Origin of the sequence: Pseudomonas promysalinigenes (genome assembly GCF_014269025.2) — a bacterium.
Taxonomy (GTDB): Bacteria; Pseudomonadota; Gammaproteobacteria; order Pseudomonadales; family Pseudomonadaceae; genus Aquipseudomonas; species Aquipseudomonas promysalinigenes.
Genome location: NZ_CP077094.1, coordinates 4829144 through 4943514, shown reverse-complemented (window position 1 = coordinate 4943514; position 114371 = coordinate 4829144). Strand labels below are relative to the sequence as shown.

101 protein-coding genes, 1 other RNA gene and 3 pseudogenes (2 of these 105 running past the window's edge) are annotated in these 114371 nt (G+C 61.5%); 64 read left to right on the top strand and 41 right to left on the bottom strand.

All coding sequences use genetic code 11. The features are described from left to right. From spoT to HU725_RS22350, 3 genes are all read right to left on the bottom strand, one after another. Window positions 1–1727 carry the 5' portion of a bifunctional GTP diphosphokinase/guanosine-3',5'-bis pyrophosphate 3'-pyrophosphohydrolase gene (gene spoT, locus HU725_RS22360; RefSeq protein ID WP_186476166.1) on the bottom strand. It extends 382 nt beyond the left edge of the window, so 1727 of the gene's 2109 nt are visible here — the first part of the coding sequence; its start codon is at window positions 1725–1727; its stop codon lies off the left edge, out of view. A 59-nt stretch (window positions 1728–1786) separates the two neighbouring features. Continuing rightward, a complete protein-coding gene (rpoZ, locus tag HU725_RS22355) occupies window positions 1787–2050 on the bottom strand; it encodes a DNA-directed RNA polymerase subunit omega (RefSeq protein WP_016394025.1) in 264 nt (87 codons plus the stop codon). Between the two features lie 203 nt (window positions 2051–2253). Next, window positions 2254–3126 (bottom strand): LysR family transcriptional regulator, encoded by an 873-nt coding sequence (locus HU725_RS22350; protein WP_060477235.1) that lies wholly within the window; start codon window positions 3124–3126, stop codon window positions 2254–2256. A 206-nt stretch (window positions 3127–3332) separates the two neighbouring features. On the opposite strand from HU725_RS22350, the gene HU725_RS22345 reads away from it, so the two are divergent. The 3 genes from HU725_RS22345 to HU725_RS22335 all read left to right on the top strand — a co-directional run bounded on the left by HU725_RS22345 (window position 3333) and on the right by HU725_RS22335 (window position 7132). Beyond that, window positions 3333–4715, top strand: coding sequence for a glutamine synthetase family protein (locus tag HU725_RS22345; protein WP_060477234.1), 1383 nt, complete (start codon window positions 3333–3335; stop codon window positions 4713–4715). Between the two features lie 4 nt (window positions 4716–4719). Further along, a complete protein-coding gene (locus HU725_RS22340) occupies window positions 4720–5475 on the top strand; it encodes a gamma-glutamyl-gamma-aminobutyrate hydrolase family protein (RefSeq protein ID WP_060477233.1) in 756 nt (251 codons plus the stop codon). Window positions 5476–5593: 118 nt separating this feature from the next. Next, window positions 5594–7132, top strand: coding sequence for an APC family permease (locus tag HU725_RS22335; RefSeq protein ID WP_186476167.1), 1539 nt, complete (start codon window positions 5594–5596; stop codon window positions 7130–7132). Between the two features lie 31 nt (window positions 7133–7163). Here the strand turns inward: HU725_RS22335 and gmk are convergent, their stop codons facing one another. Both gmk and HU725_RS22325 read right to left on the bottom strand, forming a co-directional pair. Continuing rightward, window positions 7164–7820 (bottom strand): guanylate kinase, encoded by a 657-nt coding sequence (gmk, locus tag HU725_RS22330; RefSeq protein WP_186476168.1) that lies wholly within the window; start codon window positions 7818–7820, stop codon window positions 7164–7166. Between the two features lie 13 nt (window positions 7821–7833). Beyond that, the gene (locus HU725_RS22325; protein WP_186476169.1) at window positions 7834–8697 is read right to left on the bottom strand and encodes a YicC/YloC family endoribonuclease; all 864 of its coding nucleotides are present in this window, start codon (window positions 8695–8697) and stop codon (window positions 7834–7836) included. A 205-nt stretch (window positions 8698–8902) separates the two neighbouring features. Here HU725_RS22325 and rph point away from each other — a divergent pair, with 205 nt between their 5' ends. Continuing rightward, on the top strand, window positions 8903–9625 hold the full coding sequence (gene rph, locus HU725_RS22320) for a ribonuclease PH (RefSeq protein WP_060477229.1): 723 nt from the start codon (window positions 8903–8905) through the stop codon (window positions 9623–9625). A 61-nt stretch (window positions 9626–9686) separates the two neighbouring features. Here the strand turns inward: rph and crc are convergent, their stop codons facing one another. Beyond that, entirely contained in the window at window positions 9687–10466 is a 780-nt protein-coding gene (crc, locus tag HU725_RS22315; RefSeq protein ID WP_008091582.1) for a catabolite repression control protein Crc, read from the bottom strand. Between the two features lie 80 nt (window positions 10467–10546). Here crc and pyrE point away from each other — a divergent pair, with 80 nt between their 5' ends. After that, window positions 10547–11188, top strand: a complete 642-nt coding sequence (gene pyrE, locus HU725_RS22310) for an orotate phosphoribosyltransferase (RefSeq protein WP_060477228.1) — start codon at window positions 10547–10549, stop codon at window positions 11186–11188. Window positions 11189–11350: 162 nt separating this feature from the next. Here pyrE and argB read toward each other — a convergent pair whose 3' ends face one another. The 4 genes and pseudogenes from argB to coaBC form a co-directional block, all read right to left on the bottom strand. Next, complete coding sequence (argB, locus tag HU725_RS22305) at window positions 11351–12259, bottom strand: acetylglutamate kinase (RefSeq protein WP_186476170.1); 909 nt, start codon at window positions 12257–12259, stop codon at window positions 11351–11353. A gap of 30 nt (window positions 12260–12289) precedes the next feature. Next, window positions 12290–13663 (bottom strand): annotated as a pseudogene (locus HU725_RS22300) (phosphomannomutase/phosphoglucomutase); the annotation flags it as partial. Between the two features lie 137 nt (window positions 13664–13800). After that, window positions 13801–14256, bottom strand: coding sequence for a dUTP diphosphatase (dut, locus tag HU725_RS22295; RefSeq protein WP_060477225.1), 456 nt, complete (start codon window positions 14254–14256; stop codon window positions 13801–13803). Window positions 14257–14261: 5 nt separating this feature from the next. Then, a complete protein-coding gene (coaBC, locus tag HU725_RS22290) occupies window positions 14262–15473 on the bottom strand; it encodes a bifunctional phosphopantothenoylcysteine decarboxylase/phosphopantothenate--cysteine ligase CoaBC (protein ID WP_027917018.1) in 1212 nt (403 codons plus the stop codon). Window positions 15474–15601: 128 nt separating this feature from the next. Between coaBC and radC the strand changes: the two genes are divergently transcribed. Beyond that, the gene (radC, locus tag HU725_RS22285) at window positions 15602–16282 is read left to right on the top strand and encodes a RadC family protein (protein WP_060477224.1); all 681 of its coding nucleotides are present in this window, start codon (window positions 15602–15604) and stop codon (window positions 16280–16282) included. A gap of 91 nt (window positions 16283–16373) precedes the next feature. Here radC and HU725_RS22280 read toward each other — a convergent pair whose 3' ends face one another. Beyond that, on the bottom strand, window positions 16374–17963 hold the full coding sequence (locus HU725_RS22280; RefSeq protein WP_186476172.1) for an ABC transporter substrate-binding protein: 1590 nt from the start codon (window positions 17961–17963) through the stop codon (window positions 16374–16376). A gap of 361 nt (window positions 17964–18324) precedes the next feature. On the opposite strand from HU725_RS22280, the gene rpmB reads away from it, so the two are divergent. Beyond that, window positions 18325–18561, top strand: coding sequence for a 50S ribosomal protein L28 (rpmB, locus tag HU725_RS22275; protein ID WP_003258972.1), 237 nt, complete (start codon window positions 18325–18327; stop codon window positions 18559–18561). Window positions 18562–18571: 10 nt separating this feature from the next. Then, window positions 18572–18727: a 50S ribosomal protein L33 gene (rpmG, locus tag HU725_RS22270; RefSeq protein WP_003253507.1), complete on the top strand. Its 156-nt coding sequence runs from the start codon at window positions 18572–18574 to the stop codon at window positions 18725–18727. Window positions 18728–18799: 72 nt separating this feature from the next. On the opposite strand, the gene HU725_RS22265 is transcribed toward rpmG, so the two are convergent. After that, window positions 18800–19000: a hypothetical protein gene (locus HU725_RS22265; RefSeq protein WP_060477223.1), complete on the bottom strand. Its 201-nt coding sequence runs from the start codon at window positions 18998–19000 to the stop codon at window positions 18800–18802. A 97-nt stretch (window positions 19001–19097) separates the two neighbouring features. Next, the gene (locus tag HU725_RS22260; protein ID WP_060477222.1) at window positions 19098–19457 is read right to left on the bottom strand and encodes a cupin domain-containing protein; all 360 of its coding nucleotides are present in this window, start codon (window positions 19455–19457) and stop codon (window positions 19098–19100) included. Between the two features lie 196 nt (window positions 19458–19653). Between HU725_RS22260 and HU725_RS22255 the strand changes: the two genes are divergently transcribed. Further along, window positions 19654–21147, top strand: a complete 1494-nt coding sequence (locus tag HU725_RS22255; protein ID WP_186476173.1) for an aldehyde dehydrogenase — start codon at window positions 19654–19656, stop codon at window positions 21145–21147. Between the two features lie 138 nt (window positions 21148–21285). Continuing rightward, entirely contained in the window at window positions 21286–22425 is a 1140-nt protein-coding gene (locus HU725_RS22250; protein ID WP_186476174.1) for an MFS transporter, read from the top strand. Between the two features lie 2 nt (window positions 22426–22427). Here HU725_RS22250 and HU725_RS22245 read toward each other — a convergent pair whose 3' ends face one another. Next, on the bottom strand, window positions 22428–23984 hold the full coding sequence (locus tag HU725_RS22245) for a phospholipase D family protein (protein WP_186476175.1): 1557 nt from the start codon (window positions 23982–23984) through the stop codon (window positions 22428–22430). 61 nt (window positions 23985–24045) lie between these two features. Continuing rightward, window positions 24046–25476, bottom strand: coding sequence for an aminotransferase-like domain-containing protein (locus HU725_RS22240; RefSeq protein WP_186476176.1), 1431 nt, complete (start codon window positions 25474–25476; stop codon window positions 24046–24048). 179 nt (window positions 25477–25655) lie between these two features. On the opposite strand from HU725_RS22240, the gene HU725_RS22235 reads away from it, so the two are divergent. After that, entirely contained in the window at window positions 25656–25886 is a 231-nt protein-coding gene (locus HU725_RS22235) for a DUF1127 domain-containing protein (RefSeq protein ID WP_060477218.1), read from the top strand. Window positions 25887–25973: 87 nt separating this feature from the next. Here the strand turns inward: HU725_RS22235 and HU725_RS22230 are convergent, their stop codons facing one another. Next, window positions 25974–27266: an NAD(P)/FAD-dependent oxidoreductase gene (locus tag HU725_RS22230; protein ID WP_186476177.1), complete on the bottom strand. Its 1293-nt coding sequence runs from the start codon at window positions 27264–27266 to the stop codon at window positions 25974–25976. Between the two features lie 103 nt (window positions 27267–27369). On the opposite strand from HU725_RS22230, the gene HU725_RS22225 reads away from it, so the two are divergent. Continuing rightward, window positions 27370–27723 (top strand): YkgJ family cysteine cluster protein, encoded by a 354-nt coding sequence (locus HU725_RS22225; protein ID WP_186476178.1) that lies wholly within the window; start codon window positions 27370–27372, stop codon window positions 27721–27723. Window positions 27724–27725: 2 nt separating this feature from the next. On the opposite strand, the gene HU725_RS22220 is transcribed toward HU725_RS22225, so the two are convergent. Further along, a complete protein-coding gene (locus HU725_RS22220; RefSeq protein ID WP_060477215.1) occupies window positions 27726–28214 on the bottom strand; it encodes an Lrp/AsnC ligand binding domain-containing protein in 489 nt (162 codons plus the stop codon). 153 nt (window positions 28215–28367) lie between these two features. On the opposite strand from HU725_RS22220, the gene dadA reads away from it, so the two are divergent. The 5 genes from dadA to HU725_RS22195 all read left to right on the top strand — a co-directional run bounded on the left by dadA (window position 28368) and on the right by HU725_RS22195 (window position 34144). Next, window positions 28368–29672, top strand: coding sequence for a D-amino acid dehydrogenase (dadA, locus tag HU725_RS22215; protein ID WP_060477214.1), 1305 nt, complete (start codon window positions 28368–28370; stop codon window positions 29670–29672). 125 nt (window positions 29673–29797) lie between these two features. Next, window positions 29798–30871, top strand: a complete 1074-nt coding sequence (gene alr / locus HU725_RS22210; protein ID WP_186476179.1) for an alanine racemase — start codon at window positions 29798–29800, stop codon at window positions 30869–30871. Between the two features lie 111 nt (window positions 30872–30982). Next, window positions 30983–31531: a cupin domain-containing protein gene (locus HU725_RS22205; RefSeq protein WP_060477278.1), complete on the top strand. Its 549-nt coding sequence runs from the start codon at window positions 30983–30985 to the stop codon at window positions 31529–31531. Between the two features lie 136 nt (window positions 31532–31667). Further along, window positions 31668–32090 carry a c-type cytochrome gene (locus tag HU725_RS22200; protein WP_225915505.1) on the top strand — a complete coding sequence of 141 codons (423 nt, stop codon included), beginning with the start codon at window positions 31668–31670 and terminating at the stop codon, window positions 32088–32090. Window positions 32091–32284: 194 nt separating this feature from the next. Beyond that, window positions 32285–34144, top strand: a complete 1860-nt coding sequence (locus HU725_RS22195; protein ID WP_186476180.1) for an acetyl-CoA hydrolase/transferase C-terminal domain-containing protein — start codon at window positions 32285–32287, stop codon at window positions 34142–34144. Between the two features lie 113 nt (window positions 34145–34257). On the opposite strand, the gene HU725_RS22190 is transcribed toward HU725_RS22195, so the two are convergent. Together HU725_RS22190 and rep are read right to left on the bottom strand one after the other, a co-directional pair. Beyond that, on the bottom strand, window positions 34258–34830 hold the full coding sequence (locus HU725_RS22190) for a xanthine phosphoribosyltransferase (RefSeq protein WP_060477211.1): 573 nt from the start codon (window positions 34828–34830) through the stop codon (window positions 34258–34260). A gap of 65 nt (window positions 34831–34895) precedes the next feature. After that, complete coding sequence (gene rep / locus HU725_RS22185; RefSeq protein WP_060477210.1) at window positions 34896–36905, bottom strand: DNA helicase Rep; 2010 nt, start codon at window positions 36903–36905, stop codon at window positions 34896–34898. A gap of 298 nt (window positions 36906–37203) precedes the next feature. Here rep and HU725_RS22180 point away from each other — a divergent pair, with 298 nt between their 5' ends. Further along, window positions 37204–38871 carry a putative bifunctional diguanylate cyclase/phosphodiesterase gene (locus HU725_RS22180; RefSeq protein WP_186476181.1) on the top strand — a complete coding sequence of 556 codons (1668 nt, stop codon included), beginning with the start codon at window positions 37204–37206 and terminating at the stop codon, window positions 38869–38871. Between the two features lie 78 nt (window positions 38872–38949). Here HU725_RS22180 and HU725_RS22175 read toward each other — a convergent pair whose 3' ends face one another. Further along, complete coding sequence (locus HU725_RS22175; RefSeq protein ID WP_186476182.1) at window positions 38950–40332, bottom strand: NorM family multidrug efflux MATE transporter; 1383 nt, start codon at window positions 40330–40332, stop codon at window positions 38950–38952. Window positions 40333–40489: 157 nt separating this feature from the next. Between HU725_RS22175 and HU725_RS22170 the strand changes: the two genes are divergently transcribed. The 3 genes and pseudogenes from HU725_RS22170 (at window position 40490) to HU725_RS23275 (ending at window position 43526) form a co-directional block, all read left to right on the top strand. Further along, window positions 40490–41416 carry a LysR substrate-binding domain-containing protein gene (locus tag HU725_RS22170; protein WP_060477207.1) on the top strand — a complete coding sequence of 309 codons (927 nt, stop codon included), beginning with the start codon at window positions 40490–40492 and terminating at the stop codon, window positions 41414–41416. A gap of 211 nt (window positions 41417–41627) precedes the next feature. Next, window positions 41628–42668: pseudogene (locus HU725_RS23280) on the top strand (Cache 3/Cache 2 fusion domain-containing protein); the annotation flags it as partial. Further along, on the top strand, window positions 42666–43526 hold the full coding sequence (locus HU725_RS23275) for a methyl-accepting chemotaxis protein (protein ID WP_409489152.1): 861 nt from the start codon (window positions 42666–42668) through the stop codon (window positions 43524–43526). The pseudogene HU725_RS23280 and the gene HU725_RS23275, both read left to right, overlap by 3 nt. A gap of 60 nt (window positions 43527–43586) precedes the next feature. Here HU725_RS23275 and hglS read toward each other — a convergent pair whose 3' ends face one another. Both hglS and HU725_RS22155 read right to left on the bottom strand, forming a co-directional pair. After that, a complete protein-coding gene (hglS, locus tag HU725_RS22160; RefSeq protein WP_060477205.1) occupies window positions 43587–44972 on the bottom strand; it encodes a 2-oxoadipate dioxygenase/decarboxylase HglS in 1386 nt (461 codons plus the stop codon). A gap of 103 nt (window positions 44973–45075) precedes the next feature. Next, entirely contained in the window at window positions 45076–45966 is an 891-nt protein-coding gene (locus HU725_RS22155; RefSeq protein WP_186476184.1) for a LysR family transcriptional regulator, read from the bottom strand. A 136-nt stretch (window positions 45967–46102) separates the two neighbouring features. Between HU725_RS22155 and amaB the strand changes: the two genes are divergently transcribed. Both amaB and amaA read left to right on the top strand, forming a co-directional pair. Then, window positions 46103–47593: an L-piperidine-6-carboxylate dehydrogenase gene (gene amaB / locus HU725_RS22150; RefSeq protein ID WP_186476185.1), complete on the top strand. Its 1491-nt coding sequence runs from the start codon at window positions 46103–46105 to the stop codon at window positions 47591–47593. A 151-nt stretch (window positions 47594–47744) separates the two neighbouring features. After that, window positions 47745–49031: an L-pipecolate oxidase gene (gene amaA / locus HU725_RS22145; protein ID WP_186476186.1), complete on the top strand. Its 1287-nt coding sequence runs from the start codon at window positions 47745–47747 to the stop codon at window positions 49029–49031. A 47-nt stretch (window positions 49032–49078) separates the two neighbouring features. Here amaA and HU725_RS22140 read toward each other — a convergent pair whose 3' ends face one another. The 3 genes from HU725_RS22140 to HU725_RS22130 all read right to left on the bottom strand — a co-directional run bounded on the left by HU725_RS22140 (window position 49079) and on the right by HU725_RS22130 (window position 52444). Beyond that, complete coding sequence (locus tag HU725_RS22140; protein ID WP_186476187.1) at window positions 49079–50506, bottom strand: mechanosensitive ion channel family protein; 1428 nt, start codon at window positions 50504–50506, stop codon at window positions 49079–49081. Between the two features lie 155 nt (window positions 50507–50661). Next, window positions 50662–51039 (bottom strand): hypothetical protein, encoded by a 378-nt coding sequence (locus tag HU725_RS22135; protein ID WP_186476188.1) that lies wholly within the window; start codon window positions 51037–51039, stop codon window positions 50662–50664. After that, window positions 51032–52444 carry a PAAR domain-containing protein gene (locus HU725_RS22130; RefSeq protein WP_186476189.1) on the bottom strand — a complete coding sequence of 471 codons (1413 nt, stop codon included), beginning with the start codon at window positions 52442–52444 and terminating at the stop codon, window positions 51032–51034. Before HU725_RS22130 ends, HU725_RS22135 begins: the two co-directional genes overlap by 8 nt. Window positions 52445–52745: 301 nt before the next feature. Here HU725_RS22130 and ycaC point away from each other — a divergent pair, with 301 nt between their 5' ends. The 4 genes from ycaC to HU725_RS22110 all read left to right on the top strand — a co-directional run bounded on the left by ycaC (window position 52746) and on the right by HU725_RS22110 (window position 56859). Continuing rightward, complete coding sequence (gene ycaC / locus HU725_RS22125) at window positions 52746–53375, top strand: isochorismate family cysteine hydrolase YcaC (protein WP_060477200.1); 630 nt, start codon at window positions 52746–52748, stop codon at window positions 53373–53375. A 116-nt stretch (window positions 53376–53491) separates the two neighbouring features. Next, window positions 53492–54058: an antibiotic biosynthesis monooxygenase gene (locus HU725_RS22120; protein WP_060477199.1), complete on the top strand. Its 567-nt coding sequence runs from the start codon at window positions 53492–53494 to the stop codon at window positions 54056–54058. 37 nt (window positions 54059–54095) lie between these two features. Beyond that, a complete protein-coding gene (locus HU725_RS22115; RefSeq protein WP_186476190.1) occupies window positions 54096–54914 on the top strand; it encodes an alpha/beta fold hydrolase in 819 nt (272 codons plus the stop codon). Window positions 54915–55017: 103 nt separating this feature from the next. Then, on the top strand, window positions 55018–56859 hold the full coding sequence (locus HU725_RS22110) for an amidohydrolase (RefSeq protein ID WP_186476191.1): 1842 nt from the start codon (window positions 55018–55020) through the stop codon (window positions 56857–56859). A 52-nt stretch (window positions 56860–56911) separates the two neighbouring features. Here HU725_RS22110 and HU725_RS22105 read toward each other — a convergent pair whose 3' ends face one another. Next, on the bottom strand, window positions 56912–57823 hold the full coding sequence (locus HU725_RS22105; protein ID WP_186476192.1) for a LysR substrate-binding domain-containing protein: 912 nt from the start codon (window positions 57821–57823) through the stop codon (window positions 56912–56914). Between the two features lie 215 nt (window positions 57824–58038). Between HU725_RS22105 and HU725_RS22100 the strand changes: the two genes are divergently transcribed. Next, entirely contained in the window at window positions 58039–59979 is a 1941-nt protein-coding gene (locus HU725_RS22100; protein WP_186476193.1) for a cytochrome c/FTR1 family iron permease, read from the top strand. 131 nt (window positions 59980–60110) lie between these two features. Beyond that, on the top strand, window positions 60111–60563 hold the full coding sequence (locus HU725_RS22095; protein WP_060477194.1) for a YaiI/YqxD family protein: 453 nt from the start codon (window positions 60111–60113) through the stop codon (window positions 60561–60563). Here HU725_RS22095 and elbB read toward each other — a convergent pair whose 3' ends face one another. Beyond that, window positions 60564–61229 carry an isoprenoid biosynthesis glyoxalase ElbB gene (gene elbB / locus HU725_RS22090; RefSeq protein ID WP_060477193.1) on the bottom strand — a complete coding sequence of 222 codons (666 nt, stop codon included), beginning with the start codon at window positions 61227–61229 and terminating at the stop codon, window positions 60564–60566. Between the two features lie 113 nt (window positions 61230–61342). Here elbB and HU725_RS22950 point away from each other — a divergent pair. Then, a pseudogene (locus HU725_RS22950) lies at window positions 61343–61969 on the top strand (sterol desaturase family protein); the annotation flags it as partial. A gap of 501 nt (window positions 61970–62470) precedes the next feature. On the opposite strand, the gene HU725_RS22080 reads toward HU725_RS22950, so the two are convergent. Further along, complete coding sequence (locus HU725_RS22080) at window positions 62471–63115, bottom strand: DedA family protein (RefSeq protein WP_186476194.1); 645 nt, start codon at window positions 63113–63115, stop codon at window positions 62471–62473. 213 nt (window positions 63116–63328) lie between these two features. Between HU725_RS22080 and ppk1 the strand changes: the two genes are divergently transcribed. Continuing rightward, window positions 63329–65560: a polyphosphate kinase 1 gene (gene ppk1 / locus HU725_RS22075; protein WP_060477190.1), complete on the top strand. Its 2232-nt coding sequence runs from the start codon at window positions 63329–63331 to the stop codon at window positions 65558–65560. Here the strand turns inward: ppk1 and ppx are convergent. Further along, window positions 65547–67049, bottom strand: a complete 1503-nt coding sequence (ppx, locus tag HU725_RS22070) for an exopolyphosphatase (RefSeq protein WP_186476195.1) — start codon at window positions 67047–67049, stop codon at window positions 65547–65549. The genes ppk1 and ppx overlap by 14 nt on opposite strands. A 241-nt stretch (window positions 67050–67290) precedes the next feature. Between ppx and trxA the strand changes: the two genes are divergently transcribed. The 5 genes from trxA to HU725_RS22045 all read left to right on the top strand — a co-directional run bounded on the left by trxA (window position 67291) and on the right by HU725_RS22045 (window position 72668). Continuing rightward, complete coding sequence (gene trxA / locus HU725_RS22065; protein ID WP_016392405.1) at window positions 67291–67620, top strand: thioredoxin TrxA; 330 nt, start codon at window positions 67291–67293, stop codon at window positions 67618–67620. A 229-nt stretch (window positions 67621–67849) separates the two neighbouring features. Next, window positions 67850–69109, top strand: coding sequence for a transcription termination factor Rho (gene rho, locus HU725_RS22060; protein WP_003253661.1), 1260 nt, complete (start codon window positions 67850–67852; stop codon window positions 69107–69109). Window positions 69110–69327: 218 nt separating this feature from the next. Then, window positions 69328–70794 (top strand): 4-hydroxy-3-polyprenylbenzoate decarboxylase, encoded by a 1467-nt coding sequence (gene ubiD / locus HU725_RS22055; RefSeq protein ID WP_060477187.1) that lies wholly within the window; start codon window positions 69328–69330, stop codon window positions 70792–70794. Beyond that, complete coding sequence (locus HU725_RS22050; RefSeq protein ID WP_060477186.1) at window positions 70794–71762, top strand: CDP-6-deoxy-delta-3,4-glucoseen reductase; 969 nt, start codon at window positions 70794–70796, stop codon at window positions 71760–71762. The genes ubiD and HU725_RS22050 overlap by 1 nt, the downstream gene beginning before the upstream one ends. 246 nt (window positions 71763–72008) lie before the next feature. Next, window positions 72009–72668, top strand: coding sequence for a gamma-glutamylcyclotransferase (locus HU725_RS22045; RefSeq protein ID WP_060477185.1), 660 nt, complete (start codon window positions 72009–72011; stop codon window positions 72666–72668). 86 nt (window positions 72669–72754) lie between these two features. On the opposite strand, the gene HU725_RS22040 is transcribed toward HU725_RS22045, so the two are convergent. After that, window positions 72755–73732 (bottom strand): NADPH:quinone oxidoreductase family protein, encoded by a 978-nt coding sequence (locus HU725_RS22040; protein ID WP_186476196.1) that lies wholly within the window; start codon window positions 73730–73732, stop codon window positions 72755–72757. Window positions 73733–73889: 157 nt separating this feature from the next. Here HU725_RS22040 and HU725_RS22035 point away from each other — a divergent pair, with 157 nt between their 5' ends. Further along, entirely contained in the window at window positions 73890–74294 is a 405-nt protein-coding gene (locus HU725_RS22035) for a flagellar basal body-associated protein FliL (protein ID WP_060477183.1), read from the top strand. A gap of 93 nt (window positions 74295–74387) precedes the next feature. On the opposite strand, the gene HU725_RS22030 is transcribed toward HU725_RS22035, so the two are convergent. Then, window positions 74388–74840 carry an EVE domain-containing protein gene (locus HU725_RS22030; RefSeq protein ID WP_186476197.1) on the bottom strand — a complete coding sequence of 151 codons (453 nt, stop codon included), beginning with the start codon at window positions 74838–74840 and terminating at the stop codon, window positions 74388–74390. Window positions 74841–75018: 178 nt separating this feature from the next. On the opposite strand from HU725_RS22030, the gene HU725_RS22025 reads away from it, so the two are divergent. Continuing rightward, a complete protein-coding gene (locus HU725_RS22025) occupies window positions 75019–75168 on the top strand; it encodes a hypothetical protein (protein ID WP_186476198.1) in 150 nt (49 codons plus the stop codon). A gap of 18 nt (window positions 75169–75186) precedes the next feature. On the opposite strand, the gene HU725_RS22020 is transcribed toward HU725_RS22025, so the two are convergent. From HU725_RS22020 to HU725_RS22005, 4 genes are all read right to left on the bottom strand, one after another. Further along, window positions 75187–75795: a 5-formyltetrahydrofolate cyclo-ligase gene (locus HU725_RS22020; protein WP_186476199.1), complete on the bottom strand. Its 609-nt coding sequence runs from the start codon at window positions 75793–75795 to the stop codon at window positions 75187–75189. Between the two features lie 56 nt (window positions 75796–75851). Continuing rightward, window positions 75852–76031, bottom strand: a non-coding RNA gene (gene ssrS / locus HU725_RS22015) — 6S RNA. 17 nt (window positions 76032–76048) lie between these two features. After that, window positions 76049–76369 (bottom strand): cell division protein ZapA, encoded by a 321-nt coding sequence (locus tag HU725_RS22010; RefSeq protein ID WP_060477180.1) that lies wholly within the window; start codon window positions 76367–76369, stop codon window positions 76049–76051. Further along, window positions 76366–76548 carry a TIGR02449 family protein gene (locus HU725_RS22005; protein ID WP_029886233.1) on the bottom strand — a complete coding sequence of 61 codons (183 nt, stop codon included), beginning with the start codon at window positions 76546–76548 and terminating at the stop codon, window positions 76366–76368. Before HU725_RS22005 ends, HU725_RS22010 begins: the two co-directional genes overlap by 4 nt. A gap of 181 nt (window positions 76549–76729) precedes the next feature. Here HU725_RS22005 and HU725_RS22000 point away from each other — a divergent pair, with 181 nt between their 5' ends. The 10 genes from HU725_RS22000 (at window position 76730) to gcvP (ending at window position 89067) form a co-directional block, all read left to right on the top strand. Then, window positions 76730–77284 (top strand): YecA/YgfB family protein, encoded by a 555-nt coding sequence (locus HU725_RS22000; protein WP_060477179.1) that lies wholly within the window; start codon window positions 76730–76732, stop codon window positions 77282–77284. Window positions 77285–77306: 22 nt separating this feature from the next. Continuing rightward, a complete protein-coding gene (pepP, locus tag HU725_RS21995; protein ID WP_060477178.1) occupies window positions 77307–78641 on the top strand; it encodes a Xaa-Pro aminopeptidase in 1335 nt (444 codons plus the stop codon). Then, complete coding sequence (ubiH, locus tag HU725_RS21990; protein WP_186476200.1) at window positions 78638–79837, top strand: 2-octaprenyl-6-methoxyphenyl hydroxylase; 1200 nt, start codon at window positions 78638–78640, stop codon at window positions 79835–79837. Before pepP ends, ubiH begins: the two co-directional genes overlap by 4 nt. After that, on the top strand, window positions 79834–80316 hold the full coding sequence (locus HU725_RS21985; protein ID WP_060477176.1) for a DUF4442 domain-containing protein: 483 nt from the start codon (window positions 79834–79836) through the stop codon (window positions 80314–80316). Before ubiH ends, HU725_RS21985 begins: the two co-directional genes overlap by 4 nt. A gap of 9 nt (window positions 80317–80325) precedes the next feature. Next, the gene (locus tag HU725_RS21980; protein WP_186476456.1) at window positions 80326–81543 is read left to right on the top strand and encodes a 2-octaprenyl-3-methyl-6-methoxy-1,4-benzoquinol hydroxylase; all 1218 of its coding nucleotides are present in this window, start codon (window positions 80326–80328) and stop codon (window positions 81541–81543) included. A 117-nt stretch (window positions 81544–81660) separates the two neighbouring features. After that, window positions 81661–82662 (top strand): extracellular solute-binding protein, encoded by a 1002-nt coding sequence (locus HU725_RS21975; protein WP_186476201.1) that lies wholly within the window; start codon window positions 81661–81663, stop codon window positions 82660–82662. Between the two features lie 113 nt (window positions 82663–82775). Next, window positions 82776–84398, top strand: a complete 1623-nt coding sequence (locus HU725_RS21970; protein ID WP_186476202.1) for an ABC transporter permease — start codon at window positions 82776–82778, stop codon at window positions 84396–84398. Between the two features lie 123 nt (window positions 84399–84521). Then, window positions 84522–85604 (top strand): glycine cleavage system aminomethyltransferase GcvT, encoded by a 1083-nt coding sequence (gcvT, locus tag HU725_RS21965; protein ID WP_186476203.1) that lies wholly within the window; start codon window positions 84522–84524, stop codon window positions 85602–85604. 48 nt (window positions 85605–85652) lie between these two features. Further along, window positions 85653–86036: a glycine cleavage system protein GcvH gene (gene gcvH / locus HU725_RS21960; RefSeq protein ID WP_060477171.1), complete on the top strand. Its 384-nt coding sequence runs from the start codon at window positions 85653–85655 to the stop codon at window positions 86034–86036. Window positions 86037–86193: 157 nt separating this feature from the next. After that, complete coding sequence (gcvP, locus tag HU725_RS21955) at window positions 86194–89067, top strand: aminomethyl-transferring glycine dehydrogenase (RefSeq protein ID WP_186476204.1); 2874 nt, start codon at window positions 86194–86196, stop codon at window positions 89065–89067. Between the two features lie 56 nt (window positions 89068–89123). On the opposite strand, the gene HU725_RS21950 is transcribed toward gcvP, so the two are convergent. The 4 genes from HU725_RS21950 to HU725_RS21935 all read right to left on the bottom strand — a co-directional run bounded on the left by HU725_RS21950 (window position 89124) and on the right by HU725_RS21935 (window position 92065). Beyond that, complete coding sequence (locus HU725_RS21950) at window positions 89124–89432, bottom strand: DUF2388 domain-containing protein (RefSeq protein WP_186476205.1); 309 nt, start codon at window positions 89430–89432, stop codon at window positions 89124–89126. 137 nt (window positions 89433–89569) lie between these two features. After that, window positions 89570–89881: a DUF2388 domain-containing protein gene (locus HU725_RS21945; protein ID WP_186476206.1), complete on the bottom strand. Its 312-nt coding sequence runs from the start codon at window positions 89879–89881 to the stop codon at window positions 89570–89572. 90 nt (window positions 89882–89971) lie between these two features. Then, the gene (locus HU725_RS21940; protein WP_186476207.1) at window positions 89972–91648 is read right to left on the bottom strand and encodes a GspE/PulE family protein; all 1677 of its coding nucleotides are present in this window, start codon (window positions 91646–91648) and stop codon (window positions 89972–89974) included. A 99-nt stretch (window positions 91649–91747) separates the two neighbouring features. Beyond that, entirely contained in the window at window positions 91748–92065 is a 318-nt protein-coding gene (locus tag HU725_RS21935) for an ACT-like domain-containing protein (RefSeq protein WP_186476208.1), read from the bottom strand. Between the two features lie 127 nt (window positions 92066–92192). Here HU725_RS21935 and HU725_RS21930 point away from each other — a divergent pair, with 127 nt between their 5' ends. After that, window positions 92193–92663: an Lrp/AsnC family transcriptional regulator gene (locus HU725_RS21930; RefSeq protein ID WP_186476209.1), complete on the top strand. Its 471-nt coding sequence runs from the start codon at window positions 92193–92195 to the stop codon at window positions 92661–92663. A 169-nt stretch (window positions 92664–92832) separates the two neighbouring features. Here HU725_RS21930 and HU725_RS21925 read toward each other — a convergent pair whose 3' ends face one another. Continuing rightward, the gene (locus HU725_RS21925; protein WP_060477164.1) at window positions 92833–94200 is read right to left on the bottom strand and encodes a CYTH domain-containing protein; all 1368 of its coding nucleotides are present in this window, start codon (window positions 94198–94200) and stop codon (window positions 92833–92835) included. Window positions 94201–94315: 115 nt separating this feature from the next. Between HU725_RS21925 and argE the strand changes: the two genes are divergently transcribed. Together argE and argA are read left to right on the top strand one after the other, a co-directional pair. Further along, complete coding sequence (gene argE / locus HU725_RS21920; RefSeq protein WP_060477163.1) at window positions 94316–95458, top strand: acetylornithine deacetylase; 1143 nt, start codon at window positions 94316–94318, stop codon at window positions 95456–95458. Between the two features lie 124 nt (window positions 95459–95582). Then, complete coding sequence (argA, locus tag HU725_RS21915; protein WP_186476210.1) at window positions 95583–96881, top strand: amino-acid N-acetyltransferase; 1299 nt, start codon at window positions 95583–95585, stop codon at window positions 96879–96881. A 53-nt stretch (window positions 96882–96934) separates the two neighbouring features. Here the strand turns inward: argA and HU725_RS21910 are convergent, their stop codons facing one another. Further along, on the bottom strand, window positions 96935–98311 hold the full coding sequence (locus HU725_RS21910) for a glutamine synthetase family protein (protein WP_028688543.1): 1377 nt from the start codon (window positions 98309–98311) through the stop codon (window positions 96935–96937). Between the two features lie 574 nt (window positions 98312–98885). On the opposite strand from HU725_RS21910, the gene HU725_RS21905 reads away from it, so the two are divergent. The 13 genes from HU725_RS21905 to cysT form a co-directional block, all read left to right on the top strand. Further along, window positions 98886–100244 (top strand): glutamine synthetase family protein, encoded by a 1359-nt coding sequence (locus tag HU725_RS21905; protein ID WP_060477161.1) that lies wholly within the window; start codon window positions 98886–98888, stop codon window positions 100242–100244. Window positions 100245–100290: 46 nt separating this feature from the next. Further along, on the top strand, window positions 100291–101652 hold the full coding sequence (locus HU725_RS21900) for an aspartate aminotransferase family protein (protein WP_186476211.1): 1362 nt from the start codon (window positions 100291–100293) through the stop codon (window positions 101650–101652). A 170-nt stretch (window positions 101653–101822) separates the two neighbouring features. Next, complete coding sequence (locus HU725_RS21895) at window positions 101823–102920, top strand: polyamine ABC transporter substrate-binding protein (RefSeq protein ID WP_186476212.1); 1098 nt, start codon at window positions 101823–101825, stop codon at window positions 102918–102920. A gap of 174 nt (window positions 102921–103094) precedes the next feature. Continuing rightward, window positions 103095–104189 carry a polyamine ABC transporter substrate-binding protein gene (locus tag HU725_RS21890; protein ID WP_186476213.1) on the top strand — a complete coding sequence of 365 codons (1095 nt, stop codon included), beginning with the start codon at window positions 103095–103097 and terminating at the stop codon, window positions 104187–104189. A gap of 70 nt (window positions 104190–104259) precedes the next feature. Continuing rightward, window positions 104260–105402, top strand: coding sequence for a polyamine ABC transporter ATP-binding protein (gene potA / locus HU725_RS21885; protein ID WP_060477157.1), 1143 nt, complete (start codon window positions 104260–104262; stop codon window positions 105400–105402). Next, on the top strand, window positions 105399–106319 hold the full coding sequence (locus tag HU725_RS21880; protein WP_060477156.1) for an ABC transporter permease subunit: 921 nt from the start codon (window positions 105399–105401) through the stop codon (window positions 106317–106319). The genes potA and HU725_RS21880 overlap by 4 nt, the downstream gene beginning before the upstream one ends. Continuing rightward, a complete protein-coding gene (locus HU725_RS21875; RefSeq protein WP_186476214.1) occupies window positions 106316–107209 on the top strand; it encodes an ABC transporter permease subunit in 894 nt (297 codons plus the stop codon). Before HU725_RS21880 ends, HU725_RS21875 begins: the two co-directional genes overlap by 4 nt. A 232-nt stretch (window positions 107210–107441) precedes the next feature. Continuing rightward, complete coding sequence (locus HU725_RS21870; RefSeq protein WP_186476215.1) at window positions 107442–108530, top strand: efflux RND transporter periplasmic adaptor subunit; 1089 nt, start codon at window positions 107442–107444, stop codon at window positions 108528–108530. Further along, window positions 108527–109591: an efflux RND transporter periplasmic adaptor subunit gene (locus tag HU725_RS21865; protein WP_186476216.1), complete on the top strand. Its 1065-nt coding sequence runs from the start codon at window positions 108527–108529 to the stop codon at window positions 109589–109591. Before HU725_RS21870 ends, HU725_RS21865 begins: the two co-directional genes overlap by 4 nt. Continuing rightward, window positions 109588–112653, top strand: coding sequence for an efflux RND transporter permease subunit (locus tag HU725_RS21860; RefSeq protein ID WP_186476217.1), 3066 nt, complete (start codon window positions 109588–109590; stop codon window positions 112651–112653). The genes HU725_RS21865 and HU725_RS21860 overlap by 4 nt, the downstream gene beginning before the upstream one ends. 313 nt (window positions 112654–112966) lie before the next feature. After that, window positions 112967–113149, top strand: coding sequence for a sulfur starvation response protein OscA (oscA, locus tag HU725_RS21855; protein WP_060477151.1), 183 nt, complete (start codon window positions 112967–112969; stop codon window positions 113147–113149). Window positions 113150–113199: 50 nt separating this feature from the next. After that, on the top strand, window positions 113200–114207 hold the full coding sequence (locus tag HU725_RS21850) for a sulfate ABC transporter substrate-binding protein (protein WP_186476218.1): 1008 nt from the start codon (window positions 113200–113202) through the stop codon (window positions 114205–114207). Between the two features lie 100 nt (window positions 114208–114307). Further along, window positions 114308–114371: the start of a sulfate ABC transporter permease subunit CysT gene (cysT, locus tag HU725_RS21845; RefSeq protein ID WP_186476219.1), read on the top strand. Its footprint extends 755 nt past the window's final position; the window shows 64 of its 819 coding nt (coding positions 1–64); its start codon is at window positions 114308–114310; its stop codon lies beyond the right edge, outside the window.

Here is a 114371-nt window from a genome sequence, read left to right as displayed (position 1 = left end):
GGTGTGCAGCACTTGGCATAGCTCAAGACCAGGCCTTCGGTGCCGCGAATGGCCAGCGGCCCTTCCGGCGCCGGCAGCTGTTCGCCTTCGGCAGAAAGCAGCCGGCGAGCGACCACGTAGGCCATGCGGTTGCCCAGGCCTATGTCTTCGAGCAGGTCTTCGATCAGCTCCAGGCGGTATTCGGCCAGAATGGCCTGGACGCGTTCCTGAGGGATTTTTTCAAGGCTGCTGTCGAAGCCGGTTAGCACTTTATTCAGCAGGCGCTCGCCAAGGCTGATCGACTCTGAACGGCGCTGTTGCTTGAGGGCATGGCGAATGTGTGTGCGCGCTTTGCCAGTGACCACGAAGTTGAGCCACGCCGGATTTGGCCGTGCGCCAGGGGCGCTGACGATTTCAACCGTCGAGCCGCTTTGCAGCGGTTCGGACAGTGGTGCCAGGCGGCGGTTGATGCGGCAGGCGATGCAGCTGTTGCCCACGTCGGTATGCACCGCGTAGGCGAAGTCGACGGCGGTGGAGCCCTTGGGCAGCTCCATAATCCGGCCTTTTGGCGTGAACACGTAGACCTCGTCCGGGAACAGGTCGATCTTCACGCTTTCGATGAATTCCAGCGAGTTGCCAGCGCGCTGCTGCAGCTCGAGGATGCCCTTGACCCACTGCCGGGCGCGGGCGTGGTTGCCCTTGGGCTGCTCGTCTGCGTTGGACTTGTACAGCCAGTGGGCAGCGATACCATTGTTGGCCATTTCTTCCATTTCGCGGGTGCGAATCTGAATTTCGATGGGCACCCCGTGCATGCCGAACAGCGTGGTATGCAACGACTGATAGCCGTTGGCCTTGGGAATCGCGATGTAATCCTTGAAGCGTCCGGGCAGCGGCTTGTACAGGTTGTGCACCGCGCCGAGCACACGGTAGCAGGTGTCTACCTTGTCGACGATGATGCGGAAGGCGTAAACGTCCATGATCTCGTTGAAGGCGCGGCGCTTGCCCCGCATCTTCTTGTAGATGCCGTAGAGGTGTTTCTGCCGGCCGCTGACCTCGCCTGCAATACCATCGGCTGCCAGGCAATTGGCCAGCGATTGCTCGATTTTGGCGACGATCTCTTTACGGTTGCCGCGCGCGCTTTTCACCGCCCGGTGAATCAGCGACGAACGCATCGGGTGCATGGCTTTGAAGCCAAGGTCCTCGAACTCCACGCGCACCGTATGCATGCCTAGACGGTTGGCGATGGGGGCGTAGATCTCGAGTGTTTCCTTGGCGATGCGCCGGCGTTTTTCCCCGGACAGCACTTCCAGAGTGCGCATGTTGTGCAGGCGGTCAGCGAGCTTGACCAGGATCACGCGTATATCGCGGGCCATGGCCATGGCCATCTTCTGGAAGTTCTCGGCCTGCGCCTCGGCTTTGGTCTCGAAGTTCATCTGGGTCAGTTTGCTGACCCCATCGACCAGCTCGGCCACAGTCTCGCCAAACTGCTGGCACAGAGCTTCTTTGGCGATACCAGTGTCTTCGATCACGTCGTGCAGCATGGCCGCCATCAGGCTCTGATGGTCCATGTGCATGTCGGCGAGGATGCTGGCCACTGCCAGCGGATGGGTCACGTAGGGCTCGCCGCTGCGGCGGCGCTGCCCGTCGTGGGCCTGTTCGGCGTAGAAATAGGCACGCCGGACCAGGTTGACCTGTTCAGGCCCAAGATAGGTCGACAGCCGTTCGGCTAAGGCTTCTATGCCTGGCATGGTTTCACCTCTTGCCGAGCAAGAGGGCCTTGTGCCGCGCGACGTCGACAGGGCATGGATCAGACAGCCTCGTTGGACTCGTCCTCGAACGCGGCGAAGACCGGATCCTCGGTGACGATCTCTTCTGCAGCGATGAACTCAGGGGTCACGATGCCTTCGGCGATTTCGCGCAGGGCGACCACGGTCGGTTTGTCGTTTTCCCATGCTACGCGTGGCTCTTTGCCGCCGGTAGCCAGTTGACGGGCACGCTTGGTCGAGAGCATGACCAGCTCAAAACGGTTATCCACGTGTTCCAGGCAGTCTTCAACAGTTACGCGGGCCATGGTCTTCCTCAGTAGCAAATGCGATAGGCGTGCAGCCCAATACGGGCAGGCGGACTCGATAGTTTAAAAAATCACCAGCCAATAGGGAAGCGCTGTTTTATCCAGACTCCCGCAAGCCGTTGATGTCATCGTACCCGTTGGGCGCAGGTTCAACCGCGAAAGGGCCGCAGCAGAGCTCTTCGATGCCTGTTCTGACGATAACCTCAGAGCATTGCATCCCGCAACAGCGGCGTCAGTTCTTCGAACAACGTCTGCACCGACCGGAGTGCCCGGCAGTCCGGGCGGGTCAGCAGCCACAGCTGGGTATCGCACCCTGGCAGCGCCCCGCTCAACGCATCCACCCCCGGTAAGGCATCGACCATATAGTCAGGCAGCGCTGCGACGCCTAACCCGGCGCTGACCAACTGGGCGATGGTCGACATGCCACTGCACTGGTAGCGCGGGCTTAACCCAGGATACTGCTGGTTGCGCCAGACCACGGTGGGGTGGTCCTGCATCGAATCGTCGGGGGCGATCCACGGCACGCTGCTGGGCGATTCATTCAAGCGCTCGCGCCATTGCGGCTGACCGCAAATCACATAGGAGGTCGAACCCAGGCAGCGCCCGACCAAATGTTCTGGCGGAGTGTTGGTCAGGCGCAGGGCGATGTCCGCGTCACGCCGGCTGAGGTTGGCGAAGGTGTTGGAGGTGCCCATCTCCAGCGACAACGCCGGGTAGTTCGGCATGAACACAGCCAGCGCGGGCAGTAGCAGGCTGTGCATCACCGCCTCGGTGCAGGTCAAGCGCACGGTGCCGCTGACCACTTGCTCACCGCTGGTCATGGCGATGCGCGCAGCCTCAAGCGCCTGCTCGGCGCGTTCGGCCTGTTCGGCCAGGGCCTGGGCCGTGTCGGTCGGCAGGTAGCCCTTGCGGCTTTTCACGAACAGCGCGGTGCCCAGTGCCGACTCCAGCCGACGGATCGAGCGGAACACCGTGGAAACGTCGACCTTGAGCAGTTCGGCGGCCTTTGCCAATGAGCGCCCGCGTTCCAGTGCCAGTACCAGGGAGAGGTCGGCGTGGGTGATTTGATATTGCATGGGTGCACGCTCTGCTTGCCGAAATGCCAATGTCTGTTGCGCTAGGGCCATTTTATAGTGAAACGGCCCCCGGGAATCAATGCGCCCGGTCGGGTCATCAATCCCCACGATGGGAAAGTGAAAAACAACAACAGCTGCAACCATCGTCGCCCGTGAGGCGCCAGCCGTACCCCCACATCGCCGCAGCAAATCATAGGATGTAAGCCATGACGTCGGTCACCCCGTGCGCCAGTACTTCCAGCGAGATGAATGACTTTCTTCAGGCCCATCCGGATACGCAGTACGTCGACCTGCTGATTTCCGACATGAACGGCGTGGTACGCGGCAAGCGCATCGAGCGCGCCAGCCTGCACAAGGTGTACGAAAAAGGCATCAACCTGCCGGCCTCGTTGTTCGCCCTCGACATCAACGGCTCGACTGTCGAAAGCACAGGCCTGGGCCTGGACATCGGCGATGCCGACCGCATCTGTTACCCAATTGCCGGCACGCTGTCGGACGAGCCGTGGCAAAAGCGCCCCACCGCCCAGTTGCTGATGACCATGCACGAACTCGACGGTGCGCCGTTCTTCGCCGACCCACGCGAAGTGCTGCGCCAGGTGGTGAGCAAGTTCGACGCCATGGGCCTGGATATCTGCGCCGCGTTCGAACTGGAGTTCTACCTGATCGATCAGGACAACCTCAACGGCCGCCCGCAACCGCCGCGCTCGCCCATCTCGGGCAAGCGCCCGCAGTCGACTCAGGTGTACCTGATCGACGACCTCGACGAATACGCCGACTGCCTTCAGGACATGCTCGAAGCCGCCAAGGAGCAAGGGCTGCCGGCTGACGCCATCGTCAAGGAAAGTGCCCCGGCGCAATTTGAGGTCAACCTGCATCACGTCGCCGACCCATTGAAAGCCTGCGATTATGCGATCCTGCTCAAGCGGCTGATCAAGAACGTCGCCTACGACCATGAAATGGACACCACATTCATGGCCAAGCCCTATCCGGGCCAGGCGGGCAACGGTTTGCACGTGCACATCTCGCTGCTGGACAAGAAAACCGGCAAGAACATCTTCGCCCATGAAGACCCGCTGCAAAGCGATGCCCTGCGCCATGCCATCGGCGGGGTGCTCGAGACCATGCCAGCGTCGATGGCCTTTCTATGCCCGAACATCAACTCCTACCGCCGCTTCGGCGCGCAGTTCTACGTGCCGAACGCGCCAAGCTGGGGCCTGGACAACCGCACCGTAGCCGTTCGCGTTCCCACCGATAGCAGCGAGAACGTTCGCATCGAGCACCGTGTCGCAGGCGCTGATGCCAACCCCTATCTGATGCTGGCGGCCATCCTAGCCGGTATCCATCACGGTTTGACCAGCAAGGTCGAGCCCGGCCCCCCCATCGAAGGCAACTCCTACGAGCAACTGGAGCAGAGCCTGCCGAACAACCTGCGCGATGCCTTGCGCGCGCTGGATGACAGTGAAGTGCTCAACCAATACATCAGCCCGGACTACATTGATATCTTCGTGGCCTGCAAGGAAAGTGAGCTGGCCGAGTTCGAAGTTTCGATTTCCGACCTCGAGTACAACTGGTACCTGCACACGGTGTAAGCCCATGAGCGCAATTGCGGTCCCTTTGATCGGTATCAGCGCCTGCCGCCAGCAGGTGGGGAAGAACTCGTCGCATACGGTAGGTGACAAGTATGTCGAGGCAGCGGGCTTCGCCGGGTTGCCGCTGATTCTGCCGGCCCGTGATGGTGGCAGCGACAGCCAGGCCTTGCTGGCCCGGCTCGACGGCATTGTTTTCACCGGCTCGCCTTCTAATATCGAGCCGCATCATTACAATGGCCCCGCCAGCGCCGATGGCACACGTCACGACGTTGCCCGTGACCGCCTGACCTTGCCGTTGCTGCAGGCAGCAATTGCAGCAGGCGTGCCGGTGTTTTGCATCTGCCGTGGCTTCCAGGAATTGAACGTAGCCCTGGGCGGCAGCCTGCACCAACGCGTGCAGGAACTGCCCGGCTACCTGGACCATCGCGAACCTGAGGATGCGCCCCTGCAGGTGCAATACGGTCCTCGCCACCCTGTCAGCGTCGAACCTGGCGGGTTGTTCGAGCGCCTGGGCCTGGCTGCACAGTTTGAGGTCAACTCGCTGCACAGCCAGGGCATCGACCGCTTGGCCCCAGGCCTGCGGATCGAGGCACGGGCACCGGATGGCCTGATCGAAGCGGTGTCCATGCCCGATGCGCCAGGCTTTGTGCTTGGCGTGCAATGGCACCCTGAATGGCGTTTCGCCGACAACCCGGTCTCCCGGCGTCTTTTCCAGGCGTTCCGCGAGGCCTGCATTGCCCATGCTGCACGAGGGGCCTGACCATCAGTCAGGTAAAAGTCCGGGATGACGCTCAACCGGCAGCGCGCTTTCAATGAGTGGAAGCAGGCCTTGGGAACGGGGCCTGTGAAAACAATTCCAATAGTTACGGCATAAACTCATGAGCAATTACACAGAAGCCGGCCGCCCACCCGATGTGGCCGACTCGGGCACCATTCAACGCAGCAAAGGGCTAGCCAAAGGCCGCCTTGGCCTGCTGGCCAGCGTGGTACTTGGCATTTCCACCATTGCGCCGGTCTACACCCTCACCGGCGCCCTTGGCCCAACCGTACGTGAGGTCGGTGCTCATCTTCCTGCCGTGTTCATCGTCGGTTTCCTGCCGATGTTGCTGGTTGCCTTGGGCTACCGGGAGCTCAATTCCGCCGAGCCGGACAGCGGCACTTCGTTTACCTGGTCGGCCCGGGCGTTCGGCCCGATGATCGGCTGGATCGGTGGCTGGGGGCTGGTGGTTGCCACTACCATCGTGTTGTCCAACCTGGCGGGGGTTGCCGTCGACTTTTTCTACCTGTTCCTTAGCCAGATCACTGGCCACCACGGCCTGGCAGCCTTGGCCGACAACCTGTTAGTCAACATCGCCACCTGTTGTGTGTTCATCGCACTGGCAGTGTGGATTTGCTGCCGCGGCATGGCCACCACCATGACCGTGCAGTACGGTTTGGTGGCGCTACAACTGTTGGTATTGCTTGGCTTCGCCTTCGCGGCCTTCGGCGGCGCTACCGCACCGCCACCGCTGGCCTTCGATTTCGCCTGGTTCAACCCGTTTGGCGTCGAGTCGTTCTCGGCGTTCGCTGCCGGGCTGTCATTGTCGATCTTTATTTTCTGGGGTTGGGACGTTTGCCTGACGGTCAGCGAAGAGTCGGTCGGCAGCGAAGAGGTGCCAGGCAAAGCAGCAACCTGGACAGTGCTGCTGATCCTTGGCCTATACCTGATCACCGCCATCGCCACGTTGCAGTTCGCCGGCATCAGCGAGCAGGGTCTGGGCCTGAATAACCCGCGCATCCAGGAAAACGTGTTTGCCCACCTGGCAGGCCCGGTGATGGGGCCGCTTGCGATTCTGATGTCGATCGCCGTGCTGGCCAGCACTGCAGCGTCGCTGCAGTCGACCTTCGTGTCGCCGGCCCGCACGTTGCTAGCCATGGGGTACTACGGCGCGGTGCCGCAGAAGTTCGCCAGCGTCTGCCCGCGTTCGCAGACCCCGCGTTATGCGACCATCTGTGCTGGCGTTGCGGCGGGGCTGTTCTACGTCACCATGCGCACCCTGAGCGAGAACGTGCTGGCCGATACCATCACAGCCCTGGGCATGATGATCTGCTTCTATTACTCACTCACGGCCTTTGCCTGTGTCTGGTACTTCCGCAGCAGCCTGTTCGGCAGCTTGCGCCACTTCTTCATGCGCGGCCTGTGCCCCCTGGTGGGCGGGGTGATCCTTTCGGTGATTTTCGTGCGGACAGTCATCGACAGCGCCTCACCGGAATTCGGCAGCGGCTCGCATGTGGCGGGGGTGGGCCTGGTGTTCGTGATCGCGGCGATCATCTCGGCGCTGGGGATCGTGCTGATGATGATCTCGCGGATGCGCGCACCGGCTTACTTCCTGGGCGCGACCTTGCGTCAGCAGGCCACGTTGCCATTGCCGGAATGAACGAAGGGGCCGCTATGCGGCCCCTTCCGTTTCAGCCTATCAACTGCTTGAGCAGCGCTTGATGGCGCTGCTGTTGTTTCTCAAGCTTGAGTTCTTCGGCGCGGGCGAGCGCGGCAGCATCACCCTCGCGGTTGGCCGCGAACACAGCTTTCAAATCTTCCAGCGCTTCGTTGAAGTCGTCATTGACGATGACGTATTCGTACTCATCGTAATGCACCATCTCGCTGACCGCTTCCTTCATACGCCCGGCGATGATCGCTTCGCTGTCCTGGCCGCGACCGTCCAGGCGCTGGCGTAGCGCTTGCTGGCTGGGCGGCAGGATGAACACCGAACGTGCCTCGGGCATCAGCTTGCGTACCTGCTGAGCGCCTTGCCAGTCGATCTCCAGGATCAGGTCGTTGCCCTGGTCGAGCACCTGCTGCAGGGCACTACGCGAAGTACCGTAGAAGTTACCGAACACTTCGGCGTGCTCAAGGAAGTCACCCTTGGCGATCAGCCCCTTGAAGTCGTCGTGGCTGACGAAGTGGTAGTTCACACCGTGCTGCTCGCCCGGGCGCATGGCACGGGTGGTGTGCGAGACCGAGACACTGACCCGCGGGTCGGCTTCGATGAGGGCAGTGACCAGGCTGGTCTTGCCGGCGCCAGAGGGTGCCGAAACGATATAGAGGGTGCCGCTGGTTGGATTCATGGTAGGGGTGGCCTTACTCGATGTTCTGTACTTGTTCACGCATTTGTTCGATCAACACCTTCAGGTTGACCGCCGCTTGCGTGCTGCGTGGGTCGAAGGCCTTGGAGCCCAGGGTGTTGGCTTCGCGGTTGAGTTCCTGCATCAGAAAATCCAGGCGTCGACCGGCGGCGCCGCCGGACTTGAGCACCCGGCGCACTTCGTTGACGTGAGTGCTGAGGCGGTCCAGCTCTTCGGCAACGTCGCTTTTCTGTGCCAGCAGCACCATCTCCTGCTCCAGGCGCTGCGGGTCGAGCTCGGCCTTGAGGTCGCCGAAACGATCGATGATCTTCTGCCGCTGGGCGGCGAGCATTTGCGGTACGAGGGTGCGCAAGGTGCTGACCTCTTGGGTCATGCTGTCCAGGCGCTCGTTGATGAGCTTAGCCAGCTCCTGGCCCTCGCGCTGACGCCCGGCCTTGAGCTCGGCCAAAGCTTCATCGAACAGCGCCACGGCTTCGGCGTTCAAGGCCTGCGGGTCAGTGGCATCGGCTACCAGCACGCCCGGCCAGGAAAGCACCTCCAGTGGATTGAGCGCTGCCGGTTGCTTGATCAGGCCGGCGACCTCTTCGGCAGCTGCGACCAGTTGCGCGGCCCGCTCGCGATCAACCTTGAGCGGCTTGCCGTTGCTGTCCTCATGCAGGCGCAGGGTGCATTCGACCTTGCCGCGTGAAAGGCCCTGGCGCAGGCCCTCGCGCACCGCGCCTTCAAGGTCGCGCAGGGCGTCCGGCAGGCGCAGGTGAGGCTCAAGATAGCGGTGGTTGACCGAGCGCAATTCCCAGACCAGGGTGCCTTGGCTGCCTGCGCGCTCGACACGAGCAAAAGCGGTCATGCTGTGCACCATGGGAACTACCTCGTGTAAATGAATTGAAGGCGCGCGATTGTAGCGCAGTGCGCCCTTGGCGCCCAATCCGGCCATGTTACAGAGCAGGTGCGCACAAATGGGAAAAGGCGACAGGCTGCCAGGCGCGCGACAATAGGCATGTCCTCTGCGGGCCACGGGCTCTATAATGGCCGGCAGATTCAAAGTCCCAGTACAGGTATCCCAGATGAAACGTCCAAGTGGTCGCGCCGCCGATCAGCTCCGCTCGATCCGCATCACCCGCAACTACACCAAGCACGCCGAAGGGTCGGTACTGGTCGAGTTCGGTGACACCAAGGTCATCTGCACGGTCAGCGTCGAAAACGGCGTACCGCGCTTCCTCAAAGGCCAGGGCCAAGGCTGGCTGACCGCCGAATACGGCATGCTGCCGCGCTCTACCGGCGAGCGGAACCAGCGCGAGGCCAGCCGTGGCAAGCAAGGTGGCCGTACCCTAGAGATCCAGCGCCTGATCGGCCGTTCGCTGCGCGCCGCGCTGGACATGAGCAAGCTCGGTGACATCACGCTGTACATCGACTGTGACGTGATCCAGGCCGACGGCGGTACCCGCACCGCGTCCATCACTGGCGCCATGGTCGCCCTTTGCGACGCGCTGGCCGTGATCAAGAAGCGCGGTGGCCTTAAAGGCGGCAATCCGCTCAAGCACATGATCGCTGCTGTCTCGGTGGGTATGTACCAAGGCGAGGCCGTATTGGACCTGGACTACCTGGAAGACTCCGCTGCCGAAACTGACCTGAATGTGGTCATGACCAGTGCCGGCGGTTTCATTGAAGTCCAGGGTACCGCCGAAGGTGCGCCATTCCAGCCTGAAGACTTCAACGCCATGCTGGCGCTGGCGCAAAAGGGCATGACCGAAATCTTCGAACTGCAGCAGGCCGCCCTGGCTGACTGACAGCTCCTGCAGGTAAAAAAAAGCCGACGTGAAGTCGGCTTTTTTTATGCTTCATGATGCTTCAGATGGTCAACGTCCAGTCGTAGTCGACGATCAGCGGCGCATGTTGCGAGAAGCGCGGCTGACGCGGCAGCCGGGCATTGCGCACGAAGCGGCGCAGGCCCGGCGTGAGGATCTGGTAGTCGAACCGGTAGCCCAGGTTGAGCATCTCGGCCTGCTCGTTGTCCGGCCACCAGCTGTACTGGTCGCCTTCACGGCTGACTTCGCGCAGGGCATCGACATAACCCATGTCGCCTGTAATCGCATCCATCCATGCCCGTTCCGGCGGCAGGAAGCCCGGCGATTGCTGGCTGTCACGCCAGTTCTTGATGTCCAGCTTCTGCTGTGCCACGTAGAACGAGCCGCAGTAGATGTACTCGCGACGTTTGCGACGCTGCTTGTCCAGGTACTTGGCGAAGTCGTCCATCAACTTGAATTTCTGGTTCAAGTCTTCGTCGCCGTTCATGCCCGAAGGCAGCAGCAGGCTGGCAATACTGACTTTGTCGAAATCTGCTTGCAGGTAACGCCCGTAGCGGTCGGCTGTCTCGAAACCCAGGCCGGTGATGACTGCCTTGGGCTGCATGCGCGAATAAAGTGCCACACCACCTTGGGCGGGTACCTCCGCGTCGCAGGCATAAAGGAAATAGCCATCGAGCTGGAAAGCTGGGTCGTCGAGTTCAAAGGCCGAGGCGCGGGTATCCTGAAGGCAGATGACGTCGGCATTCTGGGCTTGCAACCAGCTGAGCAAACCACGCTCGGCCGCAGCCTGAATGCCATTCACGTTCACACTGATGATCCGCATAAATGGCCCCAAAAATCTCGTGCGTGTATGATACCCGAGCTCAACCCATTTAGCTAAATCCGTGGTGTCCGGGACTTTACATGCAGCCGTATCAGCGCGACTTCATCCGTTTTGCCATCGATCGCGGCGTGCTGCGCTTCGGTGAATTCACCCTGAAATCGGGGCGTACCAGCCCGTATTTCTTCAATGCCGGCCTGTTCAACACAGGTTCCGCCCTGGCCCAACTGGGCCGCTGCTACGCGGCAGCCATCGTTGATAGCAAGATCCCCTTCGACGTGCTGTTCGGCCCAGCCTACAAGGGTATTCCCCTGGCGGCAGCCACTGCCGTGGCTTTGGCCGAGCAGCATCAGCTCGACGTGCCTTGGTGCTTCAACCGCAAGGAAGCCAAGGATCACGGCGAAGGCGGCAGCCTGGTAGGCGCCCCCTTGGCTGGTGATGTCCTGATCATCGACGACGTGATCACTGCCGGTACGGCGATTCGCGAAGTCATGCAGATCATCAGTGCACAGCAGGCCAAGGCCGCTGGCGTGCTGATCGCGCTTAACCGCGAAGAGCGCGGCAATGGCGAGCTGTCGGCGATCCAGGAAGTGGAACGTGACTTCGGCATTCCGGTGGTCAGCATCGTTTCGCTGACCCAGGTGCTGGAATTCCTGGCAGACGACCCGCAGCTCAAGCAGCACCTGCCGGCTGTCGAGGCTTATCGGGCGCAGTACGGGATCTGATCCTGGCTTGGTAATGCAAAAGGCGACCTTCGTGAGAGGGTCGCCTTTTTTGTTGCCTGTAGCGGCGCTTTTTCGCAGGTGAGCCCCACCGGTACGGTACTGCCGCTGGAGCGCAGTGACTTTCCGGTGGGGCGGGTTTGCCCGCGAAGCGGTTAGTACAGGTTAAGCGTGGCGCTTGCGATTAGTGATCAGGGTGCCGACACCGCTGTCGGTGAAGATTTCCAGCAGCACGGCATTCGGCACACGGCCATCGATGATGTGCGAGCTGTTTACCCCACCCTGGACGGCTTCCAGCGCGCATTTGATCTTCGGCAGCATGCCGCCGTAGATGGTGCCATCGGCGATCAGCTCGTTGACCTGTTCGGTGGTCAGGCCAGTGAGGACTTCGCCTTGCTTGTCCATCAGGCCAGCGATGTTGGTCAGCAGCATCAGCTTTTCTGCCTTCAGCGCTTCAGCCACCTTGCCGGCCACCAGGTCGGCGTTAATGTTGTACGACTCGCCGTCGACGCCCACGCCAATAGGCGCGATCACCGGGATGAAGTCGCCTTTGACCAACATGTTCAGCAGGTCGGTGTTGACGCTGACCACTTCACCCACGTGACCGATGTCGATGATTTCTGGCTGGGTCATCTCCGGCGTCTGACGCGACACGGTGAGCTTTTTCGCGCGAATAAGCTCAGCGTCCTTGCCAGTCAGGCCGATGGCGCTGCCGCCATGACGGTTGATCAGGTTGACGATGTCCTTGTTGACCTGACCGCCCAGGACCATCTCGACCACGTCCATGGTCGCGGCGTCGGTGACACGCATCCCATCGATGAAGTGGCTTTCGATCGACAGGCGCTTGAGCAGGTCGCCGATCTGCGGGCCGCCACCGTGTACCACCACCGGGTTGATACCCACGGCCTTCATCAGCACGATGTCACGGGCGAACCCGGTTTTGAGCTCTTCGCTCTCCATCGCGTTGCCGCCGTACTTGATCACCAGAGTCTTGCCGACAAAGCGGCGAATGTAAGGCAGTGCTTCGGACAAAACCTCGGCTACATGGGAAGCGGCTTCGCGATCGAGGGTCATGCAGGGCTCCTGTGAGGAACAGATAATCGGTCAGAACGGCAGTTGCAGCTCAGGGGCAACCCGCAGCAACTGGGCGCGGAAAACATCCTTGATACGTTGCAACTCGGCGGCGCTGTCGGCCTCGAAGCGCAATACCAGCACCGGTGTGGTGTTGGAGGCGCGAACCAGGCCCCAGCCATTGGGGTAGTCGACCCGTACACCGTCGATGGTTGTCAGGCTGGCTTGGCCCCAATCGGCGTCGCGTTGCAATGCATCAATGATGCTGAATTTACCCTCGTCGGTCACATCAATATTGATTTCCGGCGTGGAAATATCGTTCGGGAAGGCGGCGAACAGGTCTTCGGCGCTCTGCGAGGCCTTGCTGAGGATCTCCAGCAGCCGCGCTGCGCTGTAGATCCCATCGTCGAAACCGTACCAGCGTTCCTTGATGAAGATGTGCCCGCTCATTTCACCCGCCAGCAGCGAGCCGGTCTGCTTCATCTTCTTCTTGATCAACGAGTGGCCGGTCTTCCACATCAGCGCACGGCCACCGTGCTGTTCGATCAGCGGGGTCAGGCGGCGGGTGCATTTGACGTCGAAGATGATCTGAGCACCTGGATTGCGCTCCAGCACGTCCAGGGCAAACAGCATCAGCAGGCGGTCGGGGTAGACGATGCTGCCGGTATTGGTCACCACGCCCACACGGTCGCCATCGCCGTCGAAGGCCAGGCCGATGTCAGCGCCGGTTTCCTTAACCTTGGCGATCAGGTCTTCGAGGTTTTCCGGTTTGCCTGGGTCTGGGTGGTGGTTGGGGAAGTTGCCGTCAACCTCACAGAACAGTGGGATGACCTCACAGCCCAAGGCTTCGATCAGCTGCGGCGCGATCACGCCAGCGGCGCCGTTACCACAATCGACCACCACTTTGAGCTTCTTCGCCAGCTTCACGTCGTCGACGATCTGGTGGAAATAGCGATCCAGGATCTCGACCTTTTGCACACTGCCTTCGCCGCGCGGCACGTCGTTGGTCTTCAGGCGCGTCAGCAGGGCCTGAATCTGCTCGTTGGCCAGGGTGTCGCCAGCGATGACGATCTTGAAGCCGTTGTAGTCCGACGGGTTATGGCTGCCAGTGAGCATCACGCCGGACTTGCCAGCCAGCACATTGGCAGCGAAATACAATGCCGGAGTGGGCACCAGGCCAACGTCGCTGACCTGGCAGCCGGCATCGGCCAACCCTTTGATCAGTTGCTCGACCAGCATCGGGCCGGACAGGCGGCCATCGCGGCCTACCGAAATTTGCGGTTCGCCCTGGGCGATGGTCTGGGCGCCGATGGCGCGGCCGATCCAGTAGGCCGTTTCGCCATGCAGGGTCTTGCCGACCACGCCGCGGATGTCATAAGCGCGGAAGATGCTATCCGGCAGCGCCGGAACCAGGTTGGCCATGTCGTTCATCGTGGGAAGCTCCGTTAGTCAAAGGCTTTTTTCTGGCAGGCAAAAACAGCACGCTTGGACGGTGAAATCACCACAGAGTTCGCCATCCCTGGCCTGAACGGTCGTGGATGGGCTCAGTGGCTACCAGAATGGCCGAAACCGCCTGTGCCACGCTGGCTTTCGTCGAAGTGCTCGACGATGTCGAAATGCGCTTGTACCACAGGTACCAGGACAAGCTGTGCAATCCGCTCGCCAACGGCGATGGTGAACGGCGCATTGCCCCGGTTCCAGCACGACACCATCAGCTCACCTTGGTAGTCCGAGTCGATCAGCCCGACCAGGTTGCCAAGCACGATACCGTGCTTGTGCCCCAGGCCCGAGCGCGGCAGGATCATCGCCGCAAGGCCCGGGTCACCGATGTAGATGGACAGGCCGGTGGGGATGAGCAAGGTCTGGCCCGGCTCCAGAACCGTGTCTTCCTTGAGCAGGGCGCGCAGGTCGAGCCCGGCGGAGCCTGGGGTGGCGTATTGCGGCAGTGGAAATTCACTGCCCAGGCGTGGGTCGAGGATCTTGGCTTGAAGAGCGTGCATGTAACTTATTGAACCTGATTGAGCCGTTCGGCGATGAAGGCGACCAGTTGGCGGGCGATCTTGCCCTTGCTGGTTTGCGCGAAGAGGGTTTGATGCTGCTGGCGGTCGATCACGGTCAGGGCATTTTCCTCGCTGTTGAAGCCGATGCTGGGGTTAGCCACATCATTGGCGACAATCAGGTCGAGGTTCTTGTCCTTGAGCTTGCGCGTAGCGTAATCGAGCAAATGTTCGGTCTCGGCGGCGAAGCCAACACTGAATGGCCGGTCGGCACGGCCAGCGAGGGTGGCAAGGATATCGGGATTGCGCACCATCTGCAGCAGCATGCCGTCGCCAGTCGTAGGATCCTTCTTGAGTTTTTGCGGGGCGACGACCTCGGGACGGTAGTCCGCAACCGCAGCTGAAGCGATGAACAAGTCGCATGGCATGGCGGCTTCACAGGCCGCGAGCATGTCCCGCGCACTGACCACGTCGATCCGCTGCACGCGATCAGGTGTGGGCAGGTGCACCGGCCCGGTCACCAGGGTGACCCGAGCACCGGCCTCGGCAGCCGCTTCGGCCAAAGCGAAACCCATCTTCCCGGAGCTATGATTGGTGATGTAGCGCACCGGGTCGATGTTTTCCTGGGTAGGTCCGGCGGTGATCAGCACATGCTTGCCGGTCAGTGCCTGGCGCTTGAAGCTTTCTGCAGCGCACCAGGCCAGGTCGGTGGCTTCGAGCATGCGCCCCAGGCCCACGTCGCCACAGGCCTGGCTGCCCGAGGCCGGGCCGAACACCTGGATGCCTCGGCTCTTGAGCAGTTCCAGGTTGGCCTGGGTGGCCGGGTCGCGCCACATCGCCTGGTTCATTGCCGGGGCCACGGCCACGGTGGCGTCAGTGGCCAGCACCAGGGTGGTCAGCAGGTCATCGGCCATGCCTTGGGCCAGCCGCGCCATCAGGTCGGCGGTGGCCGGGGCGATCAGTACCAGGTCGGCCCACTTGGCCAGTTCGATGTGGCCCATGGCCGCTTCGGCGGCAGGGTCGAGCAGATCCATGTGCACCGGGTGGCCGGACAGCGCCTGCAGAGTCAGCGGGGTGATGAATTCGGCACCCCCACGGGTCATGACGACGCGCACCTGCGCGCCGTGCTCCAGGAGTCGGCGAATCAGCTCGGCGCTTTTGTAGGCGGCGATGCCGCCTCCGACGCCAAGAACGATTCGCTTGCGATACAGCCGCTGCATAGGCTTGCCTTTTTCCAGTGAGAGCGGGCGACGACGTTTGAAGATGCCTGCGGCAGAACGTCGCATGTACGAGGCGAAATAGATTAACACAGGGCCTAAATAGGCCGCAGCAAGGGCAGGGAGCAGCGATGAATATCAGGGAGTGGCCGCTGAAGGAGCGGCCGAGGGAGAAATTGTTGCAACGCGGCGCCGGGTTGTTGTCGGATGCCGAGCTGGTCGCAGTGCTGTTGGGCTCGGGCGTTTCCGGGCGCAACGTAGTGGACCTGGCGCGGGGGCTGCTGGCGCGTTTTGGTGGCCTCAGGCAGTTTCTGGAGGCCGACCGTGAAACCGTGTTGCGGGAGCCTGGCATGGGGCCGGTGAAGTATGCGCAGCTGCAGGCGCTGCTGGAGATTGGCCGGCGCTACCTGGACGCTGGCATCGAGCGCTCGCCAGCACTGGAGAGCCCAGTTGCGGTGCGCCGCTACCTCAAGGCCATGCTGCGGCATGAGAGCAGCGAAGTGTTCGGGTGTCTGTTTCTCGACTCCAAGCATCGGCCGCTGGCGTTCGAGATCCTCTTCAGGGGCACCATAGACCGGGCGAGCGTCTACCCGCGTGAAGTGGTGCGCCGGGCGCTGCAGCACAACGCGGCAGCGCTGATCCTGTGCCACAACCACCCCTCGGGCAGCTGCGAACCCAGCCAGGACGACGTGCAGCTGACGCTGTCATTGAAGCGGGGCTTGGGGTTGATCGATGTGCGGGTGCTTGACCACATCATCATTGGCGACAGGGAGCCGCTGTCGATGGTCGAGCAGGGGTGGATTGGGGGCTGAGGTGCAGGCCTTGAGGTATTTGGCGCCTGGGAGATCGAGCGCCGCGCGGGCGGCGCTCGATCTGCCAGGCGCCGCCCCTCTCAAGGCGGACTCAGCGATTAACCGAAACCTTACTGAAATCCAGCCGCCCGAACGGGCTCACCTGATAACCCTCAACCCCCTGACGCAACAGCGTGGCTGCCGTCGGATGCGCCAGCGGCACCCACAGCGCCTGCTGCTGAATCAGCGTCTGGGCCTGCTGGTACAACCGGCTGCGCACGCTCTGGTCGTTGGTCGTACGCCCGGCGCTGATCAGCTGATCCAGGCGGTTGTCGCAGAACCGTGCGAAATTGGTCCCCGACTGCACCGCCGCGCAGGAAAACTGAGGGCTAAGGAAATTGTCCGGGTCGCCGTTGTCGCCAGCCCAGCCCATGAACAGCAAATCATGCTCACCGGCCTTGGCCCGGCGGATCAGCTCACCCCACTCGATCACGCGGATTTCGGCCTTGATGCCGATCTTGGCAAGGTCCGCCTGCAGCATTTGCGCTCCAAGGCTCGGGTTGGGGTTGAGCAGGCTGCCCGAAGGGCGGGTCCAGATCGTCGTGCTGAAGCCTTCGGCCAAGCCGGCCTTGGTTAGCAATGCCTTGGCTTTGGCCTGATCCAGGGGGTAGCCTGGCAAGTCCTTGGCATAGCTCCAGGTATTGGGCGGGTAGGGGCCGTTGGCTGCGGTTGCGGTACCTTCGAACACGGCCTTCAGATAGGCCTGCTTGTCGAAAGCCAGGTTTATCGCCTGGCGTACTTCAGGCTTGTCCAGCGGCGGGTGCTGGCTGTTGATGGCGACGAAAGCGGTCATGAACGCCGGTGTAGTGGCGACCTTGAGGCTTAAGTCATTGCTGGCTTCGGCGATATCCAACGGCTTGGGCGACAAAGCCACCTGGCACTCGTTGCGCTTGAGCTTTTGCAAGCGCACGTTGGCATCGGTGGTGATGGCGAAAATTAGCGGGTCGACCGCAGGCTTGCCGTCGAAGTAGTCGGGGTTGGCGCGGTAGCGCACCACAGCGTCTTTCTGGAAGCGCTGGAACACGAACGGGCCGGTTCCGATCGGTTGGCTGTTGAGCTTCTCCGGGCTGCCTTCCTTGAGCAGCTTATCGGCGTATTCGGCCGAGTAGATCGAGGCAAAGCCCATGCTCAGGGTCGCCAGAAAGGTGGCGTCGGCGTGGGCCAGGGTGAAGCGCACAGTGTTCGGCGCTGGGGCCTCAATGCCCTTGATCAGGCTGCCCAGTTGCAGCGACTGGGCGTGCGGGTAGCCACCGGGGGCGGTCTTGTGCCAGGCATGGGCGGGGTAAAGCATGCGCTGGAAGCTGAACAGCACGTCGTCGGCGTTGAGCTCGCGGGTCGGCTTGAAGTACGGCGTTGTGTGAAACTTCACACCCTCGCGTAGCTTGAAGTCATACACCAGGCCGTCGGCCGAGACGCTCCAGCTTTGTGCCAGGCTCGGCACCACCTTGCCTTTGGCCGCGTCGAATTCGACCAGGCGGTTCATCAGCATGTCAGCCGAGGCGTTGGTGGTGGTCAGCGAGTTGTACTGGACCACGTCGAAGCCTTCAGGGCTGGCCTCACTGCACACGCTCAGCGGTGCGGCCTGGGCAGCGCCTGCGGCGATCAGAGAGCTTAACAATAAGGAAAGGGCAGCAGCACGCATCGTGGCTCCTTGGCTGGTCAGTGGCCCATCTGCCGGTGCAGTCTGGAAACGTCCTACCCTAGTGCGGGTTTTCGCAAATGACCACCTTCTTTTTCAGGTGCTTGGCGACGAGCGGTCGACAGTGTGCTGGGCGAGTCGTTATGCTGCTCGCGCGCAATTTGCAGCACACTGAAGCTCATCTTCTGTTGTTGCGGCGTAGTCTTTCTGGTATAAAGCAGCGCTCTTTTCTAGGGGCTCGGCCTGTCGCATCAGCGAATCCGGTCGATAAGACCTCCAGAATCACGGCGCCTAGCGCCAAAGACTGAGAGATTAAGCGGCCAACCCATGCCGGGTTGGGCATGTGGTTTTAGAGGGCTGAGTCATGTCGAGAGTCTGTCAAGTTACTGGTAAGGGTCCAGTAACCGGGAACAACATTTCCCACGCAAACAACAAAACCCGTCGTCGTTTCCTGCCGAACCTGCAGCACCACCGTTTCTGGGTTGAATCCGAGAAGCGTTTCGTGCGTCTGCGCGTCTCTGCCAAAGGCATGCGCGTCATTGACAAGCGTGGTATCGACGTAGTGCTGGCCGAGCTGCGCGCTCGCGGCGAAAAGTTCTAAGGAGAACGTCATGCGTGAATTGATCCGTCTGGTTTCGAGTGCTGGCACTGGCCACTTCTACACCACCGACAAGAACAAGCGCACCACTCCGGACAAAATCGAGATCAAGAAATACGATCCGGTTGTTCGCAAGCACGTGGTGTACAAGGAAGCCAAGATCAAGTAATTGATCGGCGACCTAAAAAAACCCGCATCCGTAAGGACGCGGGTTTTTTTTTGCCAACGACAGGCTGCGGGTTCAGGCGATGTTCAAATCGGTGATGAAGTTGGACTCATCAACGCTGATGAAGATTCGGTCGGAACGAAGGTCTCGGGTCGAGAAATCCTTGGGGCCGACTGCGATGTGCAGCCCGGTAAGAGCCAGGATGTAGGGCTTAACGCTATCGGTGTAGGGTGTACCGATCACGTGACGAGCAGGGGCAAGAATATCAGTGGTCATGATGCGTCCTTCCAATGTGATGCCCAGGATCGGGCCCCATCATGATTCCCCTTGCTGTCAGCATTTTTGCGTTAGATAGATGCCACGCATGCCGCGATCATTTCGCTTCGAACATCACATAGATCTTCCGGCAAGCTTCCAGCACCTCCCAGCTCCCTTTGAAGCCCGCAGGGATGACGAACCGGTCGCCGGCACGCAGGGTCTTGGCACCGCCATCCTGGTCACGCAGTACCGAAACACCCTGCACGATCTCGCAATACTCATGTTCGGTGTAGTTCACCGTCCATTGCCCCACCTCGCCTTCCCAAACGCCCGCGGCAAACTGCCCACATGGGCTGGAATAGTGGTTGTACACAGCCTGGTCCGGCTCACCTTTGAGGATTTTTTCCGCCGCCGGGCGGTAGCGTTCGGCTTCGGTGAGAACCTGGGCGAAGTCGACGATGCTGGCGATACTCATGGTAAGGCTCCTGTTGTTGTTTAATAAAATGCACATCAGTAGGCTTTTGGGCCGTTCGTGTCAAATATATTGATAGTTTACCCGCGCTGGTTTAGGGTATCGCTTGCCTGTGTGCGCTCGTCGCCCGGCCAGAATTCTGACAACGCCTGTGAGTCCTCAGTGCGGCGTTGCACCTAAACAAGAGGAGGAGTTTCGTATGACCACCCTGACCCGTGCAGATTGGGAACAACGTGCCCAACAACTGAAGATCGAAGGCCGCGCCTTCATCAACGGCGAATACACCGACGCCGCATCCGGTGAAACATTCGACTGCCTGAGCCCGGTCGACGGACGCTTCCTGGCCAAAGTTTCCAGCTGCGACCTGGCCGACGCCAACCGCGCCGTAGAGAATGCCCGCGCCACCTTCGACTCCGGCGTCTGGTCGCAGCTGGCGCCGGCCAAGCGCAAGGCCACGCTGATCCGCTTCGCCGACCTGCTGCGCAAGAACGTCGAAGAGCTAGCCCTGCTGGAAACTCTGGACATGGGCAAGCCGATCAGCGATTCCTCCAGCATCGACATCCCAGGCGCCGCGCAAGCCATTCATTGGACAGCCGAAGCCATCGACAAAGTCTACGACGAAGTTGCGCCGACGCCACACGACCAGCTTGGCCTGGTTACCCGTGAGCCGGTTGGCGTGGTCGGTGCCATCGTGCCTTGGAACTTCCCACTGCTGATGGCCTGCTGGAAGCTCGGCCCGGCTTTGGCTACCGGTAACTCGGTGGTGCTCAAACCGTCCGAAAAGTCTCCATTGACCGCCATCCGCATCGCTCAGCTGGCCATTGAGGCTGGCATCCCGGCGGGCGTGCTCAACGTGCTGCCAGGCTATGGCCACACCGTGGGCAAGGCCCTGGCCCTGCACATGGACGTCGATACCCTGGTGTTCACCGGTTCCACCAAAATCGCCAAGCAGCTGATGGTTTACGCTGGCGAGTCGAACATGAAACGCATCTGGCTGGAAGCCGGCGGCAAAAGCCCGAACATCGTCTTCGCCGACGCCCCGGACCTGCAAGCCGCCGCTGAAGCTGCCGCCAGTGCTATCGCCTTTAACCAGGGCGAAGTCTGCACCGCCGGCTCGCGCCTGCTGGTCGAGCGCTCGATCAAGGACAAGTTCCTGCCGATGGTTATCGAAGCCCTCAAAAGCTGGAAGCCAGGTAACCCGCTGGACCCACAGACCACTGTAGGGGCTCTGGTGGACACCCAGCAGATGAATACCGTGCTGTCCTACATCGAGGCAGGCCATAAAGATGGTGCCAAGCTGCTGGCCGGTGGCAAGCGTACCCTGGAAGAGACTGGCGGCACCTATGTCGAGCCGACCATCTTCGACGGCGTTACAAATGCCATGCGCATTGCCCAGGAAGAAATCTTCGGCCCAGTGCTCTCGGTGATCGCCTTCGATACCGCCGAGCAAGCCATCGCCATCGCCAACGATACCCCGTACGGCCTGGCTGCTGGTATCTGGACCGCGGATATCTCCAAAGCTCACAAGACCGCCCGGGCCGTGCGCGCTGGCAGTGTCTGGGTCAACCAGTACGACGGCGGCGACATGACCGCACCGTTCGGTGGCTTCAAACAGTCGGGTAACGGCCGTGACAAGTCGCTGCATGCCCTGGAGAAGTACACCGAGCTGAAGGCTACCTGGATCAAGCTGTAATTCCGGCGGGCCTACGCTGCCCATTCGCGGGTAGACCCGCTCCTGTTGGTACTGCACTGCTCTGACCGGCGGTGGGTCCTGTAGGAGCGGGTTTACCCGCGAATGGGCCATGGAAAATTCTTGGGCTGGGAGGCTGCAATGCGTTGGGGAACCTACTTTGCCGTGCTGGCATCAGTGCTCAGTGTTGGGCTAGCGCTGGGCGTGAGCATGCCGCTGGTGTCCCTGCGCCTGGAGGCTTGGGGCTACGGTGGGTTCGCCATCGGCGTGATGGCGGCGATGCCGGCGCTGGGCGTGCTGCTCGGTGCCAGCCTGGCCAGCCGCCTGGCAGGTTGGTTAGGCGTGCCTACAGCCATGCGCGTGTGCCTGTGGGGTGGCGCGCTGTCCATTGGCCTGGTTGCACTGCTGCCCAGCTACCCCCTGTGGCTGGCGCTGCGCCTTCTGATCGGCATGTCCCTGACAGTGGTGTTCATCCTTGGCGAGAGTTGGATCAACCAGCTGGTAGTGGAGCAATGGCGCGGCCGCCTGGTAGCGTTGTATGGCAGCAGCTACGCATTGAGCCAGCTGGCCGGGCCATTGGTGCTGGGCTTGCTCGGGTCTGAGGGTGACTTTGGCTTCTGGAGCGCTACCGCGCTATTGCTGCTGGCGCCCTTGCTTCTGCTTGGCCGCAGTGGCGCACCGAGCACCGATGCCTGCAGCGTGAGCTTCGCAGACCTCTTCGCCTTCTGTCGCCGCTTGCCGATAATCGCGTGGGCCGTGGCGCTGTTTGCCGCTTTCGAGGCAATGATTCTGACCTTGCTGCCGGTGTATTGCCTGCAACAGGGCTTCAGCACTGAAATCGCCTTGTTCATGGTCAGCACCGTTGTGGTAGGGGATGCTGTGTTGCAGTTGCCAATTGGTGCATTGGCCGACCATATGTCTCGCCAGGCGCTATTCACCGGTTGTGCCGTGACCCTGATGGTTTCCAGCCTGGCGATTCCGCTACTGCTGGAAACACCGTTGATCTGGCCGCTTTGGGTTCTGTTCGGCGCCAGTGCCGGTGGCCTGTTCACCTTGTCGCTGATCTTCATTGGTGAACGCTACCGCGATGATGCCCTTGTGCGGGCCAATGCCCACGTGGCGCAGCTGTGGGGCATCGGCTGCCTGCTTGGGCCATTACTGGCAGGTGCGGGCAGTCAGTGGGTCAGCGGCCATGCTTTGTTGTGGCTGATGGCGGCGGGGGCGGCTGGCCTGGTGGTACTGACCCGCAGGCGCGGGGCGTTCGAGCCAGCCCCGCTCTGAGCCTAAAGCATTCGCTCCAGCCCGACCGCTTTGCTGATCCAGGCATTGAAGCGTCGCCAGAGGCCCCCGGGCTCTGAGGTCAGGGTGTGCAGCTGGCCATTGTCCTCGGTCTCCCAGACCAGTTTGTGGCCCTGCAGCTTGACGTGGTAACTCAATGCCGGCGCCATACCCTGCTCGGCCAGTTCGCGGGTGTATTCGGCCAGTTCCGGGCTGTCGACCAGTACGCCGACTTCCGTATTCCACAGCACCGAGCGCGGGTCGAAGTTGAAAGAGCCAACGAAGGTCTTGCGCCGGTCGAAGACGATGGCCTTGGTGTGCAGGCTGGAGTCCGAGCTGCTGCCATGCAGGCTCAGGCGTGAGGGCGCCGGGTCGCCGGGCTGGCGACGTAGTTCGAACAGCTCTACACCGTGCTCCAGCAGGGCGCGGCGATAGGGCGCATAACCGCCATGCACCGCCGGCACATCGGTAGCCTCCAGCGCGTTGGTCAGCAATTTCACCGATGCTCCGGCGTCGGCCCGGCCCGTGAGGTACAGCAAGCCTGGCTCACCCGGCACGAAATAGGCCGACATCAGGATCAGTTCACGGTGCACGCTGGCCAAGTCTGGTGCCAGCTGCCGGCTCAACAGCAGCTGCGGGTCTGGCTCATTGTCGGCCAGCACTTTGCTCGGGGCATCCCACAAGGCCTGGGCGTGAGCCCAGATCAGCTCATTGCGCCACACATCCAGGCGCGGTTGCGACTGGTAGGACATCAGCCGGTCATAAAGCGCTTTGCGTTGCACTCGCGCCTGGGCCAGCGACACCTCCAGGCGCTCGCGGCTGTCGCGCAGGTCGTCGGCATTCGGCGTGTGCCAGAGAAAATCAGTGATCGGGCGGCTTAGCGCGCTGTTCCAGTACTGGTCGAAACTATGCCCCAGCTGCTCGGCCACCGGGCCGACTCCCAGCAGGTCGATGTCGGTGAAGTTTAGGTTGGGTTCGGCATCGAAGTACTCGTCCCCCAGGTTGCGTCCGCCGACGATGGCCATGCTGTTGTCCACTAGGAACAACTTGTTGTGCATGCGCCGGTGCTGGCGAGACAGGTTGAACAGGCGGCCAACCGCACGCGTGACCCCTGTGCTGCGCCCAAGATGCAAGGGGTTGAACACGCGAATCTGTATGTTCGAGTGCGCAGCGAGGGTGCCCATGATGGTGTCCAGGCCATCGCTGGTGGTGTCGTCGAGCAGAATGCGCACGCGCACGCCGCGGTCAGCTGCACGCAGCAGTTCATGCACCAGCGCGCGGGTACTCAAGCCGTCGTGGACGATGTAGTACTGCAGGTCGATACTCGCCTGGGCATTGCGGATCAGCTCGGCCCGGGCGCGAAACGCCTCGTTGCTGTTGGGCAACAAGCGAAAACCCGAACGCCCCTCATAAGGGGCAGCCTGGCGCAGCACCGAGCGGCCGAAGGCTGATTCGCTGGCAGGCAGTGCCTGGCTGGTTTGGCGGGGCTTATCGACGCTGGCGCAGCCGCTAAGGCCGAGCAGTAGCACCAGCAGCAGAGGCATGGCTCGCTGGAGTCTCAAGGGGTGGACCGTCCTGTAGGCAAAAGCGCTTGAGGGTTGGACTGGTAAAGACCGCGCAAAGTTACGCCGGGATGAGGGCTTCATCCAGTAGACCATGAGCGGTTTCACCCACCTTGCGCACTGCCGCTTCGATTTGCGGGGTTGCCCGCGCGGCGAAATTCATGCGCAGGCAATGGCGAAACTTGCCTGAAGCCGAAAAGATGCTGCCCACCGCAACTTGCACGCCTTGCTCCAGTAAAGCGCGGTTTAGCCGCAGCGTGTCGAAATGCTCGGGCAATTCCACCCAGAGCATGAAGCCGCCTTGGGGGCGGCTGACCCGGGTGCCTGGCGGAAAATAACGGGTCACCCAGTCGCTCATCAGGTCGCGCCCGCGCTGATATTGGCTGCGCATGCGCCGCACATGGGGCTGGTAATGGCCGGCAGCGATGAAATCGGCAATCGCTAGCTGCGGCTGGGTGGCAGTGCTGCCTGTGCTGATGTATTTCATGTGCAGCACGCGCTCAAGATACCGCCCTGGCGCGACCCAGCCAATGCGCAGGCCAGGGGCGAGGGTCTTGGAGAAGGAGCTGCACAGCAGCACGCGACCATCGTCGTCGAACGATTTGACAGTACGTGGGCGCGGGTAGGTATAAGCCAGGTCGCCATACACATCGTCTTCGAGGATGGCCACGTCGTAGCGCTGGGCCAGGCTCAGCAGGGCCTTCTTGCGTGGCTCAGGCATGATGTAGCCCAGCGGGTTGTTGCAGCTTGGGGTGATCTGAATCAGCTTGATTGGCCATTGCTCCAGTGCCAGCTCCAACGCTTCGAGGCTAATGCCAGTGACCGGATCTGTTGGGATTTCCAAGGCCTTCATGCCCAGCCCTTTGAGGGTTTGCATGGCGCCATGAAAGCTTGGTGAGTCGACCGCAACGATGTCGCCAGGCTGGCACACAGCACGGATGCTGCATGAGAGTGCCTCGTGGCAGCCGGTGGTAACCACCAGGTCGGCCGGGGCGAGGCGGCAGCCGGAGTCGAGCATCAGCCGGGCGATTTGCTCGCGTAGCGCCAGGTTGCCGTGAATGTTGTCGTAGTACAGGCCCGGCATGTCTTGGCGCCGGCTGAGTTGGGCAAGGCTGCGCAGCAGCGGCTTGAGGGTCGGGCTGTCGATGTCGGGCATGCCGCGGCCTAACTGGATCACGTCCTGGCGTGGGGTGCTGCGCACCAGTTCCAGCACCTGCTCCCATTGCGAAATGTCCACTGGGCGCTGCGCCGGTCGGCTTACCGCAGGCAGCGCCGCAAGTTGGCGGTGGTCGCTGACGAAGTATCCCGACTTGGGCCGTGGAGAAACCATGCCGCTGTCTTCGAGCATCCGGTAGGCCTGCTGCACGGTACTAAGGCTGACACCGTGCTCCATGCTCAAGGCGCGTACCGACGGCAGGCGCTGGCCGGGGCGATACAGGCCTTGCTCGATGCGAGCGCCAAGCAGTTCGGCAAGGTTCAAGTAGAGGGTCACGGCATACTCCCAAGGCTATCGTTGGATGCGACCAGTACAGATGTGTCGAAAATACAGCATTCAGCCGTCAAACTGTCGATTCTGTATGGAAATAATAACCCTTCATTGGATCTGTATTGTAAGGGCTGCCCAAAGGCATGCTTTCTCCACGGGTACACACTTGACGGGAGAGGGCAGCGATGGGAGGCATGAGCGATGTGCGCTTGCAACTTTTGGCCAAGGAGCTGGGCGCTGAGCAGCGCACCAAGGTGTTCGATGCGCCGGCAGGTCTGGGCCGCTGGGGGTTGATGGTGCACCGCTGGCGCACCCGTCGAGAGCTGCTGCAATTGGATGATGAGCAGCTGCGGGATATCGGGTTGAGCTGGGAGCAGGCGCGGGAGGAGGGCTGCAAACCCTTCTGGAAGGGCTAACCAATCATCGATGGACTTCACTGAGCCTGGCTATGGCCTCTTCGCGGCTAAAGCCCGAGCCCACTGGGATCGGGCTGACCGAAGGTGCTACACCAGCTCTTTGAGCCGGTGCCAGAGCATCCCCAGGGCCAGTATGGGCGAGCGAAGGAGCTTGCCGCCTGGGAAGGTGACATGGGGCACCTTGGCGAACAGGTCGAAACGCCCTTGCTGCTGGCCACTGATCGCCTCGCCCAGCAGGCGCGCGGCCAGGTGAGTGGCGTTGACGCCGTGGCCGGCATAAGCCTGGGCATAGTAGACGTTGGCCTGGCGAGGCAGGCGACCGATCTGTGGCAGGCGGTTGGCGCCGATGCCGATCATGCCGCCCCACTGATAATCGATGCGTACATCTGCCAGCTGCGGGAATACCTTGAGCATCTTCGGCCGCATATAGGCCGCGATGTCTTTCGGATCGCGGCCTGAGTAATGGCAGGCCCCACCGAACAGCAGGCGGCGGTCGGCCGAAAGGCGATAGTAGTCCAGCGCCACCCGCTGGTCACACACGGCCATGTTCTGCGGCAACAGTTGCCGGGCACGTTCTTCGCCAAGCGGCTCGGTGGCGATGATGTAGCTGCCAGCAGGTAGCACCTTGCCGCCAAGCTCCCGATCCAGATCATTGAGGTAGGCATTGCAGCAAAGTACCAAGGTATTGGCACGCACCCGGCCTTGAGCCGTGTGCACCTGCACTTGAGGGCCATAGTCGATGCGCGTGACCTGCGACTGCTCGTAAAGCTGCACGCCCAGACGGCTGGCGGCGGCGGCTTCACCCAAAGCCAGGTTGAGCGGGTGCAAATGGCCCGAGCCCATGTCGATCAGCCCGCCGACATAGCGATCTGAGCCGACCACGCTGTGCATGTCGTCCTTGCCCACCAGGCGCAGTTCATGGCGATAGCCGAGGCTTTGCAATTGTTCGGCATCCTCGGCAAAACCCTTGAGCTCGTCGGGCTTGTTGGCCAGGTCGCAGTAACCCCAGGTCAGGTCGCAGGCGATGGCATGACGCTCGACCCGTTCACGCACGATGTCCACAGCCTCCAATCCCATCAGCCGCATGCTGCGCACACCTTCCTCGCCGATCACCGGCGCGAACTGCTCCAGGCCATGGCCGACCCCACGAATCAACTGGCCGCCATTGCGTCCGCTGGCGCCCCAGCCAAGCTTGCGTGCTTCCAGGAGGATTACCGAGAAACCACGTTCGGCCAGCTCGATGGCAGTGTTCAGGCCCGAGTAGCCACCACCGACGATACACACGTCGGCGCGGTGTTCGCCTTGCAGGAAGGAGTGGCCCGGGTGTGGCGCGCTGCTGGCGGCGTAGTAGGAGGCGGCATGCTGCGCGCTGTGGATCATGAGCAAGGTCCTGTAGCGGGTTGGGATGTTGGAGAATAAGCCGTAGCCATTCGATTGGCCCTATAATTCAAGCCTGATTTCACTGTCAATTTCGTACCTAGCCATGTCCTGCAACCGCCACAAGATCCATTTCCTGCGCGAGCTCATTCCTGCTTTCGAATGCGAACCTGGCTGCCACGATTGCTGCGGGCCGGTCACCACCTCGGCTGAAGAAATGGCCCGCCTGCCGCGCAAGACCCGCGCCGAGCAGGATATCGCGCTTGAGCACCTGAACTGCGTGCACCTGGGCCCCGAGGGCTGCACCGTTTACGACGAGCGGCCGATGATCTGCCGCTTGTTCGGCACCACGCCACGGCTGCCGTGCCCCCGTGGCCGTGGGCCAAACCCGCTGATCGAGCCCGAGGCCGAGCAGCTGGTTCACCGGTTCATCGCCAGCACCCGGCAGGTGCTGGTCTAGCCTCAGTCAGGGATGGGCAGGCAGAGGCTCTCTTTGACTTCTTCCATCACGATGTAGCTCTTGGATTCGCGCACATGCGGCAGCTTCAGCAGGATGTCGCCAAGCAGCTTGCGATACGAGGCCATTTCCGAGATGCGCGCTTTGACCAGGTAGTCGAAGTCGCCGGAAACCAGGTGGCACTCCAGCACATGGGGCAGCTTGAGCACTGCACGGCGAAATTCTTCGAAGGTGTCGCCAGATTTATAGTCCAGGCTGATTTCCACGAACACCAGCAAGCTGCCCTTGAGCTGCTGCGGGTTCAACCTGGCGTTGTAGCCCATGATGATGCCTTCGCGCTCCAGGCGACGTACACGTTCGGTGCAAGGTGTGGTGGAAAGCCCAACTTTCTCGCCCAGTTCGGTGAAGGAGATACGCCCGTCGTTCTGCAGGATACGCAGGATGTTACGGTCGATCTTGTCCAGTTCACGCTTGCTCTGGTGCTGGGTTCTCATAGGGGATGCCCCTCCGTGGAAGGCGATTTTGCCGAGAATTCTCGCCAATAATAGGCTTTTATATAGTGAATAGCACTGGGCTGAGATTCTTATACTGCGCGCATCGACGCTATATCAACAAAATTGCGGTGCGCCGCGTGCGAGGGATGAACGATGCGAGTATTGGTACTTGGTAGCGGTGTGATCGGTACCGCCAGTGCCTATTATCTGGCCCGGCAAGGCTTCGAGGTAACCGTGGTCGACCGCCAGCCGGCAGTGGCTCTGGAAACCAGCTTTGCCAACGCAGGCCAGATCTCGCCCGGCTATGCCTCGCCCTGGGCTGCCCCTGGTGTGCCGCTAAAAGCCATCAAGTGGCTGCTCGAGCGCCACGCTCCCCTTGCCATCAAGTTGACTGGGGATGTCGACCAGTACCTGTGGATGGCTCAGATGCTGCGTAACTGCACGGCCAGCCGCTACGCGGTGAACAAGGAGCGCATGGTGCGCCTGTCCGAGTACAGCCGCGACTGCCTCGATGAGTTGCGTGCCGAAACCGGGATTGCCTACGAAAACCGTAGCCTGGGTACTACTCAGCTGTTCCGCACCCAGGCTCAGGTCGACGCCGCGGCCAAGGACATCGCCGTACTGGAGCAGTCCGGTGTGCCTTACGAGCTGCTCGACCGCGATGGTATCGCCCGTGTCGAGCCGGCGCTGGCGGGAGTCAAAGACATCCTGGCCGGTGCCCTGCGCCTGCCCAACGACCAGACCGGTGACTGCCAGTTGTTCACCACCAAGCTTGCCGAGATGGCGGTCCAACTGGGCGTAGAGTTCCGTTTCGGCCAGGACATCCAGCGCCTGGACTTCGCTGGCGACCGCATCAATGGCGTCTGGATCGACGGTAAGCTGGAGACAGCCGACCGCTACGTGCTGGCCTTGGGCAGCTATTCCCCGCAGATGCTCAAGCCGCTGGGCATCAAGGCCCCGGTGTATCCGCTCAAGGGATACTCGCTGACCGTGCCGATTACCCATGCCGACATGGCGCCAACCTCGACCATCCTCGACGAGACCTACAAAGTGGCGATCACTCGTTTCGACAACCGCATCCGGGTTGGCGGCATGGCTGAAATCGCAGGTTTCGACCTGTCGCTGAACCCGCGTCGACGTGAAACGCTGGAGATGATCGTCAACGACCTTTATCCTCGCGGCGGCGACCTTAGCCAGGCCAGTTTCTGGACCGGCCTGCGCCCGGCGACCCCGGACGGTACACCTATCGTCGGTGCCACGGCGTTTCGCAACCTGTTCCTGAACACCGGCCACGGCACGCTGGGCTGGACCATGGCCTGCGGTTCGGGCCGTTTGCTGGCTGACCTGATTGCGCGCAAGAAGCCGCAGATCAGTGCCGAAGGCCTGGATATCTTCCGCTATGGCAAGCGCCCGGAAGCCGCTAAGCACGGCCGCACCGAGCCTGCTCATCAGCAGTGAGGTTGCCTGTACCGGGCCCTTCGCGGCTAAAGCGTCTCCAACAGCTCACTTGGTTGCTGTAGAAGCGATTTCAGTCGCGAAGCAACCCACATTGATTTCAACCCGAACACCATAAGGCAGCCGCCATGCGTCCCGCCCGCGCCCTGATCGACCTTCAAGCCCTACGTCACAACTATCGCCTGGCCCGTGAACTGTCCGGCGCCAAGGCTCTGGCCGTGATCAAGGCCGACGCCTACGGCCATGGCGCGGTACGTTGCGCCTTGGCCCTGGAGCCCGAAGCCGACGGCTTTGCCGTGGCCTGCATCGAGGAAGCGCTGGAGCTGCGCGCCGCGGGCATCAAGGCCCCAGTACTGCTGCTCGAAGGGTTTTTCGAAGCCAGCGAGCTTGCGTTGATTGCCGAGCACAGCTTGTGGTGCGTGGTGCATTCGCTATGGCAACTCGAAGCTATCGAGCAGACCCAAGTGCACAAGCCACTGACCATCTGGCTCAAGCTCGATAGCGGCATGCACCGCGTCGGCCTGCACCCTAAGGACTACCACGAGGCTTATGAGCGCCTGCTGGCCAGCGGCAAGGTTTCGCGCATCGTGCTGATGAGCCACTTCGCCCGCGCCGACGAACCCCAGGCCGAAACCACGGCTGAGCAGATCGCCGTGTTCAACGCCGCCCGTGAAGGCCTGGCCGCCGAATGCAGTCTGCGCAATTCCCCCGGTGTGCTAGCGTGGCCTCAAGCCCCTAGCGACTGGGTGCGCCCCGGCATCATGCTGTACGGCGCCAGCCCCTTCGAGGCCGAGCAGCCACAGGCCGCTCGCCTGCAACCGGTGATGACCCTGCAATCGAGGGTCATCAGCGTGCGTGAATTGCCTGCCGGTGCGCCGGTAGGCTACGGCGCCAAGTTCATCAGCCCGCGGCCGACCCGCGTGGGCGTGGTTGCCATGGGTTACGCTGACGGCTACCCACGCCACGCGCCCACCGGCACCCCTGTGCTGGTCGCAGGTAAGCGCAGCCAATTGATTGGTCGCGTGTCGATGGACATGCTTTGCATCGACCTCACCGACGTACCTGAGGCCAACGTCGGCAGCCCTGTCGAGCTGTGGGGCAAGCACGTCCTGGCCAGTGATGTGGCGATGCACGCCGCAACCATTCCTTACCAGATCTTCTGCAACCTGAGGCGCGTACCGCTGGACTACTACGGCGAATAAGGCGCCGAAGCGGACACGTTGAGGGGCGGTGTGTTGTAAATACTGAACGGCATTGCCATGATATCGTTCACATTCACCCCGCCCATCTCACCGTTTCAGGAGGCGCAAGCTTTGGACGTCGGCGAACGACTGCAAGCCATTCGCAAGCTCAAGGGCCTTTCCCAGCGGGAATTGGCCAAGCGCGCGGGTGTGACCAACAGCACCATTTCCATGATCGAAAAGAATAGCGTAAGCCCCTCGATCAGCTCGTTGCGCAAGGTGCTCAGCGGCATACCGATGTCCATGGTCGAGTTCTTCTCGGTCGAACTGGAGCCTGAAAGCCCAGCGCAGATCGTCTACAAGGCCCACGAGCTGATCGACATTTCCGACGGCGCCGTCACCATGAAACTGGTGGGTAAATCACACCCCAACCGGGCTATCGCCTTTCTCACCGAGGTCTATCCGCCAGGTGCCGATACCGGCGCCGAGATGCTCACCCACGATGGCGAAGAAACCGGCATCGTGCTCGAAGGCAAGCTTGAGCTGGTAGTCGGCAATGAGATCTTCATTCTAGAAGCAGGCGACAGCTACTACTTCGAAAGCACCCGTCCGCACCGTTTTCGCAATCCATTCGATACCCCCGCGCGGTTGATCAGCGCTGCGACACCCTCGAACTTTTGATCCAGCGCAGTGCATTGATGGGTCAATAACCCTTTATGGAGTAGGGTCGTTCCACGGTTTCAGGCTTCCCGCTATACTTTTCCACGCCTGCGTTACCGTGGCCGCGGGCATGATTAGCCACCATGAGGGTGTTCGCGTGAACCAAATCAAGAAGATGCTGGCCGCACCAGCAGCCGTACTCGCCCTTTGGGCACTGAGCGCAACCGCAGCAACCAACGATGAGCTTGCCAAACGCCTCGAGCCGGTTGGCCAGGTGTGCGTGCAGGGGCAGCCCTGCCAGGGCATGGAAGTAGCGACCGCAGCCGGTGCCGGCGGGGCCAAATCGCCGGATGACGTTATCGCCAAGCACTGCAACGCCTGCCACGGCAGCGGCTTGCTGGGGGCTCCGAAAATTGGCGATACCGCTGCGTGGAAAGAGCGCGCTGACCATCAGGGCGGCTTGGACGGTATCCTGGCCAAGGCCATTACCGGCATCAACGCCATGCCGCCAAAGGGCACCTGTGCCGACTGCACGGATGATGAGCTCATGGGGGCCATCAAGAAGATGTCCGGTCTGTAAGATTCATATGCATTGCACAAAGCCCGCTATATCTGGCGGGCTTCGTATTTTTGGAGCCTGCGCCGGCTTCTTCGCCGCCAGGCGCAATACCCTCGCTGTGCGGTAGCTTCAACTGCACAATGGCCGCCTCAGGCAACCAACCCGCCTTGGCCCATGTCCAACCCCTGACCCCATGGATGATTCAGGAGGCCTCGATGCACCTCTGCTCCATCGACCAGGCCGTCGAGCACGTTCTCTCCCGCCTGCCAACCCACATACATATGGGGCTACCGCTGGGCCTGGGTAAACCCAACGCGTTCGTCAATGCGCTCTATGCCCGGATAAGCGAGCTACCCGAGCGCCGCCTGACGATCTACACCGCACTCTCGCTTGGTCGACCTGCCGTGGGCGATGGGCTGCAGAGGCGCTTCATCGAGCCCTTCGTCGAGCGCGTGTTCGCTGATTACGAAGAGCTCCGCTACCTCGCCGACCTGCGCAACGACAGCCTGCCGCCAAATGTGCGCGTCGAGCAGTTCTTCATGCAGCCCGGCAGCTTGCTGCACAGCGAAACCGCACAGCAGGACTACATCAGCAGCAATTACAGCCACGCAGCCCGTGACATCAATGCCAAGGGTCTGAACCTGATCGCCCAGCTGGTTGCCGCCACGCCAGAAAAACCCGTGCATCTGAGCCTGGCCTGCAACCCTGATATCACCCTCGATCTGCAACCGATGATCGCCAAGCGGCGTGCCGCGGGCGAAACCATCCTCATGCTCGGGCAAGTGCACAGTGAGTTGCCTTACATGCCCGGCGATGCCGAGTTGCCGATCGATGCGTTCGACCTACTGATCGACGAAGCAGAGCAGCGCCGGCTGTTTTCCACCCCCAACATGCCGGTCACGACGCAGGATCACTGCATCGGCCTGCACGCCAGCACCTTGGTGCGCGATGGCGGCACGTTACAGATCGGTATTGGCGCCATGGGTGATGCCCTGGCCGCTGCGTTGCTCGCCCGTCAGGGCGACAACCCAGGCTACCGGGCGTTGCTTGAGGCGTTGGGCTTGGGCAGTTGGCAAGGGTTGATAGAGCGGGAAGGGGGGCTGGACCCTTTTGCCCAAGGCTTGTATGGCTGCAGCGAAATGTTCGTCAACGGCCTGCTGGCGCTGGCCGAAGCCGGTGTGGTGCGTCGCCCAGTGGACGAGCGGGGTACGCTGGTGCACGGCGGCTTCTTCCTTGGGCCCCAGGCTTTCTACCAGCGGTTACGGGAGATGTCGCTGGAGCAACGTGCCCGTTTCGCCATGACCCGCATCAGCTTCATCAACGAGCTATACGGCGAGGAAGACCTCAAGCGCCATCAGCGCCGGGATGCCCGCTTCGTCAACACGGTATTTGGCATGACCCTGCTCGGCGCCGGTGTGGCCGACCAGCTCGAAGATGGCCGGGTGCTCAGCGGCGTAGGCGGGCAATACAACTTCGTAGCGCAAGGCCATGCCTTGGAGGGCGGGCGCTCGATCCTGTTGCTGCGCAGTTGGCGCGAGGCCGGCGGTGAGGTGACATCCAACCTGTTCTGGCGCTACGGCCACTGCACGATTCCACGTCACCTGCGCGATATCGTGGTGACCGAATATGGTATTGCCGACCTGCGCGGGCAAACCGACAGCGAGGTAATTGCGCGCTTACTGGCGATCAGCGATTCGCGGTTTCAGGATCGATTGCTCGCGCAGGCCAAGGAGGCAGGCAAGCTGGCCCAGGATTTTCAGCTCGATCCACGTTTTACCGACAACACGCCGCAGCGCCTGGAAGCCATCAAGGCGCAGCATGCCCGGCTGTTTCCGGAGTATCCCCTGGGCACGGACTTCACGGCTGAGGAACGCGATCTGTTGCGCGCGCTGAATTGGTTGAAGAGCAAGTTCAAGCTCAGTGAGGCGCTGGAGCTGGGTAAGGCCACACTGGATGCGCCGGGGCCTGAGGGTTATGAGGCGCACTTGGCGCGAATGCAGCTGGACCAGCCGCAGGGTCTCAAGGATGAGTTGTACCAGCGCTTGCTGCTGGCAGGCTTGCAAGCCACTCAATGAGCTTGAGCGCACACCTTGGCGTATAGCAGAGGGTTCACTGGCGGACGCGATTTGGCATACGCCATCGCCTTCGCGGGTGAACCCGCTGCTACAGGGAGCACCAGGTCGGGGGCTTACTCGATGAAGCTGACCACACCGCCTTCGAGCGACTTCACCCGAGCCAGCGACTCGACGCGGTAGCCCTGGCTGTCCAGTTCGGCGCGACCGCCCTGGAACGACTTCTCGATGACGATCCCCAGGCCCGCCACCGTGGCACCGGCTTGCTTGATGATCGAGATCAACGCCTGGGACGCCTTGCCATTGGCCAGGAAGTCGTCGATCACCAGCACGCGGTCGCTGCTGTTGAGGTGGCGCGGCGAAATGGCCACGGTGTTCTCGGTCTGCTTGGTGAAGGAGTACACCGAGGCCGTCAGCAGGTTTTCGGTCAGGGTCAGCGACTGATGCTTGCGCGCGAAAATCACCGGTACGCCCAGCTTGAGGCCGGTCATCACCGCCGGGGCGATGCCTGAGGCTTCGATGGTGACGATCTTGGTGACGCCGGCATCGGCGAACAGGCGGGCGAACTCGTCACCTATCAGCTGCATCAGCGCCGGGTCGATCTGGTGGTTGAGAAACGCGTCGACTTTGAGAACCTGATCGGAAAGCACGATGCCTTCTTCGCGAATCTTCTGATGCAGTGCTTGCACTGTGGTATTCCTCGACGTAACAAAGGTGGCCGCTGAAAGCGGCAGAGTTAAAGAGTAATGGTTGATCAGCGTTTGAGCATTGCCCGGATATCGGCCAGAGCGTTATTGCCGCGCGCGGCTTTCACCTCCACCGGGGCGTCGTCCAGGCCTTCCCAGGCCAGGTCGTCGGGCGGTAATTCATCAAGGAAGCGGCTAGGCGTGCAGTCGATGATCTCGCCGTACTGCTTGCGCTTGGCCGCGAAGGTGAAGGCCAGGGTCTGGCGGGCGCGGGTAATACCCACGTAGGCCAGGCGGCGCTCCTCTTCGATGGTATCGGCCTCGATGCTGGAGCGGTGGGGGAGGATTTCCTCCTCCATGCCCATGATGAATACGTAAGGAAATTCCAAGCCCTTGGAGGCGTGCAGGGTCATCATCTGCACGCCCTCGGCGTTCTCTTCTTCTTCCTGCTGGCGTTCGAGCATGTCGCGCAGCACCAGCTTGCCAATGGCGTCTTCGATGGTCATGTCACCCTCTTCATCCTTCTCAAGGGTGTTCTTCAGCGCGTCGACCAGGAACCAGACGTTGCTGATGCGAAACTCCGCCGCCTTGTCGCTGGCGGTCTGTTGACGGATCCAGTTCTCGTAGTCGATGTCGCGGATCATCTCGTGCAGGGCGGCAATCGGGTCGTCCAGGGCAACCTTGTGACGTACCCCGTCAAGCCAGTGCTTGAAGCGCTGCAGGCGCTCGGTGTAACGCGCGTCCAGGTGCTCGCCCAGGCCCAGCTCCTCGCTGGCGGCATACATCGAGATGCCCCGCTCGGTGGCATAGTTGCCGAGCTTTTCCAGGGTGGTGGAGCCGATCTCCCGACGCGGTACGTTGATCACGCGCAGGTAGGCGTTGTCGTCGTCCGGGTTCACCAGCAAGCGCAGGTAGGCCATGAGGTCCTTGACCTCCTGGCGGCCGAAGAAGCTGTTGCCGCCCGACAGGCGATACGGCACCTGATGGTGCTGCAGCTTCAGTTCGATCAATTTGGCTTGGTAGTTGCCGCGGTACAGGATGGCGAAGTCGCTGTACGGTCGGTTGGTTCGCAGGTGCAGGGTGAGGATTTCCATGGCCACGCGTTCGGCCTCGGCTTCCTCGTTCTTGCAGCGGATCACACGGATCTCGTCGCCCACGCCCATCTCGCTCCACAGCTGCTTCTCGAAAGCGTGCGGGTTGTTGGCGATCAGCACGTTGGCGCAGCGCAGAATGCGGCTGGTGGAGCGGTAGTTCTGTTCGAGCATGACGATCTTCAGGGAGGGGTAATCCTCCTTGAGCAGCATCAGGTTTTCCGGCCGCGCGCCGCGCCAGGCGTAAATGGACTGGTCGTCATCGCCCACCACCGTGAACTGGTTGCGCATGCCGATCAGCATCTTGACCAGCAGGTACTGGCTGGCGTTGGTGTCTTGGTACTCGTCCACCAACAGGTAACGCACACGGTTCTGCCAGCGCTCGAGCACGTCGGGGTGCTCCTGGAACAGCTTGACCGGCAGCAGGATCAAATCGTCGAAGTCCACCGCATTGTAAGCCTTGAGCGTGCGCTGGTAGTGGGTGTAGACAATGGCGGCGGTCTGCTCGCGGGGGTTGCGCGCTTTTTCCAGGGCTTCGGTGGGCAGGATCAGGTCGTTTTTCCAGGCACCGATCATGTTCTTGATCTCGTCGATGCCGTCGTCGCCTGAATATTCCTTCTGCATGATGTCCGACAGCAGCGCCTTGATGTCGGATTCGTCGAAGATCGAGAAACCAGGCTTGTAGCCCAGGCGCTCGTGTTCCTTGCGGATGATGTTCAGGCCCAGGTTGTGGAAGGTACACACCGTCAGGCCCCGACCTTCCCCTGGGCGCAGCAGGGTGGCGACCCGCTCCTTCATCTCGCGGGCGGCCTTGTTGGTGAAGGTCATCGCCACGATGTACTGGGCACGGATGCCGCAGTTCTGGATGAGGTGGGCAATCTTGCGTGTGATCACGCTGGTTTTGCCCGAGCCTGCACCGGCGAGCACCAATAGAGGGCCGCCGACATAGTCACGGGCTTCCTGTTGCCGGGGGTTGAGTCGGGACATGCTAGAAACCGGGGGTCGCCAGAAAATAGCCGCGCATTCTAACAGGCATGGGGCCTTAATGGCGCGACCGTCTGACGTTTGGGTCAGACTTTTATACGCGGATAAGCATTAGTCAAACTAATGCTATTCACCGAAAAAATCGCAATTGCCGGTTTGCCCCGTTTGGCGCAGGATGCACGTCAAAATGCGACGGGAGGCACTGCCGGCAAAGGATATGCTAAAAGTGAAAATCATTTTCATTTATGCAGTAGCATATCCGGTATTCAACGCTACGCCTTTAGAGTTTTAAGGAGCCTGCTTGTCCACGCCTGTCGAACCTTTGCGTTTGCTGTTGCTGGCCGATGAGCCGGAATGGGCCGCCTTGCTACGCAAATGCTTGCTGCCGCTCGAAGGCAGCGCTGTGTTGCTGACCGCGCCGAACTGGGCGGCGGTCGACACCTTGTTCAGCCATGACCGCCATGCGGTGGTGCTGGCCACGCCGGCCCTACAGCCGGCACCCGGTCGCTGCGAGCTGCCGACCATCGTGTTGCTCGAGCATGAGCCAGACACATCACCTACGGGCGTCAGTGACTGGCTGGTACGAAACCAACTCAATGCCGATACCCTGCGCCGCTCCTTGCGCCACGTGCGCGAGCGCGGCGTGCTGGTAGCAACCTTGCAGCGCCTTGCCGAGCAGGACCCACTGACAGGCATCGCCAACCGCCAGGGTTTCCAGGCATTGCTGACCACCCGCCTGGCAGAGAACGAAGGCCGTGGCGTTGCCCTTGGCCACCTGGACCTGGACAACTTTCGCCACGTCAACGATGCGCTCGGCCATCAATGCGGTGATCGGCTGATCCTGCAGGTGGTGTCGCGGCTCAAGCAGCAACTGGAGGCAGGTGACCAGTTGGCGCGCCTTGGCAGCGATGAATTCGCCTTGCTGATCGACACGCGCCGTGACCCGAACCGTGCCGAATGGATCGCCGAACGCATCGTCGAGGCGTTGGCCGAGCCCTACTGGATCGACGGTGAAAGCCTGCTGCTGGGCTGCAGCCTTGGCCTGGCCCACGCCCGAGCCCAGGGCGGGGCAGACCCGCTGATGTGGCATGCGCACATCGCCATGCGCCAGGCCAAAGGCAGCCAGGGCTGCACGTTCCATGTGTTCAACGAACGGATCAATCGCAATGCCCGCAGCCTGGCGGACCTGGAAAGCGAGCTGCGCCGGGCACTGCGCCGCGATGAACTGGAACTGCACTACCAGCCACGGCTGAACCTTGCCGATGGGCGCATCGTCGGCCTCGAAGCACTGGTGCGCTGGCGCCACGCCGAGCGTGGCCTGCTGCCGCCCAGCGAATTCGTACCGTTGGCCGAGCAGAGTGGGCTGATCGTGCCGCTGGGGTATTGGGTAATTTCTCGAGCCCTGCGCGATATGCAGGCCTTGCACGAGCGCGGGCTGCAACCTTTGCACATGGCGGTGAACCTGAGTTTCCGCCAGTTCCAGGACAGCCAGTTGCTGGCCACGCTAAGCAGGCTGATCGTCGAACATGGGATCGATGCCCGCTGGCTCGAGTTCGAACTCACCGAAACAGCCGTGATGCGCCGCAACGAGCTGGTGCGCCAGACCATGGACGCATTGGGGCGTTTGGGGGTGCGTTTTTCGCTGGACGACTTTGGCACCGGCTTCTCGTCCTTCGTGCACCTGAACAGCTTGCCGATCACCCTGCTCAAGGTCGACCGCAGCTTCGTCGCCGAAATGGAGTTGCGCGAAGAGAACCGAAAATTGGTGCATGCCATGATCAACCTGGCGCACAACCTGAACCTGGAAGTGGTAGCCGAAGGTGTGGAAAGCCCGGAGCAGATGGCTTTGCTACGCCAGTTCGGTTGTGACCAGGTGCAAGGGTTCCTGGTCAGTAGGCCTTTGCCGGTAGAGGAATTGATCGACTATCTGCTGCAGGCGCCCAATAGCCCCATGGCTGCCGCGCTTTAGGCCCCTTGGCGGGTGAGCCCGCCCCGCAGTCTCATGCGAGCGCTGCAGGAGCGGGTTTACCTGGTAAGAGCCCTTCAGTCAGACCGGCGAGGCAGCCCCAACCCCCGCCCTGCCCAGCAAGCGTTTCATCCGCCACTCGAAACCAAAGGTCAGCGCCACCGCGGCGCAGGCCAGCCCCAACGCCAGCCCCCACCATACTCCTACAGCCCCACCGCCCAGGGTGAAGGTGAACAACCAGGCGCTGGGCGCGCCTATCAGCCAATAGCAGCATAAACCGATCAGGAATGTGGTCTTGGCATCCTTCAAGCCGCGGATCGAGCCCATGGCGATGCTCTGCATACCATCGAACAGTTCAAACCACGCAGCCACCATCAGCAGCTGCACGGCCAGCTGGTAGATCGCGGTGAAGCCTGGATCATCACGGTCGATGAACAATCCCACTAGCGCGTCCGGCAGCAGCAGGAACAACGCCGCGAAGCCGAACATGATCATCGCCCCGAAGCCGATGCCCACGCGCCCGGCACTGCGTGCCGCCAGCAGGTTGCCGGCGCCGTAGTACAAACCCACCCGCATGGTCACCGCATACGAGAGGCCGGTCGGCACCATGAAAGCGGTCGAGACGATCTGCAAAGCGATCTGATGCGCTGCCAGTTGCGTGCTGCCCAGCACGCCCATGCACAATGCGGCGAAGGCGAACAAGCCAACTTCCACCATGTAAGTGCCGCCAATGGGCAGGCCCAGCCGCCAGAGTTCACGCAGGGCCGGCAGCGAAGGCCGCGATAGCCCTTTGCGCAGTGGGTAATCGGTATAGGCGCGGTGCCAGCGGATGTACAACGCCAATGCGATAGCCATGCCCATCGACACCACCGAGGTGACCAAGCCGATGCCCATCAGGCCCAGCTTCGGCAGGCCGAACATGCCTTCGATCAGGGCAACGTTGAACAGGTAGTTGAGTAATGTACCGACCAGGCTGATGACCATGACTGGCGTCGAGTGGCCCAGTGCACTGGTGAAACCTCGTAGGGCCATGAAGGTCAGGTAGCCGGGCAGCGCCAAGGGCAGCAGGGTGAGGAATTCGGCGGCCGAGTCGACGTTTTCCGGCTGCTGACCGAACAGCAACAGCACAGGTTTGAGGTTCCACAACACCAGTGCTGCCAGCAGCGCCAGCCCCCAGGCCAGCCATAGGCCGTTCTGTGCCAAGCGGGTTGCGCCCTCGATGTCGTTGGCGCCCTTGCGGATTGCTACCAAGGTGCCGACTGCGGCAATCACACCCAGGCAGAAGATCGACACGAACGAATAGCTGGCCGCGCCCAGGCCGCCTCCGGCCAAAGCTTGCGGGCTGATACGGGCCATCATCAGGGTGTCGGTGAGCACCATCAGCATGTGCGCCAACTGCGAGGCGATCAACGGCCCAGCCAGGCGCAGTAGAGCCTTGAGTTCTTGGGTGGGCGCGACGTGCATGGGTGTGGTCCTTGTGTTTGATCCTGTGAGCGAGGGACGATTCTGAGGCTTTGGTCAACTTTGCACAAAAGGATAAAAGCGATGGTTGGCATGAGTTGAACTCATCCATATATGATGGCTTGGCAATGGTTTTCCACCCAATGATTACAGGTGTGCCATGTCTCGCCAGCTACCAGCGCTGTATGCACTGCGCGCATTCGAAGCGGCTGCGCGTTTGAACTCGTTCACCCGCGCAGGTGAAGAGCTGTCGATCACCCAAAGTGCAGTCAGCCGGCATATCCACACCCTCGAACATCACTTCGGCTGCAAGCTGTTCGTGCGCAGTGGCCGTAATCTGCAACTGACCGAAGCGGCGCGCATGCTGCTGCCCGGTGTACGTGAAGGTTTCGCCGCTCTGGAACGGGCGTGCGACACCTTGCGCGGTGAGGATGACATTCTGCGCATGAAGGCGCCCTCGACCCTTACCATGCGTTGGTTGCTGGCACGGCTGAGCCACTTCCGCCACCTGCAGCCCGGTAATGAGGTGCAGCTGACCAGCGCCTGGATGGACGTCGACCATGTGGACTTCAACCAGGAGCCGTTCGATTGCGCGGTGCTGCTCAGTGACGGGGTATTTCCCGCAGACTGGGAGGTGCGGCGCTTGTTTCCCGAGCTGCTGATTCCGGTGGGGGCGCCGGATCTGCTCAAGCACGGGCCTTGGGACGAGCGGCGACTGGCGGGCATCGAGCTTCTGCACCCAACCCCCGACAAACGTGACTGGCGCGAATGGCTCGAGCGCATGGGCCTGAGCGATCAGGTGTCGATCAAAGGCGGGCAGGTGTTCGATACGCTGGAGCTGGGCATGATCGCTGCAGCTCGGGGCTATGGAGTGTCGATGGGTGACTTGTTGATGGTGGCCGAGGACGTGGCTCAGGGGCGCCTGAGCTTGCCTTGGCCGACGGCGGTGCCCAGCGGGCTGGACTATTACCTGGTGTGGCCGCGCACCCGGCCAGGCGGCGAGCGGCTGCGGCGCTTGAGCCTGTTTCTGCAGGAGGAGGCGGCGGCAGTGGACTTGCCAGCGGTAGAGATCCTGCCGGCGCTTTGATTGCCTGCAGTGGCGCTCCTGCGGGGTCAACCCATGCAATGGCCAACTAAGGAAAACGTTTGCCAATACCCCGGCCCGACACTCAAGTATTCATCGGCGACGCCGATTGACTGGCACCAGCGTCCCGCAAGAGGACGCGCTTCCCCGTCGTCATTCAAGCGGGTGGTCAGTGCGATCAGGATGATCCCGGCCTCTTGCCAGGAGCTGCTTTATGTCTCAACCGCGTGCCCGGATTGCCTCGCAACTCGGTGTTGCCCTCGCCATCGTGCTGGCGCTGGTGATTTCCGGCAGTACTTTGTTCGCCCTGCGTGCGCTGGACGATGCCAACCTAGCAACACGCCAGGCCCACCTCGCCAGTGAAGCACGGCTGTTGGCCGATCAGCTCGACACCTTCCATGGCTCCCTGAAAGACAATACCCAGCGCCTGAGCGGCTTGTTCGAACGCCGCTTCGCTTCGGGCCTCACGCTGCATCCAGGTGAGAGCGTGGAGGTTGCAGGCCAGGCTACACCGGCTCTTTATCTGGGTGATCGGCTAGTGAACAACGACTTCCAGGTGGTCGACGAATTTCAGCAGATGACCGCAGGCATTGCGACGGTGTTCGTGCGCAGTGGCGATGATTTCGTGCGCATCAGCACCAACCTCAAAAAACAAGACGGCACACGTGCCATCGGCACCCAGCTCGATCGCCAGCATCCGGCCTATTCCAAGCTGCTAGCCGGGCAAATGTACGTGGGCCGTGCCGTGCTGTTCGATCGTAACTACATGACCCGGTACGTGCCGGTCAGCGACAGCAGCGGGCGAGTGATCGCGGTTTTGTTCGTCGGCTTCGACTACACCGATGCGCAGAACGCGCAATTCGCCAACCTCAAGCGTTTTCGCATCGGTACCACCGGCTCGTTGGCCATCCGCGATGCTCAGGACCAATGGCTGGTGCCACCGGCCAACGCTGATCAGGACCTGTTCAGTGCCAGCGCGCCATTTGCCGAGGGCCCCTGGACAGTGGTCGCCAGCATGCCCAAGGCAGAGATCCGCGAGGTGACCTGGAGTGTGGGCATGCGCCTGGCCATCGGCAGCCTGCTGGCCATGCTGCTGGCGGTGGCCGCCACGTTGTGGCTGCTGCGACGCAAATTGCGCCCGCTGGATGATCTGGTGCGCCAGGCCGAGGCACTGGGTGCTGGCGACCTGAATGCGCGCTTGAGTGTGACCAGCCACGACGAGATTGGCCAGCTGGCACGCAGCTTCAACCAGATGGGCGAAGCGTTGGCGAACATGGTCGCGCACATTCGTAGTGCTTCCGAGCAGGTCAGCAGCCGTGCGCGCTCGCTGTCCGGGCTTTCTGCCGGAGCCTGCGAGGGCATGGATCAACAATCAGGCGAGATCACCAGCATGGCTGGCGCGGTGGAGGAGTTCAGCGCCACCTCGATGAACATCGCCGACAACATGGCGGGTACCGAACGCATGGCCCGTGACAATGCCCAGCAGACGCGTATCGGCCGCAGCGCCATGGACGAAGCCTCTGGCTCGCTCAAGCAGATTGCCCAAGCGTTGGGCGGCACTGCCACGGTGATGGATAGCCTGGGCGCACGCTCTCAAGAAATCGGCGGCATCATCAGCGTGATCACGGCGATTGCTGAGCAAACCAACCTGCTGGCGCTGAACGCGGCGATCGAGGCTGCGCGGGCTGGGGAGCAGGGCCGTGGCTTTGCCGTGGTGGCGGACGAGGTACGTGGGCTGGCAGCACGCACGCGCCAGGCGACCGATGAGATTTCAGGGATGATCACCAGCATCCAGCAGCAGACTGGCCATGCCATCGATACCCTGGAGCAGGGCAACCAATTGATGCAGGAAGGCCTGGCGCGCAACGACAAAGTTGCCCAGGCGCTGGCGCGAATCGATGAGCAAAGCCGTACGGCAGGTGAGCAGTTCGCGGTGATCAGCACGGCGACCCAGGAGCAAAGCAGCACCGCCACCGTGCTTAGCCGCAATTTGCAGAGCATTGCCCAGGCCAACAGCGAGCAGCGTGATGTGGCCAAGGAGCTGGCCTTCACAGCGCGGGAGCTGGAAGGTTTGGCGGCGCAGTTGCGTCAGGAAGTGGATCGCTTCCGTTGAGGCTGAACGGGCTCGCTTCGCGGCTCACTTGCCGGTGAGCCGCGAAGCGAGCCCGATGGGTTACAGCGAGCCCAGTTCAAGGGCCTGGGCACAGGCCTGAATCGAGCGCTGCTCACTTTGCGCATACAGCGCGAGTTCATCCTGCACCTGCAGCCCCAGCGCGGCTTCGAACGCCTCACGATTGGCATTGCTACCGTAGTCCGCCTGGCCATCGTCGCCGAGGTTCGACTGGAAGATCCCCGCCGCGCTCACCGGCAGAAAGTCCTCGTACACCAATGCTTCGAAATGCACATGGCCAGCAGCGATCAGCCCTTGCAACGTAGTGGGCCGGTCGGTGCGCGTGCGTGCGGCCAGACCCTGCTCGGTGGCGAAGTAGCGGAAGTACGCCAACCCTTGTTCGCGCATCTGCGCCAGGTCATCCGGAAACTCGGCAAAGCTCTCCTGCAGCAGCGCCATGTAGCGCTCGGCATTGGCCTCGGCCGGTGCGCCACCCAGGGCTGCACGGGTGGCATCCAGTAACCGGTCGTACAGTTGGCGCCCCTTGGGCGTCAGCGCCGCGCCACGCTGCTCGATTTCGCCAAAGCGAGCCGTATGGCTGCCTTGGTGATCACTGAAGGCAACCTGCTCCTGCAGTGCCTTGAAGCTGGTCTGGCGCAGCAGAATCGGATGACGACGGGTAGGCGGCCCTTCGATCACGGCCTTGGGCGGTATGCCTTTGGCTGGCATCCCGGCCTGGATCGCGTCGATGTCCAGGGTGCGTGGGGTCAGGTGATTGATGTGCGGGCCCTTGAAGGCCACAACGTCGGCAATCAGGCGGTGCTGGTCGTGCAATTGCTGGTACTGCTCGGCAGTTACAGTTGCGTCATGGTGCCAGCGGAAGGTGTGCAGCGCTTCGCTCACGAATTCGTCGGCGTCAGCAGCAGTGAGGCCACCATCGCGTTCGGCCTGAGCAATCAGCTCCAAGGTGCGGGCGGTGAAAATCTTGCGCTTGGCCAGAATTTCCTGGGCCATTTCGCGCAATTTGACATCGTCGATCAGCTCAAGGCGCAGCAACGAGGTGAACACCCGGAAGGGGCTGGCGTGCAGCGACTGCTCATGCACGGCGCGAAACGCGGTGGAGTGTACCGGTACGCCGGCAGAGCTCAGGTCGTAGTAACCGACCGGCGTCATGCCCATCACCGCGAACAGACGAGCGATGGTTGCCAACTCTTCGGCGCTACCCACCCGGATGGCACCGTGGCGCTCCTGGTCCAGACGCTCAAGCTCGCCAGTCCAGCGCAGGGCGTTGGAAACCTCGGGCTGCTCGGCCAGGACCTGCTGGTTGATTTCGCTCACCAGCTCCAGCAGCGTGCCGTACAGCGGCACTTCCTGTTTGTACATGAGCGACATGGCGGCAGAGAACTGCGCGCGGATGCTGTCGGGGCTGACGAAATCGTGGGCGGGCATCGCTAGCTTCCTGGTTGAGTTCGGACGCTTACATGAAAGCTGGGAATGCACTTGGCTCACAAGCGAAAAAAAGTGTGTCAGTCATTCCATTTTTGATCGACCTTCAGTTCTTCAGCTGCTCGCCCACCCATTCCACCAGCGCCCTGACTTTGGGCACTTCGGCCGCATGCTCGGCATAGCCCAGGTAATGCTTGCCGGCACTTGGCATCGCATGGTTCCAGGCAACCACCAGGCTGCCTTCGGCCAACTCTTTGGCCACCAGGTAGCGAGGCACCAGCGCTACGCCACACCCAGCCTGCGCTGCACTGAGCGCCATGTAGAAGGTATCGAAGCGCGGGCCGTGGTAGGCGCTGACACTGTGCAAGCCCAACTCCAGAAACCATTCATGCCAGGCCTGTGGGCGCGAAGTGCTTTGCAGAAGCACCCTATCCGCCAGTTCACCGGCATCCTCCAGCGTACGCCCCGCCAGCAGCTCCGGCGCGCACACGGGCACTACCTCCTCACCGAACAACTCGACGCAGGTTGCGCCCGGCCAGGTGCCCTGGCCATAGAAGAACACCACATCCGCCGAACCCTGCAGCAGGGCGAACGGCTCCATTTCGTTGCGAATGTCGAGGTGGATATTGCCGTGGCGTTTGCCGAAACCCTTGAGGTGCGGGATTAGCCAGCGCACGCCGAAACTCGGTTGAGTGGCTACCTTGAGTATCTCGGTTTGCTCGCCGTAGGTGAGCACGTAGCGGCTGGACATATCGACCTGGGTGAGAATCTTGTTCACCTCTGCCAAATACAGGCTGCCGGCAGGGGTGAGTTGCAGGCGCCTGCGGATGCGCAGGAACAGGTGGTGGCGCAGCATCTCTTCAAGCTGTGCGACCTGCTTGCTGACCGCGCTCTGGGTCAGGTGCAGCTCCTCGGCTGCGCGGGTGAAACTCAGGTGACGGGCCGCAGCTTCGAAGCACTGCAGGGCGGTCATGGAGGGCACCAGGCGTTTGGACATAGGGGGCTTTCCAGCTTTAATCATTACCTGGGGGAATGATATGCGGAATAAAGGTCGTTTGTTGCATGGGTGTGATCGGATTAATACTGATCCACATCATTTTTCCACCCCATCACCCGATGTAGGAGAAGCACAAATGGTTGCTGGATTGCTCGAGCGCCTGGGCGTTGCCGCCGAGGCTTACACCCAGGGCGATTACCCTGTTCACACGCCGATCGACGGCAGCCAGATCGCCTCGGTGAAACTGCTCGGCAAGGCCGAGACTACCGCCCGCATCGATCAGGCCCAGCAAGCCTTCGAAGCCTGGCGCAGCGTGCCGGCCCCGCGCCGTGGCGAACTGGTGCGCCTGTTCGGTGAAGTGCTGCGTGAGCATAAGGCCGACCTTGGCGAGTTGGTGTCGATCGAGGCCGGCAAGATCACCCAGGAAGGCCTGGGTGAGGTGCAGGAAATGATCGACATTTGTGATTTCGCCGTTGGCCTGTCGCGTCAGCTGTATGGTCTGACCATCGCCTCCGAGCGCCCTGGCCACCACATGCGTGAAACCTGGCACCCGCTGGGTGTTGTCGGTGTGATCAGCGCGTTCAACTTCCCAGTGGCCGTGTGGGCTTGGAACACCGCGTTGGCGTTGGTGGCTGGCAACTCGGTGGTATGGAAACCGTCCGAGAAGACGCCGCTGACCGCCTTGGCTTGCCAGGCACTGTTCGAAAAAGCCCTGAAGGCCTTCGGTGACGCCCCGGCAGGCTTGGCGCAACTGGTCATTGGCGGTCGCGAAGCTGGCGAAGCGATGGTCGACGACCCACGCGTACCGCTGGTCAGCGCCACCGGTAGCACCCGCATGGGCCGTGAAGTCGGGCCGCGCGTGGCGGCACGTTTTGGCCGCAGTATCCTCGAGCTGGGCGGCAACAACGCCATGATCCTCGCCCCAAGCGCCGACCTGGACCTGGCCGTGCGCGGCATCCTGTTCTCCGCCGTAGGCACCGCTGGCCAGCGCTGCACCACCCTGCGCCGTCTGATCGTGCATCGCTCGATCAAGGACGAAGTGGTAGCCCGTGTCAAAGCAGCCTATGGCAAGGTGCGTATCGGTGACCCACGCAAGGACAACCTGGTCGGCCCGCTGATCGACAAGCAGTCCTTCGACGCCATGCAAGGTGCATTGGCCAAGGCCCGCGACGAAGGCGGTCAGGTATTCGGTGGCGAGCGTCAGTTGGCCGAGCAATACCCCAATGCCTACTACGTGTCGCCTGCCATTGCCGAGATGCCGGCCCAGAGCGACGTAGTGCGCCATGAAACCTTTGCGCCGATCCTCTACGTGCTGGCATATGACGACTTCGAAGAGGCTCTGCGCCTGAATAACGAAGTGCCACAGGGCCTGTCCTCGTGCATTTTCACCACCGACATTCGCGAGGCCGAGCGCTTCCAGAGCGCTTCGGGCAGCGACTGTGGCATCGCCAACGTCAACATTGGTACCAGCGGCGCAGAGATTGGCGGGGCGTTCGGTGGCGAGAAGGAAACGGGCGGCGGTCGTGAGTCGGGTTCCGATGCCTGGAAAGGCTACATGCGTCGCCAGACCAACACTGTGAACTACTCGCGTGAGCTGCCGCTGGCGCAGGGTATCGTGTTCGACTGATGGGCTCAGGCGGGGGCGTTGCCCCCGTTTCGTGGGTAAACCCGCTTCTATGGGCATCGTGCATGCGATGCAGATCCCTAATAGCAGCGGGTTTACCCGCGAATGGGCTGCAAAGCAGCCCCAAACAAGAACAAATCGCTGGAGCCGGGCCATGTCCGAACTGCGTCAACAATGCTTGTGGGAACACGTCAGCCAACCGAGCGTCGCCAGCCAGGCGCTGGCCGGTGAACACAAGGCCGATGTCTGCGTGATCGGCGGTGGCATCACCGGCCTGTCAGCGGCTGTGCACTTGCTCGAACAGGGCAAGTCGGTGATTGTGCTGGAGGCCTGGAAGATCGGCCACGGCGGCTCCGGGCGCAACGTGGGGCTGGTCAACGCCGGCACTTGGATCCGCCCTGATGATGTCGAAGCCACCTTGGGTCACAAGCAGGGTAGCCGCCTGAACAAGGTGCTCGGCGAAGCCCCCGCGCAAGTGTTCGACATGATCGAACGCCTCGGCATCGACTGCCAGGCCCAGCATAAAGGCACGCTGCACATGGCGCACAACGCCACCGGTATCGCCGACCTCGAGGCCCGCCATGAGCAATGGCGCCGCCGCGGTGCCGACGTGCAGTTGCTGACCGGCAGCCAGTGCCAGGAATACTGCGGCACCGACAAAATCTCTGCAGCGCTGCTGGACCGCCGCGCCGGCACCATCAACCCTATGGGCTACACCCAGGGCCTGGCCGCCGCCGTGGCGCGCCTGGGCGGCAGGTTGTTCCAGCAATCCTCGGTCGAAGGCCTTGAGCGCGAAGGCGATGCCTGGCGGGTGAAGACCGCGCGGGGTTCGGTTCGCGCCGACAAGGTGGTGATCTCCACGGGCGCCTACACCGAAGGCGACTGGAGCAACCTGCAAAAGCAGTTCTTCCGTGGTTACTACTACCAGGTGGCGTCCAAGCCGCTGCAGGGCGCCGCCGCCGACAAGGTGTTGCCGCACGGCCAGGGTTCGTGGGACACCCGTACCGTGCTCAGCAGCATCCGCCGTGACGATCAGGGCCGCCTGTTGCTGGGCAGCCTTGGCCGGGTCGACAACAAGCCGGCCTGGTTCGTGCGCAGCTGGGCCGACCGTATCCAAAGCCACTACTACCCGCAATTGGGCAAGGTCGAGTGGGAAATGCACTGGACCGGCTGCATCGACTTCACCCCAGACCATTTGATGCGGCTGTTCGAGCCGGCGCCGGGGTTGGTGGCTGTGACCGGGTATAACGGCCGTGGCAACACCACCGGGACAGTGATTGGCCGGGCGTTGGCCGAGTTTCTGCTCAAGGGTGAGGCCGACAGTCTGCCGATTCCGTTCTCGCCGATGGTCGGCGTCAGTGCGCCTTCGTTGCGCACTGCGTTCTACGAGTCCGGCTTCTCGCTGTATCACGCTGGGCAATGCTTGAGGGTTGTGCTGTAAGTCATGGCCTCTTCGTGACGAGTCACCGCGAAGAGGCCGCTACAGGACTATTTATGCAGCCAACTGAGGAAGCCGCCTTTCTTGACCAAAGCCGGCTTCTGCAGCAGTAACGACTCTCGGCTCTGCTGGCGGAACCGCTGCAACTTGCTCAACGCCGTCTGAACATCGCCGCGCTGCTGCAAACAGCTTTTCACCTGCTGCTTGTCGATCCGGTACAACACGCAACTGGTCAGCGTGCGGAACTCGGCCATCGAGTCGTCCTCGTCGATGATCCCCTCGATCCCCAGCACCTCACCTGGCCCCATTCGCCCTGCTTCCAGCAGCTTGTCGCCATCGCGCACAGACGCTGACACAACACCGCTGCCAATCACCAGCAGATGATCTGACTGCTCACCGACCTCCAGAATCACCTGGTCTGCCAGGTATTCCACGGCCGTCATGCGCTGGCTCAACGCATCGCGCTCTTCACTGCTGAGCGAACGGAAAACCCGCACCTCGTCCAGCACCTCGCGCTGGCGGCTGCGTGGCGGTGTAGCCAAGTCGACGTTCCACATCACCCCGCTGGCTTCCAGGTGACGATGCGCCAGGTCGAACAGCTGGTTGCGCGCGTCGTTCTTGCCAGCCATGTCCGCAATGAAACCGCTGGCTTCATACTCCACCGAGTCCAAGGTCGAGGTTTTCACCGTGACCTTGGGTTTGGGTGAGGCAAGAATCGCACTGGTGCCTTGCAAAGCCTTCTCCAACGCATCGAAAACCCGTTTGGGCCGTACCTTGGCTGGTACTACCACGCTGATCGACACCCCATTCACATCGGCCGGGCGACTGTGGTTGAGCAACCTTGCCTTGGCCGCCACCGAGTTTGGCACCACCGCCAGGCTGCCACTGCCGGTCAGCAGGCGCGTGGCGCGCCAGTCGATATCCAACACCTTGCCCTCGGTGCCGTCGATGGAGATCGAATCGCCAATCTGATAGGGCCGCGTGGTGTTCAGCACGATGCCACTGAAAACGTCGGCCAGTGTGCTCTGCAGCGCCAGGCCGATGACAATGGCCATCACCCCCGAAGTGGCCAGCAGGCCTTTGACCGGCAGTTGCAGCACATAGCCGGCGGCGGCCACCACGGCCGCCAGAAAGATCAACGCCCCCAGTACATCCTGCAGCAAGCGGCCACCATGGCTGCTGCGCGCGCCCAGCAGTAAGCCGAACACCACCGTCACCGTGCGCGCGCCGAACAGCCACCAGCCAATGGCCAATACCGTGGCGATCAGGTTGCGCGAGACATCGTCGGGCCACGGCGGCGGTTGCAGCGGGCTCATCCCGGCAGCCACCAGCACCGCGCTGAACAGCAGGAAGATCACCAGCCGCGTGCCGATGCGCCAGGCCCGGCGCTGGATAGGGATCAGCTGCCAGAGCACAAGGTCTAGCAGGATCAGGGCGGTGCCGAGCAACAACGGGGACGACTGGATGAACGCCAGCATGGAAGTCTCGGGGGTGAGGGGAGGGCTGTGCGTAGTAATAGAGCAGGTTGAGGTAGCAGGCAATGGGGCGCTCTCGATTCGAAATAGCAGGCCGTTGACTGGCCTCGACAACGGCTTGCTTGGTTCTCCGTATTTTTCACTCCCGCTTTTTACAGTTATAGGATGAAGCCGTTTACGATCAGCCAAGTGAAGCCAGCTATATTAAACCAAGCGGCGATGACCAACCTTGTTCTCAGACCTTTGGGGAATTCTAGATAGTCCTGAGCATCCAGTGATCCTCGGCGAATTCTGGCGTTAGGGAACATAAGCTCGCTTGATATCACGGAGATGATGAGGGTTTTGGATCTTAAGCCTTGCTGCCCATACAAAAATTTCGCAAAGGGTAGGCAGTCACTCCTTTGAAGTGCTGAAGTCATTACTTTGAAATCCCGGCTGCAGGCAATATAGAGATCTAATGAAAGCCCGATCAAGCTGAGACAGAATGGAGCGGCCAGTAAAAAAAGCTTAACTTTGACGTCGAGTTGATCAGTCATCGTGAAGCGTCTCGAAGATCAGGTCCGAAAATTCCTCGCCGTACTTCATCCCTTTAGTGCTTCCGAGGTAAGCTCCCGCCCCGGTTATGGCTATTCCGCATATGAACACGGCTTTAGGATGTCCGATTCTCCAGCAAACTTTTGCAGCAGCTTTAGCTCCCGCCTTGCCTCCAGCCCAGCCCCCGGCCAAGCCACCGGAGAAATTCCCTGCCTCAGTAACTTTGACTTTTTCGCAGGCCCTGGCATCGCCCGCTCGGCACACGTCGGAAATTTTCACTACCGAGCCAACACCACCAATGCCAATGCCTATACGCCCCCCTGCCTTCAAATACTTGGAAATGCTTGCCAGTTTATCCAGGTGTTTTGAGTATCCGGGGATCTGGCCAGGTGTCCCTGCTTTGCTCCAGTGATGAACCAGGCTTTTTGATGAGATGCCCAAATCCCGACGCAACCTTTCATAATTGCCAAGGTCAAGGCGCTTGTTCAGCACGGTTGCTTTGAGGGCCGTATCTAATTGTTTGAGCAGCTTCATGCGTTCGGCGAAAAACCCACGACTCCGCAGGTGTCCGTGCTTGGCAAATTGCTGCTGATGCAACTCTTCAATCTTTCGCAAGATAAGGGTTATGTCGCCCAGCGACTTTGCCATCATCGCTTCACTCACTCCGACTGAGAGGCTAATTTCGCTGAGCCACCCTGCAATTTCCGCCTGATGCCGCACCATGAATTCCGCCTCTTCCGGCGTCAGGCTCGCCAACGCCTCCCGCGCCTGTTTCGCCGCGCTCATCGCATGCAACTCTTCCTGGGTACAGACCGGTCGACTCAGGCCGTCGCCGATCACGAAGATCTCTCCCGCCTTGAACCCCTGCTGATAGGTCGGATTCAGGCGCTCCAGAAGCGAGCGCGGCAGGTTGGCCTGTGGCGCGCCGAGCTCAAGCAGGAGCTCCTGGTACGTCATGCAACGCGGGATGATATAGAAGCCAGGCTCCATGCCTTGCGATACCGGCGATGGCTGGAGTGTCTGGGGCGAGTAGGTCTCCCTCACGGACGTATTGGCGCGGGCTTGTGCAGGCGCCTCAAAGGCGGCTGTCGGCGCAGGCGTTTGGCGGGGAGCGGGGCGTTGGTGCAGCGGGGCAATGACACGATTGTCGCCCAGCGGACACCCGCACTTCACCAGGGCGCCATCCAAAGCTGTGGGGATGTTGTCCTGCCTCCAGCGTGGCTCGCCTTCGATGATGGTACCCGCTTCACCGCAGCGCGGGCAGGCGGTGGTCTGGTCGCCTGTGAGCAGCCAGTCACTGCCGTGGACGCGGCCCCTGGCCTTACCGGCAATACAGACGGCGCCGGTGGTGGTTTGGTCGCCGTCCAGGCCTTGACCCCGGCCGAAAATGTTCATGCGTTGGCTCATGGCTCACCTCTGTTTTGAAGATGGAAGCCTGGAACCTAGCAGCCAGGAGGCCGTTATTTTCGGGGTAGGGGCAGTTTCGGAAATGTCCTACAGCATTCGAGGGATTGGATGTCGCGAGCTGTTGCTATGTGTGCCGACGTTCTCGCGAGGCAGGCAAAACTAACGCCAATCCATCGTTCCTTAAATGGAACGCTAAAGCCAAAAAACATGGTCTATCGGCCAAAAGGTGTTGGTTTTAATCTTCTCCCATCAACGCGAAACACCCAACTTACCGACAAGCAAATCCTTAGGAGCTACCACCATGACCAACTTCAAATACAACCGCCTGAACAAAGACGACGCTGCCGTACTGCTGGTCGACCACCAGGCTGGTCTGCTGTCGCTGGTCCGCGACATCGAGCCAGATGCGTTCAAGAACAACGTGCTGGCCCTGGCAGACCTCGCCAAGTTCTTCAACCTGCCGACCATTCTCACCACCAGCTTCGAGCAAGGCCCCAATGGCCCGCTGGTACCGGAACTGAAAGCACTGTTCCCGGATGCCCCGTACATCGCCCGCCCTGGCCAGATCAACGCCTGGGACAACGAAGATTTCGTCAAGGCAGTGAAGGCCACCGGCAAGAAGCAGCTGATCATCGCTGGCGTGGTGACTGAAGTGTGCGTGGCTTTCCCGGCGCTGTCGGCCTTGGAGGAAGAGTTCGATGTGTTCGTGGTCACCGATGCCTCGGGCACCTTCAACGCCATGACCCGTGATGCTGCCCACGACCGCATGAGCCAGGCCGGTGCGCAACTGATGACCTGGTTCGGCGTGGCCTGCGAGCTGCACCGCGACTGGCGCAACGATGTCGAGGGGCTGGCAGCGCTGTGCTCCAACCACATCCCGGACTACCGCAACCTGATGACCAGCTACAACGCCTTCAACGCCGGCAAGTAAGCCGACCGCCAGCGGGCACCGCCATACGGTGCCCGACAGCGGCCACCCACTCAGCAGATCTACCGCCCGTGCGCCGTAGCCCAGTGGATGCGGGCAAGTCATCCCGAGGAACGCCGATGAACACCGCATTCCAAGACAATCGCAACGTGGTGACCCTGGTCATCCAGCACAAGGCGCGCGCCGAATCACTGAGTGAATACGAGGCGTGGCTCAAGCGCACCGTCAGCGCCGCTCGCCGCCAGCCCGGGCATCTGGACGTCAATGTCATCCGACCCGATGCAGGCGGCCTACACTTCACCACCGTAGTGCGCTTTGCCGATGCAAGCCAGCTGCAGGCTTGGGTCAACTCGCAAGAGCGTCAGGCGCTGGTCGATGAGGTACTGCCGTTGCTCGATGGGGGCGATCACACCCAGGTTCATGAAGACCCGGAGTTCTGGTTCACCCCGCCGAGCGTCAATTCGGCCCAACCGCCGCGCTGGAAGCAGGCGCTGCTGACCTACCTGGTGATCTGCCCGATGACCCTGGTGGTGCCGCAGTTGCTGGCGCCGTTGTTCGCCCGCTTCCCGCTGTTGGGCGGCCCGGTTCTCGGCAATTTGATCGGTAACTTGTTCGTCATCCTGCCCGTGGTGTTCTACATCATGCCGTGGGCCACCCGTCGCTGTGCCAACTGGCTGCGCGGCTAAGCCGCCTTAGCCCTCAAACCTGCAAGGAGATATCGACATGACCACTCTCGTTACCCGCGATGGCACTTCCCTCTATTACAAGGACTGGGGCACTGGCAAGCCGGTGCTGTTCAGCCACGGTTGGCCACTGGACGCTGACATGTGGGATTCGCAGATGGAGTTCCTGGCCAGCCGGGGCTACCGCACCATCGCGTTCGACCGCCGTGGCTTTGGCCGTTCCAGCCAGCCTTGGACCGGTTATGACTACGACACTTTCGCCGACGACATCGCCGAGCTGATCGAACACCTCGACCTGCGCGATGTAACCCTGGTGGGCTTTTCCATGGGCGGTGGGGATGTAAGCCGCTACATCGCCCGCCACGGTAGCGAGCGGGTGGCCGGGTTGGTGCTGCTCGGTGCGGTGACTCCTGTGTTCGGTAAGCGCGATGACAATCCCGAGGGCGTCGACCCCTCGGTATTTGCAGGCATTCGCGAGGGTTTGCTGGCCGACCGTGCCCAGTTCATCGCTGATTTCGCTACGCCGTTCTATGGCATCAACCATGGCCAGCAGGTTTCCCAAGGGGTACAGACCCAGACCTTGAACATTGCCCTGATGGCCTCGATCAAGGGCACGCTGGATTGCGTGACAGCCTTCTCGGAAACCGACTTCCGTCCAGATATGGCCAAGATCGATGTGCCAACCCTGGTGATCCACGGCGATGACGACCAGATCGTGCCGTTCGAAACCACCGGCAAGCAGGCCGCACAGATGATCCCAGGAGCGCAGCTGAAAGTGTATGCCGGGGCGCCGCACGGGTTCGCGGTTACCCATGCCCAGCAACTGAATCAAGACTTGCTGGCATTCCTCAGCCGCTGAGGGCACCGGGCCGCATTGCGGCCCATTTACCGGTTCGGCCAGCAGCGCACCTGAGCTGGGCTAGCCTGCTACAACCCACTGCACATCTACCCGAGGAGGCTCCATGACCGCCGACCTGATTCTGTTCAACGGCAAACTGCACACCGTTGACCGCGAAAACCCCACTGCTACCGCCGTCGCCATCAAGGAAGGCCGCTTCATCGCCGTGGGTAGCGACGCTGAGGCCATGGCCCACAAGGGTAGTGGCACACAGATCATCGACCTCAAGCAGCGTAGGGTGATACCGGGGCTTAACGACTCGCACCTGCACCTGATACGTGGCGGACTGAACTACAACCTGGAGCTGCGCTGGGAAGGCGTGCCGTCGGTGGCCGATGCCCTGCGCATGCTCAAGGACCAGGCAGCGCGCACGCCGACTCCGCAGTGGGTGCGGGTGGTCGGTGGCTGGAACGAATTCCAGTTCGCCGAAAAACGCATGCCGACCCTCGAAGAGATCAACCAGGCAGCGCCCGACACCCCGGTGTTCCTGCTGCACCTCTATGACCGTGCACTGCTCAACCGCGCCGCGCTCAAGGCGGTTGGCTACGACAAAAGCACCCCCAACCCGCCGGGTGGTGAAATCCAGCGTGACAAGTTCGGCAACCCCACTGGCATGCTGATCGCGCGCCCCAACGCGATGATCCTCTACGCCACCCTGGCCAAAGGGCCGAAGCTGCCCCTGGAGTACCAGGTCAACTCCACCCGCCAGTTCATGCGCGAACTGAACCGCCTGGGCCTTACCAGCGCCATCGACGCCGGCGGCGGCTACCAGAACTTCCCCGACGACTACTCGGTGATTCAGGAGCTGGCCGACAAAGACCAGCTGACCGTGCGCATTGCCTATAACCTGTTCACTCAAAAGCCCAAGGAAGAATTGGACGACTTCAGGAAGTGGACTTCTAGCGTCAAGTTGCACAGCGGCACCGATTTCCTGCGTCACAATGGCGCTGGCGAGATGCTGGTGTTCTCCGCCGCCGACTTCGAGGACTTCCTCGAACCACGCCCGGACCTGCCGCAAACCATGGAAGAAGAACTGGAGCCGGTGGTGCGCCACCTGGTTGAGCAGCGTTGGCCGTTCCGCCTGCACGCGACCTATAACGAATCGATCACGCGCATGCTCGACGTGTTCGAGAAGGTCAACCGCGACATCCCGTTCAATGGCCTGCCGTGGTTCTTCGACCATGCCGAAACCATCACCCCGCAGAACATCGAGCGCGTGCGGGCACTGGGCGGCGGTATTGCCATTCAGGACCGCATGGCCTTCCAGGGCGAGTACTTCGTCGACCGCTACGGTGCCAAGGCCGCCGAGCAGACCCCACCCATCCAGCGCATGCTCGACATGGGCGTGCCGGTCGGTGCAGGTACTGATGCGACCCGTGTGTCCAGCTACAACCCTTGGACTTCGTTGTACTGGCTGGTCAGCGGCAAGACAGTCGGCGGCATGGAGCTTTACCCGCAAGGCCTGAGCCGCGACACCGCTTTGCAGCTGTTTACCCAGGGCAGTGCCTGGTTCTCCAGCGAGCAGGGCAAGAAAGGCCAGATCAAGGTTGGCCAGCTTGCGGACCTCGCGGCATTGTCGCTGGACTTCTTCAGTGTCGAAGAAGAGGCGATCAAGGGTATCGAGTCGGTGCTGACCATCGTCGACGGCAAGGTGGTGTACGCCGCTGCCGAGTTCGACAAGCTCGGCCCGGCCCAGGTGCCAGTGCTGCCGGAATGGTCCCCGGTGACCAAGGTGCCAGGGCATTGGCGGGTAGGCACACCTTCGCTGGCAGCGGTGGCGCACCAGTGTGTCGGGCCTTGTGGGGTACATGCCCACAGCCATGAAAAGGCGCGGCATTCGAGCGTACCGATCAACGACTTCCAAGGCTTCTGGGGCGCGTTGGGTTGCTCCTGTTTCGCCTTCTGAACCAGTGGTAGTGGGGGCCTTCACCGGCCCCCTTTGCGTTCTGCCAGCCTTTTCAAGCCATGTCGCTGAGGGCGAATTCTTCGGCCAGGTGATCGATCAGTGCCCGCACCGAAGGCAGCAAGCCCCGCCGCGATGGGAAGATCGCATGGACGATGCCGCAGCGCGGGTGCCAGCCTGGCAACAGCTCCACCAGGCGGCCCGCCGCCAGGTCCTCGCGCACGGCCACCGTTGGCAAGTGGGCGATGCCCACACCGGCCAGCACGAAGTGACGCAAGGCGAACAGGTCGTCGGTGACCATGCGCGGGGTGTGCGCGATGACAATGCTGCGGCTATTGGCCTCGCCCTGGAACAATTCCCACTGGTACTCCCGCTGCGCCCCGCCCCAGTGAACGCTAGGCAGCGTGCCCAGTTGCTGCGGCACGAAGCCTTCGGGCAGTTCAGCCAGCAAGCGCGGGTGCCCGACCAGGCACTGGGTGCTATTGCTTAGCACTTTCATCACCATGTCGGTGTTTTCAAGCGGCGGAAAGCGCACCCGCAGCGCAATGTCGAAGCCCTCGTGCAGCAGGTCTACGCGCCGGTTGGTGCTCTCGATGAACAGCTCCACCTGCGGGTACTTGAGCATGTAGCGGGTCAGCATCGGCCCGACCCAGGCATTGAGCAGGGTGGTTGGGCAACTGATGCGCACCAGCCCGCGCGGCTCGCTGCGGTTGCGTTCGATGATCTCGGCAGCGCCTTCGGCCTCCACGCGCATGGCCAGGCAGCGGTTGTAGTAGGCCTGGCCGATCTCGGTCAATGAACAATGGCGGCTGGTGCGGTGCAGCAGCCGCACGCCCAGGCGCTCCTCAAGGTCAGCGATGCGCCGGCTGAGCTTGGACTTTGGCATGTCCAGCGCCCGCCCGGCCGGTGCAAAACCACCGTGCTCGACGACTTGGGTGAAGTAGTAGAGCGAGTTGAGGTCTTCCAATGAGCGTTCTCCAATTGGAACGTTGTAGGCAATTTGGTCAGTCTAACGCCGTCAAGGGGGTGATTTAAGTAGCCTTGCTTTATTCGCGTGATGGCGAGGACAGACCAGCTTCAACCCGTTCACGCTTTTGTCGCCTTTCAGTTCATCTGATTTGTCGCAAGATTTTTCATGAAATACGATCTCGGCCCTTGAGAGAAGCAAAGTGGAAGTGAACAATGTTCTCTTTCGCATTCCCTCCGAGACTGGCCATGAAAACCCGTTCCCGTCTGCTCGCCTGGCTGCCGGCCGTATTGCTTGGCCCGGTGCTGGCGTTATGCAGCGCCCAGGCGCAGGCCCAAGCCCCCGCCGAAGCCGCCAAGGCCCTGCATCTGCTGGATTACATCGGTGCCGACTACCCCCCAACCGTTGCCAACGGCAAGGTGGTCGATGATGGCGAATACCGTGAGCAGCAGGAATTCAGCAGTGTGCTGGCGGACTTGATCGAAGGCCTGCCGGACAACCCTGAGCACGCCGGTTTGCAGCAAGGCGTACAAGAGTTGCGCCAAGCCATCGATCAGCGCCAGGACGGCCCGGCGGTGGCCAAGCAGGCACGCCTGTTGGGCGCGCGCCTGGCGGTGGCCTACGAGGTCAGCCAGGCTCCCGTCATCACCCCGGACGCTGCCCGAGGCGCTGCGCTGTATGCGCAGAACTGCGCCATCTGCCATGGCACCAGCGGCGCCGGTGATGGCCCTGCTGGGGTAGGCCTGGAGCCCCCGCCAGCGAATCTGCGTAACACTGAACGCATGGATCAACTGAGCCTTTTCGACCTTTACAACACGTTGGCGTTGGGGATCGACGGTACCGAAATGCCATCGTTCGCTGACCAGCTCGACGAACGCCAGCGGTGGGACGTGGCGGCCTACATCGCCAGCTTCAGCGCCAAGCCAGAAGCGGCCAAGGGCGCTAAGACCTGGAACATCGCCGACCTGGCCCGCCAGACCCCTGCCGAAATCGCCGCCGCTGAGGGCGCTGCTGCCCTGGAAGCGTTCCGCGCCCAGCGCGCTCAGCCGCCCCAGGTCAAACGCGGCCCGGCGCAGTTGCTTGAATATACCGCCAGTACCCTGGACAAGAGCCTGGCGGCGTACCGTGCGGGCGACCATGACCAGGCTTACGACCTCTCGGTAGCGGCTTACCTTGAAGGCTTCGAACTGGTCGAGAGCTCGTTGGACAACATCGACACCGACGCGCGTAAAAGTACCGAAAGAGCCCTGATGGCCTACCGCCAGTCGCTGCAGGATGGGTTGCCCGTGGCCCAGGCCGAGCAGCGTCTGGCTGCAGCCAAGGCCAAGCTCGACCAAGCCGCCAAGCTGCTGGGTAGCGATGGCCTGAGCTGGTCCCTGAGCTTCGTCTCCGGCCTGCTGATCCTGCTGCGTGAAGGCCTTGAGGCCATTTTGGTGCTGGCTGCAATTCTGGCCTTCCTGCGCAATACCGGCCAGCACTCGGCCATGCGCAGCGTTAACATCGGCTGGGCCTTGGCTTTGGTTGCAGGCTTCGCCACCTGGGCTGTGGCTGCCTATGTGATCGACGTTGGTGGCGCTCAGCGCGAACTGCTGGAAGGTAGCACCGCTTTGTTCGCCAGCGTGATGGTGCTGTGGCTGGGCGTGTGGATGCACGACCGTCGGCATGCCGCTGCCTGGCAGGATTACATCAAGAGCAGCCTGGTCAGTGGAGGGGGGCGCTTTGGCTTCGCCGTGCTGGCGTTCTTCTCTGTGTACCGTGAGCTGTTCGAGGTAATTCTGTTCTACGAAACCCTGTGGCTGCAGGCTGGCCCTGCTGGGCATCAAGCGGTGCTGGCGGGCGGCGCCACGGCGATGGTGCTGCTGGTAGGCCTTGCCTGGGTTATTTTGCGCGGCTCGGCGAAGCTGCCATTGTCGTTGTTCTTCAGCATCAACGCAGGGCTGCTGTGTGCCTTGTCGGTGGTTTTCGCCGGGCATGGCGTGAAAGCGCTGCAAGAGGCGGGCGTGCTGGGCACGCGGCCGATGGCGTTCTTCGAGTTCGACTGGCTGGGTATTCACCCTGACGTGTATTCACTCAGTGCTCAGGCAGTGGCATTGCTGGCCATTGTGGTGTTGTATGGCCGCAGTCGCCTGGCCGAAAAGCGCCGGGCTGTGGTTTGAAGGTTGAGACTGCTGGCATCTTCGCGGTTAACGCCGCTTCTGTAGGTTGGCGCTGGTCTAAAAGCATGCGCAGTCCTGCTGGGCGGGTCACCCGCGAAGGAGCTGGCGCAGTCATGAAGGTATCTAAAACAATGCGCATCTGGATCGACGCCGACGCCTGCCCAAAGGCAGCCAAGGACCTGATCGTCAAATTCGCCCTCAAGCGCCAGCTGGAGGTAGTGATGGTGGCCGGCCAGGCCGTAGCCAAGCCGGCCTTCGCGATCGTGCGCCTGATCGTGGTCCCTAGCGGCATGGACGCCGCCGACGATTATCTGGTCGAGCACGCCGTGCCTGGTGAACTGGTGATCTGCAGCGACGTGCCGCTGGCTGACCGCCTGATCAAGAAGGGGGTGGCCGCCCTGGACCCGCGTGGCCGCGAGTTCGATGAACGCAACATGGGCGAGCGCCTGGCGGTGCGTAACCTGTTCACCGAATTGCGTGAGCAGGGCCAGGTCGGGGGCGGGCAGGCGCCCTATGGCGAACGCGAAAAGCAGGCGTTCGCCAATGCCTTGGACCGAATTCTTACCCGCCTGAGTAGGGGCTGATCACTCCCCTTCGTGGGTCAGTTCCAGCACTCGGTCAACCAGCTTGTAGATACCACTGGCTGCTTCGCTGATCGACGTGGCGACCATGTAGGCAGGGGTGGTCACCAGCTTGCGCTGGGTGTCTTCGACGATGTCGTGCACATCGCACTGCTCGTGCTTGGCGCCCATTTTTTCCACAGCCGCTGCGGTGCCTTCGTCATTGCCGATGGTGCAGACCACACCTGGGCCATAGATCTTCGCCGCTAATGCAGGCGAGATACAGATCAAACCGACTGGTTTGCACGCTTCGGCAAAGGCTTCGGCCAGCGCCAGCACCTCCGGATTCACGGTACATTCCGCGCCTTGTACGGCAAAGTCGGACAGATTCTTCGCAGCCCCAAAGCCGCCCGGCACAATCAGCGCGTCGAAGTCCTCGGCCCTGGCTTGGCGAATATCTTTGACCTCCCCACGGGCGATGCGCGCAGATTCAGTCAGCACATTGCGTGACTCGGGCATTTCCTGACCGGTCAGGTGGTCGATCACGTGCATCTGCGCAACGTTGGGCGCAAAGCACTGCACCTGCGCACCGCGCTGGTCTAAGCGCAGCAGGGTGATCACGCTTTCGTGGATTTCGGCACCGTCGTACACCCCACAGCCGGAAAGAATCACCGCTACTTTCTTGGTCATGCTCATTACTCCATTTTCGAGGTGCTAAATGTCCCTTAGTTTGGCAGATGTGGCCATAGGGATTACTGGGGGCGCGTCCTACTCTGTGTGAATGAACTACGAGAGCGTTGCCCATGGATCTGATTCTGCTGGCCGTGCCGTTCTTCTTCGTGTTGATTGCGCTGGAGCTGCTCGCCGACCGTGTGCGCCAGCAAAGCAACTTCACCCTGGCCGACTCGATCAACAGCCTCAGTACCGGTGCGCTGTCCACCACCACCGGCTTGTTGACCAAAGGTGTAGGGCTGCTGAGCTATGCACTGGCCTGGGAGCATCTGGCGGTACTGCGCCTGCCCCAGAACAGCGGCTGGGTGTGGCTGCTGGCCTTCGTCCTGTATGACCTTTGCTACTACTGGCTGCATCGCCTGGGCCATGAACGTAACGTGCTGTGGGCGGCGCATTCGGTCCATCACCAAAGCGAGGAGTACAACCTCACCACCGCGCTGCGCCAGACCAGTAGCGGCTTCCTTTTTTCTTGGATCTTTTATCGGCCCATGGCGTTGCTTGGCGTGCCACCTGTGGTGTTTGTCACCGTGGCGTCGCTGAACCTGCTGTACCAGTTCTGGGTACATACCCGCCACATTCCCAAGCTCGGTTGGCTTGAGTGGGTGTTGATCACGCCGTCCAACCATCGCGTTCACCATGCGCAGAATCCTGCTTACTTGGATCGCAACTATGGCGGTGTGTTCATTATCTGGGACCGTCTGTTTGGCACCTTCAAGGAAGAAGACCCGCACGAACCGGTGGTGTTCGGTGTGACCACGCCCTTGGCCAGTTGGAACCCGTTGTGGGCGAACCTGCAGTTCTATGCTCAACTGTGCAGCGATGCCCGCCGTACACGCCGTTGGCAAGACAAGCTACGTATCTGGTTCATGCCCACTGGCTGGCGTCCGGCCGATGTCGCGGCCGCTTATCCACAGGCTCAGCAGAACCTGGCGTTGTTCCACAAGTTCGAAGTAGCACTGGGCCGGGCGTGGCAGGTGTACGTTGCGGTGCAGTTCTTGGCTTACATCGCTTTGGGCAGCTACTTGATGGAGGTGGCCGAACGCGTACCCCTTGCCGCTCTGGTGTTGGGCTGGGCGCTGATGGCCTTTGGTTTGTTCGTGTTGGGCGCGGCACTGGAAAATCGGCCGTGGGCACTGGGCCTGGAGTTGGTGCGCTTGCTCACGTTGGCGCCGGCGCTATACCTGGCCGCCACCCTGGGGTTAGCGGTGGTCTTGCCCGTGTTCTGGCTGCTTCTGGGCGGCTACTTGCTGCTCAGCGTTGTCGGCCTGCTCTTGTGCCGCAGCGCGGCGCTCGGCGCGCAGGGTCCGAAAGCGCCGGCGCAACCACAGCAGGATGCCCAGCAACAGCAGGGCGCCGAGCACCCATAGCTCGTACTTCTTGATGCTGCCCAGCATGCCTTCGAGGATGGCGCCAAAATGGTAGGCGGCAAGGCCCAGCGCCAACGCCCAGACTGCGGCACCTATACCGTTGAGCAGCAAGTAACGGCGCGGCGAGTAACCGGACAGGCCGATGGCTACCGGCATGACCGTGCGCAGGCCGTAGACGAAGCGAAAGCTCAGCACCCAGATGTCCGGATGGCGACGGATATGCTCCAGCGCACGGTCACCCATGGCTTGCCAGCGCGGCTTGCGCGCGAGGATCTTGCGCCCGTGGCGCCGGCCCATGAAATACCACAGCTGATCGCCAGCGTAGCTGCCGCAAAAGGCCACCAACACCACCAGCTTGATGTCCATGTATTCGCGGAACGCGAGGAACCCTGCAAGTACCAAAATGGTCTCGCCTTCGAAGAAGGTGCCTAGAAAAAGGGCAAAGTAGCCGAAATCCTGCAGGAATTGTTGGAGCATTTTCTGAGGTGCTGGCGAAATGAACGCGCAGCCTACCCCTTCGCGCGCGTTCGGGAAAGTGTCCAAATGTGTCTCGACGTGAACATTTCCTACACAGACAATACCGACAGCTTCAAGTCGCGCCTTGCGCGAAGCTGTCACACAGCCGTCATAATGGACGCTTATCTTGCCGCTCAATTGATCATAGGGCGTTAACGTCCTCAGGAACGTCAGATGAATAATGAAGTGCTAACCCCTGTCGCGATCAAGGACGCCCAGGCAGTCCCCGAAGAGATGATGCAGACCCCGCCGGACCTGCCCGAGGTTGCCGAGCCTGTGGTCGAAGCCGCAGCCCCGGCCGCAGCGCCTGCCCCGGCCATCGCCGTACCAAGCCTGGACGACAGCAGCCTGTACATTCATCGCGAACTTTCGCAGCTGCAATTCAACATCCGCGTGCTGGAGCAGGCGCTGGACGAGTCGTATCCGCTGCTCGAACGCCTCAAATTCCTGCTGATCTTCTCCAGCAACCTCGACGAGTTCTTCGAGATCCGCGTCGCCGGCCTGAAGAAGCAGATCAACTTTGCCCGTGAGCTGGCCGGCGCCGACGGCTTGCAGCCGCACCAGGCCCTGGCACGCATCAGCGAGTTGGTGCACTTCGAGGTGGAGCGCCAGTACGCGATTCTCAATGACGTGCTGCTGCCGGAGCTGGAAAAACACGCGATCCGCTTCATCCGCCGCCGTTACTGGACGCCCAAGCTCAAGACCTGGGTGCGCCGCTACTTCCGCGACGAGATCGCACCGATCATCACCCCGATCGGCCTGGACCCGACCCACCCGTTCCCGTTGCTGGTGAACAAAAGCCTGAACTTCATCGTCGAGCTCGAGGGTGTGGATGCTTTCGGCCGCGACTCGGGCTTGGCGATCATCCCGGCCCCGCGCCTGTTGCCACGGGTGATTCGTGTGCCTGAAGAGGTCGGCGGCCCTGGTGCCAACTACGTCTTCCTGTCGTCGATGATCCATGCCCACGCCGATGATCTGTTCCAGGGGATGAAGGTCAAGGGTTGCTACCAGTTCCGCCTGACCCGTAACGCTGACCTGGCGCTGGATTCGGAGGAGGTCGACGACCTTGCCCGGGCCCTGCGCGGTGAGCTGTTCTCGCGCCGCTACGGTGATGCGGTGCGCCTGGAGGTGGCCGATACCTGTCCGAAACACCTGTCGGACTATCTGTTGAAGCAGTTCAGCTTGAGCGAGAGCGAGCTCTACCAGGTCAATGGCCCGGTCAACCTGACCCGCCTGTTCAGCATCACGGGCCTGGACAGCCACCCAGAGCTGCAATACACGCCGTTCACCCCGGCAATTCCCAAGCTGCTGCAAAATGCCGACAACATCTTCAGTGTCATCGGCAAGCAGGACATTCTGCTGATGCACCCGTTCGAGTCGTTCACTCCCGTGATCGACCTGCTGCGCCAGGCTGCCAAGGACCCGCACGTGCTTGCGGTACGCCAGACGCTGTACCGCTCCGGGGCCAACTCGGAAATCGTCGACGCCTTGGTGGATGCAGCGCGTAACGGTAAAGAGGTCACTGCGGTGATCGAGCTGCGCGCACGCTTTGATGAAGAGTCCAACTTGCAGATGGCCAGCCGTCTGCAAGCGGCCGGTGCGGTGGTGATCTACGGCGTGGTCGGCTTCAAGACCCACGCCAAGATGATGCTGATCCTGCGCCGCGAGCAGGGCGAGATCGTGCGCTATGCGCATCTGGGTACCGGTAACTACCATGCCGGGAACGCGCGGCTGTACACCGACTACAGTCTGCTGACCTCTGACGACGCCCTCACCGAAGACGTCGGCAAGCTATTCAGCCAACTGATCGGCATGGGCAAGACCTTGCGCATGAAAAAACTGCTGCATGCGCCATTCACTCTGAAAAAAGGCATGCTCGACATGATCGCCCGGGAGACTCAGTTCGCCCTGGACGGCAAACCTGCGCACATCATCGCCAAGTTCAACTCGTTGACCGATGCCAAGGTCATCAAAGCGTTGTACAAGGCCAGCCAATCGGGCGTGAAGATCGACCTGGTGGTGCGCGGCATGTGCTGCCTGCGCCCAGGTATCGCGGGGGTTTCCCACAACATCCAGGTGCGCTCGATTATCGGCCGCTTCCTTGAGCACACGCGGGTGTTCTACTTCCTCAATGGCGGCGAGGAACAAATCTACCTGTCCAGCGCCGACTGGATGGAGCGCAACCTCGACAAGCGCGTCGAGACCTGCTTCCCGGTAGAGGGCAAGAAACTGCTGTTGCGGGTGAAGAAGGAGCTGGAAGGCTACCTGACCGACAACACCCATGCTTGGACCTTGCAGCCTGACGGGCGCTATGTGCGTAGCACCCCGACCGGCAACCAGAACCCGCGCAGCGTTCAGGCGACCCTGCTGGAGCGCCTGAGCAACCCGGTCCTCAACGTACGCTGAGGACGAAGCCGACCCGGGTCAGCCACTGCGCCTCGTTGGCGAAGTCGGCCTGGGTCAGCTGGTTCTGTTCCAGCCAGCCTTCGGGGAACACCACCTCAAGGCTGTCTTCATCCGCTTTGAGCTGTACCTTCGGCATCTGTTGAGTTCCCCGGATGTGGTGGAACAGGATGGCGAAGCGCAGCAGCACGCACAGGCGCAGCAACTTGACGCCCTCATCGCCGAGTTCCACGAACTTGTCTTTGGGGATGTTGCGGCGGTGGCCGCGCACCAGCAGCGCCATCATTTGTTGATCTTCCCGCGAAAAGCCTGCCAGGTCGGAATGCTCGACTAGATAGGCGCCGTGCTTGTGGTAGTGATAATGGGCAATATCCAGGCCGATCTCGTGAATTTTGGCCGCCCAACTAAGAAGATCCCGCCAATTACCTTCATTCAGGTCCCACTGCGCGGCGACTTGGTCGAACGCATGCAAGGCTTTGCGCTCGACCCGCGCGGCCTGGCCCTGGTCGACGTGGTACCGCTCCATCAGCGAGTTCAGGGTGCGTTCGCGCACGTCTTCATGGTGATGGCGGCCCAACAGGTCGAACAGCACGCCTTCACGCAGTGCGCCGTCGCAGTGGTCCATGCGTTGCAGTTCCAGGGCATCGAAGATCGCTTCGAGAATCGCCAGGCCCGCCGGGAAAATGGTGCGCCGGTCTGGTTTGACGCCTTCGAAGTCGATCTTGTCGGCTTCGCCCAGCTTGAACAGCTTGCGTTTGACCCAAGCCAGGCCTTCGGCATTGACCTCACCATTGCCCAGGCCTGCAGCCTTGATCGCAGCGCCGATGGCGCGGATGGTGCCGGATGAACCGATGGCCTCGTCCCAGGTCAGGCGGTGCAGGCCGTTCTCGATGCTCATCAGCTCCAGGCGTGCAGCGGTGTAGGCCTGGGCGTAGCGTGCCGGGGTGATCTTGCCGTCGCGGAAGTAGCGCTGGGTGAAACTCACGCAGCCCATCTGCAGGCTTTCGCGCAGCAGCGGCTCGAAGCGCTGGCCGATGATGAACTCGGTACTGCCGCCGCCGATGTCGGCGACCAGGCGCTTGCCGGGGTTGTCGGCCAGCGTGTGCGAGACGCCCAGGTAGATCAGGCGCGCCTCTTCACGCCCGGAGATGACTTCCACCGGGTGGCCTAGGATAGCTTCGGCGCGCTGGATGAATACGTTGCGGTTACGCGCTTCTCGCAGGGCATTGGTGCCAACGATGCGCACCGAGCCTGCCGGCATGCCGTTGATCAGCTGGGCAAAACGCTTCAGGCATTCCAGGCCACGTTCCATGGCTTCTTCACTGAGCCTGCGCTCTTCGTCGATGCCAGCGGCAAGCTGAACCTTTTCGCCCAGCCGCTCGAGAATGCGGATCTCAGTATGGTGGGCCTTGGCCACGACCATGTGAAAGCTATTGGAGCCCAGGTCGATGGCGGCGATCAGAGACAGGTTCTTCGCGGAAGTTTGCGGCATTCTGTGTGTTCTCGGTCGGTAACCCGGCAATCGTGCCACGATCCTTGGCTTACGCCAACGCGCACTGCGCCGGGCCTTGATGCAAGGCAATGTGCCATTCGATGCTATGACACTCGTGTGACAGTTTCGATTCGAGGGGTCTTGCACAACTATAGTTACACTCAATCGTCCGTGGCTTCCTGTAGGGCTTGGGTGCAGCTATCATGGGCCACGTTTTTTGCTTACGACCCTGGAGATATCCATGAGCAGCGATCTGATCAAACACGTCACCGACGCCACCTTCGAAGCCGAAGTCCTGCAGGCTCAAGGCCCGGTGCTGGTCGACTACTGGGCTGAATGGTGCGGTCCATGCAAGATGATCGCTCCGGTTCTGGACGACATCGCCGCCACCTACGAGGGCAAACTGACCGTCGCCAAGCTGAACATCGACGACAACCAGGAAACCCCGGCCAAGCACGGCGTGCGTGGCATTCCTACCCTGATGCTGTTCAAGAACGGCAACGTCGAAGCCACCAAGGTGGGCGCGTTGTCCAAATCGCAGCTGGCCGCGTTCCTCGACGCCCACCTGTGATGTGATGGAAAAGCCCCGCAAATGCGGGGCTTTTCTTTTTCAGAGCACTAGACGCAGAAAAAAGCAAGTGTTACATTCGGCCTCGCACTGCTTCTCCAGTGCCCTCTGCATGCCGTCGCCGAAGCATCCCTAATTCGAATCAGTACGCGATCCTGTCGCCATCTAGCGGCGCGGCCTCATTAAGCCAAAGCTTAATTCTCCCTTCTTACATGATTACGTCATTCCCCTTATGAACCTGACTGAACTCAAGCAAAAGCCGATTACCGATCTTTTGGAAATGGCCGAACAGATGGGCATCGAAAACATGGCCCGTTCGCGCAAACAGGACGTGATTTTCGCCCTGCTGAAGAAGCATGCGAAGAGCGGCGAAGAGATCTCGGGTGACGGCGTGCTGGAGATTCTCCAGGATGGTTTCGGTTTCCTGCGTTCTGCTGATGCGTCCTACCTGGCCGGCCCCGATGACATTTACGTCTCGCCAAGCCAGATCCGCCGTTTCAACCTGCGTACCGGCGACACCATCGTCGGCAAGATCCGCCCACCCAAAGAAGGGGAGCGTTACTTCGCCCTGCTGAAGGTCGACACCATCAACTTCGACCGTCCGGAAAACGCGAAGAACAAGATCCTGTTCGAGAACCTGACGCCGCTGTTCCCCAACAAGCGTCTGAAGATGGAAGCCGGTAACGGCTCCACCGAAGACCTCACCGGCCGCGTCATCGACCTGTGCGCCCCGATTGGCAAAGGCCAGCGTGGCCTGATCGTTGCTCCGCCAAAAGCCGGTAAGACGATCATGCTGCAGAACATCGCGGCGAACATCACTCGTAACAACCCTGAGTGCCACCTGATTGTCCTGCTGATCGACGAGCGCCCGGAAGAAGTGACCGAAATGCAGCGCACCGTGCGCGGCGAAGTGGTCGCCTCGACCTTCGACGAGCCGCCAACCCGCCACGTGCAGGTTGCCGAAATGGTCATCGAGAAGGCCAAGCGCCTGGTCGAGCACAAAAAGGATGTGGTCATCCTGCTGGACTCCATCACCCGCCTGGCCCGTGCCTACAACACCGTGATCCCAAGCTCCGGCAAGGTGCTGACCGGTGGTGTCGATGCCCATGCGCTGGAGAAGCCCAAGCGCTTCTTTGGCGCCGCGCGAAACATCGAAGAAGGTGGCTCGCTGACCATCATCGCCACCGCGCTGGTAGAAACCGGCTCGAAGATGGATGAGGTGATCTACGAAGAGTTCAAGGGTACTGGCAACATGGAGCTGCCTCTGGACCGTCGTATCGCCGAGAAGCGTGTGTTCCCGGCCATCAACATCAACCGCTCCGGTACCCGCCGCGAAGAGCTGCTCACCGCTGATGATGAGCTGCAGCGCATGTGGATCCTGCGTAAGCTGCTGCACCCGATGGACGAGATCGCGGCTATCGAGTTCCTGGTCGACAAGCTCAAGCAGACCAAGACCAACGACGAGTTCTTCCTGTCGATGAAGCGCAAGTAAGCTTACGTTTCAGGCATTGAATGGGGCTGCTGCGCAGCCCTTCGCGGGTGATCCCGCTCTTGCAGCGATAGCACCAGGCCAACTGCCGGTGCCTACCTTGCGGGGGCGGGTCACCGGCGAAGGGTCGTGAAGCGGCCCCAAGTCATTTTTGGCCATTGAATGCTGAACGGCGCTACACTCTGCAACCCCGACCGATACGGCCAACACGAGGCTCAAGCATGCAGTATCGCGACTTGCGCGACTTCATTCGTGGCCTGGAGCAGCGCGGTGAACTCAAGCGCATCCAGGTTCCGATTTCCCCTGTACTGGAAATGACCGAGGTCTGCGACCGCACCCTGCGCGCCAAGGGCCCGGCGTTGCTATTCGAAAAGCCCACTGGCTTCGACATCCCTGTCCTGGGCAACCTGTTCGGCACGCCTGAGCGCGTGGCCATGGGCATGGGCGCCGAGTCGGTCGACGAGCTGCGCGAAATCGGCAAGTTGCTGGCCTTCCTCAAAGAGCCCGAGCCGCCAAAAGGCCTGAAAGACGCCTGGTCCAAGCTGCCGATCTTCAAGAAAGTCGTGTCGATGGCGCCCAAGGTGATCAAAGACGCGGTATGCCAGGAAGTGGTGGTCGAGGGCGATGATGTCGACCTCGGCCAACTGCCCATTCAGCACTGCTGGCCAGGCGACGTGGCGCCGCTGATCACCTGGGGTCTGACCGTTACCCGTGGGCCAAACAAGGACCGCCAGAACCTGGGCATTTACCGCCAGCAGGTGATCGGCCGTAACAAGGTGATCATGCGTTGGCTGAGCCACCGTGGCGGTGCGCTGGATTATCGCGAGTGGTGCGAAAAGAACCCAGGCCAGCCGTTCCCCGTGGCGGTGGCGCTTGGCGCTGACCCAGCGACCATTCTGGGCGCCGTGACACCGGTGCCAGATACGCTGTCCGAATACGCGTTCGCTGGCCTGTTGCGCGGCAACCGCACCGAACTGGTCAAGTGCCGAGGCAGTAACCTGCAGGTACCGGCTACCGCCGAAATCATCCTCGAAGGCGTAATTCACCCGGGCGAAATGGCCCCTGAAGGTCCCTATGGCGACCACACCGGGTACTACAACGAGGTGGACAGCTTCCCGGTATTCACCGTCGAGCGCATCACTCATCGGCAAAAACCGATCTACCACAGCACCTACACCGGCCGGCCACCGGATGAACCTGCCATTTTGGGTGTGGCTCTGAACGAAGTGTTCGTACCCATTCTGCAAAAGCAGTTCCCGGAGATCGTCGACTTCTACCTGCCGCCTGAGGGTTGCTCGTACCGCATGGCGGTTGTGACCATGAAAAAGCAGTATCCAGGCCACGCCAAGCGCGTGATGCTGGGTGTGTGGTCGTTCCTGCGACAGTTCATGTACACCAAATTCGTTATCGTCACCGACGATGACATCAACGCCCGCGACTGGAACGATGTGATCTGGGCTATCACCACGCGCATGGACCCCAAGCGTGATACGGTGATGATCGACAACACCCCGATCGACTACCTGGACTTTGCATCCCCGGTATCGGGGCTGGGGTCGAAGATGGGCCTGGACGCCACACACAAGTGGCCGGGCGAGACTACACGCGAATGGGGCCGAGTCATCGTCAAGGACGAGGCCGTCACCCGCCGCATCGATGAGCTGTGGGATCAATTGGGAATAAATTGATGCAGGTAACGTTGCAGCCGTCCGGGGCGGTGCTGGCGCTCGAACCCGGGGAAAGGATTCTGGATGGAGCGCGGCGGCTGGGCTATGACTGCCCGAACAGCTGTCGCAATGGCAATTGCCATGTTTGCGCCGCATTGCTGGTCGAAGGGCGCGTGCGCCAGGAGGGCCAAGTCCGCGACCACGGCGAGTTGTTCACCTGCATCGCTGAACCCTTGGAGGACTGTGTGTTGCTCTGGGACGGTGTGCTTGCCTTGGGCGAGCTGCCGGTGCGCAAGCTGGCGTGCAGCGTGAGTGAGTGCGTTCAAGTCGGTGGCGATGTGTGGCGCGTTCGCCTGCTAGCACCGGCCGGCAGACCGCCGCGCTATCATGCCGGGCAGTACCTGATGATCGAGCGCGAGGGCGGCAAGCAGGCGGCGTTTTCGCTGGCTTCTGCGCCGCATTGCGGGCGCGAGCTTGAGCTGCACGTGCTGGGTCGTGAAACCAGTGCGTTGCAGTTGCTGGAGCAACTTCAGCGAGAGCGGGTGGCGCGCATCGAACTGCCCTTTGGCGATACTCACTTGGCCGAGTTGCCTGACGGGCCACTGGTGCTGATAGCCGCAGGTACCGGCATGGGGCAGATGCACAGCCTGGTCGAGCATTGCCGCGCTCAGGGCTTCAAGCACCCGGTACACCTGTACTGGGGGGTACGTCGGCCGGAGGACTTCTATACCATCGAACACTGGGCCGAATGGGAGCGTTTGCCCAACTTGTTCCTGCACAAGGTGGTCAGTGACCTGTGCGGCTGGGAAGGGCGCTGCGGCATGCTGCACGAAGCGGTCTGTGAGGACGTCAAGGATCTAAACACCGTGCATGTGTATGCCAGTGGTTCGCCGAACATGGTCTACGCCACGCTCGATGCGCTGGTAGAGGCGGGTATGGATGCCCACCGCATGCGTGCCGATGTATTCGCCTATGCCCCACGCGGCTAATTACCCAAGTTGCAACTAGTGGGTATAAGGCGGTAATTGTTACCGCCTGAGTCACTAACTTTCAACGCATCCTCAACACTAACTCCCAGTCGTCGGAACCCTGCGTGAAACTTGCGCCCGAGGGCTTGAGCATTCTGTCAGTTCTATCCTATGGTTAGTGCAAGCGCCCTTGGCGCGGCGGCGCAGAGCGTCTGTTACATGTCTTTGGCTACGTGTGTAGCACTCGGGGAATAATGGCGGCAGCTTATGTCGGCACTTGAAAGTTTGTCTTGGGGAATCACTTATCCTCCGGCGCTGGACTTTGGCCAGCAATTGTCCCGTGAGCAATTGCTCAACTCCATGCAGATGACCATGTCTCGCCATGAAGGCGGTCCTGTGTGGTTGTTTGCCTACGGTTCACTGATCTGGCGACCGGAGTGTCAGTCCGTCGAGCGGCAGCGAGCCCGCGTGCATGGGTATCACCGTGGGTTGTACTTGTGGTCCCATGAACATCGCGGCACCCCGGAAACGCCCGGCCTGGTGTTCGGCCTGGACCGCGGCGGATCTTGCAGCGGGTTCGCTTACCGTCTGGAGGACAGCAATCTCGATGAGTCGCTGATGGCGCTGTGGCAACGGGAAATGCCCTATCCGGCCTACCGGCCGCACTGGCTCAGCTGCAGGCTGGATGATGGCAGCAAAGTGCAGGCACTGGGCTTCGTCCTGGAGCGGCACTTGCCTTGCTATGCGGGAAACCTCCCGGACACCTTGCTCAGCCAGATTCTGGCCAGTGCCAAAGGGCGTTATGGTACGACTAAAGATTATGTCGAACAGACCCTCAATGCGCTGCGCAGCCACCAGATGCCCGATCGCAATCTGGAGGCCCGGTTCAGGCGCTGCCATAACCTGCACGAACCTATTCGCGGCTAAGGCCGCGCCCACCGGCTTGGCGCTCACCCCAAGCCATGTGCAACGCTCGTGGGAGCGGGTTCACCCGCGAAGAGGCCGGGCCTGCATTACTTGGCCAGCACCACCAACTTACCGACGGCCTTGCGCTGCGCCAATGCTTCGATCGCCGCCCCGGCCTCAGCCAGTGGATAGGTTTTCGACACCAGGGGCTTCAACTTGCCCTCGGCATGCCAAGCGAACAGCTGTCGGAAATTCGCTGCATTGTCCTCCGGCTGCCGCTGGGCAAACGCACCCCAGAACACTCCAAGCACTGCTGCCCCTTTGAGCAGCACCAGGTTTGCCGACATTTGCGGGATCGTCCCGCTGGCAAACCCGACCACCAATAACCGTCCCTGCCATGCAAGGCCGCGCACGGCTTGGTCGAACAGCTCGCCCCCGACCGGGTCGTAAATCACGTCGGCGCCTTGGCCGCCTGTCAGACGCTTGATCTCGTCCTTCAGGCTCGCCTGGCTATAGTCGATCAATTCGTCAGCTCCGGCAGCTTTGGCAATGGCAAGCTTCTCGGCGCTGCTGGCCGCTGCGATCACCCTCGCGCCCATGGCCTTGCCAATTTCCACCGCTGCCAGGCCGACACCACCAGAGGCGCCCAACACCAACAGGGTTTCCCCAGGCTGCAGCTGGCCGCGCTGCTTGAGCGCGTGCATCGAGGTGCCGTAGGTCATGCCAAAGGCCGCAGCGGTGGCGAAATCCATGTGCTCGGGGATCGGCATGACGTTATAGAACGGGACCGCCACCTGTTCGGCGAAAGCCCCCCAGCCGGTCAGAGCCATTACCCGGTCGCCCACTTTGAAGCTGCCGGCTTTTTCGCCCACTGCCGAAATCACGCCTGCGGCCTCACCGCCAGGTGAGAATGGCAAGGGCGGTTGGAACTGGTATTTCCCTTCGATGATCAGCGTGTCGGGGAAATTGACCCCGGCAGCGTGAACATCGAGCAGGATCTCATTCTTCTTCGGTACCGGGCTGGTTGCGTCTTCCAGTACCAGGTCGCGAGCCGGGCCGAGGGTTTTGCACAACACCGCTTTCATCGGGACTATTCCTTTGCGTGTAGTGGCCGATAAGTGTAGGAGGGCAGCTTGCCGGGGCAACGAGCATGCTCGGCCCTGATGGGTCGGCATAAGCCCGGGCTTGGGTTTGCCAAGCATGCTGGGTAAGCTGGCGCCAACTGTTTCTAGGAGCGAATTCGTGAAAGCGTGGATCTTGATGGTACTGGCGCTGATGCTGCCAGCAGCGGCCATGGCCGAGGAAGCCAAAGAAGGGGAGCCGAAGGTTGCCTACATAACCCTCACCCCGCCCTTCGTCGGCAACTACGCCCTCGATGGTGGCCCTAAGCTTCGCGTGTACAAGGCCGATGTAGCCCTGCGCGTGACGGGTGATACGGCGGCAGCTGCGGTCAAACATCATGAACCGCTGATCCGTAACCAACTGGTGGCACTGTTCACTCAGCAAACCGTGGAAAGCATGAGCAACGTCGATGCCAAGGAAAAGCTGCGCCAAGAGGCGTTGAAGCAAGTGCAACAGGTGATGGAGGCCGAAGAGGGCAAGCCAATCGTCGAAGACCTGCTGTTCAATAACTTGATTGTGCAGTAATGATTTTGGCGCTAGCAATCTAGAGCCTGTAAGCCCGGCGCGCCCCCCCGCGCCGAGCTCGCTCGCAAAGCCCCTAAGGCTTGTGAGTCGAACTCAACTGGCCAGTTTAATGATGGCCGCCCATTGCGCTTCGGTCACTGGCATCACCGACAATCGTGTGCCTTTTTGAACCAGCGGAAGCTCCGCCAGCGCATCCTGCTGTTTCAGCAAGCCCAGCCCCAGCACCTTACTGAATGTCTTCACATGCGCTACGTCGACCGCGCTCCATGGATTCTTCTCTTGGTTGGCCTTAGCGTCGTAGTAATGGCTTTCTGGGTCGAGCGCCGTCGGGTCTGGGTAGGCGGCTGCGGTAATCCTGGCAATGCCGGCAATGCCCGGCTGCGGGCAACTGGAGTGGTAAAAGAAGAACTCATCGCCTACGCTCATGGCCCGTATGAAATTGCGCGCCTGGTAATTGCGAACGCCATCCCAGCGAGCCTCACCAAGGCGTCCCAGAGCCTCTATGGAAAGCTCATCGGGTTCGGACTTCATTAGCCAATAGGCCATGGATACTGCTCCTGAAAAGGTTTGAAATAACCTGTTGCATGAAACCGACGGCCGGCTGGCGTCAACGTTTGCGTGATGACTCAGCTTGTCGGAGAATGCGCCGATTTTAACGCTAGACGCTCCGGCGGCACCAAGAAGGTCGCCGAGCCTGAACGTATGCCTAGGGGGGCATTCTTCGATGAATCAACGCAAACCGGATCTACTCTGGATCCTGGTCTTCATCTTCGGTCTTGGCGTCGTCACCACTGGCTATGCCCAAGGGATCTGGGAGCGCAAGCTGGATACCGCCTACCAGGCACCTGTGGACGCAGCCCCGCAAAGTCGCTGAATTCCAGTACTGCGCCACTCAGTGTGGCGCCAGGTACCAGTTGCGGTCGCTGACCGTGCCTTGCAGCGGTACATCCCAACTGGCCTGCGCCAGTCGCTCGACCTTCTGGCACTCATGGGCCAGCCCCAGCAGCAGCGGTTTTTTCCAGCTCTTGCGACGTGCCTGGTAAGCCAGGCTGCGGTCGTAAAACCCTCCGCCCATGCCCAGCCGGCCGCCCACTTCATCGAAGCCGACCAACGGCAAGAGGATCAGGTCCAGCGCCCATATCGGCCGCTGGCGCCGGCGATCAGCCAAGGGCTCGGGTATGCGGAAGCGGTTGCGCTTGAGTTTCTCGCCCTGGTCGAAGCGCTGAAACACCATGCGGGTACGCGGCCAGGCATGCAGCACCGGCAGGTAGGTGCGCTTGCCTCGGCGCTGGGCCTCGCGCAACAGCAGGCGCGGGTCGATCTCACCGTCGTTGGGCAGGTAGAGGGCGATATGCCGGGCGCGTCGGAACAAAGGATGCTGCGCCAGCTGGCGATACAGGCCGCGTGAGGCCTTAAGCTGTTGAGCGGGGGTGAGGGCGCGGCGGGCGGTGCGAAGCAGGCGACGAAGCTGGGGGCGGGTGAGCGGCGCAGTTTCAGTCATGGCACTGGCTATCCCAGTTGTCGAATTGCCCAGCTGAACACTGGGCAAGAAGAATCAGGCTCCCCGATAAGACCGCTATCGGTGTAGCCCTTGAACCCGAAAGTTCAAGGTGGAGATTGCAGGGGGCGTTAAGGCTTTCCGTCGGGCGGACATGCACACCGGCCCCAGCGTGCAACCCCCGTGGTTGTGCGTATCGGCTCAGGGACATAACCGACTGGCGCATCCCCCAGGGAGTGGCGCCAGTATACCAATCTCAGCCGTTTTTGGTACCCGCATCGTCGGACAAAGCCTGATCGACCCGCTCCAGCAGGTCGCGCACCTGTTCACGGCTGGTGCCCGCGACCGGTGCAGCAGTCCGGTCGTCCTGGCGATGCAGCATCTCGTGGGTGATGTTCAACGCGGCCATGACCGCAATACGGTCGGCGCCGATCACCTTGCCGCTGCTACGGATCTCGCGCATCTTGCCATCCAGGTAGCGGGCTGCGCTGACCAGGTTGTTGCGCTCTTCCGGCGGGCAGATGATCGAGTACTCCTTGTCGAGGATCTGCACGGTGACGCTATTGCTTGAACTCATGAGTCTTGCTCCAGGGCCTTCAGGCGTAAAATCATCGACTCGACCTTGCGCTTGGCGATCTCGTTTTTTTCGATGAGGTGGGCGCGCTCCTCGCGCCAGGATTTTTCCTGAGCTACTAAGAGTGCATTTTGCCGTTTTAGTTGCTCGACGCGTTCAATCAGCAACTCGAACCGGCTCATCAGCGCTTGCAGGTCGTTCTCTTGCGTGGGTTGCACTCGCTTCGCTCCGTGGTGAATCACCCGTCGATGATGCCTGTCCCTGCGCAGCGGCGGCCAGTGCCGATAGTCTTGGCGCGCCTGCCGATGCTAGGATACAAGGCCTTCATTCTAGTCAAATGCGCCGTCTGGCGCCTAGCCGACCATGCCTAATACTCAATCGCCCTACGTTGCCTTCGCCATGCTGCTTTCGAGCAATGGTCACCCTGTAACCCCTGCCGAGCTGCACGGCCTGCTGATCGGGCGCAGCTGCGCCGGTGCCGGGTTCGATGCCGAGGCCTGGCTGGCCGATGCAGCCCAACTGCTGGAAACCGAACCTGGTGATAGCGTGCGCAATGCCCTGATCGGCCTGCAGGAGATGGTCAAAGGTGAACTGACCAGCGATGACATGGCGATCGTTCTGTTGCTGCCTGGCGACGATGCCGCGCTGGCTGACCGCGCCGAGGCCTTGGGCCAGTGGTGCCAGGGTTTCATCACAGGCTTTGGCCTGAACGCCGGCGGCAAGGACCTGTCTACCGAAGCCAAGGAAGTACTGCAGGACCTGGTGGCCATTTCCCAGGTTCAGGAAGCCTTGGAAGAGTCCGAAGACGGCGAAAGCGACTACATGGAAGTCATGGAATACCTGCGCGTAGCGCCGCTTTTGCTGTATTCGGAACTGGCCGCGCCCGCCGCGCCAGCGCCAAAACCTTCGCTGCACTGATCAACTGGGGGTAGTTGTGCCCATGAGCCGCATACCCAAGGCCGAATATGCCCGTCGGCGCAAGGCGCTGATGGCGCAGATGGTCCCCAACAGCATTGCCATTCTACCGGCTGCTGCGCTGGCCATTCGTAACCGCGATGTCGAGCATGTGTATCGCCAGGACAGCGATTTTCAGTACCTCAGTGGCTTTCCCGAGCCGGAGGCAGTGATCGCATTGATCCCTGGGCGCGAGCATGGCGAATATGTGCTGTTCTGCCGCGAGCGCAACCCCGAGCGCGAGCTATGGGATGGCCTGCGTGCCGGCCAGGAAGGCGCGATCCGTGACTTTGGCGCGGACGATGCCTTCCCGATCACCGACATAGACGAGATTCTGCCCGGCCTGATCGAAGGCCGTGAGCGGGTCTACAGCGCCATGGGCAGCAACCCTGAGTTCGACCGCCGGCTGATGGAGTGGATCAATGTGATCCGCTCCAAGGCACGCCTCGGCGCGCAGCCGCCGAACGAGTTCGTTGCGCTGGATCATCTGCTGCACGATATGCGCCTGTATAAATCGGCAGCGGAAGTGAAGGTGATGCGTGCCGCGGCAGAAATTTCCGCACGTGCCCATGTACGGGCCATGCAAGCTTGCCGGGCCGGGTTGCACGAATTCAGCCTCGAAGCGGAGCTTGACTATGAGTTCCGCAAGGGCGGCGCGAAAATGCCTGCCTACGGCTCCATCGTCGCCGCTGGGCGCAATGGCTGTATCCTGCACTATCAGCAGAACGATGCTCCGCTCAAGGATGGCGACCTGGTGCTGATCGATGCCGGCTGCGAGATCGACTGCTACGCCAGCGACATCACCCGTACCTTCCCGGTCAGTGGGCAGTTTTCGCCCGAGCAGAAAGCCATCTATGAATTGGTGCTCAAGGCACAGGCTGCCGCGTTTGCCGAAATCGCCCCAGGCAAGCACTGGAACCACGCCCACGAGGCGACGGTAAGGGTCATCACCGAAGGCCTGGTGGCGCTGGGCTTGCTCAAGGGCCAGGTGCAGGCGCTGATCGACAGCGAGGCATACCGCGCCTTCTACATGCACCGTGCCGGGCATTGGCTGGGCATGGATGTGCATGATGTGGGGGAGTACAAGGTAGGTGGCCAGTGGCGGGTGCTGGAGCCCGGCATGGCGCTGACGGTCGAGCCAGGCATCTACATTGGTGCCGATAACCAAGCAGTCGCGAAGAAATGGCGCGGCATCGGCATCAGGATCGAGGATGACGTGGTAGTGACCAAGCAAGGCTGTGAAATTCTCACTTCGGGTGTGCCCCGCACGGTAGCCGAAATCGAGGCGCTGATGCAGGCCGCGCGTAAGGCTGCAGCATGAACCGAGTCAACCTGGCGATCATTGGCGGCGGGCTGGTTGGGGCGAGCCTGGCCCTGGCTCTGCAGGCCGGCGCCAAAGCCCGCGGCTGGAAGATTCTGCTGATCGAGCCGTTCGCTCCCGGCGACAGTTTTCAGCCAAGCTACGATGCACGCTCGTCGGCGCTGTCGTTCGGCACCCGGCAGATCTATCAGCACCTTGGCCTGTGGCAAACCATCAGCCCGCGGGCCGAACCCATTCGTCAGATCCAGGTTTCCGACCGTGGCCGCTTTGGCGCTACCCGCCTGGATGCCAAGGAAGAGGGCGTGCCTGCCTTGGGCTATGTGGTGGAGAACGCCTGGCTCGGCCAATGCCTGTGGCAAGGCTTGGACCGCGAGGTGGTGAGCTGGCGTTGCCCGGCTGAGGTGAAAGCCATGCAGGCCATCGAGGGTGGCTACCGGCTGTCGCTCGACGACGACACCAGCCTGGAATGCGACCTTGCGGTGCTGGCCGATGGCGGCCGCTCGGGCCTGCGTGAGCAACTGGGTATTCATGTGCGTCGTACGCCGTATGAGCAGAGTGCGCTGATCGCCAACATCACCCCAGGACAGGCCCATGGCGGGCAGGCCTTCGAGCGTTTTACCGAGCAGGGCCCGATGGCGCTGCTGCCGCTGCCTGACAACCGGTGCGCGCTGGTGTGGACGCGGCAAGGGATGGATGCCCGGCGCCTGGCCGATATCGACGAGCGCAGCTTCCTGCGCGAGCTGCAAGACGCTTTTGGCTACCGCCTGGGCGCTTTGCGCCAGGTCGGTGCCCGGCACCTCTACCCGTTGGCTTTGATCGAGGCCCAGGAGCAGGTGCGGCCGCACCTGGTGGTATTGGGCAACGCGGCGCATAGCCTGCACCCGATTGCCGGTCAGGGCTTCAACCTGTCGCTGCGAGACGTGCAGTCGCTGGCTGAGGCCTTGTTGGCCGGCCCCTCGCATCCAGGCGATCTGGCGAGCTTGCAAGGCTATCAACAGCGCCAGCGCTTCGATCAGGCCCTGACCATCGGCTTCTCCGATCAGGTCACCCGCCTGTTTGGCAGCAACCAGCCCGTGATGGCGGCCGGGCGCAATATCGGCCTGCTCGGCCTTGACCTGCTGCCGCCGGCCAAAAGCTGGTTCGCCCGCCAGGCCATGGGCCTTGGTACGCGCCCTGACCAGCGGGGCCGCGCATGAGCAACCCGCGCCGGCTGGCACGCCGGGCCCGCATGCTGCGCTGGCTACTGAACCTTTACCCGCCCTATCTGGGTGCCGGTATCCACATCCAGCACATCAGCCCGGACATGCGCAGCGTCAAGGTACGCATGAAACTGACCCGCTGGAACCGAAACTACGTCGGCACGCAGTTCGGCGGTAGCCTGTATTCGATGGTCGACCCGTTCTACATGCTGTTGCTGATCGAGCAGCTGGGCCGCGAGTACATCGTCTGGGACAAGGCCGCCAGTATCGATTTCATCGCGCCGGGCAAGGGCACGGTGTATGCCCAATTCCATGTCGATGACGCGCTGCTGAGCGAAATCCGCCAGCAGACCGCCAGCGGCAAGAAGTACCTGCCGCGTGTGCAGGTCGATGTCCGTGACGAAGCCGGTGAGCTGGTGGCACGGGTCGATAAAATCCTATACGTGCGGCTCAAGCCGCAAGCGAGGCAGGCGTAAGGCATGGAAATGCGCGCAGATGTGTTGATCGTCGGTGCCGGCATGGTCGGCAGTGCCCTGGCCTTGGCGCTTCGCCACAGCGGCCTGGAAATTATCCTGCTCGATGGCGGCCCGCTTTCGGTCAAACCGTTCGATCAGGCTGCCCCGTTCGAACCGCGGGTCAGTGCCCTGTCGGCGGCCAGCCAGCGGATCCTCGAACGCTTGGGGGCTTGGGACGGCATCGCCAGCCGGCGTGTGTCGGCGTATTCCGATATGCAGGTGTGGGACGGCAGCGGCACCGGGCAGATCCATTTCTCGGCCGCCAGCGTACATGCCCAGGTGCTCGGCCATATCGTGGAAAACCGTGTAGTGCAGGACGGGCTGCTGGAGCGCCTGCACGACAGCGACATCGGCCTGCTGCCCAACGCCCGCCTGGAACAGCTGCGCCGTTCGGGTGACCAGTGGCTGCTGACGTTGGCCGACGGCCGCAAACTACGCACGCCGCTGGTGGTGGCTGCCGACGGCGCCCATTCGGCGGTCCGCAAGCTGGCCGGCTGCCAGACCCGTGAGTGGGATTACCTGCACCACGCAATCGTTACCAGTGTGCGCTGCAGCAGCGCCCACCAGGCCACGGCCTGGCAGCGGTTCACCGATGATGGGCCCCTGGCGTTCCTGCCGTTGTCCCGTGACGGCAAGCAGGACTGGTGCTCGATCGTCTGGTCCACGACGCCGGAGCAGGCCGAACGGATCATGGCCCTGGGGGATCAGGCCTTCCTCGAGGCACTGGAGCGCGCCTTCGAGGGGCGTTTGGGGCGTGTGCTGGAAGCTGACCCGCGCGTGTGCGTGCCGTTGCGCCAGCGCCACGCCAAGCGCTACGTCGATGAAGGGCTGGCGCTGATTGGTGATGCGGCACACACCATTCACCCGTTGGCCGGGCAGGGGGTCAACCTGGGCTTGCTCGATGCCGCAGTGCTGGCCGAAGTGTTGGGCAATGCCAGCGCTCGGGGCGAACGCCTGGCCGATGTGAAAGTGCTCAGCCGTTACGAGCGCCGGCGCATGCCGCATAACTTGGCGTTGATGGCGGCGATGGAAGGCTTCGAACGGTTGTTCCAGGACGACCGGTTGCCGCTGCGCTGGCTGCGAAACACCGGTTTGAAGCTTGTGGAGCAGTTGCCGGATGCAAAAGCAGTGTTCGTGCGCCAGGCCTTGGGGTTGAGCGGGGATCTGCCGGAGCTGGCTAAGGCTTGAGGCCGCCGAGGGCCGCGTCCTGACTGCCTGCAACATCCGGTAACTGCTCGGTAGATGAGCTGGATAATGGGATTCACTACCATTTGCGCCTCTCATACGATCCCAGGAGTGCTTTCCATGTTGCCACGCAAGCCCCTATTGGCCGCTCTGGCCCTGTCCCTGCTTGGCGGCACCGCCCAGGCGGCTGATGAAGTGGTGGTGTACTCCTCGCGTATCGACGAGCTGATCAAGCCGGTGTTCGACGCCTACACCGCCAAGACCGGGGTCAAGGTCAAGTTCATCACCGACAAGGAAGCCCCGCTGATGCAGCGCATCAAGGCCGAGGGCGAGAACGGGGTGGCCGACCTGCTGCTGACCGTCGATGCCGGCAACCTCTGGCAGGCCGAACAGATGGGCATTCTGCAGCCGATCAAGTCGGCCACCATCGACCAGAACATCCCGCCCCAGTACCGCGCCTCGTCCCATGACTGGACCGGCCTGAGCTTGCGGGCACGGACCATCGTCTACTCCACCGAGCGGGTCAAGCCGGCCGAGCTGAGCACCTATGAAGCCCTGGCCGACAAGCAGTGGGAAGGCCGCCTATGCCTGCGCTCGGCCAAGAAAGTCTACAACCAGTCACTGACCGCCACCCTGATCGAAAACCATGGCGAGGCCAAGACCGAGCAAATCGTCAAAGGTTGGGTCAACAACTTGTCCACCGATGTGTTCTCCGACGACAACGCGGTAATCCAGGCAATCGCCGCTGGCCAGTGCGATGTAGGGGTGGTGAACACCTATTACTACGGCCGCCTGCACGCCCAGAACCCACAACTGCCGGTGAAGCTGTTCTGGCCCAACCAGGCTGACCGGGGCGTGCATGTCAACCTGTCCGGTATCGGCCTGACCAAGCATGCACCTCACCGGCAAGCCGCCATCGAACTGGTCGAGTGGATGACCGGCGAGCAGGCGCAGAAGCTGTTCGCCGACATCAACCAGGAGTTTCCGGCAAACCCCAAGGTCAAGCCTTCGGACGAAGTAGCGGCCTGGGGTAGCTTCAAGGCCGACAGTATTGCGGTGGAAGTGGCCGGCAAGCGTCAGGCCGAGGCCATTCGCCTGATGGATCGTGCCGGCTGGAATTAAGCCCCAGGCTTGACCACTCCGTGGCCTGTCAGGGCCTTTTCGCGGGTAAACCCCAAGAGTAGCGGTGTACGCTGTGGGGCTACCCGCGAACGATTGCAACCGAGACCATCGCCTTGCCCCACACCCTCCAACGTCGCTGGTACCTTCCGGTCATCCTGACCGCCGCTTTGGTCCTTCTGCCCCTGAGTGTGCTGCTGCTGTCCTGGCAGTCGGTCGACCTGCAGATCTGGTCGCACCTGCTCGATACCCAGATGGCCCGCCTGCTGGGCAATACTGCGACACTAATGCTTGGCGTCGGCTTCGGCGTTACCCTGCTCGGTGTCAGCTTGGCCTGGCTCACCAGCCTGTGTGAGTTTCCCGGCAGGCGTTGGCTCGACTGGGCGCTGATGCTGCCTTTCGCCATACCGGCCTACGTGCTGGCCTTCGTTTTCGTCGGCCTGCTCGACTTCTCAGGCCCTGTGCAGAGCGCGCTGCGCGAGGCGTTCGGGCCTATGCGCCTGCCCAGGGTACGCTCTACGGGCGGGGTGATCATCGTGCTCGTGCTGGTGTTCTACCCCTACGTCTACCTGCTGGCGCGCACCGCGTTCCTGGCCCAGGGCAAAGGCCTGATGGAAGCAGCGCGGGTGCTTGGCCTGACACCCTTGCAAGCCTTCTGGCGGGTTGCCCTGCCGATGGCGCGGCCAGCGATCGGTGCTGGTATTGCCCTAGCGTTGATGGAAACCTTGGCCGATTTCGGCGCAGTGGCGGTGTTCAACTTCGATACCTTCACCACCGCCATCTACAAGACCTGGTATGGCTTCTTCAGCCTGTCCAGCGCGGCGCAGTTGGCCAGCCTGCTGCTGTTGGCGGTGATGCTGGTGCTGTACGGCGAGCGCCGGGCCCGTGGGGCAACCCGCCATGGCCATGAGCGCCCGCGCGGGCAGGCGCTTTACCACTTGCGCGGGTTGAAGGCGCTGCTGGCCAGCGCTTGGTGCTTGCTGGTGTTCGCCTGCGCATTCGTCATCCCGCTGCTGCAGTTGCTGGCGTGGTTTTGGCAGCGCGGTCGGCATGATCTGGACGAACGTTATGTGGGTCTGGTGCTGCATACCTTGTACCTGGGCAGCATGGCCGCCCTGATCACCGTTGGCGTGGCCCTGATGCTGGCGTTCGCTCGGCGTCTGGCGCCTACGGCGGGGGTGCGCGCGGGCGTCGGCCTGGCCAATCTCGGCTACGCCTTGCCAGGCTCGGTGCTGGCGGTGTCGATCATGCTGGCCTTCAGCTACCTGGACAACCACGTGGTGATACCGCTGACGGCGTGGTTGGGCGGTGCAGGCAAGCCATTGCTGTTGGGTAGCCTGGCGGCGTTGCTGCTGGCGTACCTGGTGCGCTTCATCGCGGTGGCTTATGGGCCGCTTGAGAGCAGCCTGGCGCGTATTCGCCCATCGCTGCCAGAGGCTTCACGCAGCCTGGGTGTGGGTGGCATGGGTTTGTTTTTCAAGGTGTATCTACCGCTGCTAGTGCCTGGCGCCCTCAGCGCCGCGTTGCTGGTGTTCGTCGATGTGCTCAAGGAAATGCCTGCCACCTTGCTGATGCGCCCATTCGGCTGGGATACCCTGGCGGTAAGGGTCTTCGAGATGACCAGCGAGGGCGAGTGGGCCCGCGCCTCGTTGCCGGCGCTCACCCTGGTGCTGGTAGGGCTGTTGCCAGTCATCGGGCTGATTCGCCGTTCCGCTCGTCGCCCCGGTCACAGTCACTGAGGATGCCAGCCTGCGCCCATGCGGCTACAATGCGCGGCATTCGCGCGGCGGGTCCTACAAGAAGAGCTGACGATTAAACGTCTTCGACCGCCGCCGCTTCGCCACGCCCGGAAGGAGAAACCCATGGGACAGCGCACGCTTTTATACGACTTGCACCTGGCGCTGGGCGCCAAGACGGTCGATTTCGGTGGCTGGGACATGCCCCTGCACTACGGCTCGCAAGTCGAGGAACACAATCAGGTGCGTAGCGATTGTGGGGTGTTCGACGTTTCCCACATGACGGTCATCGACATGACTGGCGAGCAGGCCACAGCCACATTGCAACGCCTGTTGGCCAACGACGTTGCGCGGCTGAGCAGCATCGGCAAGGCGCTTTACAGCCCGCTGCTAAACGAGCAAGGCGGGGTGATCGATGATCTGATCGTGTATCGCACACATACCGGCTACCGCCTGATCACCAACGCCATCACGCGGACGAGGGTCCTCGATTGGCTGAACGAGCAGGCCGTCGGCTTCAACGCAACGTTCAAGGTTCGCCCGGACTTGGCCATCCTCGCCATTCAAGGCCCCCATGCTCGAGAAAAGGTCGCTGGGCTGTTGAGCCCTGCGCGCGCTGCGTTGATTCGTGAACTGCGGCCATTCGAAGGAGTTGCCGAAGGCGACTGGTTCATCGCTCGCACCGGCTACACCGGTGAAGACGGCCTGGAGATCATTCTGCCAGGTGATGAAGCTGTAGGATTTTTCAACGATCTGGTCGGCGCGGGTATCGCCCCCAGCGGCCTCGGCGCGCGCGATACCCTGCGCTTGGAAGCCGGGATGAATCTCTATGGCCAGGACATTGATGAGCAGCACACCCCGCTGACCTCCAACCTCGGTTGGAGCATTGCCTGGGAGCCTGCCGAGCGCAACTTCATCGGCCGCACTGGCCTTTTGGCGGAAATCGAGCATGGCGTGCAGGAGAAACTGGTCGGCCTGGTGCTCGAAGAGCGCGGGGTGTTGCGTGCTCACCAAGTGGTTCGTGTTGCCGGTATTGGCGAAGGGGAGATCACCAGTGGTAGTTTCTCGCCTACGCTGAGCAAGTCCATAGCCCTGGCGCGTGTCCCCATGGCTACTGCCGACCGTGCCGAGGTCGAAATTCGCGGCAAGTGGTACCCGGTGCGAGTGGTCAAGCCGACCTTCGTGCGCCATGGCAAGATTCTGATCTGAACATTCAACGGCGGGCCGAACCGCTGAGCCAAACGAGGAAGTCAACACATGAGCAATATCCCCGCCGATCTGCGTTTCGCCGAAAGCCACGAGTGGGCGCGCCTGGAAGCCGATGGCAGTGTCACCGTCGGCATCAGCGACCACGCCCAGCAAGCACTGGGTGATGTGGTGTTCGTCGAGCTGGCCGAAGTGGGCAAAACCTTCAGCGCTGGCGATGCTGCCGGCGTGGTCGAATCGGTCAAGGCAGCATCCGACATCTACGCCCCGGTTTCCGGTGAGGTGATCGCGGTCAACGAAGAACTGGCCGACAGCCCAGAGCTGCTCAACGACGAGCCTTATGAGTCGTGGATCTTCAAGCTCAAGCCAAGCAACCCGGCCGAGCTGGACAAGCTGCTGGATGCCGCGGGCTACAAAGCTGCCATCGGCGAGTGATAGCGCCTCGCCTGCTTTGCGGGTAAACCCGCTCTTGAATGAGCGGCTTCAGCCGCAAACAGGCACAGGCTGGCGAACAAGTTTTCACGCAGCATCGTCGATCCCTTCCTAGACTTACAAGTCTCCATGAGACCCGGTCTAGGAAGAGAGCGTCGACATGCCTCAGTCGCCATCCCTGCAGCAACTGCAAGAGCTCAACCCTTTTTTGCGCCGCCATCTGGGGCCCGATGCCTCGGAGCAGCAGGCCATGCTCAATGCCCTTGGCCTCAGTAGCCGTAGCGAACTGATCGAGCAGACCGTGCCGCCAGGCATACGCTTGAACCGCGCCCTCGACTTACCGCCGGCCCTGGACGAGCAGGCTGCGTTGGCCAAGCTTGCCGCTTACGCCGAACAGAACCAGGTGTGGACCAGCCTTATCGGCATGGGCTACCACGGAACCGTGACGCCCACCGTCATCCTTCGCAACGTGCTGGAAAACCCCGGCTGGTACACCGCCTACACGCCCTATCAGCCTGAAATCGCCCAAGGCCGGCTGGAGGCGTTGCTCAACTTCCAGCAAATGGTCATCGACCTCAGCGGTTTGGCGCTGGCCAATGCATCGCTGCTCGATGAAGCCACCGCCGCTGCCGAGGCAATGGCGCTGGCCAAGCGTGTGGCACGCAACAAGTCCAACGCGTTCTTCGCCGACGAGCATTGCCACCCACAAACATTGTCAGTGCTCAAAACCCGCGCCGAGGGTTTCGGCTTCGAGCTGATCGTCGACGCTGTGGACAACCTTGCCCAGCACCAAGTGTTCGGTGCATTGCTGCAGTACCCGGATACCCACGGCGAGGTACGTGACCTGCGCCCGTTCATCGACCAGTTGCATGCCCAGCAGGCCCTGGCCTGCGTGGCGGCGGACCTGCTCAGCCTTGTGGTGCTGACGCCGCCTGGCGAAATGGGTGCCGATGTGGTGCTCGGCTCGACTCAGCGCTTCGGCGTGCCGATGGGCTTCGGCGGCCCGCACGCCGCCTACTTCGCTTGCCGTGAGGATTACAAGCGGGCGATGCCAGGGCGCATCATCGGCGTGTCCCGCGATGCACGTGGCAATACCGCGTTACGCATGGCCCTGCAAACGCGCGAGCAGCACATTCGCCGCGAAAAGGCCAACTCCAACATCTGCACAGCCCAGGTACTGCTGGCCAACATGGCCGGGTTCTATGCGGTTTACCATGGGCCAGAAGGGCTGCAGCGTATTGCCCAGCGCGTGCACCGGCTGACTTTCCTTTTGGCCGCAGGCCTTGAGGCCAAAGGCATAAAGCGTATCAATCAGCATTTTTTCGACACCCTGACCTTGGATGTTGGCGGCGCCCAGGTGGCAATCATCGAAAGCGCCGAGGCTGCTCGCATCAACCTGCGGATTCTGGGGCGCGGCCATGTGGGCGTGAGCCTGGATGAAACCTGCAGCGAAGCCACGGTGTTGCGCTTGTTCGATGTATTCCTAGGGGTCGATCATGGTCTTGATATCCACACCCTTGACCAGCTGGCGTCGCCTGAAGGTATCCCCGCAGCATTGGCGCGCGGTACGCCGTTCCTTGGCCACCCGGTGTTCAATCTGCATCACAGCGAAACCGAGATGCTGCGCTACCTCAAGCAGCTGGAAAACAAGGACCTGGCCCTGAACCAGTCGATGATCCCGCTCGGCTCTTGCACCATGAAACTCAATGCCACCAGTGAGATGATACCGATCACCTGGCCCGCCTTCGCCCAGCTACACCCCTTCGCACCTGCCGCACAGGCCGCGGGCTATAAGGCGATGATCGATGAGCTGGAAAGCTGGTTGTGCGCCATCACCGGTTTCGACGCCATCTGCATGCAGCCAAACTCCGGCGCTCAAGGTGAATACGCGGGGCTCATGGCAATCACACGCTATCACCGCAGTTGCCAACAGCCACAACGCACGTTGTGCCTGATCCCCTCGTCTGCCCACGGGACCAACCCGGCCTCGGCGCAGATGGCTGGCATGGAGGTGGTGATCGTCGAGTGTGACGATGCTGGCAACGTCGACCTCGAAGACCTCAAGGCGAAGGCTGCTGCCGCCGGCGACAAGCTGTCATGCCTGATGGTCACCTATCCTTCGACCCATGGTGTTTATGAGGAGGGCATCCGCGAGATCTGCGCGGTGGTCCACCAATACGGTGGCCAGGTCTACATGGACGGTGCCAACCTCAATGCCCAGGTTGGCCTGGCCCGGCCTGCGGACATCGGTGCCGACGTTTCGCATATGAATCTACACAAGACGTTCTGCATCCCCCACGGCGGAGGCGGCCCAGGCATGGGCCCAATCGGCATTCGCGCCCATCTGAAACCCTTCGTCGCAAGTCACCCCGTAGTGCCCGTGCCCGGGCTGGACCCGAACAACAGTGCGGTCAGTGCCGCGCCCTGGGGCAGTGCCAGCATTCTGCCGATCAGTTGGATGTACATAGCCATGATGGGCCCGCAACTGGCTGACGCCAGCGAGGTGGCGATCCTTTCAGCCAACTATCTGGCGAGCCAGTTGGCCGGAGCGTTCCCGGTGTTGTACCGCGGGCGTAACCAGCGGGTGGCCCATGAGTGCATTCTCGACCTGCGGCCTCTCAAGGCGCAGACCGGCATTACCGAGGAAGACGTTGCCAAGCGCTTGATGGACTATGGCTTCCATGCCCCGACCATGTCATTTCCGGTGCCGGGTACCCTGATGGTCGAGCCGACTGAAAGCGAGTCGAAGGCCGAGCTGGACCGCTTCGTCGAGGCGATGCTGGCGATTAGGGCAGAGATCGCTCAGGTTCAAGACGGGAGCTGGCCAGCCGAAGACAACCCACTCAAGCATGCACCACATACCCTGGCCGATGTACTGGAGCCATGGACGCGGCCCTACACCCTGGAGCAGGCCATTGCCCCCAGCGGCCACGTGCGGCTGTACAAATACTGGCCTGCTGTGAACCGCGTCGACAATGTCTATGGTGACCGGAACCTGTTCTGCGCCTGTGTGCCAGTGAAGGCGTACCGGTAGTGCCATGTGCTGGCGTTGGCTACTTAGCGGTTGGCACCGCAAGGTAGGCGGCGCGGCTATTGAGCCAAGGCATGTTTGGCGAGGATCGCATGGGCCAGTTCCATGTCCGAGGCCTCAAGCCCTGGGTGTTCCGCCCGGATCTGCTGGATCGCAGCCTCTAGGTACGGCCCACGAATCGCCCCGTCGCTGGCTACGAAGCTGCCGGCGTCGTCCTGTGCCGCGACCACCAATTTGTGGTCGGCCGATGTCAGGTAGCTGGAAGAAAACAGGGTGCCGGTGGATACCAATGAGCGGGACGAACCGGAAGCTTCAGCCGTTTGCTGGCCGATGAGAATCACAAGTAGAGCGGCTAAGAGTTCACGCATATCGAGGCTCCAGTGAGCGGTTGGCGGAGCCTCGATGGTAACGAGCGAAGGTTCGGTAGTAGTCCTACACCGGCCTGAGTGTTTGGTAGGAAATGTCTGCTTGGTGTCAGAGCATCCGAGTTACGCTGCGGGAGCGTTCACGGGTTGGCCGTGCGGGCCAAAATTGCATTGGCCAGTTCCATGTCCGATGCTTGAAGCGCTGGGTTTTGCGCACGTACCTGCTGCAACGCCTGTTCCAGAAACGGCCCGCGAATCTCACCGTTACTGGCGACGAAGCTGCCGGCGTCATCCTGTGCCGCCAATACCAGCTTGTGGTCGCGCGAGGTGATGTAGCTGGACGCCGTGGTGGCGCCAGAGGTCATTACGTTACGCCAGAAAGTGTCGGCCATTGCGGAGCCAACAGGCAGCGAAAGCAGGGCAGCGGCTGCCAGCGCGGATTTGATGCGCATGATGAAACACCTGAAGGGTGAGGGGGGCTGAAGATGGCCGCTTTGATCGTCAAAACCACACTTAAGTTCCTTGATTGCGAAGGTTTTCGCTCAGGAACAGACCCGCATCACCTCTTCGCTGCGGGTGATTCCACGGGCCACTTTCGCCGCCCCGCAACTGCGTAAATCTTGTAATCCTTCAGCCACCGCCTGGCGCTGCAGGTCGGCCAGGTCGGTACTGGCGCCGATGTGCGACCGCAAGCTGTCGCTGGGGATCAGCAGTTCGAACAGGCCTGTGCGGCCCCGATAGCCGGTGCCGCGACACAACGGGCATGGTGCGCCGGACGCGTGCCCTTGGCAGCCATCGCAGAGGATGCGCACCAGGCGCTGTGCCATGACCCCGCCCAAAGTCGCGCGGATCAGGTAGTCGGCCACCCCCAGCTCCAGCAAACGGGTAATGGCGCTGCAGGTGTCATTGGTGTGCAGGGTCGAAAGTACCAGATGCCCGGTAAGCGCGGCCTGCACGGCTACTTGTGCGGTTTCGCGGTCGCGTATCTCGCCGATCATGATGATGTCGGGGTCCTGGCGTAGCAGGGCACGCACGCCATCGGCAAAATCCAGCCCCAACCCGGGCTGCACCTGTAGTTGGTTGAAGGCTGGCTCCAGCCGCTCGATGGGGTCTTCGATGGTGCACAGGTTGACCTCAGGTGTGGCCAGCAGCTTGAGGCTGGCGTACAGCGTACTGGTCTTGCCCGAGCCTGTAGGCCCGGTCACTAGCACAATGCCCTGGCGGCGCTGCAACAGCCTGCGCCACTGGCTCAGCGTCTCACCCTCCAGGCCAAGCTGGGCGAAGTCTTCCTGCAACTGGCGCGGGTCGAACAGGCGCACCACCAGTTTTTCGCCATAGGGCGTAGGCAGTGTGGAGAGGCGCAATTGCACTTCGCTGCCGCCAGGCAGGCGACTTTTGACCCGGCCGTCTTGCGGGCGGCGCTTTTCCGCTACGTCCATGCGCCCCAAGTGTTTCAAGCGGCTGACCACGGCCAGGGTAACGCTGGCTGGGAAGGCATAGACCGTCTGCAACAGCCCGTCGATGCGATAGCGCAGGTGGCCCTTTTCGTGGCGTGGCTCCAGGTGGATATCGCTGGCGCGTTGCTCGATGGCGTATTGCAGCAGCCAGTCGACGATATTCACGATGTGCGCATCGTCGGCCGTGGCCTGCGCCTGGCGCTGGCCCAGTTCAAGCAAGTGCTCCAGTTCGCCCAGCCGGGTCGTCTGCTGGTGCTGCGCACCTTGGACCGAGTGGGCCAGGCGAAACAGCGACTGGCCCAGCTGGCGGATCTGCAGCGGGCTGGCCAGCACGCGGCGGATTGGTTTGCCCAGGCTGCGTTCGAGGTCGGCCTGCCACAGTTGCTGATAGGGCTGGGCACTGGCTACGGTGATGGCGTTGGCATCTTCGGCCACGATCAGGATGCCGTGACGTTGCGCAAACGCGGGTGAAATCAGGCCATTGACCTGGGTGAGGTCCAGCTGCATGGGGTCGATGTGCAAGTAAGGCTGACCGACCTTGTGTGCCAGCCACTGGCACAGCGCATCCAGGGTCAGCTGCTGGCCGGGCTTGCAGCGGTCTTCAAGGCCCAGTGCCGCGATGGTTTCCAACGGGTGGTGCGCACTGTAGTGCGCTGCTTGTTCGCGAACCTGGCATGAGTCGCTGGCGCTGAGGTGCTGGTCGGCCTGCAAGGCGTCCAGCAGGCTTTGAAGGTCGAGGGCTTGCTCGTCGGGCGTTAACATCGGTGGGCTTCCTTGCCTTAAAGGAGACGAGTGGCAAGGCTAGCCGGGCTCTGGCAAGCCGCGTTGGGGAAAGATTTTCCAGATTTTGCGCGCCCAGCTTCAGACCACCGCCAGCTCCAGGTACGCCAGGTTTTCCAGGCTTACCTCGCCCACGCATACAAGGTTGCGCAGTTTTTGCGCAATTACCTGCGCCCTATGCCAACTCAGTCCGCCGATGCCGATTTCGATGTCGAGCCAGTCTTCCTGCTGGCTGACCTGCACGCTATGGGGAGTAAGGAACTGCAGGGCGAACAGGTTGAGCACACGGCATAGCGTATCCGGTTCGACCTCGGCCTGCAGGCAATAGCGCACGGTGCAGTGGCTGGCATTGGCAGCCCAGGCATCGCTGCGGGGCAGGGGGCGTTCTAGTGCGTTCATGATGAGTCTCCGCGGGTCTGGGAGAAATTCTTGCACGTCGACCCCGGTATTTTTTCGCTATGATTTCATTTATTTCCATATATTTTGGATTGAATTAATCGAATAGCCGATATTTTGGGAATCACTTATGCAAAGCGAGCTGGATGCCTACGACCGGCGCATCCTCGAACTACTGCAAGAAGACTCATCACTGTCCAGTGCGCAGATCGCCGAGCGCGTGGGGCTGTCGCAATCGCCCTGCTGGCGCAGGATTCAGCGGTTGAAAGAGGAAGGAGTGATCCGAGGCCAGGTAACCCTGCTGGACCGCAAGAAGGTCGGCTTGAACACTCAGATCTTCGCCGAAGTGAAACTCAACGCCCACGGCCGCTCCAACTTCACTGAATTCACTGAGGCGATCCGCGGCTTTCCGGAGGTGCTGGAATGCTATGTGCTTATGGGGGCGGTGGACTTTCTACTGCGCATCGTCACCTCGGATATCGAAGCTTATGAGCGCTTCTTTTTCGAAAAGCTATCGAACGTGCCGGGCATCCAGGAAGTGAATTCGATTGTGGCGCTGTCGGAGATCAAGTCCACCACCAGCTTGCCTCTGGCGAAGTAACGCTGCTGCGGCCAAATCCTTGGATTGGGCTGCCAGGTGCCTGACTTGAGGAATGTAGCGCCTGTGAGATCGAGCGCCGCGCGGGCGGCGCTCGATCTCAACGCACACACAACACTCAAACCATACACCTGGCACCTAACGCGGTTAGATGCCAACCGCCAAAGCGTCCTTAAGCCTTGAGCAAATGCTTCCAGCCCCGGCTCTGATCCACTGTCCGAGCCTGATCAATACGCGCCTCCAGCAACTCATCGCTGATCGGCAACTCGGCCAGCTCATGCAGCTTTTTCAAATCGCCGTACAAGCGGTCCATCTGCGGTGCTTCAAGCACCTGGCGGGCATGGTGCAGCCAGGCCAGCAACTGCTCGATACGTGGCAGCTGTTCGGCCAGGTCCTCGGGGCGTTGGGTGTACAGCGGCAGCTTCAGCGAGCGGCCTTCTTCACCCAGCAGGTGCGCCAGCCAGCTTGCCAACTGCGCCTTGCCCTGGCGCTCGCCACGGCCCTTGCGCTCCACGGTCCAGGCGCGGGCCAGCAGCCAACGCGAGGTTTCCAGGGAGAACTGGCCCCAGCGTACGTCTTCGAGTTCTTCGAGGAACTGCTCGGGCGCAGCGCGGCGGATGTCTTCATCGTCATTGCCGGCCTGCACCAATGGGCGCCAGTCTTCCAGCAGCGCATCAAGGCTGGCGCGTAGCTCGCGCGTGGTGGCGCGGGGCGCAGCTTGGCCCAGGCTTGCGACCAAGGCGCGCAGTTCGGCCAGGCACTGCACCCAGTCCTGCAACAAGCGCCAGTGACCATTGTGGCGGTACTGCTCGGCCAGGCGCTGGCTGCTGCCCAGCAGCTGCCAGGCCAGGGCGGCGAAGGCGTCGTCCACAGCAGTTTCAGCGCTCAGCTCGGTGGTCGGCAGGCCCAGCTCGTAGCTGTCCGGCTCCAGCAAGCGGTAGCCACGCTCGGCCTTGCTGATGTCGCACGGCATCAGCGGCAGGCTGGCGGCCAGCTCGGCGGCCAGCTCCAGTAGCGCTTCAGGGGCGCCTTCGCGCAGCTCCAACTCAAGCTCGCAGATTTCCTCTTTGCGCTTGCCGGCAATCACGAAGCCTTGGTCCAGCGCGGCCTCGATCACCACCTTGCTCTTGCCACGGCCCCAGCTGATTTCGGCGTATTCGCGGGTGAAATCAGTGGTGAATAGCGGCTTGATGGTTTTTTTGTCGAGTTCGGCCAGCTGCGCCGGCCAGCAGGTGGCGTCGAGCTTTTTCAAGTCGAGCTTGACCTTGTCCAACTGCCACTCGTATTCGTTGCGCTCGGACAGCCCGGCAACGCTTTGCCCGCGGCACTTGAGGGTCTGGATGATCGCCTCACCGTCGCGGCGCAGGCGCAGGGCCACACGGGCGGCGGAAAGCTCGCGCTCGGGAGTATCGAAGTACTGGTTGAGCAACTCGCGGGTCTGCCAGCCAGATTTGTTGCGTTTTTTCAGCAAGGGGTGCTCGCGCAGGGCGGCGAGGGTCTGGCTGCTGGCGCGCAGCTTGAGTTCGGTTTCTTTGTGCATCACAGGCTCGAAGGAGGGGCGTCTTTGCAGGGCAGTCTACAGCAGTCGGCCGGCAACGGTTTATTCCAGACGGCGGATAGTCCTATGATGGGCAACGCTTCCGAGGAGTATGCGCATGCCGTTGCCGCCACTGAAAGACCAGTTTGCCGCTTTGATCGCCGCGCCCTCGGTCAGTTGTACCCAGCCTGCACTGGACCAGTCCAACCGCCAGGTCATCGACCTGTTGGCCGGCTGGTTGGGCGATCTGGGTTTTGCTTGTGACATCCGTGAGGTCAGCCCTGGCAAGTTCAACCTGTTGGCCAGCCGTGGTAGCGGCCCTGGCGGGCTGGTGCTGGCCGGGCACAGTGATACGGTGCCTTACGATGAACAACTGTGGGCCAGCGACCCGCTCAAGCTGACCGAGGCCGACGGCCGCTGGGTGGGCCTGGGTAGCTGCGACATGAAAGGCTTTTTCGCATTGATCATCGAAGCGGTCATTCCGCTGCTGGAGCACGATTTCAAGCAACCGCTGATGATCCTCGCTACCTGCGATGAAGAAAGCTCCATGTCCGGTGCCCGCGCTCTGGCGGCTGCCGGCCAGCCGCTGGGCCGTGCGGCGGTGATCGGCGAGCCCACCGGCCTGCGGCCGATTCGCATGCATAAGGGCATCCTGATGGACCGCATCGACATCCTCGGGCGCAGCGGGCATTCCTCTGACCCAAGCCTGGGCCATAGTGCGATGGAGGCCATGCACGAGGTGATGAGCGAGCTGATGGGCCTGCGCCGGCAATGGCAGCAAACCTTCAGTAACCCGCAGTTCACCGTGCCGACGCCAACCATGAATTTCGGCTGCATCCATGGCGGTGACAACCCCAACCGCATCTGTGGCCAATGCGCCCTGGAGTTCGACCTGCGCCCGCTGCCGGGCATGGATGTGGAACAGTTGCGCGCCGCCATTGGCGATAAACTCAAGCCTGTGGCCGAGCGTCATGAAGTGCGTATCGACTACGCCCCGTTGTTCCCTGAGGTGCCGCCGTTCGAGCAGGACGCGGACGCCGAGCTGGTGCAAGTGGCCGAACGCCTCACCGGCCATCGTGCCGAAGCGGTGGCGTTCGGTACCGAAGCGCCTTATCTTCAGCAGCTGGGCTGCCAGACCATCGTGCTCGGCCCAGGTGATATCGCCTGCGCCCACCAGCCTGGCGAATACCTTGAAATGTCACGAATCGAGCCTACCGTGCGTCTATTGCGTGACCTGATCCGGCACTATTGCCTGAGTTAAACGTCCACCTTGCTGATTCGTTCTTGCCTAGAGGAGATGCGCGTGACCGCAAGCCTGTTCCGACGATGATCCTGAACGCCGTGTGATTCACCGTTCTCCGTCCACTTTATCCACAGGCCCCGTCATGCCCGAATACGTCAACTGGCTACGTCATGCCTCCCCGTACATCAATGCCCATCGCGATTGCACCTTCGTGGTCATGCTCCCCGGCGATGGCGTTGAACACCCTAATTTCGGCAATATCGTCCACGACCTGGTGCTGCTGCACAGCTTGGGTGTGCGCCTGGTGCTGGTGCATGGTTCGCGCCCGCAGATCGAAAGCCGCCTGGCCGAGCGTGGGCTGACCCCGCACTACCATCATGGCCTGCGTATCACCGACGCAGCCACCCTGGATTGCGTGATCGATGCCGTAGGCGCCCTGCGCCTGGCCATCGAGGCACGCCTGTCGATGGACATCGCCGCCTCGCCCATGCAGGGCTCGCGCCTGCGCGTGGCTTGCGGCAACCTGGTCACCGCACGGCCGATCGGGGTGCTCGAAGGCGTGGACTACCACCACACCGGGGAAGTGCGGCGAATAGACCGTAAAGGCATCAGCCGCCTGCTCGACGAGCGGTCCATCGTACTGCTGTCGCCGCTGGGCTATTCGCCCACGGGTGAAATCTTCAACCTGGCATGTGAAGACGTCGCAACTCGTGCAGCCATCGAGCTGGGTGCCGACAAGCTGCTGCTGTTCGGGGCCGAGCCTGGCCTGCTGGACGAGAGCGGTCGGTTGGTGCGTGAGCTGCGGCCACAACAGATTGCTCCGCACCTGGCGCGCCTGGGCGGCGATTACCAGGCTGAGTTGCTCGACGCGGCTGCCGAGGCCTGCAAAGGCGGTGTGGCGCGTAGCCATATCGTCAGTTATGCCGAAGATGGCGCTTTGCTCACCGAACTGTTCACCCGAGAAGGTGGCGGTACGCTGGTGTCCCAGGAGCAGTTCGAGGTGGTGCGCGAGGCGACCATCGAGGATGTCGGTGGCTTGCTGGACCTGATCAGCCCGCTGGAAGAGCAAGGCATTCTGGTGCGCCGCTCGCGCGAGGTGCTGGAGCGTGAGATCGAGCAGTTCAGTGTGGTCGAGCGTGAGGGGATGATCATTGCCTGTGCAGCGCTGTACCCGATTGCCGATTCGCAGGCTGGGGAACTGGCGTGCCTGGCGGTAAACCCGGAATACCGTCACGGCGGGCGTGGCGACGAACTGCTGGAGCGGATCGAGGGGCGGGCGCGGCAGATGGGGTTAAATACCCTGTTCGTGCTCACGACGCGTACGGCGCACTGGTTCCGTGAGCGCGGGTTTGCCCCTAGCGGTGTCGAGCGGCTGCCAGCGGCACGGGCTTCGTTGTACAACTACCAGCGCAATTCGAAGATTTTCGAGAAGCCGCTGTAAGCCCATGCTGGCCCGCCAATGAAAAACGCCGCCCTTTGGGGCGGCGTTTTGCTTTAGACGGTGTGCAGATACCAGTTGTACTCGAGGTCGGAGATCGAGTGCTCGAACTCCTCCAGCTCGCTCTCCTTGCACGCGACGAAGATGTCGATGTACTTCGGATCGATGTACTTGTTCAGGATCTCGCTGTCGTCCAGCTCGCGCAGGGCATCGCGCAGGTTGTTCGGCAGGCTCTGCTCCAGCTGCTCATACGAGTTGCCTTCGATCGGCTCGCCTGGCTCGATCTTGTTGGTCAGGCCATGGTGCACGCCCGCCAGCACGGCAGCCATCATCAAGTATGGGTTGGCGTCAGCGCCGGCCACACGGTGCTCGATACGCACGGCATCCGGCGAGCCGGTCGGCACGCGCAGGGCCACGGTGCGGTTGTCCAAGCCCCAGCTCGGCGCGTTCGGCACGTAGAACTGCGCGCCGAAACGGCGGTACGAGTTGACGTTCGGGCAGAGGAAAGCCATGGACGCGGGCAGGGTCTCGAGCACACCGCCGACAGCGTGACGTAGCGCGGCGTTCTGCTCGGGATCCTCGCTGGTGAAGATGTTGTTGCCATCTTTGTCCAGCACGGAGATGTGTACGTGCAGGCCGTTGCCAGCCTGGCCCGGGTAGGGCTTGGCCATGAAGGTGGTGTCCATTTCATGGTCGTAGGCGATGTTCTTTATCAGCCGCTTGAGCAGCACTGCGTAATCGCAGGCCTTGAGCGGATCGGGAACGTGGTGCAGGTTGACTTCGAACTGCGCCGGGGCGCTTTCCTTGACGATGGCGTCAGCTGGGATGCCTTGCTCTTTGGCACCTTCCAGGATGTCCTGCAGGCAGTCGGCATATTCGTCGAGGTCGTCGATCAGGTACACCTGGGTCGACTGTGGGCGCTTGCCCGAAATCGGCGAGCGTGGCGGCTGCGGGCGGCCGTTCACGTTTTCCTGGTCGATCAGGTAGAACTCAAGCTCGAATGCGGCGCAGATGGTCAGGCCCATTTCGGTGAACTTGCTCACCACCTGACGCAGCACTTCACGCGGGTCGGCGAAGAACGGCTCGCCTTCGAGTTCGTGCATGGTCATCAGCAGCTGGGCGGTAGGGCGCTTCTGCCAGGGTTCGTTGGAGAGGGTGCCGGGGATCGGGTAGCAGATACGGTCAGCATCGCCGATGTCCAGGCCAAGGCCTGTGCTTTCGACGGTGGAACCGTTGATGTCCAGGGCAAAGAGGGAGGCAGGCAGGTTGATGCCTTTTTCGTAAACCTTGTGGAGGCTGGTGCGCTCTATGCGCTTGCCACGCACCACACCATTCATATCTGCAATCAGAAGGTCAACGTAGAGAACCTCAGGATGTTCCTTAAGGAACGCGTTCGCTTCGTTAAGCTGAACGGCACGCGGGGGTACCGACATGATGCAACACCTTTGTTGTTAAAAATATCAATCAAGGGGGGCTTGCAGACCCAGTCAATCGAAAAGCCATACTGATGTCAAGCCAACCCAATGATGCCCTGAAATGGCACATCGACGGCAGATTTGCTGCATATCGGGGCGTGCCATTATCCGCTATTTCTCTTACCAAGAGCTATCTTCGCCGAGCCGTGTTTTATTTTTTACGGAGGTGTTGTGTAAAAAAATTAACAAGGCTAAGCTCGGACTCAACCCAAAACACAATAATACGAGGGTCACATGGTCCGCTTGTCGCGACCTGAACGCGCTGCCTGCGCAGTGCAGTCGGGTATCCCTGTCGTTCCCGTAGGCATCAGCCCAGCGGTGGCCTGCATGGCCGCAATAATTGACGCTTTGCGTGCCAGGGCCACACCTCGTAACGCCTTTTCGTTGCTCTTCTCGTATATCTGCCCTTCGATTTCACTACGGACACGCTTGTTTTCAGTGTATCCACAGTGCGCCTGCGTGTGGGTTTTTGCTTTAGCAATCTACTCCATCCAGAATCAGAGCGCGGACCACCTTACCTCCTGAGGTATTTATGAGTAACAACCTCGACCAGCTCACCGATTGGTTGAAAGAGCACAAGATCACCGAAGTCGAATGCCTGATCAGTGACCTGACTGGCATCACCCGCGGCAAGATCTCGCCGACCAACAAATTCATCGCCGAAAAAGGCATGCGCCTGCCCGAGAGCGTGCTGCTGCAGACCGTGACCGGCGACTATGTCGACGATGACATCTATTACGACCTGCTCGACCCAGCGGACATCGACATGATCTGCCGCCCTGACCAGGATGCGGTGTTCCTCGTGCCGTGGGCCATCGAGCCGACGGCCCAGGTGATTCACGACACCTACGACAAGAAGGGCAACCCGGTCGAGCTGTCGCCGCGCAACGTGCTGAAGAAAGTGCTCAAGCTCTACGCCGACAAGGGCTGGCAGCCGATCGTCGCGCCAGAGATGGAGTTCTACCTGACCAAGCGCAGCGAAGACCCGGATTTCCCGCTGCAACCGCCAGTCGGCCGCTCCGGGCGCCCTGAAACGGGCCGCCAGTCGTTCTCGATCGAGGCGGCGAACGAATTCGATCCGCTGTTCGAAGATGTGTATGACTGGTGCGAACTGCAGCGCCTGGACCTGGACACGCTGATTCACGAAGATGGCACGGCGCAGATGGAAATCAACTTCCGTCATGGTGATGCCCTGCACCTGGCCGACCAGATTCTGGTGTTCAAACGCACCATGCGCGAGGCCGCGCTCAAGCACAACGTCGCTGCCACCTTCATGGCCAAGCCCATGACCGGCGAGCCGGGCAGCGCCATGCACCTGCACCAGAGCGTGGTCGATGTGGCCACGGGCAAGAACATCTTCAGCAATGAAGACGGCAGCATGAGCGAGCTGTTCCTGAACCACATCGGTGGCCTGCAGAAGTTCATCCCCGAAGCGCTGCCGCTGTTTGCCCCCAACGTCAACTCGTTCCGCCGCTTCCTGCCCGATACCTCGGCGCCGGTGAACGTGGAGTGGGGCGAAGAAAACCGCACCGTTGGCCTGCGCGTACCGGATGCCGGCCCGCAGAACCGCCGTGTCGAGAACCGCCTGCCAGGCGCTGATGCCAACCCTTACCTGGCCATCGCCGCGAGCCTGCTGTGCGGCTACATCGGCATGGTCGAAGGCATCGAAGCCAGCGCGCCGGTTCAGGGCCGTGGCTACGAGCGCCGCAACCTGCGCCTGCCGCTGACCATCGAGGATGCCCTTGAGCGCATGGAAATCAGTCGCGCGCTGGTGCAGTACCTGGGCAAGAAGTTCATCACCGGCTACGTCGCCACCAAGCGCGCCGAGCATGAGAACTTCAAGCGCGTCATCAGCTCCTGGGAGCGTGAGTTCCTGCTATTCGCTGTCTGATCAACCCTGAGGCCGCTGCTGCGGCTGCCGGAAAATGGAGAGGCACATGAGCGTCAATAACCCGCAAACCCGTGAATGGCAAAACCTGAGCGGCGAGCATCACCTTGCACCCTTCTCTGACTACAAGCAGCTCAAGGAGAAGGGCCCGCGCATCATTACCAAAGCGCAGGGTGTGCATTTGTGGGACAGCGAGGGGCACAAGATCCTCGACGGCATGGCCGGCCTGTGGTGCGTGGCGGTTGGCTATGGCCGCGAAGAGTTGGTGCAGGCGGCCGAAAGGCAGATGCGCGAGTTGCCGTACTACAACCTGTTCTTCCAGACCGCCCACCCGCCAGCGCTGGAGCTGGCCAAGGCGATCACCGAGGTTGCGCCGCAGGGCATGACCCATGTGTTCTTCACCGGCTCCGGTTCCGAAGGCAATGACACCGTGCTGCGCATGGTTCGCCATTACTGGGCGCTGAAAGGCAAACCGCAGAAGCAGACCATTATCGGCCGGGTCAATGGCTACCACGGCTCGACCGTTGCCGGGGCCAGCCTGGGTGGTATGAGTGGCATGCACGAGCAGGGCGGCTTGCCGATCCCGGGCATCGTGCACATCGCCCAGCCATACTGGTTCGGCGAGGGCGGTGACATGACCCCGGATGCGTTCGGGGTATGGGCCGCCGAGCAACTGGAACAAAAAATCCTGGAAGTCGGCGAAGACAACGTGGCGGCCTTCATTGCCGAGCCGATCCAGGGTGCAGGCGGGGTCATCATCCCGCCTGAAACCTATTGGCCGAAGGTGAAGGAGATCCTGGCCAAGTACGACATCCTGTTCGTTGCCGATGAAGTGATCTGCGGTTTCGGCCGTACCGGCCAGTGGTTCGGCTCCGACTACTACGACCTCAAGCCTGATTTGATGACCATCGCCAAGGGCCTGACCTCCGGTTACATCCCCATGGGTGGGGTGATCGTGCGAGACAAAGTGGCCAAGGTGCTCAGCGAGGGCGGTGACTTCAACCACGGCTTCACCTACTCCGGGCACCCGGTGGCGGCGGCGGTGGGCCTGGAAAACCTGCGTATCCTGCGCGATGAAAAGATCGTCGAGAAGGCGCGCACGGAAGTGGCACCGTACTTGCAAAAACGACTGCGCGAGCTGCAGGACCACCCGCTGGTAGGCGAGGTACGCGGCCTTGGCCTGCTTGGCGCGATCGAGCTGGTCAAGGACAAAGCCACCCGCAGCCGTTACGAAGGCAAAGGTGTAGGCATGGTGTGCCGTAACTTCTGCTTCGAGAACGGCCTGATCATGCGCGCGGTTGGCGACACCATGATAATCGCGCCACCGTTGGTGATCAGCCGCGAGGAGGTGGATGAGCTCGTGGAAAAGGCGCGCAAGTGCTTGGACCTGACACTCGAAGCGATCCGCTGAGCGTTTGCTAGGCTAGCGATGTGACATTAAGCGGTTACAAGGCCGTGCTTTCCTTGAAACAGCGCCTTGTAACTTGCCAGACTAGTGGCTGTTTCAGTCGCTGCGACGCGTGTAGCGCGGGGCCTGGCTGCTGAACGGATGGCTAATCAAAAAAATCTGGAGCATGACGCATGAAGAAAATGGGCAAGACGTTGCTGGCCGCAGCCCTGATGGGTGCCATGGCCACTGCTGCACAGGCCGAAGACAAGGTGTTGAACGTCTACAACTGGTCGGACTACATCGCGCCGGACACCATCGCCAAGTTCGAGAAGCAAACTGGCATCAAGGTCAAATACGACGTCTTCGACAGCAACGAAACCCTCGAAGCCAAGCTGCTGGCGGGCAAGTCGGGTTACGACATCGTTGTGCCGTCCAACAACTTCCTGGCCAAGCAGATCAAGGCTGGCGTCTACGAGGAGCTGGACCGCTCCAAGCTCAGCAACTGGAAAAACCTCGACGAAGACCTGCTCAAGGCCGTGGGCGATGCCAGCGACCAAGGCAACAAATACGCCTTCCCGTACATGTGGGGTTCGATCGGCATCGGCTACAACCCGGAAAAGGTCAAGGCCGCGCTGGGCGTGGACAAGATCGACTCGTGGGACGTGGTGTTCAAGCCTGAGAACATCGAAAAGCTCAAGAGCTGCGGCGTAAGCTTCCTGGATGCCCCGACCGAGATGATCCCGGCTGCGCTGCACTACCTGGGCAAGCCGACCAACAGCACCAGCAAGCAAGACCTCAAGGCCGCCGAGGACCTGTTCCTCAAGATCCGTCCTTCGATCACCTACTTCCACTCGTCCAAGTACATTGGCGACATGGCCAACGGCAACATCTGCGTAGCCGTCGGTTACTCGGGTGACCTGGAGCAGTCCAAGGCCCGCGCTCACGAGGCCGGCGACAAGGTCAAGGTGGACTACGTGATTCCTAAAGAAGGTGCCGGCACCTTCTACGACATGGTCGCCATCCCGAAAGATGCCGAGCATAAAGATGCTGCCTACCAGTTCATGAACTTCCTGCTGCAGCCGGAAATCATGGCCGAAATCACCAACGCCGTGCGCTTCCCTAACGGTAACGCCGCAGCCACCCAGTTCGTGGACCAGGCCATCAAAGGCGACCCGAGCATCTACCCGCCAGCGGACGTGAAGAAGAAGCTTTACGCCATCGCGGCACCCGATGCAAAGGTGCAGCGTGACATCACCCGTAGCTGGACCCGGATCAAGTCGGGCAAATAACCCCGATGCGTGGCCTCTGGGCTGGGGTTTCCCGGCCTAGAGCCTGCCAATGGCAATTGATGATTGCGGCATCGAGGCTGCGCAGGTAAGTTGCGCGCCGGTTTTGCGTGCGCGGCAGCGCTTGTAGCGAATGAGTACGCCGTCACCCAGGCACTGATTGTGAGGACCCACCACTTGTCTATTTCTGTATTTCGCAAGGCCTTGATGGCTGGAGCGGGCCTGACGCTGGCATGCAGCGTCCAAGCGGCGCCTACGGTGCACTTCTACAACTGGTCGGACTATATCGGCCCGAACACATTGGCGGACTTCGAAAAGCAAACGGGCATCAAGCCTGTGCAGGACGTTTTCGACTCCAACGAAACCTTGGAAGGCAAACTGCTCGCCGGCAACACCGGCTATGACGTAGTGGTGCCGTCCAACCATTTCCTCGGCAAGCAGATCAAGGCGGGCGCGTTTCGCAAGCTCGACAAGAACCTGCTGCCCAACTATTCCAACCTTGACCCGGCGTTGATGAAGCGCCTGGAGAAGAACGACCCAGGCAACCAGTACGCCGTGCCATATCTGTGGGGCACCAATGGTATTGGTTACAACGTCGATAAGGTCAAGGCCGCGCTGGGCGTGGATACCATCGACTCCTGGGCGGTGCTGTTCGAACCCGAGAACATGAAGAAGCTTTCCAAGTGCGGTGTGGCCTTCCTCGATTCGGCAGACGAAATGCTCCCCGCGGTGCTCAACTACATGGGGCTCAACCCCAACAGCACCGACCCCAAGGATTACGCAAAGGCCGAGCAGAAGTTACTGGCTGTACGCCCGTACGTGACCTACTTCCACTCGTCCAAGTACATCACGGACCTGGCCAACGGCGACATCTGCGTCGCGGCAGGTTTCTCGGGTGATGTGTTCCAGGCCAAGGCCCGCGCTGAGGAAGCGAAGAAGGGCGTGAACCTGGCTTATGCCATCCCCAAGGAAGGCGGCAACCTTTGGTTCGATGTGCTGGCGATCCCCAAGGACGCCAAGAACGTCAAAGAGGCCCACGCCTTCATCAACTATTTGCTGAAACCTGAGGTTATCGCCCAGGTCAGTGATTACGTCGGTTACGCCAACCCGAACCCCAAGGCTGGCGACCTGATGGACCAGGCCGTGAGGACTGACGCCGCGGTTTACCCACCGCAGGAAGTGCTGGACAAGATGTTCGTGAACTCAGAGTTGCCGCCAAAGGTGCAGCGTCTGATGACCCGTAGCTGGACCAAGGTCAAGTCGGGCAAGTAATCATCCAGACCCGTGTCGGCACCTGACCTCAGGCGGCACGGGCACAAAAATCTTGTTGGGAGTTTCACTCATGGCAGTTGCCTCCGGTGCCTATAAAAAAGCCCTCGAGGGTGGCCAGCAACCCAAGCAGGTGCTGGTCAAGATCGACCGGGTTACAAAAAAATTCGACGAAACCGTCGCCGTGGACGATGTGTCCCTGGAAATCCGCAAAGGCGAGATCTTCGCCCTGCTAGGTGGCTCCGGCTCCGGCAAATCGACCTTGCTGCGTATGCTGGCTGGCTTCGAGCGCCCGACAGAAGGGCGGATCTTCCTCGATGGCGTCGACATCACCGACATGCCGCCGTACGAGCGGCCAATCAACATGATGTTCCAGTCCTACGCGCTGTTCCCGCACATGACCGTTGCGCAGAACATCGCCTTCGGCCTGCAGCAGGACAAAATGCCCAAGGCCGAGATCGACGCCCGCGTGGCCGAGATGCTCAAGCTGGTGCACATGACTCAGTACGCCAAGCGCAAGCCACACCAGCTTTCCGGTGGCCAGCGTCAGCGGGTGGCGCTGGCTCGCTCCCTGGCCAAACGCCCCAAGCTGCTGCTGCTCGATGAGCCAATGGGTGCGCTGGACAAGAAACTGCGGTCGCAGATGCAACTGGAACTGGTGGAAATCATCGAGCGCGTGGGCGTGACCTGCGTGATGGTGACCCACGACCAGGAAGAGGCCATGACCATGGCCCAGCGCATCGCCATCATGCATCTAGGCTGGATCGCCCAGATCGGCTCGCCAGTGGACATCTACGAGACCCCTACCAGCCGCCTGGTGTGCGAATTCATCGGTAACGTCAACCTGTTCGAGGGTGATGTGGTCGACGACGCCGAGGGCTACGCGATCATTGCCAGCCCTGAGCTGGAGCGCAAGATCTACGTGGGCCACGGCATCACCACCTCGGTGGAAGACAAGCACATCACCTACGCATTGCGCCCGGAGAAACTCCTGGTCACCACCACCCAGCCAGACTTCGAGCACAACTGGTCGCGCGGCAAGGTGCATGACATCGCCTACCTGGGCGGCCACTCGGTGTTCTATGTTGAGTTGCCCAGCGGCAAGATCGTCCAGACCTTCGTCGCCAATGCCGAACGCCAGGGCGCCCGGCCGACCTGGGGCGATGAAGTGTTCGTGTGGTGGGAAGACGACAGCGGCGTGGTACTGCGGTCATGAAAATTCGCAAGCTCAAGCGAGCCTTCCAACGCCTGACCCCGGAGGGGCGGCACGTGGTGATCGGGATTCCGTTCATCTGGCTGTTCCTGTTCTTCATGCTGCCGTTCTTCATCGTGCTGAAGATCAGCTTCGCTGAAGCCGACGTAGCGATCCCGCCGTATACCGAGATCTATACCTACGTCGAAGACAAGATCCAGTTGGTACTCAACCTGGCCAACTACGGCCTGTTGACCGAGGATGAACTGTACATCTCGGCCTACCTGGGTTCGTTGAAGATGGCCTTCTTCAGCACCCTGCTGTGCCTGCTGATCGGCTACCCGATGGCCTATGCCATCGCCAATGCCAAGAAGGAAACCCAGACGGTTCTGCTGCTGCTGATCATGATGCCGACCTGGACCGCGATCCTGATCCGCGTCTATGCCTGGATGGGCATCCTCAGCAACAACGGCCTGCTCAATGGCTTCTTGCTGTGGACTGGGTTGATCGATCAGCCGTTACAGATCCTCAACACCAACCTGGCGGTGTATATCGGCGTGGTCTATTCGTACCTGCCGTTTATGATTCTGCCGCTGTTCGCCAACCTGGTGAAGCACGATCAAAGCTTGCTCGAAGCGGCTTCGGACCTGGGGTCGAGCACTTTCAACAGCTTCTGGAAGATCACCGTGCCGCTGTCGAAGAACGGCATCATCGCCGGCTGCATGCTGGTGTTCATCCCGGTAGTAGGCGAGTTCGTCATCCCTGAACTGCTCGGCGGCCCGGAAACCTTGATGATCGGTAAAGTGCTGTGGCAGGAATTCTTCAATAACCGTGACTGGCCGGTGGCCTCTGCCTTGGCGGTGGTGATGCTGGCGATCCTGATCGTGCCGATCCTGCTGTTCAACCGCAGCCAGGCTAAAGAAATGGAGGGCAGAGCATGAAGCGCTTCAGTTTCTCCAGCGTGATGCTGGTGCTTGGCTTGCTGTTCATTTACCTGCCGATGCTGATCCTGGTGATCTATTCGTTCAACGCTTCCAAGCTGGTGACGGTGTGGGGCGGCTGGTCGGTGAAGTGGTACGTCGGCCTGCTCGACAATACCCAGTTGATGGGTTCGGTCATGCGCTCGCTGGAAATCGCCTGCTACACGGCGGTGGCGGCAGTGGCGCTGGGCACTCTGGCGGCCTTCGTGCTGACCCGGGTCACCCGCTTCAAGGGGCGCACCCTGTTCGGTGGTTTGGTCACCGCGCCGCTGGTGATGCCAGAGGTGATTACCGGTCTGTCGCTGTTGCTGCTGTTCGTGGCCATGGCGCAGATGATCGGCTGGCCGCAGGAGCGTGGCATCGTCACCATCTGGATCGCACACACCACGTTCTGTGCAGCCTATGTGGCGGTGGTGGTGTCGGCACGTCTGCGTGAGCTGGACCTGTCGATCGAAGAGGCGGCCATGGACTTGGGTGCCAAGCCGTGGAAGGTGTTCTTCCTGATCACCATCCCGATGATCGCGCCGTCGTTGGCGGCGGGCGGCATGATGTCGTTCGCGCTGTCGCTGGACGACCTGGTTCTGGCCAGCTTCGTGTCAGGCCCGGGTTCGACGACCTTGCCGATGGAAGTGTTCTCGGCCGTGCGCCTGGGCGTGAAGCCCGAGATCAACGCCGTAGCCAGCTTGATTCTGCTGTCGGTGTCCATCGTGACCTTCTTCGTCTGGTTCTTCAGCCGCCGTGCCGAAGAGCGTCGCCGCAAGGCGATTCAGCAGGCAATTGAAGAGGGGGCTGCAGCAAACGCTTCGCAGCCTCAGCTCAAGCGCTCGAACCAGGTGGCTGCATCAGCCTGACCCCGCCTATTCGCCAGTGAACCCGCTGCCACAAGGCTTGCGCATGCTCTGAGATGCGCCAACCTGTGGGGGCGGGTTCACCCGCGTATGCCCCCGCCACGATCGAATTGCCTGCCTCGAAATCAGCACCTGATAAGCGTGTAACGGTTTGCCGCCTGCGATGTTTTTCGAACCCTGGACTACGCTGACAGTCGCATCCCTCGAATCATTTGCGCGCAAGCAAGGAGCCTGCATGAAGTTCATGCGTCCATTGTCGGTCGTTTTTCTGGGGCTGCTGTTTTTGCTCACCGGCTGTAGTAAAGAAGAAGTGCCTCAAACGCACCCACGGGTGGGCGTGCAGCAGGTATCGCCAACCGATTTCGCGGCCAGGGTGACCCTCACTGGGGATGTTCAAGCACGGGTGCAGACCGACTTGTCGTTCCGCGTCGGTGGCAAGATCATCTCCCGAAGCGTGGATGTCGGCGACCACGTCAAAGCCAGGCAGGTATTGGCACGGCTTGACCCCAAAGACCTGCAGAACAATGTCGACTCGGCCAAGGCCGAGGTCTTTGCTGCCCAGGCGCGGGTCACCCAGACCAGTGCCGCGTTCGTGCGCCAGCAGAAGTTGCTGCCCAAAGGCTACACCAGCAAAAGCGAATACGATTCCGCCGAAGCTGCCCTGCGCAGTAACCAAAGTGCGCTCAAGGCCGCTCAGGCGCAGTTGGCCAATGCCAACGAGCAACTGAGCTACACCGCCCTGGTGTCCGAGGCCGATGGCGTGATCACCGCGCGCCAGGCCGAGGTCGGCCAGGTGGTACAGGCGACCATGCCGATCTTCAGCCTGGCTCGGGATGGCGAGCGCGATGCAGTCTTCAACGTGTATGAATCCTTGTTGGTCGCGCCACCGAGCGATACCGGCGTCACCGTTAGCCTGCTGGACGACCCCAAGATCCAGGCTCAAGGGTTCGTGCGCGAGATAACCCCTACAGTGTCGGCGCAAAGTGGCACGGTGCAGGTCAAGGTGGCGCTGAAGAACGTACCACCCGGTATGCAACTGGGCGCACCGGTCACCGCCAGTACCCATGCGGTCGGCAGGCCGAGCATCGAGCTGCCATGGTCGGCGTTGACCAAGGCGCTGCATGCCCCGGCGGTTTGGGTGGTTGGCGAGGATGACAAGGTCGAACTGCGTAAGGTCGAGGTCGGCCGCTACCTGACCGGCAAGGTCGTCATCGCCAGTGGCCTGAAGGCTGGGGAAACGGTCGTGGTCAACGGAACCCAGCTGCTACACCCCGGCATGCAGGTGGAGAAAGTCGATGCCACAGCTCCCGGAGGTGCACGATGAAGCGTCTGCTGATGGTATCGGCCGCCATGCTGCTTGCTGCCTGCGGTAGTGAGGAGCAAGCGCCCGAGCCGATCCGCCCGGTGCTGTCGGTCAAGGTGCAGCCACAGGTGCAGGCGCAATTGGGGCGCTTCGCCGGGGTGATCGAGGCGCGCTTCGAGAGCACCTTGGGCTTCCGGGTTGGTGGGCGCATCGCGCGGCGCTGGCTGGATGTGGGCGCCCAGGTCAAAGCCGGCGACACTTTGGCGACCCTTGACCCTACCGACCAGCAAAACCAACTGCGTGCCGCCGAGGGCGACTTGGCCAGGGTGCAGGCGCAGTGGATCAACGCCCAGGCCGATGCCCGCCGTCAGCAGCAGCTCTATGATCGCGGTGTGGGGGCCCAGGCGCAGTTGGATATCGCCCAGACCAACCTCAAGACCACCGGCGCTGCCCTGGAGCAGGCCCGCTCGGCTAAGCGCCAGGCCCAGGACCAGCTCGGCTACAGCACCCTGCGCAGCGACCACGATGCAGTGATCACTGCTTGGCAGGCCGAGGCCGGGCAGACCGTTACCGCTGGCCAGGCCGTGGTGACGCTGGCGCGGCCTGATGTGAAAGAGGCGGTGATCGACCTGCCGATCGGGGTGGCCGAGCAACTTAACCAGAACCTCACCTTCACCGTCGCCTCGCAACTCGATCCTGACATCAACACTACCGCAACCTTGCGTGAGCTGGAGCCCCAGGCAGACCCGACCACCCGTACCCGCCGCGCCCGCCTGACCCTGGCCAGCACCCCGCCGGCGTTCCATCTGGGCACCGCGATCAGCGTCACTCTGAGCTCGCCGGTATCGGCGCGCAGCGAGCTACCACTGAGCGCCCTGCTCGAACGCGATGGCAAGACCCAGGTCTGGGTGATCGACACCCAGCAAAAAACCGTGAATACCCGGGACGTCACTTTGATCGAGCGAACCGACGACAGTATCGTGCTGGCCTCGGGCGTGCAGCCCGGCGAATACGTGGTGACTGCCGGCGTCAACAGCCTCAAGCCTGGCCAGAAGGTCATCTTCGACGAGGATGCGCAATGAAAGGAAGCTTCAACCTGTCCGACTGGGCGCTCAAGCATCAATCCTTCGTCTGGTACCTGATGTTCGTCAGCCTGCTGATGGGTATTTTTTCGTACTTCAATCTTGGCCGTGAGGAAGACCCGTCGTTCACCATCAAGACCATGGTGATCCAGACCCGCTGGCCTGGTGCGACTCAGGCCGAAACCTTGTACCAAGTCACCGACCGCATCGAGAAGAAGCTCGAAGACCTCGATTCGCTCGACTACACCAAAAGCTACACCCGCCCAGGCGAGTCGACGGTGTATGTCTACCTGCGCGATACCACCAAGGCCGAGGACATCCCGCAAATCTGGTACCAGGTGCGCAAGAAGATCCAGGACATTCGCGGGGACTTCCCCTCAGGCATCCAGGGCCCGGGTTTCAATGACGAATTCGGCGATGTATTCGGCTCTGTCTATGCGTTCACCGCCGATGGCCTCACCCTGCGTCAACTGCGCGATTACGTGGAGCAGGCCCGCGCCGAAGTGCGCGACGTGCCCAATATCGGCAAGATCGAAATGATCGGCACTCAGGATGAAGTGCTGTACCTGAATTTCTCGACCCGCAAGTTGGCCGCGCTGGGTATCGACCAGCGTCAGGTCATGCAGGCTTTGCAAGCGCAGAACGCCGTAACCCCGGCTGGGGTGATCGAGGCTGGCCCGGAACGTATCTCTGTGCGCACCACCGGGCAATTCGCTTCGGAAAAAGACCTGCAGACTGTCAACCTGAAGATCAATGACCGCTTCTACCGCCTGGCCGATATCGCCAACATCCAGCGCGGTTACGTCGACCCGCCGTCACCGATGTTCCGTTACAACGGTCAGACCGCCATTGGCCTTGCCATCGGCATGAAGGCCGGTGGCAACGTGCAGGTGTTCGGTGATGCGCTGAAACACCGGATGGACCAGGTGATAGAAGATCTGCCGATTGGCGTGGGCGTGCATACCGTCTCGGACCAGTCCGTCGTGGTCGAAAAGGCAGTTGGTGGCTTCACCAGTGCGCTGTTCGAAGCCGTGGTGATCGTGCTGGCGGTGAGCTTCATCAGCCTGGGGATGCGCGCGGGCCTGGTAGTGGCATGCTCGATTCCACTGGTGCTGGCGATGGTGTTCGTGTTCATGGAATACAGCGGCATCACCATGCAGCGAATTTCACTGGGGGCTTTGATCATCGCTCTGGGTTTGCTGGTCGATGACGCGATGATCACGGTCGAGGTGATGGTCACACGGCTGGAGATGGGCGAAAGCCGGGAGCAGGCCGCCACCTTCGCCTATACCTCCACGGCATTTCCCATGCTCACGGGCACCCTGGTTACGGTGGCCGGCTTCGTGCCCATTGGCTTGAACGGCAGCTCTGCCGGTGAATACACCTTCACCCTGTTCGCCGTTATCGCGGTGGCGCTGCTGGTGTCGTGGGTGGTGGCGGTGTTCTTCGCCCCGGTGTTGGGTGTGCATATCCTCAGCAGCCGCAAGGTCAAAGGCCATTCGAACGAGCCAGGCCGGGTTGGCCGGGCATTCGAGCATGGCCTGCTATGGTGCATGCGCCATCGCTGGCTGACCATCATCGGCACGGTGGTGTTGTTCGCCCTGGCGGTCTTTTGTATGCGCTTCGTGCAGAACCAGTTCTTCCCGTCATCTGACCGGCCGGAAATCCTCGTCGACCTGAACCTGCCGCAGAATGCTTCGATCGAGGAAACCCGCAAAGTGGTGGATCGTTTCGAGGCGCGGATCAAGGATGACCCTGACTTGGTGCACTGGAGCACTTACATCGGCCAGGGTGCGATCCGTTTCTACCTGCCCCTGGACCAGCAGCTGCAGAACCCGTACTACGCGCAGTTGGTGATCGTCAGCAAGAGCCTTGAAGCGCGCGAGGCTTTGATGCCGCGCCTTAGGAAGATACTGCGGGAAGACTTCGTCGGTGTCGGTGTCAACGTACAGTCGCTGGAGATGGGCCCGCCCGTAGGGCGGCCGATCCAGTACCGGGTCAGTGGCGGCGATATCGATCAGGTGCGCAAACACGCCATCGACCTGGCGACCTTGTTGGATCAGAACAAGTACATCGGCGAGATGATGTTCGACTGGAACGAGCCCGGCAAGGTGCTGCGGGTGGAGATCGCCCAGGACAAGGCCCGCCAGCTGGGGTTGTCGTCCGAGGATGTGGCCAAAGTGATGAACAGCATCGTCAGCGGTGTGCCGATCACCCAGGTCAACGACAACATCTACCTGATCGATGTGGTCGCCCGCGCCGAAGACGGTGAGCGCGGCTCGCCCGATACCCTGCAGAACCTGCAGATCCTCACCCCCAACGGCACCTCGATCCCACTGTTGTCTTTCGCTACCGTGCGCTACGAGCTCGAACAGCCACTGGTGTGGCGCCGCGATCGCAAGCCAACCATCACCATCAAGGCATCGGTCAACGGTGACATTCAGCCGACTGACCTGGTGGCTCAGCTCAAGCCGAAGATCGATGAGTTCGCCAGCAAATTACCTGTGGGCTTCGAAGTGGCTACGGGCGGTACGGTGGAGGAGAGCGCCAAGGCTCAGGGGCCGATCAGCAAAGTCATACCGCTGATGCTGTTCCTAATGGCGACTTTCCTGATGATCCAACTGCACAGCGTGCAGAAGTTGCTGTTGGTGATCAGTGTGGCGCCGCTGGGCTTGATCGGCGTGGTGCTGGCGCTGGTGCCGACTGGCACGCCCCTGGGGTTTGTGGCAATCCTCGGTATTCTTGCCCTGGCTGGCATCATCATCCGAAACTCGGTGATCCTGGTGACCCAGATCGACGAGTTCCACGCCCAGGGCCTGACGCCGTGGGATGCCGTGGTCGAAGCCACCAATCATCGGCGAAGGCCGATTCTGCTGACGGCGGCAGCAGCGAGCCTGGGCATGATACCGATTGCCCGCGAGGTGTTCTGGGGGCCGATGGCCTACGCCATGATCGGTGGGATCATCGTCGCCACCTTGCTCACGCTGCTGTTCCTGCCAGCGCTGTATGTGGCTTGGTACAAGATCCGCGAGCCACAGGGCAAGGAACAAGGCCGACCCTGATCTTTCATCCAGGCCGGGCCTGGCCGTGAATGCGAGGGTGAAACTACCCGCGCATTCGCGGCAAACCGGCTCTTGCGGGCCTGCGCGGGTTTTCAGATCAGCCCCAGCCTGTGGCGGGCCGCGAACGGGTCTGCACAGCTCAACAAGACAATCCCTTCCCCGAAGCCGCATTTTCTTTTAATTTTTTTCGGTTATATAAAAATTCTTAAACAGTATTTTTAAGAATATCCGCACATCACTACTATGGCCCTCAAGCCAGGCAATCATTTCCCCTTCAAACCCTGCCAGGCATCTCACTCCAAGGAGAACGAGCATGAGTGCATCGCTGCGCAGCATCGACGGTCAGGATGAAGCCACCATTTTGCGGGAAATCCAGAGCGCGCTGCGCGACCTGCGGTTTGGAGCGGTAGAGATCACCGTGCACAACGCTCAGGTCGTGCAGATCGAGCGCAAGGAAAAATTCCGCCTGCAACAGCCCGGTCACAAACCCAGCTGAGTCGCGCCACCCCCTTCAAAACTAGAAAAATGCCAATCGGGAGCTTCACCATGTCCATCCGCCGTTATGCCCTGGCTGCGCTTGCCAGTGCGGTATTTGCCGGTTCCGCCATCGCCAAGGACTACGAACTGCTCAACGTGTCCTACGACCCGACCCGCGAGCTGTATCAGCAGTACAACGCCGAATTCATCAAGCACTGGCAAGAGGCCCATCCGGGCGACAAGGTGAAGATTCAGCAGTCCCACGGCGGCTCGGGCAAGCAGGGCCGCGCTGTGATCGACGGCCTGCGCGCCGACGTGGTGACCCTGGCGCTAGCCGGTGATATCGACGAAATCGCCAAGCTGGGCAAGACCCTCCCCGAGGACTGGCAGAAGCGCCTGCCGGATGCCAGCACTCCGTACACCTCGACCATCGTCTTCCTGGTGCGCAAGGGCAACCCCAAAGGCATCAAGGATTGGGGCGACCTGATCAAACAGGATGTCTCGGTTATCACCCCCAACCCGAAAACGTCCGGCGGCGCTCGCTGGAACTTCCTGGCCGCCTGGGCCTACGGCCTGAAAACCGGCGGCAGCGAAGACAAGGCCAAGGCTTACGTTCAGGAGCTGTTCAAACACGTACCGGTGCTCGATACCGGTGCCCGTGGCTCGACCATTACCTTCGTCAACAACGGCCAGGGCGATGTACTGCTGGCGTGGGAGAACGAAGCCTTCCTGGCGCTGAAAGAGGACGGCGGCGCCGATAAATTCGAAATCGTGGTGCCATCGCTGTCGATCCTGGCTGAGCCGCCGGTCGCGGTGGTGGACAAGAATGTCGAGAAGAAAGGCAATACCGAAATTGCCACCGAATACCTCAAGCACTTGTACAGCCCGGCAGGCCAGAAGATCGCCGCCGAGAACTTCTACCGCCCGCGAGACGAAAAAGTGGCGGCTGAATTCGGCAAACAGTTCCCGAAACTGGACCTGGTAACCATCGACAAGGACTTCGGTGGCTGGAAGACTGCGCAACCAAAATTCTTCAATGATGGTGGTGTGTTCGACCAGATCTATCAGGCACAGTAACGCCAAGGAACCCACGGGGCGGCCATGCAGCCCCGGCATCTAGACGCCTGCACTGGCCCGGGAGCGCTCCCGGGCCTCGTGCGTTCAACCAGGGATATTTATGTCACGTCGCATTTCCCCCGTCATACCCGGCTTCGGGCTGACGCTGGGTTACACCTTGGTGT

Bases quoted from the DNA above. Each gene is read 5' to 3' on its own strand.
- rep (WP_060477210.1), bottom strand. From the start codon at position 36,905: ATGTCCCGACTCAACCCCCGGCAACAGGAAGCCCGTGACTATGTCGGC.
- HU725_RS22140 (WP_186476187.1), bottom strand. From the start codon at position 50,506: ATGCTGGCGTTCATCCAGTCGTCCCCGTTGTTGCTCGGCACCGCCCTG.
- rpoZ (WP_016394025.1), bottom strand. From the start codon at position 2,050: ATGGCCCGCGTAACTGTTGAAGACTGCCTGGAACACGTGGATAACCGT.
- HU725_RS21980 (WP_186476456.1), top strand. From the start codon at position 80,326: ATGCGCGCAGATGTGTTGATCGTCGGTGCCGGCATGGTCGGCAGTGCC.
- HU725_RS22000 (WP_060477179.1), top strand. From the start codon at position 76,730: ATGCCTAATACTCAATCGCCCTACGTTGCCTTCGCCATGCTGCTTTCG.
- HU725_RS22280 (WP_186476172.1), bottom strand. From the start codon at position 17,963: ATGCGTGCTGCTGCCCTTTCCTTATTGTTAAGCTCTCTGATCGCCGCA.
- gcvH (WP_060477171.1), top strand. From the start codon at position 85,653: ATGAGCAATATCCCCGCCGATCTGCGTTTCGCCGAAAGCCACGAGTGG.
- HU725_RS21930 (WP_186476209.1), top strand. From the start codon at position 92,193: ATGCAAAGCGAGCTGGATGCCTACGACCGGCGCATCCTCGAACTACTG.
- HU725_RS22095 (WP_060477194.1), top strand. From the start codon at position 60,111: ATGCGCATCTGGATCGACGCCGACGCCTGCCCAAAGGCAGCCAAGGAC.
- HU725_RS21985 (WP_060477176.1), top strand. From the start codon at position 79,834: ATGAGCAACCCGCGCCGGCTGGCACGCCGGGCCCGCATGCTGCGCTGG.
- HU725_RS21905 (WP_060477161.1), top strand. From the start codon at position 98,886: ATGAGTAACAACCTCGACCAGCTCACCGATTGGTTGAAAGAGCACAAG.
- dadA (WP_060477214.1), top strand. From the start codon at position 28,368: ATGCGAGTATTGGTACTTGGTAGCGGTGTGATCGGTACCGCCAGTGCC.
- hglS (WP_060477205.1), bottom strand. From the start codon at position 44,972: ATGCCCGCCCACGATTTCGTCAGCCCCGACAGCATCCGCGCGCAGTTC.
- gcvT (WP_186476203.1), top strand. From the start codon at position 84,522: ATGGGACAGCGCACGCTTTTATACGACTTGCACCTGGCGCTGGGCGCC.
- HU725_RS22220 (WP_060477215.1), bottom strand. From the start codon at position 28,214: ATGAGAACCCAGCACCAGAGCAAGCGTGAACTGGACAAGATCGACCGT.
- HU725_RS21940 (WP_186476207.1), bottom strand. From the start codon at position 91,648: ATGTTAACGCCCGACGAGCAAGCCCTCGACCTTCAAAGCCTGCTGGAC.
- crc (WP_008091582.1), bottom strand. From the start codon at position 10,466: ATGCGGATCATCAGTGTGAACGTGAATGGCATTCAGGCTGCGGCCGAG.
- rpmB (WP_003258972.1), top strand. From the start codon at position 18,325: ATGTCGAGAGTCTGTCAAGTTACTGGTAAGGGTCCAGTAACCGGGAAC.
- pepP (WP_060477178.1), top strand. From the start codon at position 77,307: ATGAGCCGCATACCCAAGGCCGAATATGCCCGTCGGCGCAAGGCGCTG.
- rho (WP_003253661.1), top strand. From the start codon at position 67,850: ATGAACCTGACTGAACTCAAGCAAAAGCCGATTACCGATCTTTTGGAA.
- alr (WP_186476179.1), top strand. From the start codon at position 29,798: ATGCGTCCCGCCCGCGCCCTGATCGACCTTCAAGCCCTACGTCACAAC.
- HU725_RS21925 (WP_060477164.1), bottom strand. From the start codon at position 94,200: ATGCACAAAGAAACCGAACTCAAGCTGCGCGCCAGCAGCCAGACCCTC.
- HU725_RS22120 (WP_060477199.1), top strand. From the start codon at position 53,492: ATGAACACCGCATTCCAAGACAATCGCAACGTGGTGACCCTGGTCATC.
- HU725_RS22115 (WP_186476190.1), top strand. From the start codon at position 54,096: ATGACCACTCTCGTTACCCGCGATGGCACTTCCCTCTATTACAAGGAC.
- amaA (WP_186476186.1), top strand. From the start codon at position 47,745: ATGTCCGAACTGCGTCAACAATGCTTGTGGGAACACGTCAGCCAACCG.
- elbB (WP_060477193.1), bottom strand. From the start codon at position 61,229: ATGACCAAGAAAGTAGCGGTGATTCTTTCCGGCTGTGGGGTGTACGAC.
- HU725_RS22350 (WP_060477235.1), bottom strand. From the start codon at position 3,126: ATGCAATATCAAATCACCCACGCCGACCTCTCCCTGGTACTGGCACTG.
- trxA (WP_016392405.1), top strand. From the start codon at position 67,291: ATGAGCAGCGATCTGATCAAACACGTCACCGACGCCACCTTCGAAGCC.
- HU725_RS21875 (WP_186476214.1), top strand. From the start codon at position 106,316: ATGAAGCGCTTCAGTTTCTCCAGCGTGATGCTGGTGCTTGGCTTGCTG.
- HU725_RS21900 (WP_186476211.1), top strand. From the start codon at position 100,291: ATGAGCGTCAATAACCCGCAAACCCGTGAATGGCAAAACCTGAGCGGC.
- HU725_RS22030 (WP_186476197.1), bottom strand. From the start codon at position 74,840: ATGGCCTATTGGCTAATGAAGTCCGAACCCGATGAGCTTTCCATAGAG.
- HU725_RS22235 (WP_060477218.1), top strand. From the start codon at position 25,656: ATGGGAGGCATGAGCGATGTGCGCTTGCAACTTTTGGCCAAGGAGCTG.
- argE (WP_060477163.1), top strand. From the start codon at position 94,316: ATGCCGTTGCCGCCACTGAAAGACCAGTTTGCCGCTTTGATCGCCGCG.
- HU725_RS22110 (WP_186476191.1), top strand. From the start codon at position 55,018: ATGACCGCCGACCTGATTCTGTTCAACGGCAAACTGCACACCGTTGAC.
- HU725_RS23275 (WP_409489152.1), top strand. From the start codon at position 42,666: ATGGGCGAAGCGTTGGCGAACATGGTCGCGCACATTCGTAGTGCTTCC.
- rpmG (WP_003253507.1), top strand. From the start codon at position 18,572: ATGCGTGAATTGATCCGTCTGGTTTCGAGTGCTGGCACTGGCCACTTC.
- rph (WP_060477229.1), top strand. From the start codon at position 8,903: ATGAAACGTCCAAGTGGTCGCGCCGCCGATCAGCTCCGCTCGATCCGC.
- amaB (WP_186476185.1), top strand. From the start codon at position 46,103: ATGGTTGCTGGATTGCTCGAGCGCCTGGGCGTTGCCGCCGAGGCTTAC.
- HU725_RS22345 (WP_060477234.1), top strand. From the start codon at position 3,333: ATGACGTCGGTCACCCCGTGCGCCAGTACTTCCAGCGAGATGAATGAC.
- HU725_RS21935 (WP_186476208.1), bottom strand. From the start codon at position 92,065: ATGAACGCACTAGAACGCCCCCTGCCCCGCAGCGATGCCTGGGCTGCC.
- HU725_RS21880 (WP_060477156.1), top strand. From the start codon at position 105,399: ATGAAAATTCGCAAGCTCAAGCGAGCCTTCCAACGCCTGACCCCGGAG.
- potA (WP_060477157.1), top strand. From the start codon at position 104,260: ATGGCAGTTGCCTCCGGTGCCTATAAAAAAGCCCTCGAGGGTGGCCAG.
- HU725_RS22340 (WP_060477233.1), top strand. From the start codon at position 4,720: ATGAGCGCAATTGCGGTCCCTTTGATCGGTATCAGCGCCTGCCGCCAG.
- HU725_RS22170 (WP_060477207.1), top strand. From the start codon at position 40,490: ATGTCTCGCCAGCTACCAGCGCTGTATGCACTGCGCGCATTCGAAGCG.
- argA (WP_186476210.1), top strand. From the start codon at position 95,583: ATGCCCGAATACGTCAACTGGCTACGTCATGCCTCCCCGTACATCAAT.
- HU725_RS22020 (WP_186476199.1), bottom strand. From the start codon at position 75,795: ATGACTGAAACTGCGCCGCTCACCCGCCCCCAGCTTCGTCGCCTGCTT.
- oscA (WP_060477151.1), top strand. From the start codon at position 112,967: ATGAGTGCATCGCTGCGCAGCATCGACGGTCAGGATGAAGCCACCATT.
- HU725_RS21950 (WP_186476205.1), bottom strand. From the start codon at position 89,432: ATGCGTGAACTCTTAGCCGCTCTACTTGTGATTCTCATCGGCCAGCAA.
- HU725_RS22260 (WP_060477222.1), bottom strand. From the start codon at position 19,457: ATGAGTATCGCCAGCATCGTCGACTTCGCCCAGGTTCTCACCGAAGCC.
- HU725_RS22100 (WP_186476193.1), top strand. From the start codon at position 58,039: ATGTTCTCTTTCGCATTCCCTCCGAGACTGGCCATGAAAACCCGTTCC.
- HU725_RS22155 (WP_186476184.1), bottom strand. From the start codon at position 45,966: ATGTCCAAACGCCTGGTGCCCTCCATGACCGCCCTGCAGTGCTTCGAA.
- gmk (WP_186476168.1), bottom strand. From the start codon at position 7,820: ATGAATCCAACCAGCGGCACCCTCTATATCGTTTCGGCACCCTCTGGC.
- ppx (WP_186476195.1), bottom strand. From the start codon at position 67,049: ATGCCGCAAACTTCCGCGAAGAACCTGTCTCTGATCGCCGCCATCGAC.
- HU725_RS22045 (WP_060477185.1), top strand. From the start codon at position 72,009: ATGTCGGCACTTGAAAGTTTGTCTTGGGGAATCACTTATCCTCCGGCG.
- ycaC (WP_060477200.1), top strand. From the start codon at position 52,746: ATGACCAACTTCAAATACAACCGCCTGAACAAAGACGACGCTGCCGTA.
- HU725_RS21945 (WP_186476206.1), bottom strand. From the start codon at position 89,881: ATGCGCATCAAATCCGCGCTGGCAGCCGCTGCCCTGCTTTCGCTGCCT.
- HU725_RS21895 (WP_186476212.1), top strand. From the start codon at position 101,823: ATGAAGAAAATGGGCAAGACGTTGCTGGCCGCAGCCCTGATGGGTGCC.
- HU725_RS22130 (WP_186476189.1), bottom strand. From the start codon at position 52,444: ATGAGCCAACGCATGAACATTTTCGGCCGGGGTCAAGGCCTGGACGGC.
- HU725_RS22230 (WP_186476177.1), bottom strand. From the start codon at position 27,266: ATGATCCACAGCGCGCAGCATGCCGCCTCCTACTACGCCGCCAGCAGC.
- HU725_RS21850 (WP_186476218.1), top strand. From the start codon at position 113,200: ATGTCCATCCGCCGTTATGCCCTGGCTGCGCTTGCCAGTGCGGTATTT.
- ppk1 (WP_060477190.1), top strand. From the start codon at position 63,329: ATGAATAATGAAGTGCTAACCCCTGTCGCGATCAAGGACGCCCAGGCA.
- HU725_RS22250 (WP_186476174.1), top strand. From the start codon at position 21,286: ATGCGTTGGGGAACCTACTTTGCCGTGCTGGCATCAGTGCTCAGTGTT.
- radC (WP_060477224.1), top strand. From the start codon at position 15,602: ATGAATATCAGGGAGTGGCCGCTGAAGGAGCGGCCGAGGGAGAAATTG.
- HU725_RS22010 (WP_060477180.1), bottom strand. From the start codon at position 76,369: ATGAGTTCAAGCAATAGCGTCACCGTGCAGATCCTCGACAAGGAGTAC.
- HU725_RS22265 (WP_060477223.1), bottom strand. From the start codon at position 19,000: ATGACCACTGATATTCTTGCCCCTGCTCGTCACGTGATCGGTACACCC.
- HU725_RS22255 (WP_186476173.1), top strand. From the start codon at position 19,654: ATGACCACCCTGACCCGTGCAGATTGGGAACAACGTGCCCAACAACTG.
- HU725_RS22025 (WP_186476198.1), top strand. From the start codon at position 75,019: ATGAATCAACGCAAACCGGATCTACTCTGGATCCTGGTCTTCATCTTC.
- HU725_RS22005 (WP_029886233.1), bottom strand. From the start codon at position 76,548: ATGAGCCGGTTCGAGTTGCTGATTGAACGCGTCGAGCAACTAAAACGG.
- HU725_RS22135 (WP_186476188.1), bottom strand. From the start codon at position 51,039: ATGACTGATCAACTCGACGTCAAAGTTAAGCTTTTTTTACTGGCCGCT.
- HU725_RS22335 (WP_186476167.1), top strand. From the start codon at position 5,594: ATGAGCAATTACACAGAAGCCGGCCGCCCACCCGATGTGGCCGACTCG.
- HU725_RS21860 (WP_186476217.1), top strand. From the start codon at position 109,588: ATGAAAGGAAGCTTCAACCTGTCCGACTGGGCGCTCAAGCATCAATCC.
- HU725_RS21975 (WP_186476201.1), top strand. From the start codon at position 81,661: ATGTTGCCACGCAAGCCCCTATTGGCCGCTCTGGCCCTGTCCCTGCTT.
- HU725_RS22040 (WP_186476196.1), bottom strand. From the start codon at position 73,732: ATGAAAGCGGTGTTGTGCAAAACCCTCGGCCCGGCTCGCGACCTGGTA.
- coaBC (WP_027917018.1), bottom strand. From the start codon at position 15,473: ATGCAGCGGCTGTATCGCAAGCGAATCGTTCTTGGCGTCGGAGGCGGC.
- HU725_RS22325 (WP_186476169.1), bottom strand. From the start codon at position 8,697: ATGGTGCACAGCATGACCGCTTTTGCTCGTGTCGAGCGCGCAGGCAGC.
- HU725_RS22080 (WP_186476194.1), bottom strand. From the start codon at position 63,115: ATGCTCCAACAATTCCTGCAGGATTTCGGCTACTTTGCCCTTTTTCTA.
- HU725_RS21865 (WP_186476216.1), top strand. From the start codon at position 108,527: ATGAAGCGTCTGCTGATGGTATCGGCCGCCATGCTGCTTGCTGCCTGC.
- pyrE (WP_060477228.1), top strand. From the start codon at position 10,547: ATGCAGCCGTATCAGCGCGACTTCATCCGTTTTGCCATCGATCGCGGC.
- gcvP (WP_186476204.1), top strand. From the start codon at position 86,194: ATGCCTCAGTCGCCATCCCTGCAGCAACTGCAAGAGCTCAACCCTTTT.
- ubiH (WP_186476200.1), top strand. From the start codon at position 78,638: ATGAACCGAGTCAACCTGGCGATCATTGGCGGCGGGCTGGTTGGGGCG.
- HU725_RS22175 (WP_186476182.1), bottom strand. From the start codon at position 40,332: ATGCACGTCGCGCCCACCCAAGAACTCAAGGCTCTACTGCGCCTGGCT.
- HU725_RS22195 (WP_186476180.1), top strand. From the start codon at position 32,285: ATGCACCTCTGCTCCATCGACCAGGCCGTCGAGCACGTTCTCTCCCGC.
- argB (WP_186476170.1), bottom strand. From the start codon at position 12,259: ATGACCCTCGATCGCGAAGCCGCTTCCCATGTAGCCGAGGTTTTGTCC.
- dut (WP_060477225.1), bottom strand. From the start codon at position 14,256: ATGCACGCTCTTCAAGCCAAGATCCTCGACCCACGCCTGGGCAGTGAA.
- ubiD (WP_060477187.1), top strand. From the start codon at position 69,328: ATGCAGTATCGCGACTTGCGCGACTTCATTCGTGGCCTGGAGCAGCGC.
- HU725_RS22050 (WP_060477186.1), top strand. From the start codon at position 70,794: ATGCAGGTAACGTTGCAGCCGTCCGGGGCGGTGCTGGCGCTCGAACCC.
- HU725_RS21870 (WP_186476215.1), top strand. From the start codon at position 107,442: ATGAAGTTCATGCGTCCATTGTCGGTCGTTTTTCTGGGGCTGCTGTTT.
- HU725_RS21910 (WP_028688543.1), bottom strand. From the start codon at position 98,311: ATGTCGGTACCCCCGCGTGCCGTTCAGCTTAACGAAGCGAACGCGTTC.
- HU725_RS22225 (WP_186476178.1), top strand. From the start codon at position 27,370: ATGTCCTGCAACCGCCACAAGATCCATTTCCTGCGCGAGCTCATTCCT.